Origin of the sequence: Streptomyces sp. NPDC002701, from assembly GCF_042889045.1 — a bacterium.
Taxonomy (GTDB): Bacteria; Actinomycetota; Actinomycetes; order Streptomycetales; family Streptomycetaceae; genus Streptomyces.
This window is the reverse complement of record NZ_JBIAQL010000021.1, coordinates 1-108,733: the sequence shown is the minus strand read 5'-3', so window position 1 is coordinate 108,733 and position 108,733 is coordinate 1. Positions and strand designations below refer to the sequence as shown.

Sequence of the window (108,733 nt, the reverse complement as noted above, 5' to 3'; positions counted from 1 at the left end):
GGGGGGGGGGGGGGGGGGGGGGGGGGGGGGGGGGGGGGGGGGGGGGGGGGGCCGGGGGGGGGGGGGGGGGGGGGGCCGGGGGGGGGGGGGGGGCGGGGGGGGGGGGGGGGGGGGGGCCCCCCACCGCCGTGGGGTGAGCCCGCCGTGGGGTGAGCCCGCGGGCCGGCCGGTGGCGAGCGGCCCGTACGTCCCTCTGCGCAGAAGTCCCCGGCTCACGGCCAGAGCAGTTGCTTGTCCCAGCCCTCACCGGACCCGGTCGGCGCCGTCCGGACCGCCGGGAACGCCGCGGCGGGCGGGGCCGCCGGGCTCCCCGCGGACGACGCCGCACTGGCCGCGGTACGTGCGGTACGCGCCGACGTGCGCGCCTGTTCGCCCACGCCGTGCGCCCGGCCCTGCCCGGGTCCGCCGGCGCGGCCCCACCGATGCCGCCACGCGACGCCGTCGAACGGCTGAACGCCCGGGCGGCCCTGGCCCCCACCGTCCCCGTCCTCACGTGGACCGGGGGCGCCGACCCCGTCGTACGCCAGGTACCGCTGCACGACGGCGTGGACCTCGCGCCGCCCTGGCCCGCGCCGCCGTCGCCTTCCTCGCGGGCCCCGACCGACGGCGGCTGCGCGCCTGCCACGCACCACGCTGTGTGCGCTACTTCCTCCAGGACCATCCGCGCCAGGAATGGTGCACACCTTCGTGCGGCAACCGCGCTCGTGTCGCCCGCCACCACGAACGGCACAAGAAGACGGCATAACCTCCCGGCATGAGCAGCATGAGTGGCGGAACGGACGCGGAACACGATCTCGGCCGGCTGTTGCGCGGTATGGAACCCGCCCTGCACCCCGGCCGCTACGTCTTCACCACCGTCCCCGGTGTCACGGCGCCCCCCGGTCTCACACCCGTCGTCACCGTCGTCGAGGACGAGGGCCTCACCCTCGTCGTCGAACAGGAGGACGCCGACGCCGCACGCCTGACCTACGACTACGTGGCCGGCTGGATCACTCTGCGCATCCACTCGGCGCTGGACGCCGTCGGCCTCACGGCCGCCGTCGCCCAGACACTCGCCGAAGCGGGACTGAGCTGCAACGTCGTCGCCGGCTTCCACCACGACCACCTCTTCGTCCCGCACGCGCGGGCGGCCGAGGCCGTGGCCCTGCTGGAACAGCTGGCCGAACGCTCCCGCCGGTGACGCCGGGAGGGACCCGCGTCCCTCGCCCCGGCGGACGTCGGCGAACACGGGGTGGCGTCCCGCACGCGGACGCGTTGCGCGGTGGCGAACGGACGATGACTTCCCGTGTCCCGGCGCACCGCGGCGGCCGACACCCGGCGACCCGTACGCCCCGCTCCGGTCGTGCGGAGGCCGACGACCGGCGGGATGGCGGCCCCGCCGTCGACGCGTGAGGGCGGACAGCCGGGCGCGGCGGCCCTCGCCCCCACGGCGGACGACCCCCCGGTGCACGTACCATTGCGGCATGTCCTTCCTCCGCCGCCGCAGCGCCACTCCCACCGGGCCGGATTTCGATGTTCTGGCCATGGATCCGGGCGACTGGCCGGGCAACCTCGGCGCGGGCCTGCTGCCCGCACCCGACGGCAGCTGTCAGGGTGTGTTCCTGCGCTACGACCTGTTCGGCGGCCGTGGTCCGGCGATGATCATCGGTAATCTTCCGGAGGGCTCCCCGGCCCGGGACGTCGCCGACGGAGAGGTCCCGTTCGAGGTGGCCCAGCTGCTGCTCGCGCTGGAGAACGACGAGGAGGTCACCGTCGTCGGCGCCGAGGACATGCCGGTGATGCAGGGCGACAACCTCCTGATCGTGCGCCGCCTCAAGCTCTCCGAGACGCGCATCTCCTGTGTGCAGTTCGACCGCAGCGACAAGGTCCTGGTGACCATCGCGGCGTGGGACCGCCCCATCACCGACGATCTGTACGCGCTGCTCAAGCCGCTGCCCGCGGAGCTGTTCCAGCAGGGCTGACCGACCCCGGCGGCCCCGGCGACCTCCCAGGTGGGGCGCCCCCGCCCGCCTGCCGTCTGTCTTTGTCATGACCCTTGTCGCTCGGGTGATCGGACCTCTAGCGTCAGGGGTCATGTCGTCTCTGGTACGTGAACCACGCGATCCGCAGGTGACCCACGCGTCCTCCCGAAGGGCCACCCTTAAAACCGCAGATGGCGGAGCGACAGGTCTCGTCGGCGAGGCAGGGGATCCCGCATCCGGGGAGGACCGGGCTGCGGATACATCGGATGTGTCGCGGGCCGTGTCGTTTGATGCCTCGGCGTCGTCCGACGTCTCGGCGGATGTCTCGTCGGTCCCGTCGCCGGGGCCCACGTCCCTCTGGTACGCCGCCCCGGCCGCCGACTGGGAGCGTGAAGCGCTGCCGATCGGCAACGGCGCCCTCGGTGCCATGGTGTTCGGCACCCTCGCCTCCGAGCGGCTGCAGTTCAACGAGAAGACCCTCTGGACCGGCGGCCCCGGTTCGGTCCAGGGCTACGACCACGGCAACTGGCGTACGGCCCGTCCCGGTGCCCTCACCGCCGTGCGGGAGAGGATCGACGCCGGGACCCGGCTCGACCCCGACACGGTGGCCGCCGAACTCGGCCAGTCCCGTGTCGGCTACGGCGCCCACCAGATCTTCGGCGACCTCCACATCGACGTCCCGGACGCACCGACGGCGCCACCGGACACGTACCGCCGCGCACTGGACCTCGCCGACGCCGTCGCGACCGTCGTCTACACCCACCGACAGGTGCGACACCAGCGGGAGTTCTTCGCCTCGTACCCCGACGGGGTGCTCGTGGGACGGCTGAGCGCGGACCGGCCCGGCAGCGTCACCTGCACGTTCCGCCACAGCTCGCCCCGCGACGACTACACCGCCACCGCGGCCGGCGGCAGGCTGACCGTGTGGGGCACCCTCGCGGACAACGGACTGCGCTTCGAGGCCCAGCTCCGCGTACACGCCGAGGGCGGCACGGTCACCTCCCACCCCGACGGCACCATCGGTGTGACCGGCGCCGACAGCGCCTGGTTCGTGCTGGCCGCCGGCACGGACTACGCCGACACGTACCCCGAGTACCGGGGCGAGGACCCGCACGCCGCCGTCACCAGGGCCGTCGACCAGGCCGGCGACAGCTACGGGACACTGATGGCCCGTCATGTACGGGATCACCGTGCCCTGTTCGGCCGCGCGGCCCTGGACCTCCGCGCCGAGGCCCCCGACATCCCGACGGACCGCCTGCTGGCGGACTACACCGGCGGCACCACGGCCGCCGACCGCGCTCTGGAGGCCCTCTTCTTCCAGTACGGCCGCTACCTCCTCATCGCGTCCTCGCGCCCCGGCTCGCTGCCCGCCAACCTCCAGGGCGTATGGAACAACAGCACCTCACCCCCCTGGTCCGCCGACTACCACGTCAACATCAACCTGCAGATGAACTACTGGCCCGCCGAGGCCGCGAACCTCGCCGGGACGACGGCGCCCTACGACCGCTTCGTCGAGGCGCTGCGCGCACCCGGACGCCGGACGGCGAAGGAGATGTTCGGCTCGCGGGGCTGGGTCGTGCACAACGAGACCAACCCGTACGGCTTCACCGGCGTGCACGACTGGTCCACGGCCTTCTGGTTCCCCGAGGCGGCCGCGTGGCTGACCCGGCAACTCTACGAGCACTACCGGTTCGGCGGTTCGGTGGAGTACCTGCGCTCCACCGCGTATCCCGTGATGAAAGAGGCCGCGGAGTTCTGGCTCGACACCCTGCGCACCGATCCACGCGACGGAACACTCGTCGTCACACCGAGCCATTCGCCCGAGCACGGCGACTTCACCGCGGGCGCCGCCATGTCCCAGCAGATCGTGCACGGCCTGCTGACCGACACCCTGGAGGCGGCGCGCACCCTCGGCGACGACGCCGCGTTCCGTCACCGGCTGGAGAGGACGCTGGCCGACCTGGACCCCGGCCTGCGCGTCGGCTCCTGGGGCCAGCTCCAGGAGTGGAAGGCGGACCTGGACGACCCGCAGGACGACCATCGCCACCTCTCCCACCTGTTCGCGCTGCACCCCGGCCGTCAGATCGAGCCCGACAGTCAGTGGGCGGACGCGGCAAGGGTCTCGCTCACGGCCAGAGGGGACGGCGGCACCGGCTGGTCCAAGGCATGGAAGATCAACTTCTGGGCGCGGCTGCGGGACGGCGACCACGCCCACTGGATGCTCGGCGAACAGCTCACGTCCTCCACCCTGCCCAACCTCTGGGACACGCACCCGCCGTTCCAGATCGACGGCAACCTCGGAGCCACGGCCGGGATCGTCGAGATGCTGCTGCAGAGCCAGCACGGCGTCATCGAGATCCTCCCCGCGCTGCCCGCCGCCTGGCGGCACGGCTCGGTGCGCGGCCTGCGCGCCCGCGGCGGCGCCACCGTCGGCATCGACTGGGCCGACGGCCGCGCGACCCGGGTCACGGTGACCGCCTCCCGGGCGCGGCGCCTCACCGTCCGCAGCGGTCTGCTGCCGGACGGCGGGACGACGTTCAGGGCGGTCGCGGGGCGCCGGTACGTATGGTCGGCAAGGAGGGTCAGTGACGGTCCAGGAAGTGGAAGCCGGGCCGTGGGTGCATGAGGAAGTCGTGGTGGGAGATGTTCCACGCGTAGGCGCCCGCGAGCGCGAACGCCACGCGGTCGCCCGCCCGCAGCCCCAATGCGGGGACGTGCCGGGCCAGGACGTCCTTCGGCGTGCACAACTGGCCGGTGAGGGTGACGCGTTCGCCCCGCGCCGCCGGCCGGGGCCACGGATGGGGCCAGTCCTCGACCGGGAGCGGGGTGCAGGGCTGGTCGTGTCCCTTGGTCGCCGGCGTGCGCAGGTGGTGCGTGCCGCCGCGTACGACGGCGAACTCCTCGCCGTGGCTGTGCTTCACGTCCAGCACCTCGGTCGCGTACCAGCCGCAGTACGCCGTCAGCGCGCGGCCGGGCTCGACCCGCAGCGTCAGCTCCGGGTGCCGGGCCCCGAGCCGGGCGAGCCCTTCTCCGTACCCGGACCAGTCGAACCGCTCCTCGGGGGTGGCGTAGTCGACCGTCATACCGCCACCGACGTTCACCTCGGCGATCCGTACCCCGTGCCGCGCGGCCAGCCGGACGGCCCACTCCACGATCGACCCGGCCACCGCGAGCTGTTCCGGAGCGCGCAGGCCACTCGCCAGATGCGCGTGCACACCCCGGAGTTCGAGCTGCGGACAGGAGCCGTCGGTGAGCAGACCCACCACCGCGTCCGCCCGGGACGGATCCACACCGAAGGGGGTGGGGCGCCCGCCCATCGCGAGGGCGCTCTCCGCCAGCGAGCCCGCGGCCACGGGCAGGTTGAAGCGCGGCAGCACCGCCACCCGGGTCCCCGGCGCGACCTGCCGGGTGAGGCCGGCCAGCATGCGCAGTTCGTGCTCGCTCTCCACATGGAAGCGCCGCACCCCCAGCTCCAGCGCGGCCACGATCTCGGCGGGGGTCTTGCCGGGTCCGCCGAAGGCCAGCGGGCGGCCCGGCACCGCCCCGGCGACATGGGCGAGTTCGCCGCCCGAGGCGACCTCGTAGCCGTCCACGTACGGGCCGAGCGCGGCCAGGATCTCCGGCTCCGGGTTGGCCTTCGCCGCGTAGTAGAGCTCGACGCACCCGGGCAGGGCGGTCCGCACCGCCTCGGCGTGTACGCGCAGCGCCTGCATGTCGTACACGTAGGCGGGGAGTTCGCCCGCCGGCAGGGACAGCACGCGCTCCCGTACGGCGTCGGTGAGGGACGGGGCGGCGGTCGCGGTGGTCATCGGGTGCTCCCGGTCGGGTGGCGCAGGATGCCCTCGCCGAGCGGAGAGGGCAGAGGGACGTATCCGGCCTCGCGGTCGGCCTTGCGCTCCCAGCGGGTGAGGAGGTTCGCCTTGGCGGGCAGCGGCACGCCCGCGAGCAGCGCGGCCAGCGGCGGCGGGCAGCCGTACCGGTCGGCGTACGTCCGCAGGGTGGCGCGGACCTCCGCCCACAGCGCGGCCTCGGTGCGCGGATGCAGATCGGCGAGGGCGGCGAGCAGTTCGGCGACGTGGTTCACGAGCAGGCAGTAGACGACCCGGTCCCAGCCGCGCCGCGCGTCGTACGTCATCGGGCCCGCGACCTCGGGCGGCAGCGAGGCGAGGGTCCCGGCGTGGTGCTCGGGCACGAGCTTGGTGCCCTCCAGGTCCCGGAAGAGGACCTGGGCGGGCATGCCGTCGCCGTCGACGCAGATCAGCACGTTCTGCAGATGGGGTTCCAGTACCAGACCGTGGTCGAAGTAGGCGGCGAGGACGGGCGGCACCAGCAGTCTGAGGTAGGCCGCCCACCAGTCGAGCGCCGCCTGCGGGCCGGCCCCGTCGAGGAGACGGGAGACGTGTGCGGGGCTGGTGGGGTACTCGTCCGCCACGGCCGCCGCGAGCAGCGGGGTGGTCCCGGGCAGCAGCCGGCGTCCGAGACCCTCGCGGACGATGACACCGAACCCTTCGAGCATCTCGCGGTCCGGTGTTCCGTCCGGACCGGGCAGGGCGAGGCTGCGGTACGCGGGCTCCCGGAGTACCGCGCTGCCGGGGAACCGGTCGGCCAGGTCGGCGAGCACCGGGGCGAGCACCCGGGTGAGCGCGACGGCGCCGGACAGCTCGTAACCGGCGTTCTTGCGCCAGCAGTTGGTGATGCGGATGTTGAGGCTGAACTTCAGGAACGACTCGCCGTCGTACAGGGTCCGCACGGACGCGGTGGCCGCGAAGGGTCTGCCGCCCGGGCCGAGGTCCAGGACCTCCCCCCGTCCGAGAGCCGCACGGAGCGTCGGGTGCTCGCGCAGCATGGCGTACTGCCAGGGGTGCGCGGGCAACAGCCGGTAGCCCGCGGGGACGGCCACCCGGTCGAGCGCGTCCAGGGCGCCGGGCTCCGCCGACTCCTGCGCGATCAGGTGTTCGCGGACGGCGAGGTGCCGCAGCGGGAAGGCCGCGGCGGCCTCCGGCGCGTAGGCGGGCCAGGAGTCCGCGTCCCCGGTGCGCGCCTTGGGCGTGGGGTGGAAACGGTGCCCGAACAGCAGAGACTGCTCGGAGGCGAGGTAGGCGGCGACGGGGGTGTCCGCCGGTGCGGTCCCGTCGGCGGCCCGTACGTCGAGGGCCGCCGCGACGATCCGGTGGCTGGAGTCGACCTGGTCCAGGAACTCCTCGTTGCGCACCCCGGTACGCAGGAACAGCTCCTCCCGCGTGAGCTCCGCCAGCCGTCGCCGGCCGATCCCGCTCCAGCCGCCGTCGGCCGTCCGCTCACTCACCGGGCCGGTGAAGCGGTGGGCGCCGAGCATCGACGTCCGCCGCAGCGCGACACGCAGCAGCACACCACGGCGGGGGAGGCGTACCAGCAGATGGCGGTCGGTGACAGCGATCTGCTGCTCGGGAGCCGACACCTCGCGCACCAGACAGTTGAGCAGGGTGTGCGCCACGACCTCGTCCGCGCCGGGAAGGTGCGCCTCGGTGGCGGGACCGGCGGCGGGGCCGGGGGTGGCGAGGGGGGTGCTACCGAGCGTCTCGGTCAGCGAGGGCATGTGCGGCTCCGTGCGGCTTCAGCGGGTACGGGGAGAGCGAAGTAGGGGCGCGCCTACGCGGTCGCGGCAGGAGGGGGTCGGCCGCGCCGCGCCGCGGCACCCATGACGGGTGCCGGGGCACCCGCGAGGGGCCAGGTCGCACCCCTCATGCCGGACTCCGGGCGCGCAGCAGGTAGTTGGGCCCAGTGGTGTAGTGCTTGTTGATGTCCGCCGCGCCCGAACGTTCCTTGCTGAGGAGCGTTCCCGCGGTGACCATCGCCTTGACCGGCAGGCGCGGCGCGTCCAGCACCTGGGCACGCAGCACGGCACCGGGCTCACCCGCTCCCGTCCCGAGCCGTTCGATCGCCTCGGCCAGCCGGTCGCGCACGAGCCGCAGCAGTACCGCGAGCGGCGCGCGACCGTGCCGGGCGAACCCGAACGCGTAGGCGCCGGCGCACAGATGGACCGTGACGGTGGTGAACAGGTCGACGACCGGCTGGTCACCCGCGGCGAAGGTCCGGGCGTCGTCGAAGTCCCCGGCCCCCGGGGCCGCGTCCCCCAGGCGCTCCCTCAGCCGCACGCCGTTGATGCGCGGCCCGTCGTTGTCCTTCAACAGCAGACGCAGCCGGGTGCGGCCGTCGTGCTGCCGGTCGAGGACCATGGAGATGTTCTGCTGGTGCGATTCGAGCGCGATCCCGTACCCGAACAGCGTGGTCTGCCAGTCGAGCAGCAGGGTCAGGAAGGCGTCCAGCAGCGCGAGGAGGTCACCGCCGTAGAAGCGGTCGGCCAGGTGGTCGACGACCAGCCGTCCGCCGGGTGCCCCGGCCGGCAGGGCGGCCAGGGGCACGACGACGGAATCCTGGAGACCCTCGGGGTGGCGCCGGAACAGCGCGGCGAGCAGTTCGTGCCCGGCGTGCGCGTACCGACTCTCCTCGGCGTGCAGGATCGTGCCCCCGAAGCGCGGCTCGCGGACGATGACCTGCTCGATCAGACGCTGTCCCGCGGCCCCGTCGACGAGCGTGCCGGGTTTGATGGTCCGCCGGTTGCGCAGCCCCAGGGACGCCGTGGCCAGGGGCAGCTTGACGTGCAGGGACGGCTCGTCGGTCAGGGCCACGGTACGCATCGACAGGGTCGGCACGGCTTCGAGGTGGGCGCGGTCGGCGAGCACGGCCCGCCCTTCCAGACCGGTGGCGCGCAGGGCGCCCCGCAAGGGGGCGCCGACGGTCAGTGGGTGGACGGGCAGCGCCACATGCGTACCGTCGAGCCCCGGCAGACCGAGCGCCGCGGGTGTGGGCCAGCGGTCCGGGAACGTCCCGGACACTGCCTCCTGAGGCACCGCGAGCCAGCGCAGCGCGAAGCGCGGGTGCGACTCGGGCGCGTAGGCCCGCAGGTGCGTCTCGTCCAGTCCGGCGCGTCCGCGTGCGGTCGGGTAGACGGGGTGGTCGAGGTGCGCGGCGAGGGTGTCGTACGCCGGCCCGCCGCTCAGCCCCGTCCAGTCGTTCACCCGGGGGCCGTGACGGGCCGTCAGCCGGTCGAACACCTCGTCGCGGACCGCGGTGTGCAGGCGCATGGTGGTCAGCGTCTGACGGCACTCCTCGGCGAAGGCGTCGAATCCCGCCCGGTCGAGGGGGTGGGCCAGAGCCCGCAGGACGCCGAGGACCGCTTCGCACGTCTCGTAGCGGACGGACGCGGATCCGCTGAACTGGCCGGACTGGCCGGACTCTCCGGGCTCTTCGGGCGCGCCGGGCTCCCTGGGATCGCCGGGCTCCAGCGGGTCCCCGAACTCGGCGACGAGCAACGGCAGCCGGGCGGCGTACTCGCACTGGAACCCGTCCTCGACGACGGGCAGCAGCAGGAACCGCCCGTCCTCGCACGGCCGTTGCCACCAGGCGCCGTCCGGCCGGTGCACCAGCCGGCCGGCCGAGCGCAGTCCGACCACGTCCTCCCGCAGCAGCGCGCTGAGCACACGCGTCACCAGCTCGCCCTGAGCGGCATCGGCTGTCTCGTCCGGCAGGCCGGCTCCGCGAGCCGTCACGGCTGGATCTCCCACCGCTGCCCGGCCAGGAACGCGGTCACGGCGCTGTCCACGGCCTCCTGGTCGGTACCGGTCGCCCGCACCACGCCGAGGAAGTCGCGGTTGGTGCGGTACACCTCATGCCGCTCACCGACCGCCCTGAGCGGACGGTAGGTCAACGACACGCCGCCGACGCTCAGTTCCGCCGCGGCGGGGGCCGCGGTCAGCGTCCCGGCGCGCTCGGCGCACGGGTAGTCCAGCCGGGCCACACCGTCGCGCCGCGCGCCGAGGTCCGCGGGCAGGGGCTCACCCAGGTGCGTACGCAGGATGTGCTCGAAGAGCGGGATCTCCAGCAGCCGCGCCAGCAGCAGATCGCACTGGTCCCCTATGGCGCGGTAGTTGACCTCTATGATCCTCGCCCGGCCCTCGTGCACCACGAACTCGGTGTGACAGGCGCCGAACCCGACGCCGAGTGCGTCGAGCTGCGCCAGCACCTGGGCGACGACCGGTTCGGGATGGGCCGCGACGAAGGTGAGCCGCTCCTCGATGAAGTACGGCGGCGGGGACACCACGGTGTGGAAACCGCCCAGGACATGGCGTACCCGGCCGTCGCCGAGCGTCTCCAGGGTGTAGAGCTCCCCGGGCAGGTACTCCTCGACGACCAGGGCGGCCCCGGGGCGGCGGTCGCGGATCAGCGCGCACCGCGCCACCAGTTCCCCGGGTCCCGTCACGAGTACGACGTCCTCGCTGGCGACACCCTCGCGCGGCTTGACGACACACGGGTACGGCACGTCGAGGGCGGCCACGTCCGTGTGGTCGGTGACCTCGGCCGACCACACCGTGTCGGCGCCCGCGGAGGCGAGATGGCGCCGCATCTCCGCCTTGTCCTTGGTGCGCAGGGCGACACGCCAGTCCTTGCCCGGCAGGCCGAAGTAGGCGGCGGCCAGCGCGGCCTGGATCTGCAGGTGGTCGCTGTTGGTGAAGACCGCGTCGGGACGGCCGAGCGCGGAGACCCGGGCGACGACGGAGCGGAAGTCGAGGACGTCGCACTCCAGGACCTCGATCCCGCCGGCCCTCGCATACGCGCGCCGGTGGGCGTCCGGCTGGTCCGTGAGGACGGTCACCCGCAGGCCGAGCCGTGCCGCGGCCGGCAGGAACCCTTCCGTGACGGAGTCGGTCGGGTTGCGGGCGAGCAAGTACATGCGCATGCGACGGAACAACTTCTGCTCGGGGACGGGCGGTGGCGGTGGTGGCGGACCACGGGTGCGGCCCGTCGGGTCGCGGTCCCCTGGCTGAGGCCGCGTCAGGCGTGGGGTCACGCACTGCTGTTGGTGATCTCTATACTAAGGTAAGCCTTACCTCGTTTTCTCGCTCCGCCCCCTGCCCAGGAGTACCGATGACCGTGGCCGTGGAGACTCCGTCGACCGGCGGGACCGCGACCGTGTCCGGCCTGCTCACCGACGCCTACCGGCAACTCACGGACCGGTGCCCGGCACTGACGGTACGCGTGGCGGACCCGGCCTCACGATTCACCCGCACGGGGGTCGGCGGAGCCGAGTTGACGAAGGACCGCGAGGCTCTGGAAACTTTCCTCCTGGCCGAGGACTCCCGGATCCGGGAACGCTACGACCACGTCCCGCGCCGTGACGTCGCCGCCTCCCGCGCCCTGCACGACTACGCCTGGTCGGTGGGCCTGCTGATGAGCGGCGTCTGGTACCTCACGGGCCGGGTGCCGCGCGTCCGCCCCGAGGACGTACGGATCGACCTGGGGTCCGGCGTCTTCGAGATCAGCCCCGGCCCGGACCTGGCCTGCCTCCCGGACGACCCCGCGGCCACGCTGCCCGGGGTGCTGACGGTTCCTCATGAGGGCGCTTTGCGCGCGGAGTTGCGGGTCGCCGTCGCCGACCACATGGAACCGCTGCTCACCGCGATCGGCCCGTACGTCCGGCGCGGTCCGCGCGCCCTGTGGGGCCTGGTCACCGACGATCTCGTCTCCGGCATCTGGTACCTCGGCCGCATGCTCGGCCGGGAACCGGACGCCGTACGGGCCGCCTCGGCGCTGCTGCCCTCCGCCGTCCCGCCCTTCCCCGGCGGGGCGGACTTCCGCCACCTCACCGGCAGCGACGGCCGGCGGCACCCGACCCGCACCCGTATGGGCTGCTGCCTCTACTACACGATCCGGCCCGCCGAGGCGTGCGCCACCTGCCCGCGCACCTGCGACGCCGAACGGCTGCGCCGCCTCGAATCCTGACAGGGGCGGCCGACGGGCCACCCGGGCCGCCGGCCGCCCCCGTCACCGGCCGGCCTACGCGGACGGCGTCACCCGTACGTCCGCGGCCCGTACGAACGCCACCCGGTGCCCGAACTGGATCTCGTAGTACATGTCCGAACCGCGCACCACCCGGTGCGGCGTCGTGTCGAAGGTGGGCGCGTAGTAGTACTCGCCCGGCACCTTGTCACCGACCGCGTACTTCTGCCCCGCGAGCAGCTTGTACGGCAGCGGCGAGACCGACTGGACCGGCACACCTTCCGGGTACGCCTCCTTCTCCGGGTACGCGCGCCCGTAGACGGGGATCTCGGCCAGCCCGGCCTTCGGGGTGACGACGGCACCGGCCGCGTGCACCGCCGTCGGCTGCTTCCGCGGGTTCTTGAACCACGCCTTCTGGCCCAGGTACCAGATCGCCGTCCAGTCGCCGTCGCGTCCGGCGACCGCGTACTGCTGGCCGGTGGAGACCCGCGAACCGACGTCGTTCACACCGGTCGTGGAGTCCGCCCCGGTGGGCCGCAGACCGATGTCCTTGACGAGCGGGGCGTCCTCGCTCGGTCCGGTGTGGAGGCGTACGGCGCTGGAGCCGTGCGCCGGGCATGGCTCACCGGCGGTGGCGCAGCCGGTGAACACCGGCCTGTTCCTCTCGTACCGCGGCGCCACCGTGATCAGCCCGCCCTTCGGTCCGGACGTGGCGCGCAGCGGTTTGCCGAGCAGCGCGAAGTAGTGCCGCCAGTCCCAGTACGGGCCCGGGTCCGTGTGCATCGACGGGATGGTCGCGGTCGTGGTGCCGGGCACGGTGTCGTGGCCGAGGATGTGCTGCCGGTCCAGCGGAATGCCGTACTTCCTGGACAGGTACTTCACCAGCCGGGCCGACGACCGGTACATGGCTTCCGTGTACCAGGTGTCGGGCGCGGTCAGGAAGCCCTCGTGCTCCAGGCCGATCGACTTGGCGTTGATGTACCAGTTGCCGGCGTGCCAGGCCACGTCCTTGGCCTTGACGTGCTGGGCGATGTGCCCGTCGGTGGAGCGCAGGGAGTACTGCCACGACACATAGGTCGGATCCTGGACCATGTCGAGGACGCCGTCCCAGGCGCCCTCCGTGTCGTGGACGACGATGTACTCGATGCTCTGGGACGCCGGCCGGTCGCCGAGGTCGTGGTTGCCGTAGTCGCCGTCCCCGAACTCCTCGTACGGCGCCGGGATCCACTCGCAGGACACGGTCGCCGGGCACTCGGTCTCGCCCGCGGCGGGTGCCCGCAGTCCCGCCCCGCGCACCTGCGCGGTCACCGGCCGCAGTTGCGGCTGCGCGCCGAGCGCGACCCGCTGCCCCGCGTCCGTCGTGCGCCGCGCGCCCCGGCGGATCACGTCGAAGACGTCGTCGGCGTACGTCGCCGCCGTCGCCGTGTCGTCGGCGCCCGAGTAGCGGGCCACCGCCCCGTACCAGTCGGCCGCGTCGTCACCGAGCGGCTCGCCGAGCTGCTTCTGGGCGGCGGCCAGCAGCGCGGCCCCGCCCGCCACGTTGGCGGCCGCGTCCGTGCGCAGCCGTTCCGCGGGGATGCCGGTCAGTTCGGCGGCCTTCGTCAACGTGGTGAGACGCGCCGGAAGCCGCGTGCCCTCCGGGATCCTCGCCTCTGGGAGGAGGGTGCCGCGTGACTCGTCGCCCCGGGCGTCCTCACCGTCGCTGTGGTGCGGTGCCGTGCTCCGCGCGATCGCCGTGCGGGCGTCGGTCAGATGCATGGGACCGTAGCCGCCCGTGACACTGGGCGCCCCGGCGTGGTCGTCCCAGCGGGACTGCAGGTAGGAGACGCCGAGGAGCACGCTCTGCGGCACGTCGTACCGGGCGGACGCCTCGGCGAAAGCATTCTGCAGACGGGCGGAGGGCGCGGACCCCCGCCCGGCGCCGTCGTACGGTGCGGCTCCCAGCAGAGGCAGCAGCAGAGCGGCCGAGGCGACGGCCCCCGCGGCCCGGCGGGCACGCCGGTGCCGGGCGGAGGGACTGGGGTCGGTGGGGGATCCTCGCAAGGCAGACCTCCTGGGACGAGCGGGCGTGACGGGACGTACGGGGGCGGGTGTGCGTCAGTGGTACCGGCTCTCCGACCATCCGTCAATCGCCCCCAGCGGCACGCGATGTCGCACGTCAGCGGCGGCCGTCACCGGCGCCGGGCGGCGGTGACCCGGGCTGCGAGGCGTCAGTGGAGTAGACCACTCTGCCGCCGCTCGACGCTCGGCGCGGGTCCGGGTGGACGCCGGGCCCGAGGCGGAGGTCCGGACACGACGAAGGTCCGCGAAGCGCCGCTGTCCCTGGGCGCACCGCGGACCTTCGTCCCCGTCAGCGAGTACCGACCGCCGCGCGCACGGCCCTGCGGGCCATCTGGCAGTCGTCGTGCAGCCGCCTCAGCAGCAGCCGCTGTTCCTCACCGGACGGCGCAGCACCCGGGTGGGCCGGACCCGGTGCCGCCGGGGTCGTCTCGTGCATCGAACGCTGCACGGCCGTCTCGTAGGTACGGATCTCCCTGGTGAGGACGAGCATCAGGTTCACCAGGAACGCGTCCCGCGCCGCGGGTCCCGCCGACTGGGCGATCTGGCTGATCTGCCGACGGGCGGCGGGCGCCTCCCCGAGGACCGCCCACAGCGTCGCCAGGTCGTAACCCGGCAGATACCAGCCCGCGTGCTCCCAGTCCACCAGCACCGGACCGGCCGGGGAGAGGAGCATGTTCGACAGGAGGGCGTCGCCGTGACAGAACTGGCCCATGCCCTGGCGGCCGGCCGAGTGCGCGATGCCGTGCACCAGCTTCTGCAGGTCACCCATGTCCCGGTCGGTGAGCAGCCCCAGCTCGTGGTACCGGGAGATACGTACCGCGTAGTCCAGCGGGGCGTCGAACGTCCCGGCCGGCGGCCGCCACGCGTTGAGCCGGCAGATCGCGCCGAGCGCCGCCCTGATGTCCGCGCGGGGCGGTGCCTCCGCGGGATGCCGGTGCAGCGCCGCCACGCGTCCCGGCATCCGCTCGATCACCAGGGTGCAGTTGTCCGGGTCCGCCGCGATCAGACGGGGCACCCGCACCGGCGGGCGCTGCCGCACGAAAGCGCGGTACGCCGCTATCTCGTGCCGGATCCGGTCGGCCCACATGGGGGAGTGGTCCAGTAAGCACTTCGCCACGGCGGTGCTGCGTCCTGTCGTACCGACCAGGAGCACGGAGCGTCCGCTGCGGCGCAGCACCTGTACCGGAGAGAACTCCGGACAGATCCGGTGCACCGACGCGATCGCCGTACGCAGCTGGGCGCCCTGGGGGCCGGACAAGTCGAGTCTCCCGCTGAGCGGTTGCGTGCCGAGCCCCGGCACACGCCGTGACCGGCCGGCGCCGAGCACGGGAGCCGCCGTCGGGCGGGCGGGGTCGAGATAGGGGCCGCCGCCTGCCGGGCGGGCGTGCAGCGACCGGGGTGGGACGGACACGGAGGACGATGCTGTGTACATGGGCGAAACAGATCCCTTCGTGTGCCGGCGAGGTACCGCGCCACCCGACCCGGCCGCCCTGGAGCACCCTGGGGAATGTCCCTCGGCGACCGGGTCGGGGTGGCGCGTTCCTACCTGACACCTTTCGCCCGGTGGCACACCATCTGGCGTGCCCTGGCGAACCCTGGCGAATAGTCGCTCAGCAACTGACAGGCGGTTACTGTCAACTCAGCCGAGAACCTGGGGGCTTGACGTGAGCGGACAACCCAACACCCGACTGTCGGACCTGTTCGGCCTGGCCGGCTGGTCCAAGGGCGAACTCGCGAGAATGGTCAACCGGCAGGCGGCGGCCATGGGCCACCCCCAGCTGGCGACGGACACCTCGAGGGTACGGCGGTGGATCGACATGGGAGAGGTCCCACGCGATCCGGTGCCGCGGGTGCTGGCAGCGCTGTTCACCGAGCGTCTCGGCCGTGTCGTGACCATCGAGGATCTCGGTCTGGTCCGGCGCGGGCGCGCGGGGAGACGGCAGGGCGGCGGGAGTGCGGAGCATCCCGACGGTGTGCCGTGGGCGCCCGAGCGGACGGCTGCGGTCCTCACCGAATTCACGGGAATGGACCTCATGCTCAACCGACGCGGCTTGGTGGGCGCGGGCGCCGCGCTCGCCGCAGGATCCACACTCAGCAGTTCCCTGCACGAGTGGCTGCACACCGATCCGGCCCTCGCGGCCGACGCCCCTGACACCGACGATCCCCTGCACGCCGACCCCGCTGGGTTCGACCGCTGCGAGGCCGCCCCCATCGGGTCGCAGGAGATCGAGGAACTGGAGCGCTCGGTCGAGGTGTTCCGGGCCTGGGACGCGGCCCGCGGTGGCGGTCTGCAACGCAAGGCTGTCGTGGGACAGCTCAACGAAGTGGGAGGCATGCTCTCCTACCGGCACCCCGACCATCTGCAGCGACGCCTGTGGGGCGTCGCTGCCAACCTCGCCGTCCTCGCGGGCTGGATGTCGCACGACGTCGGTCTGGAGCCCACGGCGCAGAAGTACTTCATCATCGCCGCGCACGCGGCACGGGAGGGCGGTGACCGGCCCCGCGCCGGCGAGGCGCTCTCCAGAGCGGCCCGCCAGATGGTGCACCTCGGCCGGCCCGACGACGCGCTCGACCTCATGAAGCTCGCCAAGTCGGGCTCCGGCGACGAGGTACTGCCGCGTACGAGGGCCATGCTCTACACCATCGAGGCGTGGGCGCAGGCGTCGATGGGCAAGGCCCAGGCCATGCGGCGCACGCTGGGCGAGGCGGAGGACCTCTTCTCCTCGGACCACGGTGACGTGCCCCCGCCGAGCTGGATGCAGCTGTTCGACGAGGCGGACATGCACGGGATGCAGGCCCTCGCCTACCGGACGCTCGCGGAGCACGACCCGGCCGCGGCCGCCGTCGCGCAGCGCCACGCCAAGGAGGCGCTGGCCCTGCGGGAGAAGGGACGGGACCGGTCGAAGATCTTCGACCACCTGTCGCTCGCCTCCGCCTGCTTCATCGCCGACGACCCCGAGCAGGCCGACCGGTACGCACGGCTGGCCCTGACGTCGATGGGCTCGAACTCGTCCCACCGCACCTGGGACCGGCTCCGTGAGATGTACCGGCTGACGGGGCAGTACTCCAGCTATCCGAAGATCAGCGACCTGCGGGAGGAGATCAAACTGTCGCTGCCGAAGGGCACGTTGAAGCCGAGGGGCACCAACAACGCACGGGCATAGGGGGTCCGTGCGCTGTACCAGCGGTGCCTCAGGTGACACATAGGTCGTTCGAGCTGTCCGGGGCGGCGAAGGTTGCCCGGTTCCCGGTCAGGTGGCGACGCGCGCGACGAGCACACAGGCGTCGTCGTCGCGTTCCGTGGTCTCACCGAACTCCTCCACCACCGTCCGTACGCAGTCCTGTGCGGTACGGGCCTCGCGGAAGCGGGGAGCCAGTGCGAGGAGGCGGCTGACGGCCGCGGTGTCCTGCGCGCCGCCGGCCGCGTCCGGCCGGGGGAACCCTCCTCGCGGAGGGACCAGTCCTTCGGTGTGCAGGAGCAGGAGGTCGCCCGGTTCGAGCGCCTCTTCGGCCTGTCCGTACACGGCACCCGAGGTGGCGCCGAGCAGGACGCCGTCCGGCGGAGTCAGCGCGCGCCCCGTCCCGTTGCGGAACAGCAGCGGGGCGGGGTGTCCCGCCTGCGCCCAGACGAGGGTCCGGGACGTGGGCCGGTAGCGGCAGCACACCGCGCTGCCCAGGGCCGGCTGCGCGGAGGCGTCGAGCAGTTGGTTGAGGCATCCCAGGAGCCGGCCGGGTTCGGTGCCGGCGACGGCCATGCCGCGCAGCGCGCCGAGCAGCATCGCCATGCCGGAGGTGACGGCGACTCCACGACCGGTGAGGTCGCCCGCGCTCAACAGCGTGTCGCCGTCCGGGAGATCGAGGGCGTCGTACCAGTCGCCGCCGATGAGGGTGCCGGACGAGGAGGGCAGATGGCGGGCGGCGAGCTCCAGTGTTCCCGGGCCCTGCCGCGGGAGCATCGGGGAGCCGCGCCACGGCGGCAGGACGGCTTCCTGCAGTTCGACCGCGAGACGGCGTTCGGTCTGCGCGGCGTGCCGTTGCCGCTGGAGCGAGTCACGGGTCTCGCTGACGGTCCGCTGGCTGCGCCGCAGCTCGCTGACGTCGCGCAGGACGGCCCACATCGAGGCGGTGCTGCCGTCCACGTCGAGCACGGGCTCACCCATCACGTGCACGGTCCGTACGTCGCCGTCGGGGCGCACCACGCGGAACTCCCCGTCGATCGGTTTGGCGTCGACCAGACAGTCCGTGACCATCGCGGTCAGTCCCGGGCGGTCCTCGTCGAGGACGACCGAGGGCAGTTCGTCGAGGGTGAGCGGGGGAGCGGCGGGGTCCCGGCCGAGGATCTGGTAGAGCTCTCCCGACCAGCTCACCTCGTCCGTCAGCAGGTTCCACTCGGCGCTGCCGACCCGGCTGAGCAGTGAGCCGGGCCGGGGGGAGGAAGCCGGTTCGGACCCTGCCGCGGAGGACGCCGCCTCGTCCTCGACGGGCGCGGGCGGGGGGCCGTCCCTCAGCTGTGCCAGGTGGGCGTCGAGGTCGTCGAGCTGGTGCACGGCCAGGTCGCACAGGGCGCGCTGCCAGCGTCCCTGCGGGTCCGTGCCGTCGGCCGGCGCGTCACGTCGTACGGCGTCCATGTCGCCCCGCAGCCGACGCGTCTGCGAGATGAGCGCGTCGACCGTGCCGTGCGGAGGCGGCTGGGCGGCAGGATGGTCCGCCGAGAGATGGGACGGCATGACGTACTCCGATACAGGCACGGTACGACCAAGGCAGCGGGAAGGACCGTTACGACTGTTGCACAGCCCGCGACGCCCTGTAAGGGATTTGGCAACACACGACACGGTGGTGCCTCTGGCATATGCCACTGTCCTTGCGGGCCTGTCCGTCAACTGGCCCACCGACGCTACGACGTGCGGCCGGGGCCGTTCGAGCACGTCCCCGGTCAGTACCGCTGGGCCTGGGACAGCTTCGGGGTGAGGACCGGGTCCGCGGGTCTGCGGCTGACGGCGAGGGACTGGGTGCGGTCACCGGGGGCGAGATCCTCGGCTCCGGCGTATCTCGTCTCCACCGTCCTGCCGGAGGAGTCGAGGAAGTCGATCCGCACGGCGTACGACGCCTCGCTGTCGGTCTTGTTGGTGATGCTCACGACGACGGCGAGCAGTCCGCCGGTCTCGGATCTGGGTCTGCCGGTCATGGAGACCTCGGACATCGCGTTGCCCGGGCCCTCGACGTCCTTGAGCTCGTTCTCGGCGGCCTTGTCGGCGCGGGCCGCCTCCGCCGACACGGATGCCTCGAAGGCGGAGGCGGCGGCCGAGGCCGAGGACGCCGCCGCGGAGGCCGAGGCGCGTGCGGACTCCACGGCCGACTCCTTCATGGAGGGGGCGGTCCCCGAGAAGGACGCGGTGTCGGGAGGCGTAGGGCGTTCGCTGAAGGACGGGGTGGAGTCGCCGGAGTCGTCGCCGGTGCCGCACGACGTGACGGCACCGGCGAGGGCGGCCGCGGTCACCACCGCGAGGACGGCCGCACGCGTGCGGCCGGGACGGCGGGGCGCACGGGGCAGGGGTGTGTTCATCGCGTGCCGTCCTCGTCGGAGTCAAGGTGAAAGTGAAGGTGAAGGGGGTGGGGGATGCCGGGTCGGGCCCGCGGTGCCGGATTCAGTAGCGGAGCACTCCCGCGATGCCCTCGGCCTCGGCCAGGGTTCCGTCCGGTACGAAGCGGACCTCGGCGCCCGTCTCCAGGCACTGTTCGACGATCTCGTCCACGATGTCGTCCCGGGCGTCGAGGTCGTCGCTGCCGGCCGGGACCAGATGGTCGCCGCCGTCGTCGCGTACCGTCACGCGGTAGTTCTCCTCGACGACCAGCAGCCGGACCCGGCCGGCGGTCGCGTTCTGCCACACCTCGTCGACGCCCGCGGCGAACTCCCGGCGCCCCTTGGCGCTTTCGAGTTCGAGCGTCACGGTGTCGATGAGCCGGAGGTGCTCGGCGGTGACCAGGGGGCGGACCGCCTGCCACACCGCCTCGGCCCCGGCGTGTCCGAGCCCGCCGTGCGGGACGTGCACGGCGTCCCTGGTCACGGTGCCGACCTCGCCGAGCAGCGAGAGCGCGGACTGCTCACCGGCGACGTACACGGTCCGCGGCGCGGAGCGCAGGACACCGGCGAGGGCGGTGTCGGCGTCCCGCAGGAAGTGGCGCATCTGCTCGTCGCGGAAGGTGCTCGGCACGTCGCCGACGCGTTCCTGGCGCTCGGCGTCCGGATCCTCCAGGCTCCGCGTCAGCGGGAAGCCTGCCGTGGCGGCCTCGACGACATGCCCGCCGCCGCTCCACAGCGCGATCCGGTCGGCGGAGACGGTCAGCACCCAGAACGGGCTCTCGGCGGCCTGCGCGGCGACGAGATTGCGGGTCAGGAAGGTGTCCGAGAGGACGACCCGCTCCGGAACGGTCCGGGCCAGCGACCACACCTGGTGCTCCCCGGGAGCCGCGAAGATCGCGAGGCCGTCCTCCGCGTGGGCCAGGTCGACCTCGGTCAGCGCCTGTTCGAGCTGTTCGACGACGTCGATGCGCCGCTCACGGGTGACCGCGGGATCGGACTCCAGTTGCTTCCTCGCCTCGGCCAGCACATTGCGCAGCCGGACGGGATCCTGCGCGTTGTCGGGCTCCCTGCGGTGGGTCGGCGTCAGCACCGACACCGCGGGATAGGGCCGCGGACGACGCAGCTCGGCGAGGGTGGCAGGACTCAGAAGGTGCTCCATAGACGCACCATATGACCGAATCGTCACACGGGCATTCGGGGAGGCATGAGCGAGCGCACCTCCCGCCAAGCGATCACCCAGGTCGCGGCCGCCCTGTTCGCGAACGGCGCGGCCGAGCACGTCATCGTCGTCGGCATGCTCAGACTGCGGGCGGCCACGCACCTCGACACCGTGTTCACCTTCGCCGACCGGGACCTCGTCACCCTCTACCCGGCCATCATGGACCGGGTCCACACCTTTCACCCAGACCAACGCGTTGCTGCGCAGGGCCGGGGTCGAGGTCATCACGATCGTCGGCGCGGAGCTGGGGCGGGGACGGGGCGGCGGACACTGCATGACGTGCCCGATTGTGCGCGACCCGGTCGACTTCTGACCGCTTCTGACCGCGCCCGCCCCCGCATCCCCCCGGCCCGCGGGGTTCGTGTGCGGCTCACTCCTCCGCGCCGCACGAACTCCCGTCGGCCGGCAGCCGCCCGTACAGCAGGAAGTCGTCGACCTTCCGGTTCACGCACTTCGAGGAGGAGTAACCGGTGTGGCCCTCGCCCTTGTTGTCGAGGACGACGGCCGCCGACCCGAGCCGGTCCGCCGTCTCCGTGGTCCAGCGGTACGGGGTCGCCGGATCGCCGCGGGTGCCGACGAGCAGCATCTTCGGTGTGTCGACGTCCCGGACCTCCTCACGGATGTACGTGGTGCCCTTGGGGCGGCCGTAGCACATCAGGGCCTGGGTGAGCCGGTACCGGCCGAAGACCGGGGACGCCCGCTCGTACGCGGCACGCATCCTGTCCAGGTCCTCGGTGACCTGGCCGGCGGAGGGGCGGTCCGGGTCGTCCGCGCAGTTGATCGCCATCAGCGCGGCCGGGAGGTTGTCGAAGGGGATGTCGCCCTCGTCGACGAGACCCCCGTTCCCGTCCTTGTCCGCGGTGACGCCGGCGATGCCGGGGACCGCGCCGCCGCCCGCGGAGAAGCCCATGATGCCCCGGGTGTCCCCGTCCTGGACCAGGGAGGTGAGCGCCTGGGAGAGGGCCGGCCACAGTTCCCTGCTGTAGAGCGCCTGGCCTATCGCGCCGACCAGGTCCTGACCGGAGAACGGCATGCCGAAGTCCGACGGCACCGGCTCCTCGTCCAGCGAGCGGATCAGCCGGACCACGTCCTCGCGGGCCGAGCGCGGGTCCTGGCCGAACGCGCAGTTGAGGTCCTCCGTGCACCAGTCGAGGAAGTCCTCCAGCGCGGTCTGCTGACCCCGCGCGCCCGTGACGCCCTGCTCGCTCAGCGGTTCGGTGAGGGTGTCCACGCCGTCGAGGACCATGCGGCCCGTCCTCCCGGGGAACTGGGCGGCGTACACCGCGCCCAGCCGCGTCCCGTACGAGAAGCCGAGGTAGTTGAGCTTCTTGTCGCCCAACGCCGCGCGCATCACGTCGAGGTCGCGTGCGGCGTCGACGGTGCCGATGTGCCGCATCACCGGCCCGGAGTGCTTCACGCAGTCCGCGGCGAGCTTGCGCAGCGCCTCGAGAGCGGCCCGCGGATCGTCGCCCTCGTCGGCCTCCGTCTCCGTGCCGGCGTCCGCGTCGGCCTCCGCGTCGGGGTCCGTGGCGCCCATGCCCTCGCCGCAACTGACCGGGGAGCTCCGGCCGACACCGCGCGGGTCGAAGGTCACCACGTCATAGCCGTCCGTGAGACCCAGGAAGTCCTCGCCGCCGGCCGCGAGTTCGCTGACGCCCGGGCCGCCGGGGCCACCGAAGTTCAGCAGCACCGAACCCCTGGACTCGCCCGTCGCCCTGAACCGGGCCATGGCCAGGTCGAGCGTCCCCGCGTTCGGGTGCGCGTAGTCGAGGGGGACGGTCACCTTCCCGCACTGCAGGTCATCGGAGAGCGTGTCGTCGGGACAGGCCGACCACGTGATCTTCTGGTCGTGGAAGCGGGACAGATCGGGTCGCTCCGCGACAGCCGCCGCCACCGACGGCAGCCCCGCTCCCAGCAGGGCCAGCGTCATGGCGCAGACGAAGGCACGGCGTTGGTGCGTCGACAGCATCACAAGCCTCCCGGGACGTCCCGGCGCGCGGCCGGGAATTCCCCCTCGATCACGATACGGGCGCGCCCACGGCCGCGCCTCCGGGCGAGCGGGACCGCGGAACCGGCCCTATCCTGCGCGGCGCAGCGACGGACGGTTCGAACGGCGCTTCGCTCGGCGTCCGCTCGAAGGGGGTCGAATGGCGGGCGAGCCATAACCTGCTCGGTCCGCCCGCGTTCCAAGGGTGCGGGCGAGTGCCCCGCGACCAAGTCTGGAAGGCAGGGAACCTATGAAACGGGTTGCCCGAAATGGTTTGATCCTCGCGGCCGCCGCCTCCGGCGCCGTGGGCCTGGCGACGCCGGCGCACGCGGACTCCGCGGCGGACGGCGCCACGGCCCACTCGCCCGGGGCGATCTCCGGCAACACCATTCAGCTCCCGGTGCACGTCCCGGTGAACGCGTGCGGGAACACCGTGAACGTGGTCGGACTCCTCAACCCCGCCATGGGCAACAGCTGCGCCAACGAGGGCGGCAAGGGCGGTGGCGAGGACGGCGGCTACGGGGGAGGCGGCCACCAGGGCTCCGCGGGGGCCGTCGCGGACGGCAGCGAAAAGGATTCTCCGGGTCTGATCAGCGGCAACGGAGTGCACCTCCCGGTCCAGCTGCCCGTGAACGTCACCGGTAACGCGGTGAGTGTCGTCGGCATCGGCAACCCGTCTGTCGGCAACGAGTCCTCGAACACGTCCGGAGACCGGCCGCACCGGCCGTCCGAGCCGGCCGAGCCGTCCGTCCCGAAGCCGGCCCCGCCGTCGAAGCAGCCCGTGAAGCCGGCGGACCCGGTGGAGCACGAGACGCCGCGGACCCTGCCGCAGGACGTGCCCGGCGCCTCCCTCGCCCACACGGGTGCGGGCCCGACGGGCCCGACGGTCGCCGCGAGCGCAGCGCTCCTGCTGGGCGGAGCGCTGCTGTACCGCCGCTTCCGGCCCGCCGCCGTACAGCGCTCCGAGCGCGGCAGCGGCACCGGCCGCTGACCCGCACCCCGGCCCGCGAGCGTGGCCGGAGGGCCGCACCGGTCCCGGGACCGGTGCGGCCCTCCGTACGTCACGCGCGACCATGCCCTCTTCGTACGGGGCAGGCCCGTCCGGGACCCCTGCCGGTCAAGGTCTGTCAGAGCGTGCGCCGGCCGGCGCCGACGCGTCGGGACGGTGGAACATCCACTCCATGCGCGGTTCGACGACGAACCGGAAGACCCTGCGGACCGGAGCGGAGCACAGCGCGGTCACGAGCGCCAGGGCGGCCGCGGTGACGGCCAGTGAACCGACCGTGGTGTGCAGCCAGGGGTGGTCGTACCAGTCCCAGAAGCGGGACGCCTTGATGACGAAACCGTGCAGCAGATAGCCGTACATCGTCCCCGCGCCCAGCGCCGTGCACCACAGGTGCCGCCCCGGCACCCAGGACAGGAAACAGGCCGTCAGGACCAGGGCGAGGCCGAACAGCGCCGGAGTGGTGAACAGCCCCGCCCAGGCCGGGACGCCCTGGCCCGTGACGCTGCCCCGGTGGTAGAGCCACCCGGCGCCGAACCAGGGCGCCACCGCGTACGCCGTGACCAGGGCCGCCGCCACGACCGGCAGCGCCAGCAGCCGTACGCGCCACGTCCGCAGCCGTTCGAAGTGCCCGGCGCGCAGGGTCAGGCCGAGGACGAAGAACGGCAGGAATCCCAGGACCCGTTGGATCGAGACGTCCCCGCCCAGATCCGGTGAGACGGCGGCGAGCACGGCGAACCCCAGCGCGACCGGCACCGGATGGCGCAGCGCCAGCCAGATCGGGGTGGTCAGCCGCCAGATGAAGAGCGCGACCAGGAACCACATGACGTACCAGGGGTCCAGCAGACTCAGCGGATAGCCGGGATCGTCCCGCGCCCACCGGTAGAACAGCGTGTAGGCGGTCTCGAAGACCAGGTACGGCACGACGACGCTCGTCAGGAGCCGGCGCACCCGACCCGGCGCCATGTCGAAACTCCGGGAGAAGTAGCCGGAGACGAGGGCGAAGGCGGGCATGTGGAAGGCGTAGACGGTCAGATACGCGGCGGTGGCGACCCGGCTCCCGTGGGTCAAGGGCTCCCAGGCGTGCCCGCAGGCCACCAGTACGAGGGTGAGGTACTTCGCGTTGTCGAAGTACGGGTCCCTGCTGCGGGCGGACACCGGCTTCGCCGAAGCCCCGGTCCGCTGTTCCCGTGACGTGGGTGACGTGGGTGACGTGGGTGACGACGGTGACGCGGCGGGCGCAAGGCGTGCGGAGTCAGGTGGTGCGGAGCCGGGTGGTGCGGAGGCTGACAGGTCGTGCGACACCACATCTCCTGGCCTCGGTGGCGGTGAGCCGATCCCTCCCGCCTGCCCCCTCAGGTACGGCTCAGTCGTGCCCCGTGTTCGCCGGCCGTCCGGGGCGGGGGAGCAGACGTCCGATCACCGCCGGTGCGGTCGGAAACTCCGTTGCCCGGGGCGGTCCGCGGATGCTGGAGTGGCCGGATGGATCACGAAGCGGTACTGGCACTGTTCGACCGGGAGATGCGTGAGGGCGCGCAACCCTACGGACCCGACTCCGTCGTGGAGCGTGTAGGGGGCGTGGTCCGGCACGTCGGACCCGGGCAGGGGTGGAACGGAGTGCTCTGGTCGGACCTGGGGGAGTCCGACGCGGACGCGGCGATCGCCGAGCAGACGCGCTACTTCGCCGAGCTGGGCCGCGAGTTCGAGTGGAAGCTGTACGGGCACGACCGGCCGGACGACCTGGGGGAGCGTCTGCGGTCCGCCGGGTTCGTCCCCGAGCCGGCGGAGACCCTGATGATCGCGGAGGCCGGCGAGCTGGACCTCGACGCCGGGCCCCCGCCGGGCGTCGAGGTGCGGCCCGTCACCGACGCGGCCGGTGTCGACCTGGTGGTCGACGTGCACGAGCAGGCGTTCGGCACGTCGGGCGCCCGGCTCCGCCACCAGCTGCTGGGCCAACTCGCGGAGAGCCCGGACACCGTGGTCGCGGTGGTGGCCCTCGCCGGTGACGTCCCGGTCAGTTCGGCCCGGATGGAGTTCGTCCCCGGCACGCGGTTCGCGGGCCTGTGGGGCGGCGGCACCGTCGAGGCATGGCGCGGCAGGGGCATCTACCGCGCCCTGGTCGCCCACCGCGCCCGCATCGCCGCGGACCGCGGCTACCCGTATCTCCAGGTCGACGCCTCCGACCAGAGCCGGCCCATCCTCCAGCGACTCGGTTTCGTACCGCTGACCACGACCACGCCGTACGTTCGCGCGGCGCCGTAGCCGTGTGGCGGCACGCGGTGCCGGGAGCCCGGTTCGGGGAGCCTGGCTACGGGAGCCCCGCTCAGGCGTGCCGGTCGGGCCGGCTCCGGTCACAGATCGAGCTGGTACTCCACCGCCTTGTGCGTGGGCAGATAGCCGAGCGCGTCGTTGACGGCCCGCATGTGTGTGTTGCTGTCGGCCGTGTCGGTCAGCAGCCCGCTCAGCTCCGGGTGGCGTTCGCGGGCGCGGCGGACGGCCCTGGCCTTCATCCACAGGCCGAGCCCGTGGCCCCGGTGCTCGGGCAGCACACCGGTCCCGTAGTGCTGTCCGTCGCCCCGGCCGTCGCCGGGCACGACCAGTTCGGAGAAGCCGACGACCGACCCGTCCGCCGTGTCCAGCGCGGCGACGGTGTGCAGCAGTTCACCGCGCCCGGCGACGGCGTCCGCGGCCGAGAGGACGCGGTCCACGTCCCAGACGACCGTGCCGTAGTCGGTGCCGTCCATCGGCATGTCGTCCATGGCCCGCCGCGACGCGGCGAAGCTCCGGGCCAGTTCGGGCGGCACCCTGCCCTCCCACTCGGTCAACCGGTAGCCCTCGTGCGGCTGTCGGACGAGGGCGTCGATCCGGTCCGGGTCGGCGTCGGCGAGCGGCAGTCTGGCGTAGGTCAGCGCGAGGACTCGGCGGAATCCGCGGGCCGCCAGGAAGTGGTCGCCGGGCGCGCCGTCCACCGCCTGCGCGAGGAGCGAGCGGCGCCCCTCCCCGCGGGCCGCCGCGACGGCCGCCTCCAGCAGACGGGTGCCGACACCCCGCCGCCGTTCGCAACGGTGTACGGCGATGTCGAGCTCGGCGAGATGCTCCTGCCCGTCCTTGCTGAACAGCCGCAGAAAGGCCGACCCGGCAGGTGCCCCCTCGTCGTCGGACGCGAGCCAGGCCAGCCGGGTGCTGGACACGGCGGGCTCGGGGTCGGTGAGCGCGGTGATGCGGTACGACAAGACGTCTCCGTCACGATCGGGCGGGAACTGCGGGAACTGCGGGAAGCGCGGGAAGCGCGGGAAGCGCGCAGACGCTAGCCGTGACGGAGAACGCCCTGCAACACCTTTTGTCCGGCGCCCGAACCGCCGACGCCGCCATCCGCTCAGGGGGTGCCGGTCAGACTCCACGTCAGCAGCGCGATCTCCCGTCCCCGCGACGTCCGCAGCACGGGCTCGTCGTCGGTGAGCGTGAACCCCGCGGCCCGGGCGACGGCGGCACTGGCCGCGTTGGCCTCCTCGATGCACAGCACCACACGGCGGGCCCCCGTGTGCCGTACGGCGTGGGCGGCGAGGAGACGGACCGCCCGGGAGGCCAGGCCACGGCCGCGGTGGGCGGCGCCGACGCCGTACGCGATCTCGACGTCCCGCTCGTCGGCCTTGCTGCGGAACAGCAGCACCTCGCCCCGGGGCAGGACTCCGTCCGTGGTGATCGCGAGCTGCACCCTGCGCCCCTCCGCCCGCGCCTCCCTGGCCTCGGCCAGGTAGACGAGGGCCGCCGACGTGTCGAACGGCGAGGCCACCGGCGTCCAGCGGGCGCTCTCCGGGTCCTCGTACACGGCGATCAGCGCGTCCACATCGTCCTCGGACCATTCGCGCAGGTGAACTCCCTCTCCTACGAGCCGGAGGTACGCGGGTGCGGCGAGTGTCAGCGGACTGTCCATGGGGCGATCCTGCCCCGCGCACGGGCGCGCGGCCAAGGGCGCGTGACGCCCACTCGGACACCGTGGAGCGCCCCCGGCCGGCGCGTATCGGTGATTGACATGCAGGCATTTGCCTGCATAACGTTGAGTGTGCGATCGGATGAGGGAACAGAGGCGGAGGACGGTCCGGGGGCCACCGGGGACCCGGCGACGGACCTGGTCTTCAGGGCGCTGGCCGACGGGACGCGCAGGCGACTGCTCGACCGGCTGCACGAGCAGAGCGGGCAGACGCTGGGTGAGCTCTGCGGGCACATCGCCATGACCCGGCAGTCGGTGACCCAGCACCTGACCGTCCTGGAGGCCGCCAACCTGGTCAGCACGGTGCGGCGGGGGCGGGTGAAGCTCCACTACCTCAACCCCGTACCGCTCCACGAGATCCAGGAGCGGTGGATCGACAAGTTCGAGCGCCCGCGCCTGCGGGCGCTGAGCGCACTCAAGCGACGAGCCGAGGAAGACATGACCGACCAGCCGACCTACGTGTACGTCACCTATATCGCCGCCACGCCCGAGAAGGTCTGGGACGCGCTCACCGACGCCGACCTGACCGCCGCGTACTGGGGCCACAGCAACGTCTCCGAGGACTGGCGCCCCGGCTCCCGGTGGGAGCACCGGCGCACGGACGGCTCCGGCACCGCCGACGTGGTGGGGACCGTCGTGGAGAGCGAGCGGCCCACCCGTCTGGTGGCCACCTGGGCCGCACCGGAGGACGAGGGGAAGGCGGACAAGCACTCCAGGGTCACCTACGACATCCGGCCGCACGGCAACATCGTCCGGCTGACCGTCACCCATGAGGACCTCGCCGACGAGGTCGCGGTCAAGGAGGTCTCGCAGGGCTGGCCCGCGGTCCTGGCCAACCTGAAGTCGCTCCTGGAGACCGGCAGCCCCCTGCCGCAGGAGCCGTGGCTGGTGCCGTAGCGGTCAGGGGTGGAACGTGGCGGCGGTTCCGGGGCGTGCGCCGGCCGGCCCGCGGTGTGCGGGCCGGCCGGCGGCCCTCATCCGTGCGGACGCCCTGCTACGCCCTTGACGTGCTCTTCGCCGAAGCGGTCGCGCACAGGAAACCCAGTATCAGGGTCAGTGCGCCGATGATGATGTTGTTGAGCACGACACCCGCGTCGGGGCTGTCGCCCACGATCCACGGCGAGATGATCATCCAGGCGCCCATCGCGCACATGGCCCAGCTGAGGCCGTACATCCGCGCCGGGGTGGTGGTGAAGCCGAGAGCCAGCACGGCGATGGCGATGCCCATGATGAGGTTGTGCATCACGAGGGCGGGCTGGCTCGTCGTGTAGTGGAGGATCCACGGGGAAGCGGCGCAGTACAGACCGAGCAGGAACACCGGTCCGTCCACGAGCGCCACATCGCGACCGCCGAGCATGCGGGCGTACCGATCCCGCATCTCGGGTACGTCCGGGTGGCTTGCGATGTCACCTCTGGTGTTCGAGACGTTGGCCATGACGCGACTCCTTTTTCTCTGCGGCCCCGACCGCGTCTGTGCGGTGAGCGACAGGCGCCGCTTATGTCCATTCTGCTCTTATTTCCCCTTTATGTGTAGCGGGAGCCGCCGTCGGTCGTCAGGGAGGGGGTGCCGCGGCCGTCAGCCGCCGGCCGAGGGGCGGAGCGCGGCGGGCCGGCGCCGGGCCCTCCCGGAGCAGCCGACTGCTCCGGGAGGGGGTTCGAAGGGGCGCCACGGCGGTCCACCGCCGTCGGGCCGGCCGCTCGCCCCGTCACCGCCGGCCGGTCCCGGGCCAACTCCCGTGAGAGCGCCCCGTCGTGGCCATCCTGGGAGGGGAACGACAGAGGCGGCAAACCGCATCGATTGTGCGTCGTACAGTCGGCCCATGGACGAGACGACGGGCGGCACGGGGATGACGACCGGGGAACTGGCCCGGCGGCTGGGCGTGTCACCGACCACGCTGCGCTCGTGGGACCGCCGGTACGGCGTCGGCCCGGCGGTCCGCGCCGACGGACGGCACCGCCGCTGGACGTCCCGGGACGTGGCGGTGCTGGAGGCGATGTGCCGGCTCACCTCGGCCGGAGTGCCACCGGCCGAGGCGGCACGCGCCGCCAAGGAGGGGGCCGCCGGAGCAGGTACGGCCGTGCCCGCGGCCGTCCTCACGGCGGACGAGCGGACGCCCGCGGCCGAGTGGATGCCTGCGGACGAGCGGACCTCCGCGAGCGGCGAGCGCTCGCGGGCCGCGGGTGCCCTGCCCCTCGGCGACGCACGTCAGGAATGCCGTGGACTGGCCAGGGCGGCCGTCCGGCTCGACGCCCCCGCCCTGGACGGCCGGCTGACCTCCGCCGTCGAGCGGTACGGCCTCACGGTGGCCTGGGAGGAGGTGATGATGCCGACCCTGCACGCCGTCGGGCGCAGATGGGCATCGTCCGGCGACCGCTATGTCGAGGTCGAGCACCTGCTGTCCTGGCACGTGTCCACCGCGCTGCGCCGGGTCACGCCGCTGTGCCGGGCGGGCCTGTCGGACACCGCGCCGGGGCCCGTGGTCCTGGCGTGCGTCCCCGGCGAGCAGCACACCCTGCCGCTGGAGGCACTGAACGCCGGACTCGCCCAACAGGGCCTGCCCACCCGGATGTTCGGCGCGGCGGTGCCGGCCGAGGCGCTCACCGCCGCGGTGCGCCGCCTGGGACCCGCGGCCGTTTTCCTGTGGGCGCAGGTCCGCTCCACGGCGAGCTTCTCCCTGGCCCGGCACGTCGCCGCCACGCAGTGGGGAGTGAAGGGCGCCCGCAGGCAGCCGATGGTCGTCCTGGGCGGCCCCGGGTGGGCAGGACGGTCGGCGCAGGGCATGCCGAGGCCACCGAGCCTGCGTGAGGCACTGTCCGTCCTCACACTCACTCACGGCTGCGGGCGTGCCTGAAGCGTGCCAGGCCGTCGGCCAGGTCGACGATGGGCCGCGGATAGTCGTAGGTGGCGCGTTCGGCCTCCCGCAGTTTCCACGGCTCGTGCACGGAAGGACCTTCCAGCCCCCGGAGTTCGGGAACCCAGCGCCGTACGTACGCGCCCTGCGGGTCGTACCGCTTGGCCTGCAGGACCGGGTTGAGGACCCGGTTGGGCCGGGAGTCGGTGCCCGTTCCCGCCACCCACTGCCAGTTGAGCTGGTTGTTGGCGATGTCGCCGTCGACCAGCAGGTCCAGGAAGTGGCGGGCTCCCACCCGCCAGTCGACGTACAGCGTCTTGGCCAGGAAGCTCGCGGTCAGCAGGCGGCCCCGGTTGTGCATCCACCCCTCGTGCCGCAGCTGCCGCATGGCCGCGTCGACGAGGGGATAGCCGGTCCGGCCCGCCTTCCATGCCTCGATGTCCCGCGCGGCGGCGTCCGGCGACCGCCACCGGTCGTCGCGGGTGCGGTAGTCCCGGGTGGAGACGGCGGGCCGCGCGGCCAGAAGCTGGTAGTTGAAGTCCCGCCACGCGACCTGCCGTACGAAGGCGTCCGCGCTCGGTCCGCCCGCCTTCCGCGCCCGGTGCACCAACTCGACGGGGGACACCGTGCCGAAGTGCAGGTGCGGGGAGAGGCGCGAGGTCCTGTCCCCCGCCAGATCGTCGTGGCCGTTCTCGTACGCGCCGATCCCGGAGCGGAGCCAGGCCGCGAGCCGCTTCCTGCCCTCCCGCTCCCCGCCCGCGGCGAGCCCTTCGGACAGGCCGGACAGCTCCGCGCGCGAGAGGAGCCGGTCCGAACCGATGTTCTCCGGCACGCGCACGGTGCGGGGCGGGCCCAGCACCCGACGCTGCGGACGGCGCTCCCACTGCCGGAAGTACGGGCTGAAGACGGCGAAGTGGTCGGAGGAGGCCGGCGTGATCGCGCCCGGTGACAGCGCGGTGACCACCTCGTCGTGGACGTGCAGCCGGCGTCCGTCGGACTCCAGTGCGGTCCGCAGCCGCTCCTCGCGCCGGTGGGCGTGCGCGCTGACGTCGCCCGCCATGTGCACCTCGTCGGCATCCGCCTCGCCGACCACCTTGCACACCTCGTCGACGAGGTCGCCCGAGCGGTACACGAGCCGGCCCCCGCGCTCGCGCAGGCCCCCGTCCAGGTCCCGCAGACAGTCGGCGAGGAACGCCAGCCGGTTGGGAGCGGCGAAGCCGGCCTCGTCGACGGCCCGGTCACGCACGAACAGGGGCACCACCGTGCGCGAGCCGTCGAGCGCCGCGCGCAACGGCGGGTGGTCGTGCAGGCGCAGGTCGGAGGTGAACAGGACGACCGAGACGTTCATGACGGAACTCCGCAACTCCGGGACGGGACGGGGGGAGGGAAGGGAGAGAGGGAGAGAGGGAGAGAGGGAGAGAGGGAGAGAAAGGGGGAAAGGGGGAGGGGGGATCTCAGCCGGCGGGCGTGCGGAGGGGCGCGTCCGCAGCGTGGTCCGCCCGGGCGGCGGCGCGCGCGATGTTGCGGGCCATGCCGCCGAACACGATCGCGTGGAACGGTGACACGCCCCACCAGTAGGCGTGGCCGAGCAGTCCGTGCGGATGGAAGAGGGCCCGCTGGCGGTACCGGACGCGGCCGTCGTCGTCCGTGTCGGCCCACATCTCCAGCCAGGCCAGTCCCGGCAGCCGCATCTCGGCGCGCAGCCGCAGCAGCCGGCCCGGTTGCAGTTCCTCGACGCGCCAGAAGTCGAGCGAGTCGCCCACCCGCAGGCGTGTGGCGTCACGGCGGCCCCGGCGCAGTCCGACGCCGCCCACCAGCCGGTCCAGGAGACCGCGCGCGGCCCAGGCGGAGGGGAAGGAGTACCAGCCGTTGTCGCCGCCGATGCCCTCGATCACCCGCCACAGGGCCGCGGGCGAGGCGTCGACCGTGCGTTCGCGCCGGTCCGTGTAGAGGCTGCCGCCCGCCCAGTCGGGGTCCGTGGGCAGGGGGTCGCTGGGGGCGCCCGGCAGCGAGGCGGACGACCAGCGGGTGGTGACCCGGGCGTCCCGGACGCGTTGCAGGGCGAGGCGCACCGACTCGTCGAAGGGGATCGGCCTGCCCGGCGGGTCGGGCACGTACCGGGCGATGTCGTGCTCGTGGCAGACGACCTCGTGGCGCAGCGACTCGGTCAGCGGGCGCGCGATGGACCGCGGCACGGGAGTGACCAGGCCGACCCAGTGACTGGAGACCCTCGGGGTCAGCACGGGTACGGGCAGGATCAGCCGCTTGGGGAGACCCGCCACGGCCGCGTACCTCTCCATCATCTGACGGTACGTCAGAATCTCCGGGCCGCCGATGTCGAAGGCCCTGTTGACGCCGTCCGGCATCCGCGCGCTGCCCACGAGCGTACGCAGCACGTCCCGTACCGCGATCGGCTGGATCCGCGTGTGGACCCAGCTGGGGGTGACCATCACCGGCAGCCGCTCGGTGAGGTACCGCAGCATCTCGAAGGAGGCCGAACCCGAACCGATGATGACCGCCGCCCGCAGCACGGTGGCCGGGACGCCGCAGTCCAGCAGGATGCGGCCGACCTCTGCGCGGGAGCGCAGATGCGGCGACAGCTCACGGCCGGGCACCCCGGCGGGCGTCAGCCCGCCCAGATAGACGATCCGGCGTACGCCCGCCGCGCGGGCCCGCTCCCCGAAGATCCGCGCCGCTCGGCGGTCGGTCTCCTCGAAGCCCTTGCCCGTGCCCAGGGCGTGCACCAGGTAGTAGGCGACGTCGATGTCCCGCATCGCCGCGGCGACCGAGTCGGCGTCGGTGACGTCACCGCGGACCACCTCGACGTCGGCCGCCCACGGATGGTCCCGGAGCGCGCCGGGGGAGCGGGCCATGCAACGCACGCGGTGGCCCTCGGCGAGGAGTTCCGGGACCAGACGGCCCCCGATGTACCCCGTCGCACCCGTCACCAGGCAGCGCAGCCCGGCTCCGGCGTCGTCACCGCTCATGTGTCCCGGCCCTCCTGTTCGGTCCTGTCCGGCCGCCCGGCCCGTACGCGTCCTGCGTGTGAGCCCTTCCCCGACGGCGCCCCGGGCGGATGCGGGGCGTGGGCCATACGGGTCGGCCGGGGCAGGACCGCGTCGGCGTCAGGTGCGGGACACCCGTACATGCACCGGCCGATCGCGGGCAGACGGTTCCACGGAGAGTCGTTGGTGGACACGGGAGGTCAGCCGTCATGAGTGCCAAGGTGCTGGAGCAGTTTCCCGCCGGAGCCCCGCGAGGGTCGTGGCCCGCGGAGGAGTACGCGGCGCGACGCCGCGCCGAGGGCGAGCCGGCGGCGGTCGTGATGGATCTGGAGTCGGACGCGTTCCTCGTGGTCGTTCCCGCGCGCGAGGACGACTGACGCCCCAGGCGCCGGGTGGGGCGGCCGTGCGGTGCCGCCGGGACGGGCGGACCGGGGTCGCCTCGGGCGCCCCGGTCGTCCGTCGTTCCGCTGAGTGCCGAGTGCCGGGGCCCGGCGTGGGCCGGGCCGTGCGGGTCCCCCTGTCCCGCCCCCGAAAATCGCTGTACGCGGCCGTCCCCCGGGTGATGACCTTGGGTGAGCCGCCCGGCTCGCACGAGGCGGCGGGGCGGTGAGGGAGAGGGGGAAAGCCGTGACCACCAGGAACATCCTGCTGTCCGGCATCGTCGGCTCGACCGCGTACGGCCTGGCCCGGCCGGGCTCGGACGTGGACCGGCTCGGCATGTTCGCCGCCCCCACCGAGGACCTCCACGGCCTGCACGGGCCGAAGGAGTCCCACGTGACCACGGGACCCGACAGGACGCTGCACGAGGCGGCCAAGTGGTGCAGGCTGGCCCTGCGCGGCAACCCGACCGTGGTCGAACTGGTGTGGCTGCCCGACGAGTTGTACGAGGTCCGCACCCCGCTCGGCGACGAGCTGATCGGTATCCGGACGACCCTGCTCTGCGCGAAGCGGGTGCGCGACGCCTACCTCGGCTACGCCACCCAGCAGTTCAAGCGGCTCTACGACCGTCGAGCCGCCTCCACGGACTCCGCGGATCCCGCGGACACCCGCAGGCGCACCGCCAAGCACGCCCGGCACCTGAAACGTCTGTGCCACCAGGGCTTCGAGCTGTACGCCACCGGCAGCCTGAGTGTCCGCGTCGAGGACCCGGACGAGTACCACCGCTTCGGCGAGCAGGTGGCGGCCGACGCGATGGCCGCGCTGCCCCTGCTGCAGCACTACGAGGCGGCCTTCGACGGGACCCGCAGCGCCCTGCCGGACCGGCCCGACGAGGCCCCGGTCGAGGCGTGGCTGCGCAAGGTCCGCGCCCACCACTACACGCCCGTTCCCGTCGGGCCCGCCGTGCGAAGCCGCTGAGCCGAAGTGGCCTGTCCGCGAGCCGGGTTGACTGGTCTACACCCTTGACTGGTCCAGACCAAGGTGGTGGAGTGTGCCTCCACACCCCCCACCACGGCCGCCCGTGCGCCGCGGCCGGTGCCCCCGGCAGCGCGTACAAGGTCAGCTCCGCGCTGCCCCCGTACGGGCGCGACCGTGCTCCGTGAAGGAGTTGGTCCCTGTGTCGAGACGCCGTCTCTCCGCGTTCGTGGCCGCGATCGTCCTCGGAACCGCCGCGCCGGTGCTCCTGCCGGCGTCGGGCGCGTCCGCCGCGGCCTGTTCGAGCTACCCGAGCTGGGTGGCGGGCAAGTCCTACGTGACCGGGAACATCGTCCGGTACACCGACGGCAAGGCGTACATAGCCGAGCACGACAACCCGGGCTACGACCCCACGATCAGCACCTGGTACTGGGAGCCGTACGCCTGTGACAACGGACCCACCAACCCCTCCGGGTTCGTCGTCAGCGAGGCCCAGTTCAACCAGATGTTCCCGAACCGCAACGGCTTCTACACCTACAGCGGTCTGAAGGCGGCGATGAGTGCCTACCCGGCCTTCGCCAACACGGGCAGCGACACGGTGAAGAGGCAGGAGGCCGCGGCCTTCCTCGCCAACGTCAGCCACGAGACCGGCGGGCTGGTCCACATCGTGGAACAGAACACCGCCAACTACCCGCACTACTGCGACTGGGGCCAGCCCTACGGCTGCCCGGCCGGCCAGGCCGCGTACTACGGCCGCGGGCCGATCCAGCTCAGCTGGAACTTCAACTACAAGGCCGCGGGCGACGCCCTCGGCATCGATCTCCTGAACAACCCCTGGCTGGTGCAGAACGACGCCGCGGTGGCCTGGAAGACGGGCCTGTGGTACTGGAACACGCAGTCCGGTCCCGGCTCCATGACCGGTCACAACGCCATGGTCAACGGCGCGGGTTTCGGCCACACGATCCGCTCCATCAACGGTTCGCTGGAGTGCGACGGCAAGAACCCGGCCCAGGTGCAGAGCCGGGTGAACAACTACCAGCGGTTCACGCAGATCCTCGGCACGACCCCGGGCAACAACCTGTACTGCTGACGTCCTGACGCACATGGTTCCGCGGCCGGTGGTGAACCGGCCGCGGAACCGTCGCGTCGCCCGTGCGTCACGCGGCGGCGCGCCGCCCGTCTCCGGACGTTCAGCGCGTGACCGTGTGCCGGGCGTTGGGCACGCAGTGGGTCATGGTCAGCCCGGCGACGTCCCGGGACGGGTTCTCGCCCAGGTTCTCGAGCCGCTTGCGGTCCTCCTCGGTCAGGTCCTGACTGGCCAGCGGCTTGAGGTGGGCCACGTCCTTGGGCGCGATGCCCAGTCCGTCCCCCACCTTCAGGCCCAGCTCGTTCTCGACCAGCAGGAAGTGCCAGACCATCCGCTCCTGCACCGGCCGGTCGCACTGGGACAGCAGGTCGACGAAGTTCTTGACCAGGTCCTCCTGCTCCCACTGCTCCATCAGCTGGTAGCGCTGGCCGGCCTGCAGGTAGTCGTTGGTGCGGGGGATGCGCTTGCGGGTGAGCCGGCCGTGGATCTCCGGGCCCTGCTCGTCGTGCGTGGGGTACTCGCCCTCGCGCAGACCACCGGTGATCGACGGCTCGTAGTTGACGATGGGGTTCTCGCCCGCCGTGTCCTGGTGGTACGCCATCTGGCCGTCGCGCTGGTTCGTGCGGACCTTCGCGTTCTTGGCCTGGTTCACCGGGAGCTGGAGGTAGTTCGGGCCGACCCGGTAGCGCTGCGTGTCGCTGTAGGAGAAGGTCCGGCCGACGAGCATCTTGTCGTCGGAGAAGTCCAGGCCGTCCACCAGGACACCGGTGCCGAACGAGATCTGCTCGTTCTCCGCGAAGTAGTTGTCCGGCATCCGGTCGAGCACCATCCTGCCGACCGGCTTCGGCGGGAAGTCCTGCTCGGGCCAGGTCTTCGTGTCGTCCAGCGGGTCGAAGTCCAGCTCGGGGTGGTCGTGGTCCTCCATGATCTGGACCAGCAGCTCCCACTCCGGGTACTCGCCGCGCTCCACCGCCTCGTAGAGGTCCTTGGTGGCGTGGCCGAGGCCCTGCGCCTGGACGTTCGCCGCGTCCTCCTCCGTCATGCTGCGCACGCCCTGCTTGGGCATCCAGTGGTACTTGACCAGGACGGTGCCGCCCTCCTGGTTGACCCATTTGTACGTGTTGACGCCGAAGCCCTGCATATGGCGGTAGTCGGACGGGATGCCGCGCGGGCTGAAGAGGTTCACCAGCATGTGCATGGACTCGGGCGTCTGCGACATGAAGTCGAAGATGCGGCGCGGCTGCTGCTCGAAGGTGACCGGGTCGGGCTTGAGCGCGTGGATCACGTCCGGGAACTTGATCGCGTCCCGGATGAAGAACACGCCCAGGTTGTTGCCGACCATGTCCCAGTTGCCGTCCTCGGTGTAGAACTTCACCGCGAAACCGCGCGGGTCGCGCGCCGCCTCGGAGGAGTCCCGGCCGCCGATCACCGTGGAGAAGCGGACGGCGAGGTCGGTGCGCTTGCCGCGCTCCGCGAAGAGCTTGGCGCGGGTGTAGCGGCTGATCGGCTCGTCGCCCCAGCTTCCGTACGCCTCGAAGTGGCCGTACGCGGTCACCCCGCGGGCGTGCACGACACGCTCCGGGATGCGCTCACGGTCGAAGTGGCTGATCTTCTCGAGGAACTGGTAGTTCTCCAGCGTCGCGGGGCCGCGGGCGCCGACGGTGCGCTGGTTCTGGTTGTCGTAGACCGGGTGCCCCTGCCGGTTGGTGAGTACCTCCCGGTCGTCGTCCGGGGCGGGGCCGGTGCTCGATACGTCCGTCACGATCGTTCACTCCTCTGGGTCGTACGAGAATTTCTAGCAAGCTATGCCCTTATTTCACCGCATATGTCCCACACTCGCGGAATGACGGCCTGGACGGCCCATGTGCCGTACCGACGTGCCCCCGCGGTCGGCCGAGGGGGTCCCACGAGGTGGTGCCGTCGATGCCCCGAGCAGGGCTTTGGAACGCCACTGCGTGACCATGCGGCCACGGGTGTCCCCGGGGGCCGACATCACACCTGCGAACACGGTGATCGCCGTCAGCGGGATTCGCGCCGCCGCACAGGGGTACCCCCCGACCTTCCGCGGTGATCCAGACGATCCGAGGGATCCGAGCGATCCGAGTGATCGGGTGACCGAAGAGAACAGGAAGGTGACCGATGCCGGAGAAGAACACGACCGAGGTACAGAACGTCTTCGTGATAGGTCTCGACGACGCCAACCTGCCGACGCTGAACGCGGCGGCGCAGGCCAGGTCGCTGCGCTACCACCGCCTGTTGACCATCGAGGAGCTGCAGGGCGGCGAGGTGTCCGTCCCGGTACTCCTCGACAGGGCCAGGGCCGAACTGGACGCCTTCGACGGAAGCATCGACGCGATCGTCGGCTACTGGGACTTCCCGGTGAGCACCCTCGTGCCGATCCTCGCCGAGCGCTACGGAACCCGCAGCACCGGCCTGGAGTCGGTGGTCAAGTGCGAGCACAAGTACTGGAGCCGGCTGGAACAGCAGAAGGTCACCGACAGGCATCCGCGGTTCGGCCGGGTCGACCTGGACTCCGACGACCCGCAGCCGCCGGAGAACGTGTCGTTCCCGATGTGGCTCAAGCCGGCGCTCTCGTACTCCTCCGAACTGGCCTTCGGCGTCAAGGACATGGACGAGTTCCGTGACGCGGTCCGTCAGATACGCGAGGGGATCTCCCGGGTCGGCCGGCCCTTCGAGTACATCCTCGACCAGCTCGAACTGCCGCCGGAGATGGAAGGGGTCGGCGCCCAGGTCTGCCTCGCCGAAGAGGCGATGACGGGCCTGCAGGTCGCCGTCGAGGGATACGTCCACCGGGGCGAGGTGACCGTCTACGGCGTGCTGGACTCCATCAACTACCCCGGCACGTCCAGCTTCCAGCGTCACCAGTACCCCTCGGCGCTCCCGCCGTCCGTGATCGCCCAGCTGCACGACGTCACCCGGCGCGTCATGCGCCAGATCGGCTTCGAGTCGGCCACCTTCAGCGTGGAGTACTTCTACGACCCGAAGACACAGCAGATCAACCTGCTGGAGATCAACCCCCGGCACTCCCAGTCCCACGCCGAGCTGTTCGAGTACGTCGACGGTGTGCCCAACCACCACGCGATGCTCGGACTCGCGCTCGGCGACGACCCGGGCATGCCGCAGCGCAAGGGCCCGTACGCGATGGCCGCGAAGTGGTACTACCGCTGGTTCACCGACGGGGTCGTGCGCGACGTGCCCTCGCCCGACGACCTGGCCCGCATCGAGCGCGAGGCCGACGGGGTGCGGGTGGACGTCACCACCGAGGAGGGGCAGGTCCTCTCCGACCTGTCCCAGCAGGACAGCTACAGCTACGAACTGGCACACATCTTCACCGGCGGAAACAGTGAGGAGGACCTGCGCGCGAAGTACGACCACTGCGTGGCCGCACTGGGACTCACCTTCGACGAGAGCCCCCGCTGACGACCACGCACGACGAAGGAGCAAGTCCACCACATGCGTCACGTGAGCAACCTGCCGTACGCGACCAAGGAAGAGGAGGACGTCCGTATCCCGATGCCCGACGGCATCCGGCTGTCGGCGCGCGTCTGGCGCCCCACCTCCTCGGACGACGAACCCGTGCCCGCGGTGCTGGAGTACATCCCCTACCGCAAACGCGACCTCACCTCGGTACGCGACTCCATGCACCACCCCTACATCGCCGGGCACGGCTACGCCTGTGTGCGCGTCGACCTGCGCGGCACCGGCGACTCGGAAGGGGTGCTGGCCGACGAGTACCTGGAACAGGAGCAGGCCGACGCGGAGGCGGTCCTCGCCTGGCTGGCGGACCAGCCCTGGTGCGACGGCGCCACCGGGATGATGGGCCTGTCCTGGGGAGCCTTCGCCGCCCTCCAGGTGGCGGCGAGGCGGCCGCCGAGCCTGCGCGCCATCGTCATCGCGTCCTTCACCGACGACCGGCACGCCGACGACATGCACTACATGGGCGGCGCCATGCTGTCGGACAACCTCGCCGAGGCGGGCACCATGTTCGCCTACGCCACCCTTCCGCCCGACCCGGCCGTGGTCGGCGACCGCTGGCGCGACATGTGGCACGAACGCCTGGAGAACACCGGCCCCTGGGTCCTGCCCTGGCTGCGCCACCAGCGCCGTGACGACTACTGGCGGCACGCCTCCGTCTCCGAGGACTACTCGGCCGTGCAGTGCCCCGTCCTCGCGTCCAGCGGCTGGGCGGACGGCTACTCCAACGCCGTGACCCGGCTGCTCGGCCACCTGGACGTGCCCCGCAAGGGACTGATCGGCCCCTGGTCGCACAAGTTCCCGCACCTGGGAGAGCCCGGGCCCGCCATCGGCTACCTCCAGGAAGTCGTGCGGTGGTGGGACCACTGGCTCAAGGGCGCCGACAACGGCGTCATGGACGGCCCCATGCTGCGCACCTGGATGCAGGACAGCGTGCCCCCGTCCACCTCGTACGAGGAGCGGCCGGGCCGCTGGGTCGCGGAACCCACCTGGCCGTCCCCGCACATCCGTCCCGTCACGCACCCGCTGACCCGGCACCGCATCGGCACCCCGGCCGAGGACCCCGCCGCGGCCGGCGAGGGGACCGGCGCCGAGGTCGGGCCGGCCGGCGCGGACACCGCGATGACCGTGCGATCGCCCCTGTCCGTCGGCCAGTTCGCGGGCAAGTGGGCCTCCTACAACGCGCCCCCGGACCTGCCCTACGACCAGCGCGAGGAGGACGGCGGCTCCCTCGTCTTCGAGACCGAGCCGCTGACGGAACGCCTGGAGATCCTCGGCTCGCCGACCGTGGAACTCGATCTGTCGGCCGACCGGCCGGTCGCGATGGTGGCCGCGCGCCTGTCCGACGTGAGTCCCGACGGCTCCGCCACCCGCGTCACCTACGGCCTGCTCAACATCACCCGGCGGGAGAGCGCCGAACACCCCGAGCCCCTGGAGCCGGGCACGCGCTACCGCGCGACCGTCCAGCTCAACGGAGTGGCGCAGGCGTTCCCGCCCGGGCACCGGGTCCGCCTCTCCCTGTCCACGTCGTACTGGCCGCTGGCCTGGCCGCCCCCGGAGCCGGCGCTGCTGAGCGTGTACGAGGGGTCCAGCACCCTCACGCTCCCCGTACGCCCGACGGACGCACCGGACGAGATCGCCGCGGACCCCTTCGAGGAGCCCGAGGGCACGCCCCCGGTGGGCACGACCCGGCTCACCGCGCCCGACGCACGGTGGGAGGTCAAGCGCGACATGGTCGACTACCGCGCCGAGCTGGAGATCGTGAAGGACCAGGGGCTCGTCCACTTCGACGAGATCGGCCTCGACGTCGGCCGCCGCGCCTACGAGCGCTACACCTCCGTCGCCGACGACTTCACCTCGGTCACCGGGGAGTCGGCCTGGACCATGCGGTTCCGGCGCGACGACTGGGACGTCCGCGTGGAGACGAGCACCCGGCTGAGCTGCGACGAGCGGGACTTCTTCGTGGACGCCACCCTGGACGGCTACGAGGGCGGGCGCCGGGTCTTCTCCCGCACCTGGAACGAGAAGGTGCCCCGGGACCTTCTGTAGACCGTCCCCGGGCCCTGCCGCGGAAGGGGACGGCAGGGCCCGGGGGCATCCCGGTACGGGACGCGTTGAACGCGGCTGCCCGGGAACCCGCCGAGAAGAGCGGAACACCACGACACACCACGCCCGAGCGAGGAGCCGCACACCATGACCGTTTCCGAGGACAGCCGTCGCAGGACCGGGGCCGCCGACGAGGTGCCGGGTGACTTCGAGGAGCGGGGGGTGCGGCAGCCGTGAGCACCCTCACCGGTCTGGAACGAGCGCTGGAACGGTTCGGCGGATCGCTGCTCGCGCAGTTCCGCCAGAAGGAGCCCGTCGAACTGGTCGAGGCCCTGCGCAAGGAGTGCGACGACCACATCGTCGTGTGCAGCGAGAGCCGGACCGTCGTGCCCAACGCCTACGACGTCGAACTGGCCGAGTTCGCCCACGAGGAACTCGAGCGCAACGGGCAGCGGATCGACCAGGTGCTCACCGACAGCCTCCTGCGCCACGGCGAGACCATGGGCTACGAATGGGCCGGCCCGCTCACCGTGCACGTCACCAAGTCCCGCGACGTGCCCAACGGCCGTTACCGGGTGTCGAGCCATGTCATGAAGCACGTACGGGCCGCCGCGTTCCAGCACTGACCGAGCGGCGCGGCCGACCTCGGCCACGGTCCGGCACGGCCGGGCTGTGGCCGCTCATGCGGAGGGCGGACGTTTGAGGACGGCCGCGGTGATCTCCGCGAGGGTCCGCCCGGAGCTGAACGCCTCCGCCCGCATCGTCGCGAGAGCGCCGGCGATGCTCATACCGGAGCGGGCGGCGACGACCCCGACGGCCAGATGGGTCGAGGACCAGTGGGCCCGTACGACGTCCACCGGCTGCCACTGGGGGAACGCGCAGTCGTCGAAGAGCGCGGTGCGCGCGGGGAGAAGAGCCCGCACCACGGCGTCGGCGACCTGGGCGCACGCCCGCAGCGTGGGGCCGTCGAGGGCGTCCTCGCCGCGCGTGTACAGCTCCATACAGCCCAGTGTCTGATCGGCGACCCGCAGGGGGAACGCGTGGACCGCCCCCACCTCGGGAAGCTCCGCGACGACGGTCGCCCCGAAGAACGGCCAACGGGTGACGTGCTGCCGCAGCCCGCCGCCCACCACCGCGACACCTTCCGAAGCGGCGCTGATACAGGGGCCTTCGGCCACGGTGAACTGGATCTCCTCCAGCCGCAGGGCCGTGGCGTCGGACGCGCACAGGAGCTGCCGGGACGGCGTGTCGGTGAACAGGGACAGCGCCGCCCCGTCGACGGCCAGGACGTCACGGACCGAGAGACAGAGCATGCGGGGCAGTTCGCCGGGTGCGGCGCGCGCGGCGGCGTCCGCGACCGTCTGTGCGGCCGAGAGTCGCCGTGCGGCCATCGCGGTCTCCGTCCTGTCCCGTCCCTGCCGTCGTCACCCCGCGGACACCGAGTACCCGGGTTCCTCCGCGCAGACCTCCGAACGGCCGTGGTGCCCGACGCGATTTCCGTCGGGCACCACGGCCGTCGCCGCCGAAGGGGCGGGTGTACGTCAGTCCTGCCGCAGAGGTGTCGGCGGCAGCTCCTCCTCCTCGGGCACGAGGTGCACCGCGGCCTCCTCGGCGCCCGCCGCTCCGCCATCGATGCCGATGTCCGAGGCGACGGCTTCCTTCGTCGTGTCCGTGTGCGCGCCCTCGTCCGGCGCCACCAGGCGGCCCGCGCGCTCGTCACCGGCCTCGGGGTCCAGTGGTTCGCCCTCGCCGCCGGGCAGGTCGCCGATGCCGTCGCCGACCGGGACCTCCTCGTCCGGGACCTCCTGGCGCAGCCGTTCGTCGAGACTCTCGCCCTCGTGCTGCTCGGCGGCCGTGACGCCGGTCTTGGTGACACCCAGCGGCTTCTCGGGCGGCGAGTAGCCCTCGTCGAGGATGTCGTCGTACGTACGTTCGTCGATGGCATCCTGGAGATCCAGCGGGGAGGCGTCCTCCTGCTCCTCGTTGGTTCCCGTGGGCTGGTAGGCGTCGTCCGCCATGCTGCTCTCGTCGTTCATGTTCAGCCTCCTGGCCCGGTGATCGTTTCGTGCTTCCCCGTAGGAGTACCGCGGTGCCCGGCATGCGGCCCGTGAAACACCACGCTCCCGGTGAGCCGCGCAACGCGCGGCCGGCGGCGGCAGACCACCAGGCGTAACCGCCCCGTCGGCGCCCGGACGGCTCGCGCTATTGACCGGTACATACCAAGCCGATTGAGTGGCCCGCGCAGACCCCCCACTTCTCCGGCCGCCGACCAGGCGCCGCCGCGCTGCCGAAGGGATCCGACAGCCATGCCGAGATACCGCCCCCTGCTCGCCCTCACCGCCGCCGCGGCGGCACTGACCACCGCCCTGGCCGCTCCCGCCCGGGCGGCGGAGGTGCCGACGGCCGGAACCTTCTACGTACAGAGCGCGGTCACCGGACTGAACGCCGCCGACAGCGGGGGAGCGGTCGTCCAGCGCAACCCCAAGGGCAACGAGGACCGCCAGCAGTGGACGCTCCGCTCCAGTGGCGCGTCGTACGTCCTGGAGAACACCGACGCGGCGGGCAGCTGCCTCGGCCGGGCGGGCGGCCAGGCGCGCACCGTGCCCTGCGCGGGCGCCGACGCCGCGTGGGAGATCAGCCCGACGGGCACCGACCGGTACCGGCTCAAGGTGCCCGGCGCCGACCAGTACCTGACCGTCGGGGCGAAGCCGTCCGGCGCCAACTACCCCGCGCAGCTGGTCGTGGGCGCGGCGGGCGACCCCGCGGCCTGGTACCTGACGCCGGTGGCCTCCCCGACCTCCCCGATGCCGTCGGCGGACCGCCGCACCCTCGACCAGGTCACGTTCCTCACCTCCCACAACGCCTACGCGAACGGCGTCGACGGCGGGTTCGCGCCGCCCTTCGTGAACCTCGTCCCGAACCAGAGCCGCGGCATCAACCAGCAACTCTCCGACGGCGTACGCGGGTTCATGCTGGACATCCACCAGACCCCGGACGGCGCGATCCTCTGCCACAACAGCTGCACCCTCGTCAGCAGGCCGGTGGCGCTGAACGTGGACATCCAGCGCATGGTCGACTTCCTGCGGCAGAACCCCAACGAGATCATCACCGTGTTCCTGGAGGACTACGTCGACCCGGGCGTCCTGCGCGATGAACTGGCCCGGGTGAACGGCCTGTCCGACGTCCTCTACCGCCCGGACCGCAGCGGCGTGCGCGCGAACGGCTGGCCGAGGATCGCGGACCTGGTCGCCGCCAACGACCGGCTGCTCCTCTTCACCGACCACAGCCGTTCCGCCGACCAGTCCGCCGGGCTCACGCGGGACAGCTTCGGCGTCATGTACCAGCGCGAGTGGACCGTGGAGAACTACTGGTCCATGGGTTCGGGCCTCGGCAGCTCCGACTGGTCCTGCTACAGCCGCTGGTACGACGCCGGCACCAACATCCCGCTCACCTCGACGGCACCGCCCTTCCGCCCGCTCTTCGTGATGAACCACTTCCGTGACGCGGCGATCGCCTCGACGGCCGGCACCGACAACACCAAACTCACCGACCGGGCCCAGCGGTTCTGCCAGCCGGCGGCCCGCAAGAAGCCCAACTTCCTCGCGGTGGACCGGTACGACCTCGGGAACCCGTTCTCGGCGGTGGCGACACTCAACACGTACACGTACTGATCGCGTGCGCGTGGTGACGTGCGTGGCTTCCCCTGGTTCTGCCGGAGGAAGCCACGCACGTGGCGCAGCCCGTGCTCAACCCAGCCTGGCGTGCAGGAAGTCGACCGTCCGCTGCCAGGCGAGGGCCGACGACTCGGGGTCGTGGGCCTCGGGGCGGCCGTCGTTGAAGAAGGCGTGGCCGGCCGGATAGACGCGGAAGTCCGGGGTGATGCCCGACTGCTCGCGGATCGTCTCGCCGAGAGTGGTGACGTAGTCGAGGGGGATGGAGGCGTCGCGCTCGCCGTAGTGGCCGAGGATCTGCGCCCTGAGGCCGGAGAAGTCGGGACCCTCGCCCGCGATGCCGCCGTAGAACGGCACGGCGGCGCTGACGCGCGGATCGGTGGCCGCCTGGTGGAGGACGAAGCCCCCTCCCATACAGAAGCCGACCGAGCCGACGGTGTCGGAGGTGACCTCCGGCATCGACAGCAGATGGTCGACGGCGCCGGACAGCAGCTCGACCCCGCGCGGCACGGGCAGCTCCTGCATCATGCGCAGCGCCTCGGAGTCCTCGTGGGCGACGTTGCCGCCGTACAGGTCGGGGGCCAGCGCCACGAAGCCCTCCTTCGCCAGGCGCTCGGTGACGTCCGCGATGTGGTCGGTCAGCCCCCACCACTCCTGGATCACGATGACGCCGGGCCCTCGTCCGGCGGGTGGCAGGGCCAGGTAACCGTGCGCGGTGCTCCCGCCGCTCGGGAAGGTGACGTTCTGCCGGGCGGGCGCCCCGGTCGACCTGGGCATCTCGGACATGGTGAGTCACTCCTGTCGCTCGATCTCGTCTCCAGCATGCAGCAGCCGGGGAACGGCCGGACGGGCGGGGCACGGCCCTGGCCGGTTGCCGCGCATCGATGCCGTATCCTCGCGTGTTACGTATAACTGCACGTTGCCTGTCCGAACCGCATACCTACCGAGAGGCTCCGATGAGACGCGTCGCCCTGGTCGCCCTCGTCGTCGACGACTACGACGACGCCATCCGCTTCTACACCCGAGCGCTCGGATTCCGGCTCGCCGAGGACACTCCGCGCCCCGACGGCTCCCGCTGGGTCGTCGTGGAGCCGGACACCGGCGGACACGGCACCGGGCTCCTGCTGGCCCGCGCCAAGGACGAGGCGCAGCGCGGCCGGGTCGGCGACCAGACCGGCGGCCGGGTCGGTTTCTTCCTGCACACCGACGACTTCGCCCGCGACCACGCCCGGATGCTCGCCGCGGGCGTGACCTTCCTGGAGGAGCCGCGGCACGAGACGTACGGCTCGGTCGCCGTCTTCCAGGACCTGTACGGCAACAGGTGGGACCTGCTGCAGCCCGCCGCTCCGGACGGGATCTAGGGCATCTCCTCCGGACCAGGTCAAACCGGCAGGGCGCCGTCCAGGGAGGGGGCCGGATCCCCTGCTCCGAGCAGGGCCATGAAGGCCCTCGCCGCCGGGCTGGTCGCCTCCGGCGGCGGAAGCATCGCGACGGTCTCGTACGGCGTCTCGACGTCGGCCTTCAGCGGGAAGGCCGGCAGGGCCGGCCGCTTCTCGGCGAAGTGACGCGGTACGACGGCGATGCCGAGGCCCTCCTCGACGAGGTCGAGGAGGCTGTGTACGTCGTTGACCTCCAGGGCGACCGTGCGGTGCACGTCCGCCGCCGCGAAGGCCGCGTCCGTGGTGCGGCGCGGCCCCCAGTCGGGGTGGAAGTCGACGAAGGACTCACCGCCCAGCTCGTACGGGGTGACCGGCCCGCCGCCCGCCAGCCGGTGCGAGGGATGGCACAGGACCGTCATCGGCTCGCGGGTCAGGGGCAGACAGCGCAGCTGTTCGGTGTCGGCGCGGGTCGTCACCGCGAACGCCAGGTCCAGCCGGCCCGCGGCGACGTCCTCCGCGAGGGCGCCCGAGCCGGCCTGCCGCAGCCGGATCTCCACGTCCGGGTGCTGCCGCCGGAATCCGGCCAGCAGCGGGGCCACGTGCACACCGGCGATGCACTGCTCGGTGCCCAGCGAGAGCGTGCCGCGCAGCACGCCCTGCACGGCGGCCACCGCGTCGTGCGCGGCACGGACCTGCGCCAGGATCCGCTCCGCCTCGGTCAGCAGGGCCCGCCCCGCCTCGGTCAGCGTGACGCGGCGGGTGGTGCGCACGAACAGCGGGGCCCGCAGCTCGCGCTCCAGCGCGCGGATGGAGGCGGACAGACCGGACTGCGACACCATCAGACGTTCCGCTGCCCGGGTGAAGTGCTGGTCCTCGGCGACCGCGACGAAGTGCTGAAGGTGGCGCAATTCCATGATTGAGAAGCGTATCCGCTGAATCCCATCCGATTCTCCTGTTGGACCGCTGTCGGCCGGGCAGGCGAGAGTGGACAGCGGTCCACTCCGTACCGACCCCTCTGGAGAACGTGTTGTACACCGCACACACCGACCGCTACGCGGACATGCCCTACCGGCGCACCGGACGCAGCGGCCTGAAGCTGCCCGCCTTCTCCCTGGGTCTGTGGCACAACTTCGGCCCCGACCGGCCGGTGGACACCCAGCGGGCGATCCTGCGGCGCGCGTTCGACCTGGGTGTCACCCACTTCGACCTGGCCAACAACTACGGGCCCCCGCCCGGCGCCGCCGAGTCGGCCCTCGGCGAGGCGCTGAAGGCGGACTTCGGCCCGTACCGCGACGAGCTGGTCATCTCCACCAAGGCGGGCTACCTCATGTGGCCGGGCCCGTACGGGGAATGGGGCTCCCGCAAGTACGTGCTGTCCTCGCTCGACCAGAGCCTGAAGCGGATGGGCCTCGATCACGTCGACATCTTCTACTCGCACCGCCCCGACCCGGAGACTCCCCTGGAGGAGACGATGGGCGCCCTGCACTCGGCCGTGCAGCAGGGCAAGGCGCTGTACGTCGGTGTCTCGAACTACTCGCCGGAGCAGACCCGTGAGGCCGCCCGCATCCTGGCCGAGCTGGGCACCCCGCTCCTCATCCACCAGCCGCGCTACTCGATGCTCGACCGGCGCCCCGAGGAGGAAGGGCTCCTGGACACGCTCGACGAGCTGAAGGTCGGCTCCATCGCGTACTCGCCGCTGGAGCAGGGCCTGCTCACCGGCCGCTACCTGGACGGGATCCCGGAGGACTCGCGGGCCGCGAGCGACAGCCCCTTCCTGAGCGCGGACAAGGTGACCGAGGAGCTCGTCGGGGACCTGCGCGCCCTGAACGACATCGCGAAGTCCCGCGGCCAGTCCCTGGCCCAGCTGGCGCTGGCCTGGGTGCTGCGCGGCGGCCGGGTCACCTCCGCGCTGATCGGAGCGAGCAGCCCGCAGCAGCTGGAGGACAGCGTGGCCGCCAAGGACAACCTGGAGTTCTCGCAGGACGAGCTCACCCGCATCGACGAGATCGTCCAGCGGCCGACGGCCTGACCCGCACGCCCCTCCGGCCGCCACCCACGGCACCCGGGCCTTCGCCCCTGAGTGCCCCGGGTCCGCGCCCCCGGATTCTCGTACGAGCCGCACGTCGGCCCGCCGGTGTCACACCGGCGGGCCGACGTGCGTGACCGACGCGCCCCGCCGCCCCGGCTGCGGGGCGCGGCGCGGCGGCGTCACCGCGTGGCGCGCTCCTCCAGCCGCACCGTCACGGTGTCCCCGGCCCCCTTGCCGATCGCCTTGCGTACGTCGGCCTTCACAGGGAGCTTGTGGGTGCCGTCGCCGAGCGCCATGAAGGCGCTCGGAAAGGGATGACCCTCGATCGTCCCGCGGACCCTGGCCAGGCCCCGGGTGCCGGAGAACGCCACCGACTCCGGCCAGACGAGATAGGTCCAGCCCCCTCTGCCGGGGCTCTGGCCGGAACGGGCCCGTCGCCCCCGGCCGAACCGGCGCCACGAATATGCCAGGAGACTGGCTGGAAAGGCATGGTGACACTGTGTCAGGAGTGGCGATACTCGAAAGTTAGGTCCATCCACCAGGAACAGCGCCAGTGCACGGCAGCACGAGCCGCGGGAGAAAGGCCGGCAGGCAGCGAGCACACGTACTGGGGGAGTGATCGTGCACGACGAATTCCTGTGCCACGTCACCGCGTACGGAGTCTGTGGCGGAATGTGGGTCGGTGTACCGCTCGGCACGTACCGGGCGCCCACCCTGGCCCTGGCCATGTGGTGGCTGCGGGACCGGGCGTCCTGGATCGCCGAGCGCCTCGATCCGAACCCCGACGCCCCGTACTTCCCGCCGAACTCGATGGCGCCCGTCGCGGGCACGTCGCCCGATGTGCCCGTCGTGCTGCGCAACTGGTGCGGCGACATCGCACAACAGGAGCGCGCGGCCGAGGAGTTGGCCGCCGGCCACCTGCTGCGCGTCGCCACCAGCGACGAGACCACCGAGTACGAACTGCTCGCGGAGTCGGTCGACGCCCTGCGGATGCGGCGCACCCTGCCCTACCTGTCCGTCCCGGCCGCCTGATCCGGCACAACAGGCGTGCATCGGGACGAATGGCTAGAATTCAGGCATGGGAGAGCGGTCCGCGGCGCCCGAACTCGTCCTGGAGACGGAGACGGGCTCCACGCTGATCACCCCGGCCCACGCCTACCACGTCGGCCGGGACCCGCTCTGCGACATCGTCATCGAGGACGCCCGGGTCTCCTGGCACCACGCCGTCCTGCGGCCCGGCACCGACCACTGGACGCTGTGGGACGAGAACAGCACGAACGGCACGTACGCCGACGGCCGCCGCGTCCACGAGTGGGACGTCGGAGCCGGCAGCGTCATCCGCTTCGGCGCCCCCACGGACGGCCCGTGCGCCGTCCTCACCGACCGGCCCCCGCCCGCCCCCGAGCGGCCCTCGGCCGTCTCCGTGCCCGCCGCGACCGGCACCTTCCGGCAGCCCACCAGCGTGCGCCCGCTGCCCGCCCGCACGATCCGTATCGGCCGCGGCGGCGACAACGACCTCGTCGTCGACGACCTGAGCGTCTCCCGGCGGCACGCGCTGCTGCGCGCACTGCCGGACGGGACGTACGAGATCGTCGACCTGGGCAGCCACAACGGCACGTTCCTCAACGGACAGCCCGTCGAGCGGGCGCGCGTCGACGGGGGCGACATCGTCGGCATCGGCCACTCCGCGTTCTGCCTGGTCGGCGACCAGCTCCAGGAGTACGTCGACTCCGGAGAGGTCTCGCTCGACGTGCAGGACCTGTCGGTCGCCGTCGACCGGGGCCGCAAGACACTCCTGGACCGCGTCTCCTTCCCCGTCGGGGAGAAGTGCCTGCTGGCCGTCGTCGGGCCCAGCGGCGCGGGCAAGTCCACCCTGCTCAACGCCCTGACCGGACAGCGCCCCGCCGACCGCGGCACGGTCCTGTACGACGGCCGCGACCTGTACCGGGACTACGCCGAACTGCGCCACCGCATCGGCCTCGTACCGCAGGACGACATCCTGCACGCCCAGCTCACCGTGCGCCGCGCCCTCACGTACGCCGCGGAACTGCGCTTCCCGCAGGACACCGCGAAGACCGAACGCAGGGCCCGCGTCGACGAGGTCATCCGCGAACTGGGCCTCGCACAGCGCGCCGGGCAGCCCATCCACAGCCTCTCGGGCGGCCAGCGCAAACGCGTCAGCGTCGCCCTCGAACTGCTCACCAAGCCCTCGCTGCTCTTCCTCGACGAGCCGACCTCCGGCCTCGATCCCGGCATGGACCGCTCCGTGATGCACATGCTGCGCGGACTGGCGGACGACGGGCGGACCGTCGTCGTCGTCACGCACAGCGTGCTCAGCCTCGACGTCTGCGACCGGCTGCTGGTGCTGGCCCCCGGCGGCAAGGTCGCCTACTACGGGCCACCGGACGAGACACTCGCCTTCTTCGGCCACGAGGAGTGGCCGGAGGCGTTCGAGGCGTTCGAACGGGACCAGGACCGGGACTGGGCCGGCGACTACCGCGCGTCGCTCCAGCACCGCCGCTACATCGTCGACTCCAGCGCCCAGCCGCGCCTGCCCCGGACGGACGCCGACCCCGCGCCCGGCACGGTCGCCCGGCCGCCCAAGGCGCAGAGCTGGGGCTCGCAACTGGGCACGCTCGTGCGCCGGTACGCGGCGGCGCTCAGCGCCGACCGGACCTTCCTCGCCATCATGATCGCCCTGCCCTTCGTGATGGGAGCGATGGCCCGGGCCCTGGCGGGCAGCAGGCTCACGCAGGAGACGGCGATGAACGCGCTCCTCATCCTCTGCGTCGGCGGCGTCCTGACGGGCGCGGCCAACGCCGTACGCGAACTGGTCAAGGAACGGGTCATCTACCAGCGCGAACGAGCCGTCGGCCTGTCCAGATCGGCGTACCTGATGTCCAAGGTCGTCGTCCTCGGCACGGTCACCGTGCTCCAGGCCGTCGTCCTGACCCTGGTGGCGCTGCTCGGCGTCGACCTGAACGCGCCAGGCGGCGAGGGAGTCGTCATGCCGCCCCTCGCGGAGATCACGGTCGCCGTCGCCCTGCTCGCCTTCACCGCGATGATGCTCGGCCTCCTCGTCTCCGCGCTGGTGCGCAAGGAGGAGGTCACCATGCCCCTGCTCGTGCTCCTCGCCATCGTCCAGGTGGTGTTCTGCGGGGCGCTGCTGAAACTCGACGGCGTCCCCGGCATCGAACAGCTGTCGTGGCTGGTGCCGTCGCGGTGGGCGCTCGGCGCGATGGCGGGCACCGTCGGACTGGCCCGGCTCGTCCCGGGCGACCTGACGGCCGACCCGCTGTTCCGGCACTCGGCGGGCGTCTGGCTGCTCAACATGGGCATGCTCGTCGTCCTGTCGGCCGTCTTCGGGTACGCGGTGGCCCGGCTGCTGCGCCGGCACGAACCCGAAGTCATGCGCAAGTAGGAAGCAGGCGCGATGACGACTCCCGGCTTCCGCCCCACGCACGTGGTCCCGCAGGACGGCATGCCCGCCTGGGACGCCCCGGACCCGGTCCGGCCCACCGTTCCCCTCGACGCCCTCCTGCCGGTCCGGCTCGTCGAGCGGCGCGGCGACTGGGGGCATGTCCTGTGCGCCAACGGCTGGTCCGCGTGGGTCGACGGCCGGCTGCTGGTCGCCGTACCGCAGGAGCCGCTCGCCGCCGCACAGCCGCCCGCCCGGACCGCCGACCCGGGTCCGCTGCTCGCCCGCGCCGAGGAGACGCTCGGCCGCTACCGGCAGGCCGTCGCGGAACTCGCGGCCGGACACCTCGACCGGGAGGCGTTCCATACCCGGACCCGGGGCATGCGGGTCGGGATCGTCGTCGAGGGGGAGGCCGTCTGGCTGTACGAGGCCGAGCACGAGCGGTGGGTGTACTGCGACGGCACGCGACTGAGCACGTATGCGGTGGCGCGGCCGCTCGATGCCGCCGGGGCCGGGGGCGGGGGCGGGGGCGAGGGCGCCACCGGGGCGGGGGCCGTCGTCCCGGATGCGGCTCCCGCCCCGGGCGGCACGGGCCCGGGCGGCACGGGCCCAAGTGGCGCGGGGCCGAACGCCGGGGGTGCCCGCGGCGTGCCCGTCGCGGCGCCCTCCGGACGGTCCGCGGCGGGTCCTGAGCCGTCCCGGCCGGCCGAGCCGCCCGAGTCACACGGGTCGCCCGAGCGGCGAGGCGCGCCCGCCGCCGTGGGGCATGCGCACACGCAGGTCGTGCCGGGTGCCGGGCCGGAGCCCACGCAGGTCGTGGGCGGCGCGGAGGCGGAGGAGGACATCGGGCACGCGCCCACCCGGCTCGTCCCGAAGGACGGTGACGGGTGATGTCACCCGGCACGAGCCCGCACGCGGGACGGCCCGCCGACCTGACCGGCGAGCGGATCGCGGGCTACCGCATCGAGTGCGAGGTCGGCCGGGGCGGGATGGCCGTCGTCTACCGCGCCAAGGACCTGCGCCTGGACCGGACGGTCGCCCTGAAGCTGCTGGCCCCGGAACTCGCCCGCAACGACACGTTCCGCAGACGGTTCACCCATGAGTCACGGGTGGCCGCCGCCATCGACCACCCGCACATCGTGCCGGTCTTCGAGGCGGGGGAGACGGACGGGGTCCTCTACATCGCCATGCGGTACGTCGCCGGCCGCGACCTGCGTCATCTGCTCGACAGGGAGGGGCCCTTGCCGCTCGCCGTGGCCGCCCGCATCGCCGTCCAGGTGGCGTCCGCGCTGGACGCCGCCCACGACCACGGCCTGGTCCACCGGGACGTCAAACCCGGCAACATCCTGGTCGCGGCGGGCACGGACAGCGACCATCCCGAGCACGTGTACCTGACCGACTTCGGGCTCACCAAGAAGTCGCTGTCCCTGACCGGGTTCACGACCGCCGGGCAGTTCGTCGGCACGCTCGATTACGTGGCCCCCGAGCAGATCTCCGGGCGTCCGGTCGACGGCCGCTGCGACGTCTACAGCCTCGCGTGCGTCGTGTACGAGACCCTGGCGGGGCGGCCGCCCTTCCAGCGGGACGACGACATGGCGTTGTTGTGGGCGCACCAGTACGACGTGCCTCCGGCGGTGAGCGGGGTGCGGGGCGGGCTCGGCGGTGCCGTCGACGAGGTTCTGGCGAAGGCGCTGGCCAAGAGCCGTGACGACCGGTATGGGTCGTGTCTTGCGTTTGTGGCGGCGTTGCGGGCGGCTGCGGTGGGTGGGGCTGGGCCCGGCGGGTCCGGGGGGACCGGGGCTTCGCCCGCGCCCCCCGGACCGCCGGGGTGGGCGCGGGCCGTGTTTCCCGGCGTGGGGTGGTGAGGGTTGGGCGGGCCGATTGTCGGGTGCGGGTGGATGGGGGCTTGTCGCGCCGTTCCCCGCGCCCCTTCAGGGCGCCTTTGGGGGCGCTGGGTCAGTAGGTGTTGCCTGTTGTGCGGGTGGGTGGGGGCCGTGGTGGGGGGTGCGGGAGGCCAGGAGGGCGCTCAGGAAGCCTGTGGCCAGGCCCCAGAGGAGGGCGAGGGCCAGGGCGCTCCACAGGACGGGACGCAGGAAGAGTTCGCCGGAGAGGCCCCCGCCCACGTCCCCGATGCCGAGCAGCGACAGGCCGTAGTGCGCGTCGATCCGGCCCAGGAGGCAGACCGTGAGCACCGTGAGCGCCAGCGCGACCGCCATGTGCACGGCGTGCTGCCAGGCCCGCGTCCGGGCCGGGGAGCGCGAGGCCATCAGGAACGCGACGGCCAGCAGGACCACCGTGTCGACGGCCACGAGCCACCACACCCTGCCGTCCTGCTCGGCGAGCGTGCCCAGATCGAGGGTGGCGAGGTCGGGCGTACGCAGCACGCTGTCCAGCACCTGCGGCATCGGCAGCCCGAACGGCCCCTCGACGCGGCCCTCCCACGTGGCGCCCAGACCGATCGTGAACACGGGCCAGACGAGGTTCGGCAGCCCGAGGAGGACCACGGCAAGCGTCTGGGCCGCATGACCCCGGGTCACCGCCACCACCAGGGCGACGACCACCCCCAGGACGACGTACGTCAGCAGCAGCGCCACCATCGCGTACGCGGCCGGCCGCACCGCCTCCTGGAAACGCAGCAGGCGGGCCGGGAGCGGGGCACCCGGTGAGACGAGCAGCGCGAGGACGAGTACACCGAGCAGCCACAGCAGACCGAAGAGCAGGGTCACCAGCACCTCGGCCTCGAAGCCGACCCGCGGCGACGCGCCGAACAGGTCACCGACGCCCGAGAGCGTGCCGTCGCCCGGAGAGATCGCGAAGGTCCGGCGCGCCGACAGCGCGAGCCCGGTGAGGGCGAGCAGCCACACGACGGCGATCCTGCCCGCCCAGCCCGCCAGTTCGGGCGCTCCCGCGACGGCCCGGTGGCGCAGCGGCCGCAGGAAACCGGTGGCGACGACCAGGGCCCCGGTCAACGCCACCGAAAGGGGGATCACCGTCAGGGCCGCCCGGGTCTCGGCGAGCGCCCCGGCGTTCCCCGCGAACTTCACGGACCCCCCGACCGCCGTCACCGTCGTCGCGGCCACGACGCGCGGGAACGCGCCGTCGGGCAGGTCGGCGGCGCCCGCCGCCCACAGCCCGAGCGCCGACACCGCGATCATGGCGATCAGCCCGGCGAGGACCGTCGCCAGGGCGTGGACCCAGCCGTGTCGGGACACCGCCTGGTCAGGGGCTGTCTGGAGGCTCACTCCGCCACGCTAAGCAGGCCCGCGCCCGCGCGCCCGTCGAGAGGGCCGACCGCGTCGGCTTGCGGGCGGTACCGAACCGGAGCACACAATGGGCTCCAACGTGTTGAAAACGGGCAAAACGGTGGCACGTGTGTGAAGTGCCGTGGTGTCCACCCTTCGGGAAGAGGAGCTCGTGAGCGTCGAACCGCCGTCTTCCGGCCGCCCCACCGGACCGCCGTCCGGCCCCCTGTCGGGTCCGAGCGGACCTTCGGGTTCCTCCGTCGGCGGCTCCGGTGGCCCCGGTCTGCCCGGCGGGCCGGGGGAGTCCGGCCCGGGGGCGGACGGCAAGGGGCCCGGCCGGCCCTGGTGGAAGTCCGTGCCACGGATGGCCGTCATCGCCGCCGTGGTCGTCGTCGCGGTCGTCCTGGCCGTCGTCCTCACCCGGCCCGACGACGACACCAGCACCGCCACCGGCTCGGACGGCGAGGTCTTCCTCCAGGCGGCGGGCAGTTCGGGCCCCGACCCGTTCACCGCGTCGACGGCGCGCGACAGCTCCACCGCCCCCATGACGCCGTCGCCCACGGACACCTCCGAGTCGCCCGAGGTGACGCGGGGCGTGGACGGTTCGGCGCCCGGCCTCTACGGCGGTTCACGGGAAACAGCCAGTTGCGACGTGGAGAAGCAGATCTCGGAGCTCGGGCGCAATCCGGCCAAGAACGAGGCGTTCGCCGCGGTGCTCGGCCTGCGGCCCTCCTCGGTGCCCGCGCAGCTGCGCGCCCTGACCCCCGTACAGCTGCGGATGGACACCCGTGTCACCAACCACGGCTTCCGCGACGGGAAGGCCACCGCCTACCAGGCCGTCCTGCAGTCCGGCACCGCGGTCCTCGTCGACGACCGGGGGGTGCCGCGGGTGCGCTGCGCCTGCGGCAACCCGCTGCTGCCGCCGGTGGCCCTGAAGACCAGGCCGAGGACGACCGGTGAACCCTGGCCGTCGTACCGGCCGTCGAACGTCGTGGTCGTCTCGCCCGCGCCCCGGCCCGTCGAGCGGTTCGTGCTCCACGACGAGAGCGGCGACTGGTTCACACGGCACAAGGGTGACACCGGCGGCAAGGACCGCAGGACGGAGCCTCCAGCGAGCCGGCCGTCCCCCTCCACGAGTTCCCTGCCGCCGTCGTCGGCCTCTCCGCCCTGCGCGTCCGCGCCCGGTGCCGTGGCGGACCCCTGCCCCTCGACCTCGTCGGACACGCCGTCGCCGCCGTCCCCGGAGAGCGGGTCACCCTCGTCCGAACCGCCGCCGCCGGAGTCCTCCGCGCCCGACGACGCACCCGCGCCCGGCGACGCCTCCGACACGACGACGCAGTCGGCCGCCGGCCACAGCCTCCAGGGGCGGTACGGAGGTTCCGGCGCCGTTCACGCGGGAGACCGCAGCTGACGGAAGAACGCCCGTACGTCCTCGACGAGCAGCTCCGGTTCCTCCATCGCCGCGAAGTGCCCGCCCCGGTCGAACTCCGTCCACCGCACGATGCTGTTCGTGCGGTCCGCGACATGCCGCAGTGGAATGAAGTTGTCCCGGGGGAAGACGGCGAGGGCGGTCGGCGCGGCCGACGGCTGCGCGGGCGCGCCGCCGCCCGCCGCGTGCGCGCGCTCGTAGTAGACGCGCGCGGACGAACCGGCCGTGCCCGTGAGCCAGTACAGCATCACGTTGGTCAGCAGCTGGTCCCGGTCGACCGCGTCCTCCGGGCGCTCGTCCGAGTCCGTCCACTCCTTGAACTTCTCGGCGATCCAGGCGAGCTGCCCGACGGGCGAGTCCGTGAGGCCGTAGGCGAGCGTCTGCGGCCGGGTCGACTGGAGATCGGCGTACCCCTGGCGCTCGCGGGTCCACTCCTGGTGGCGGCGCCACGAGGCGCGGGTGCGCTCGCGTTCGCGGGGGCCCAGCGCGGCCAGCTCCTCCGGAGTCGGCTCGGTGGTGGCGTGGGCGCCCGGCAGCAGGTTCAGATGGACGCCGATCACCCGCTCGGGGTGCGTACGGCCGAGCTCGCGGGAGATCGCCGCGCCCCAGTCGCCGCCCTGTGCGCCGAACCGCCGGTAGCCGAGCCTGCTCATCAGCTCGGCGAACGCGGCGGCGATGCGCCGGTACTCCCAGCCGGTGTCCCGGGTGGGTCCCGACAGGCCGAACCCGGGAATGCTCGGCACCACCACGTGGAAGGCGTCGGCGGGATCTCCGCCGTGCGCGCGCGGATCGGTCAACGGGCCCACCACGTCGAGGAACTCGACGATCGAGCCGGGCCAGCCGTGCGTGACCACCAGCGGGGTGGCGCCCGGTTCGGGCGAGCGGATGTGCGCGAAGTGGAGATCGGCGCCGTCGACGACCGTCGTGAACTGGGGCCACTCGTTGAGCCGCGCCTCCGCCGCGCGCCAGTCGTAGGAGTGGCGCCAGTACCGCACGAGGTCCTCCAGGTAGGCGCGCGGGATCCCGTAGGCCCAGCCCACCCCCGGCAGTTCGTCCGGCCACCGCGTGCGGTCCAGGCGCGCGTGCAGATCGTCCAGGTCGGCCTGGGGGATGTCGATGCGGAAGGGCTGGACACGGTCGCTGTGCGGGGACGTCATGACGGGTCATGCTAGTTCCGGCCGCCGGCCCGGGCAGGTGAATAAAGGGCCAGGTCAGCGCCTTGGCGACTGCGCCGGATGACGGCGTCGGAGCCCCCGGCCGGCGGCCTCCGCAGGCACCCGTCCGCAACGGCCGCCCGCGCCACCGATGAGTTTCCCGCCGAGTTCCGGTCGGTACAGATGACAGCGTTCCCGCCCCAGGAGGTACCCATGAGCACCGACGGATTCACCACGTGTCTGTGGTTCGACGGCCAGGCCGAGGAAGCCGCGAACTTCTACGTCTCGCTCTTCGAGAACTCCGAGCTCGGCAGGGTCGGCCGGTACACGGAGGTCGGGCCCGGGACCCCCGGTTCCGTCGTGACCGTCGACTTCGTGGCCAACGGCCAGCGGTTCGTCGCGCTGAACGGCGGACCGGAGTTCACGTTCAGCGAGGCGATCTCCTTCCAGATCGACTGTGCTGACCAGGCGGAGGTGGACCACTACTCGAAGGCGCTGACCGAGGGCGGCGGCGAGCAGGGGCCCTGCGGCTGGGTGAAGGACAGGTTCGGCGTGTCCTGGCAGGTCGTCCCGACCCGGCTGACCGAGATGATCACCGACCCGGACCAGGAGAAGGCGAACCGCGCGATGGGAGCCATGCTCAAGATGCACAAGCTCGACATCGCCGCCCTGGAGGAGGCGTACGCCGGGGAGTGAGGCAGCCGCCCTCGTCACGACGATCCGGTCCGCGCCCGGCCCGCGCCCGGTCCTCGTCCACTCCGCAGCAGACCCGTGTCAGTTCGCCGCCGCGGCCCGGTCCGCGGTGATCGTCCCGGCGATCGCCCGGGTGATGCGAAGAATGCCGGGGGAGCGGACAGGACAGGGTTTGGGCGTCGAGGTGGTGCGCGCCAGGCAGAAGTGCAGGTAGTCGTCGTCGCGGTGCAGGGCCGTCCGGCCACTGCCCGGCTGCGTGCAGTACGGCCCGTGCGCACGCTCGTACGCGGTGCACGGCAGATACTGGGCCCACGTGTAGCGGGCGCCGGCCGGGCTCACCGCTTTCCCGGCGTCCGCGAGCAGGTCGCCGGAAGCACGGGCCCGCCGCTCGTAGACCGCGTTCACCCGCCGGACCCGGTCGGGGGTGATGGGGTCCGGTCCCTGGAGCACCCAGACGATCTTCGTCCCGCTCGCGGCGCCCGCGATCTGGTCGGTCAGACGCTCGGCGTCGGCGCTGTGGCGTGCGAAGTATTTCTTCCGCGCCCTGTCGTACGTGATGCCGTCCATGCAGGGTGTGTAGCCCCAGGCGTTGCCCCAGAACTGGAGCACCACGTAGTCCGGCCGCAGACGGCGCACCAGGGCGGCCGCCTTGTCCTTCGGCGGGACGAGCGAGTCCGCGCTCGTCCCCTCCAGGTAGTCGCACAGCGTGGTGCCGGAGTAGGGGGCGCTGGTGTAGCGCGCCTTCATCCCGTCCCGCAGGAGTCCGCCCAGGACCCGCTGGTTCTCCATGGCGAGGGAGTCGCCGAGGTAGAGCACGGTGGGGCGGCCGGCGGGTTCGGCCCGGTCCCCGGCCCCTGACCCGGAACCGGCTCCGGTCGTGGTCCCGGCTCCGGGTTCCGTCTGTCGCCCCGGTGTGGCGGCCGGGCGCTGGTGCGTGGTCGGACCCACCGCGGGGGACGAGGGCGTGGCCGCGGCCCCGGGGTCCGACGAGGGGTCTCCGCACGCGGTGAGCAGCAGTAATGCCGCCGACAGTCCGACGATCCACGGCTTGCCCATACGGGAACTCCCGCCCCAGCCACCGAAAACGGCCCCCAGACAAACACAGCGGGACGGAGGGGGGAAGGGCCCGCGCGCCTATATGCCTTCGGCGGGACCCGGAACGCACGCATGCTCATGTCACCGTTTCGTCTCGGCCGCCTCCGCGCCCACAACCCAAGTCCCCCCGCGTGCGTCTAGCTGGCACGGATCGACCGGACCGAAGAGGAACCGGCGGGGAACCGAAGAGGAAGGGCCCGATCATGGGGGACATACGCAGACGGATGGCCGTCGCACTGGGGGTCACCGGGCTGGTGGCGCCGCTGACCGTCGCACTGGGCGCGGCGCCCGCGCACGCGGCGAGCTGCACCACCAGCAGCGGCCCGTACCAGAAGCAGGTCGAGAAGTTCCTCGGCCGGCCCGTCGACGGCAGGCAGTCCGCCGCCGACTGCAAGGCGATCAAGACGTTCCAGACCAAGCACGGCATCACCCCGAACATCGGGTACGCGGGCCCCGTCACCTGGGGCGTGATGGACCTCATGACCAAGCAGAAGGCCGTCGGCAAGAAGCCCAACGCGGCCGGCAAGTGCCCGGTCAACAAGGGCCGCATCGCCTGCGTGAACCTGACGCTCCAGCTCAGCTGGATCCAGGACGGCAAGACCCTCGTGTACGGTCCCGTGCCGGTGCGCACGGGCCGCAACGGCTACGAGACCCGCACCGGCCTGAAGAAGGTCTACTGGCGGAACATCGACCACGTCTCGACCATCTACGACGTGCCGATGCCGTACAGCCAGTTCTTCGACGGCGGGCAGGCGTTCCACTCGGTCGGCGTCAGCATGTGGAACCCGCCCGGCTCGCACGGCTGCGTCAACATGACGAAGACGGACGCCAAGAAGTACTGGTCGCTGCTGAAGAAGAACGACGACGTCTACGTGTACGGCCGCAAGCCGGGCACCTGAGCCGAGCAGGCCGGGCACCCGACCGGGCCGGCCGCTCCCGTGGCGACCCCGGGAACGGCCGGACCCTACAGGGACGTCACGCCGCCGGGGCGTCCCCGAAGTCCGGGATCTCCAGCCGTACCCCGCCCTGCCGCGCCGACTCGTGCGCGACGATGCCCGGCAGGGTGTAGCGGGCGGCCACCCACGCGTTCACCGACGGCAGGGTCCGGGTGGCGACGGCGGTCACGAAGTCGTCCACCAGGAAGTGGTGGCTGCCCTCGTGGCCGTTGGGCAGATGGTCGAACTCCCGGGGCAGCCGGGCCCGGTCGTGCACCGGGGCCGACCCGGAGGTGAAGGCGGACCGCAGCTCCGGCGCGATGTGCCGCAGGGAGGGGTCGTCGGGGGAGAGGGTGGTCTTGGGCTCCAGGAGTTCACTGATGTCCTTCACGCCCTTCTTGTCCTGCCAGAAGGCCACCGTGGCGAGCTGCTCCATGCTGGCCTCCGTCCCGAAGAACCGGAAACGCGACTCCCGGATGTGCGACGGGTAGCCGACCCGCCGGAACTCGTTCGTACGGAACGAGCCGCCGCCCGCGACCTCGAACAGCGCGGTGGCGTTCGAGAAGTCGTTGCCGAACTGGCTGATCTCCTCGTCGAAGACCCCGTCCCCGCGGTCGTCCCTGACCCCGATCGCGGACACGTTCACCGCGTGCGTCCGCCAGGCCCCGAGGACCCCGCCCACCGAGTGCGTCGGATAGAGCAGCGGGGGGTAGCTGGCGGTCGCCTTCCAGTTCTCGCCGCCGCTGTACTGGTACGCCTCGTAGAACCCGAGGTCCATGTCGTGCACGTAGTCGCCCTCGGCGTAGAAGAGCCGCCCGAAGGCGCCGTCCGCGATCCGGTCGCGGGCATGGACGGTCGCCGGGTTGTACTGACTCGTCTCACCCATCATGTAGGTCAGCCCGGTGGCCCGTACCGTGTCGATGATCGTGGCGATCTCGTCGTGCGTGATCGCCATGGGTACCGCCGAGTAGACGTGTTTGCCGGCGTTCAGCCCCTGGACGACCAGGGGGCCGTGTGTCCAGCGCTGGGTGAAGATCGCGACGGCGTCGACCGTCTCCGACTCCAGCATCGCCTGGTACGAGGGGAAGGTTCCCGACAGTCCTTCGGCGGCCGCCAGCCGTTCGGCCCGCTCCGGCAGCAGATCGGTGACGTACACGTCGCCGACACCGGGGTGGGCGAGGAACAGCTTGGCGAACTGGCCGGAGAACTGTCCGGCGCCGACGATGCCGAGGGAGAACGTCATAAGGGGGGTGCCTCTCACTGAGGGGATTGTCCACGGGGCGGTGCGCACGGGACGCGTGCTCACTGGTCGAGGATCAGGTTGATCTGGCTGTTGGTCTCGTCGAGGCCGCCGACGGGCGCGTCGTTGGCGAAGACGTCCTGCATGGCGGGCTTCATCAGCGCGAGGACGTCCGCCGCGTAGTTGGTGATCGGGTAGGAGAAGGTCGTGAACTCCCGGGTGTCGGTGACCGGCCGCGTGAAGGCGCTCACGTCGATGCCCTTCTTCTCGTACGCGGCGACGGCGGCCTCGGTGCCCTCGGGCGTCGCGGGGAAGACGATCCCGTAGCCGCCGACGGTCCGCTGGCACGCGTTCGAGGCCAGGTGGGCCACCCACTTCTTCGCGCCCGCCTTGTTGCGGGCGCCCTTGGTGACGGAGTCGGCGAGGCCGTTCATCATGGTCGCCCGCTTGCCCGTCGGACCGGCCGGGGTGACGGCGCTGCCGATGTCCAGGCCCTTGAACCCCGCGTACGTGGAGATCATCCAGGCACCGTCGAACGCGGTCGCCGCCCTGCCCGACGCGACCTGCGTGTTGGCCTGGTTGGACTGGGAGTTCCAGTCGGTGAAGGGCGTCATGTACCCCTTCTCCGCCAGGCCGAAGTACCACTCGACGACGGACTGGAAGGTCTCGCTGTCGTAGTTGTACCTCTTGCCCCAGCGTTCCTCGTCCGTGTAGGTCCAGCCCGCCGAGGCGGTGAAGGTGCTCCACTGGGTCTGCCCGTCGCCGTCGCCGCCGCCGTTGGTGGCCAGGCCGTACACCTTGACGTCGTCCTTGTCGAAGCCCGGCTCGTCACCGCGCCTGCCGTTCCTGTCGACGGTGAGGCGGGCGATCGTCTTCTCGAACGTCCCGCCGTCCCGCGGGTTCCAGTCGAGCCCGTTCAGCTCCTCCGCGGAGATCCCGGCCGCCTTCGCCATCTTCCTGTTGTAGAACAGTCCGACGGTGTCCCAGTCCTTCGGGGCGCCGTAGCGGCGGCCGTCCTGTCCGACCCAGTTGGCCGCGAGTCCCGGCTGGTAGGAGGAGTCCTCGATGGGCAGGTCGTCCAGCGGTTCGAGCACCTTCAGGTCGGCGAACTGCCCGAACTTCTGGATGTGGTCGGTGAAGACGTCGGGCTCGGTGCCAGCGATGAAGCTCGCCGTGAGCTTGGTCCAGTAGTCGTCCCAGCCCAGCTGGGTGATCCGCACGTCCAGGCCGGGGTTCCGTTTCTCGAAGTCCCTGGCGCATGCCTCGTACGCGGGCAGCTGGTTGGCGTCCCACAGCCAGTACGTCACCGTGTGGGACGAGGAGCCGGCGGAGTCGTCCTGCGCGGATCCCGCCAGGGACAGGGACAGTGCCAGCGCTCCGGTGAACGCGACGGGCCTACGGAATCGCATCGGGTGCCTCCTACTTGATTCCGGTGAAGCTGATGGAGCTGACGATCCGGCGTGCGAAGAACGCGAAGAGCGTGAGCATCGGGAGCGCGGCGATGAGCGTCGCCGCCATCAGCCCCGACCAGTCGACCCCGGTCTGCGGGGTCTGTGCCCGGAAGATGGCCAGTGCGACGGTGAGCACGCGGGAGCCGTCGCTGTACGACACCATCAGCGGCCAGAAGTAGTCGTTCCAGGAGGTGATGTACGTCAGCACCGCCAGGGTGATCACCGGGGTGGAGGCCATCGGCAGCAGCACCCTGAAGAAGATGCCGGTCTTTCCGGCGCCGTCGAGCAGAGCGGCCTCCTCGACCTCGCGCGGGACGTTCATGAAGAACTGGCGCAGGAAGAACACCGCGAACGGCGTCATGAACATCGTCGGGAGCGCGATCCCCAGCAGCGAGTCGATCAGCCCGAGTCGCTTGATGAGCACGAAGTTCGGCAGCAGGGTGAAGATCGCCGGGACCATCAGCCCGGCCAGGAACAGCGCGAAGAAGGTGTCGCGGCCCCGCCACCGCAGCCGGGCGAAGGCGTAGGCGGCCATCGCGGAGAAGAGGATCTGGCAGGTGGTGATCATCGTCGAGACGATCACCGAGTTGAGCAGGTAGCGCCAGAAGTCGAGCCCGCCGCCCGCGCCGCCCTGCGCGATGGCCTCCTTGGTCGACTGCAGTCCGAGCGCCCGGGCGAAGCCGCCGCCCGTCGGGTCGGCCGGCAGGGGCGAGGTCGGGTCGGCCGCGATGCCGGTGTTGGAGGAGAGCGCGGTCCGCAGGATCCAGTAGAACGGCAACAGGGTGACCAGCAGGATCGCCCCCATCACCGCCCAGGCCACGACCCGCCCGAAGGAGGGCCGGGGCCTGGCACGTCGCCGTACAGTCGTCGCCCGGGGTGTCGGCGGCGTCGGGGCCGGTGGTGTGGCGGTCGCGGCAGCCATGACGGTGTCTCCTTCCGATCAGCCGAGGTCGGTCTGTCCGGCGCGGGTGATCCGGTACTGCAGGACGGTGATCGCGCTCAGGACCACCAGGAGCGCCACGGACATCGCCGAGGCGTAGCCGAACTGGAAGCGGCCGAATGCCGAGCCGTAGATGTAGAACTGCAGCACGTTGGTGGCGTTCGCCGGGCCGCCGCCCGTCGTCACGGCGACGGTGTCGAAGACCTGGAACGAGCCGATCACGGTCATGATCAGCACCACGGCCAGCACCGGCCGCAGCAGCGGCATGGTGATGCGCCGGAACATCCGCCACTCGCTCGCGCCGTCCACCTTCGCGGCCTCGTACATGTCGTTCGGGATGGCCTGCAGTCCGGCGAAGAGCAGCAGCGCGGTGTAGCCGACGTGCCGCCACACGTTGATCAGCGCGATCGTCGGGACGGCCCACGTCTTGTCCGCGAGGAACGGGACGCGGTCGAGACCGAGGCCCGCGATGATCTCGTTGCCGATGCCGAGCTGGGTGTCGAGCATCCACAGCCAGACGATGCCCGCGACGACGTTCGACATCAGGTAGGGCGTCAGCACGATGCCCCGGAGCACCGCCGACTGCGTGAGTCGCTGCAGGAGGACGGCGATGGCCAGCGCCGAGACGGTCTGCACGCCGATGTTGATGAACACGTACTCGACGGTGACCTTCAGCGAGTCCCAGAAGATGGGGTCGTCGATCATGCGCCGGTAGTTGTCGAGGCCGATCCATTCCGGCGGGGTCAGCAGGTTGAAGCGGGTGAAGCTCAGCTGGATGCCGCGCAGGGTCGGCCACAGCAGGAAGACCAGGAACCCCAGCATGGCGGGTGCGACGAACAGCGCCGCGAGGGGCCCGTCGCCGTGGCCGCCGCCGTCGCGCTGCCGCTTCCCGCCGGTCCCCGGCTTCGGCGCTGTGCTCTCGACGTCGCTCGGAGGCAGACGCGAGGGTGGGCTGCTGGAGGCGACGGTCATCGGGAGACTCCCTCGTCTGCGGCTCGTCCTCGGCCCCACTTACTTTCGAGTCGAAAGAATCCAGCCGTCAAGGGGCGTGCACCTGTCTTTTCCCGATGGTCGGAACGTCCTAGGGTGAGGGCATTACTTCAGTGCCAAAAGAAATGACGCAAGGGATCGGTATGACCGCACGCGCCGCCAGCTGGCTGCCGCTCAGCCCCGGTGAACGCTCCGTCGCCATCGAGGTGCTCACCCACGGCCCCCTGTCGCGCAGCGACCTCGCCCGGCGGCTCGACCTGTCCGCGGGCAGCCTGACCCGGCTCACCAAACCGCTCACCGAGTCGGGGCTGCTGGTCGAGGTCGCCGAGGGCGGCGCACTCCCCGGGGCGCGGCAGGGCCGCCCCTCCCAGCCCCTCGACATCGTCGCCGAATCCCGCACCTTCGTCGGCTTCAAGATCACCGAGGACATGGTCTACGGCGTCGTCACGACGCTCAGGAGCGACATCGTGGCCCGCCACGACCTGCCGCTCTCCAGCCATGATCCGCAGCACGTCGTGGACGTGCTGCACGCGGCCACGCGGGAGTTCGCCCGCACCTTCCCCGACCTCGCCGGGATCGGCATCGGACTGGGCGGCCGCGCCTCGGACCGCTCCGTCGTCGACGAGTCTGCGTTCCTCGGCTGGCACGACGTCCCCCTGGCACGGCTCCTGGAGGAGCGCACCCACCTGCCCGTCGTCGTGGAGAACGACGTCAACGCGCTCGTCGAGGCGGAGAGCTGGTTCGGCGCGGGCCGCGGCCTCGACCGGTTCGCGGTCCTCACCATCGGCGCGGGCCTCGGCTACGGCCTGGTCAGCGGTGGCAGGCGGGTCGTGACGGCCGAGGACGGGCGGGGGGTCGGCCGCTTCTGGATCGTGAACCCGAACGGCCCGCTCACCCCCGAGGGCGGGCGTGGCAGCGCCATCTCGCTGCTCACCATCCCGAGCATCCGCTATCAGGTCCGGGCCGCCACCGGCCGGGACGTCTCGTACGAGGAGATCCTCGCGCTGGCCGCCGAGGGCGAACCGATGGCCGCCCGCGTCATCGACGAGGCGGCCCGCGCCCTGGGCACCCTCGTCGCGCAGATCGCCAACTTCGCCGTGCCCGAGAAGATCCTCCTCGCCGGAGAGGGCGTCGGCCTGGTCGACGTCGCCGGCCCGGTGGTCGAGCAGACCGTCCTCGCCCACCGCCACCCTCAGGCCGATCCGGTGAACCTGGAGACCAAGGTGTCCGACTTCCACGACTGGGCGCGGGGCGGCGCCGTCCTGGCCATCCAGGTGCTGGTGCTGGGTTCCGGAACCGCTTGAGGCCGTCTCCGGATCCGCTTGGGGGCGTCCCCCGATCCGGCGCCGGGGGCGGTCGAAGGCGGTACGGATCACAGCGTCAACTCACATGGTCTTCACGCGGGGCCCCGTATGATTCACGGTATGTCCACCACTCACCGCCGTGCGCCAGGAGCCACGCAACGATCAGCCGCCGAGGTCAACGAAGAGATCCGGGCCCTGTGGCTCCGGGCCGGCGGAACACTGAGCGGTGAGCAGCGGCGCCAGTACCAACGCCTGGTCCTCGAATGGGCCTCGGCCGCGCCCCGGCCCCGCACGCACCCGGACTCCTCGCAGGCGGCCTGACCCGCACGGCCCGTCCCTCCCCTCCGCCCGATCAGCCCTTCATCGCCCCCTGGAGCAGGCCCGCGACGAAGCTGCGCTGGAAGACGACGAAGAGGATCAGGATCGGCAGCATCACGATGATCGTCCCCGCCGCCAGTGTGGGGATGTCCGTGCTGTTCTGGCCGACGAAGAAGCCGAGACCCGCGGGCGCCGTGTGCTTGGTGGTGTCCTGGATGAGGACCAGCACCAGCAGGAACTGGTTCCACGACCACATGAACACGAGCAGGCCGAGCGTCATCAGAGACGGGCGGGCCAGCGGCAGCAGGATCCGTACCAGGATCGTGGCAGGCGAGGCTCCGTCGATCCGCGCCGCCTCCACCAGCGACGTGGGCGTCGACCGGAAGTGGGTGCGCATCCAGAACACGCTGAACGGCATGAACAGCGCGATCTCCACGAGGATCACGCCCAGGTACGAGTTGGTCAGACCGAGGCCCCGCAGGTCGAAGTAGAGGGGCACCACGATCAGCTCCACCGGGATCGTGAGCCCGGCGACGAAGAACGCCGCCACCGCGTTGCCGCCGGGGAGCCGCATGGTGCCCAGCGCGTAGCCCGCCAGCGCGGCGAGGACCAGGCAGGCGGGGACCACCCCCACCGCGATGACGAGGCTGTGCCGGATGAGGTCGGAGAACCCGGCCACCGACCAGGCCGTCTCGTAGTTGTCCCAGCTCCACCGCTCCGGCCAGGTCAGACCCACCACCGGGGTGCCCGCGGGCTGCAGCGAGGCGAGGAAGACACTGAGGAACGGGATCACGACGGCGATGGCCATGACGGTCAGCAGCGCGTAGCCGGACCAGCGTTCCGAGCGCGCGACGGTGTTCATGTCTCGGACCTCGACAGACGGTTGATGAGGTAGACGATCGCGAGTATCAGGACGCCCAGCACGACGGCCAGGGCCGCGGCGAGCCCCACCTTGCCCTCGGAGAACGCCAGCCGGTACACGAGCAGGCCGGGGACCGTCGTCTGCTCACCGGGGCCGCCGTTCGTCGTCACGTACACGATGTCGAAGCTGGCCAGCGCGGCCACCGTCGTGACGGTCATGGCGACGGCCAGCTCACCGCGCAGGTGCGGCAGCGTCACGGAGACGAACTCGCGGACCGGCCCGGCGCCGTCGATCCGGGCAGCCTCGTACAGGCTGGGGTCCACCTTCTGCACGCCGCTGAGGAAGAGCATCATGCACAGGCCGCTCAGCACCCAGGTGCCGACCAGCCCCACGGCGATCAGCGCGACACCGAAGTCACCCAGCCACGCACGGGTCGCGCCGTCGAGCCCCACCGCGCGGAACGCCTGGTTGACCACCCCGTCGTCCCCGTACAGCCAGCGCCAGGTCACGCCGACCGCGACGAGCGGCACCACCTGCGGCAGCATGAACAGGAAGCGGTACGCCCCCATGCCGGGCCGCCGGTGACGGGCCAGGAGGCCGGTGGACAGCAGGCCGAGGACGATGGGCACGAAGGAGAAGAACACCACGAGGACCAGGGCGTTGAACACCGAGCGGCGCAGGATCGGATCCTGGAAGATCTCCGCGTAGTTGCCGAGGCCGACCCAGTCGCCGAGCGTGACGCCGTCCCACTCGAACAGCGACAGGTACGCCGTGTGCAGGGCGGGCAGCACCGCGAACGCGACGTAGACGGCGAGGGCGGGCAGGACGTACACGTACCCGCGCCACCGGCTCGGTCCCCGGACCTGCCGCCGCAGGGCCGGCCGCCCGCGGATCCGCCGCGCGTGGACCTCCCCCGTGTGGACCTCCCGGCCGGGGACCGGCGGGCTACTCGCCATGATGGTCCTCCCACTCGTCCTGAAGTGAGTCGAGGTAGTCCGCGGGCCCCGTGCGGTCGGCGATGAGCTTCTGGACGCCGGAGCGAAGCCGGTCGAGCATCGCGGGCGCGGCGAAGTCGGGGAACGTGGTGATCCCGTCGTCGGCGACGGCCCGCCGGTGGCCCTCCGCGATGTCCGCGAGCACGCCCGCCGGCTTCTTCACGGCCTCGGGGTTGGGCGGCAGGAAACCGTTGTCGCCGATGATCTGGCCCGCCTCGGGAGAGGTCAGGAAATCGAGGAACGCGCCCGCCGCCTCGGGGTGTTCGGTCGCGGACGACACGGCGTACGAGACACTGAACCCGGACGCCACCGTGGGGGAGCCGGCCCGCACCCCGGGCATCGGGAAGAAGCCCACGTCGTCCCCCATGACGGTCGCCAACTGACCGGCGGCCCAGTTGCCGTTGATGAGGAAGACGCTGTCGCCCTTGGCGAACCGGGCGGTCGAGTCGACCTGCGCGGTGCCGTTCGCCGACTCGTCGTAGTAGCCCTTGCGGCCCCACTCGACCATGAGTTCACTGGCCTCGGTCGCCGCGGGGTTCTCCATCGTGGCGCCCTTCCTGCCGTTCACCCAGTCCCAGTACTCGTCCGTGGGCATCAGCTGGTTGAGCAGGGCGGCCCACAGGTGCAGGCCGCCGGAGTCGAGCGCGCCGACGGCCAGCGGGGTCAGGTCCGCGTCCTTCGCCGCGGCGAGCTGCTCCTCGAACTGGGCCAGCGTCCTCGGCGGGCCGTCGATCCCGGCCCGCTCGGCGAGCTTCTTGTTGTAGTAGATGCCCGTCATGGACAGGCCGGCGGGGACGCCGAACAGGGCCCGCCCGCCGGTGGCCTCGCTGGTCCGCCCCGCGGTGAGCTGGTCGAGGCTGACCGGGGGGACGGCCTCGTCCCAGCCGTACGCCTCCCGGTAGGCCGCCAGGTCGAGGACGTGGCCGTCCGCCGCCAGGTCGGTCATACCGACCGCGTACTGCGCGATGTCGGGCGCGGTGTCGGAGGTCATGGTCAGCTTGAGGTTCTGGACGTAGTCCGAGAACGTCTTGTACTGCGGCTCCACCCCGATGTCGGGGTGTCTCTCCTCGAACGCCGCGATCAGCGCGTCGACCATCAGGGGCGCGTCGGCGAACTGCAGGCGCAGGGTGATGTCCCCGTCCGGCACGGCGGTCGAGGACGGCACGCCGGTGGGGCCGGGCGCCGCCGTCGAACTGCCCGGGGTGAGCGCCTCGCACGCGGCGAGCGGGAGCACCAGGGCGAGGGCGCAGACCGTCGCGGCGACGCGGCGGCGCACCCGGTGTGAGCTGTCCATCATCGGCCTCCTTTGCGTGGTCCCGTCGGGCGGACGACTCCGTCAGCCCCTGGGACAACGGTCCGCGAACCGCTTCAGCAACGCGCTGTTGTGGCGCTCGGCGTCGCCGTCCGTGTTCTGGCTGACGATCAACGGCGGGACCTGCCCGTGGTGTTCGGCGAGCAGTTCGGCCGCCCGGCAGGTCAGCGCGTTGACGAGGGCCGCCCCCAGCACGGTCGACAGCGCCCCCACGGCCAGGTCGCCCAGGGGCACCACCGTGTCGCCCGGACTGCCGTGGGTGTCGATGACGATGTCGGCGACGTCGAGCAGGCGCAGCCCGCCGCAGTGCCGCGACTCGGCGGCCAGGGAGTGGGCCCGGCTGGTGACGGCGACCACGGTCGCGCCCGACTCCCGCGCACCGAGCGCGAATTCGACGGGCACCGGGTTGATCCCCGAGTTGGAGATCACGACCACCACCTCGCCCGCCCTGATGTCCGCGGTACGCAGGACCACCGCTGCATAGCCGGTGACCCGTTCGGCCGCGCCCGCGTGGCGCGGGGCGACGGGTGAGAGCGCCGGGTCCGCGATGACGTTCACCGGAGCGAGACCACCGGCACGCTGCAGCGGCTCGACGGCGACGAGCTGGGAGTGGCCGCTGCCGAAGTAGTGGACGACGCCCCCGGCGGCGACGCTGTCCGCGACGGCCCGGGCGGCACGCTCGATCGCCGGCCGCTCGGCGTCGGCCAGCGCGGTGAGGTTCTCCTGGAGGGCTGCGAAGTAGACGAGATCGGCGTTCATCGTGTCGAGACCACCCCAGGTGTCGAACGGAGCCGCTGACGTGGCTGTGGACCGTACCAGAGCGGTTCGGGGATGCCCAGCCCCGCCGTCAACCCACCGTCAAGTCGGTCGACTTCCCTTGACCGCCTCGCGCCGCGCGCCTACCTTCCCTGGTTACGTGGTACGTACCACAGTCGTGGTCGGCGTCGATCCCGTCAGGAGCGGTCCGGACGATGACACCTGCTGAGGAACGGGACGCGGGCAACCCGGCGGCCCGGCAGCTGCTCCGGCGCCTCCTGGGGGAGCGGGCCGCGGAGTTCACCGCCGACGTGGTCCACGGGGACCCGGGACCCGACTGGTACGAGGTCGACGCCGGGCCGGGCGGCGTGACCCTGCGCGGTTCCAGCGGCGTCGCCGTCGCCTCCGCGCTGCGCTGGTACCTGCGGACCGCCTGCGGGACGCAGGTCACCTGGGACGCCCCCGTCCCCCGCCTCCCGGACCGGCTGCCGCACACCGGCACCACCGCCCGCACGACCTCCCCGTACCGCCACCGCTACCACTTCAACGTCTGCACCTTCGGCTACACCACCGCGTTCTGGGACTGGTCCCGCTGGGAGCGGCACATCGACTGGATGGCCCTGCACGGAGTGACCACCCCCCTGGCGATGACCGGCCTGGAGGCGGCCTGGCAGCGGGCCCTGCTGCGCGTCGGCCTCGACGACGAGGGCGCCCGGCGCTTCCTCGGCGGACCGGCCTACCTGCCGTGGAACTGGCTCGCCTCGCTCGACGGCTGGTGCGGCCCCCTGCCGCAGAGCTGGATCGACGGACACGTGGACCTCGCCCTGCGCATCCTGGACCGCGAACGCGCCCTGGGCATGCGGCCGGTCCTCCAGGGCTTCTCCGGACACCTCCCGCGCGAGCTGATCGCGGACCGGGGCGCCCGCTCGACCACCCTCTCCTGGTGGGACTTCGAGGTCGGTGTCCTGGACCCGCGCGACCCGCTCTTCGAGGAGTTCGGCACCGCCCTGCTCACCGAACAGACCAAACTGTTCGGCACCGACCACCTCTACGCCGCCGACCCGTTCATCGAGACGACACCCCCGGTGAGCGACCCCGCCGGCCTCGCCCGGGTCGCACGGGCGGTGCACGGCGTGCTGACCGCCGTGGACGACCGGGCCACCTGGGTGCTCCAGGCATGGCCCTTCTCCTACCGCTCCCGCTACTGGACCCCGGAACGGACCCGCGCCTTCCTCGACGCCATCCCGGACGACGGCCTGCTCGTCCTGGACCTGTGGGCCGAGCACCGGCCGGTCTGGCGGCGCACCGACGGCTACCGGGGCAGACCGTGGGTGTGGTGCATGCTGCACAGCCTCGGCGGACGGCCCGGCCTCTACGGAAAACTCGACGAGATCGCCACCGGCCCCGCCCGGGCGGCCGCCGACGCCCGCGGCCGGTCGCTGTCCGGGATCGGCGCGAGCATGGAGGCGTTCGGCGGCGACCCGGTCCTGTACGAGCTGCTCGCGGACGTCGCCTGGCAGGGCGCCGTCGACGACGTACGGGCATGGCTCAGGACATGGACCCGGGCCAGGTACGGCCGGGCGACCCCCGGGCTGCTGCGCGCCTGGGAACTGCTGCACGACAGCGTGTACACGGCACGGGGACCCGGACCGCCGGGCTCGGTGGTCATCGGCCGGCCCACCCTGCGGGGCGACCTGCGCCACGAACTCCCCGTCCACCTGTCCGACCCGCCGTCCCCCGACGTGCCACCCGGCCTGGCCGAGGCATGGACACTGCTGGCCGGCGAGGCGACGGACCAGGACAGCGCCGGCCCGCTCGGCCGGGACCTGTGCGACGTCACCGCGCAGGTGCTCACCCATGTGGCGTGCGAACGGCAGTGGCGGGCGGCGGACGCGGCCCTGGCCCGGGACGCCGACCGCTTCCACCGGGCCGCCGGCGAACTGCTCGCCACCGTCGAGGACCTCGACACGCTGCTGGCCACCCGGCCCGAGTACCGGCTCGACGCCTGGCTGGCCGACGCGCGCGGCTGGGCCACCACCCCCGCCGAGGCCGACCTGTACGAGGCCGGCGCGCGGCGCCTCCTCACCCTCTGGGGCCACACCCGCAGCACACTGCACGACTACTCGGGCCGCCACTGGGCCGGCCTGGTCCGCACCTTCCACCTGCCCCGCTGGCGCAGCTGGTGCGAGCACATCACCCGGGCCATGGAGACCGGCTCCCCCTACCGGGCCGAGGAGTTCGAGGCGTCCCTGCTCGCCCAGGAGGAGCGGTGGGCCGCCGGCCGGAGCAGGACGACGGCACCGGGACCGGACACCGCCGGAGAGACCCTGGACGTGGTGCGTACGCTGATGCCCCGCTACCGCGCCGCCCGGCGGTAGCGGACAGGCGCGAACCGCGGAGTGAATGTGACGGTCGAGGACAGGCTCTCGGACGACGGCCCGGCGACGGACTCCTACAAGCACGAGGCGCTGCGGCGACGGCTCCAGGCCGACATCGCGGGGATGCGCCCCGACGAGGCGCTGCCCACCGAACGGCAGCTCGCCGAGCGGTACGACGTCAGCAGGGCCACCGCCCGGCGCGCGCTCCAGGCGCTGCGCGAGGACGGCCTCGTCCGCAGTGTGCGGGGGGTGGGAACGTTCGTCTCCCACCCCCAGATCACCAAGACGTCGACGCTCACCTCGTTCTCCGAGGACCTGCGCTCGCGCGGCTACCGGCCGAGCGCGGAACTCCTCTCCGCGGAACGCGTCGAGGCCGGCCTGCACCACGCCACCGCCCTCGGCGTCGACCCCGGCACGGCCCTGCACCGCATCGAACGGCTGCGCCTCGGCGACGGCTTCCCCATCTGCATCGAGACGGTCTACCTCTCCGCCGAGCGGTTCCCCGACCTGGACGAGTCACTGCTCGCGGGCTCGCTCTCGGAGGCCCTCCAGATCACCCAGGGCGTCCGGGTCGTGCGCGCCACACAGCAGATCCGCGCGGTGAACGTGACCGGCCGCCAGGCCCAGCTCCTCGGAGTCAAGGAGGGCTCCGCCGCCCTGCTGGTCCGGCGTACGGCGTTCGACGAGACGGGACACGTCGTGGAGTACGGCGAGTCGCTGTGCCGGGGCGACCTGTACGAGTTCTCGCTGGTCGTCACGAAGTAACGCCCGCGCCCGAGTCCGCGCCCTGCCGGAATCCGTCCCGCGCCGAGTCCGTCCTGCCCGCACCCGTCCCGCGCGCCCGCTCTGCCGTCGGCGAATCTGCTGCGGGCCGAGATTCCTTCCGCGCCGCCGCCCGCGGACCGAGGGTGGAGACACCGCGGCGCACCGTGCCGCGCCACCACCAGGAGGAGCGATGGCACTCACCAGCACCGGACCCGGCCCCGGGCCGAGGACCTGGCCCGGCTCCGGCCGGGCGACCCTCGCACCGGCCCCACGGGGCGAGGACGGCGACACCCCGCCGTCCCGGTTCGACGACCACCTCGCCGCCCAACTCCTCAACCAGCGCATCGTGTTCCTCGGCACCCAGGTCGACGAGGTCTCCGCGAACCGCGTCTGCGCGCAACTGCTCCTGCTCTCCGCGGAGGACCCGCGCACCGACATCGCCCTCTACATCAACAGCCCGGGCGGATCCGTCCACGCGGGCCTCGCCATCTACGACACGATGCGGCTCGTCCCGAACGACGTGTCCACCCTCGCCATGGGCTTCGCCGCGAGCATGGGGCAGTTCCTGCTCACCGTCGGCACCCCCGGCAAGCGCTACGCGCTCCCGAACGCGCGGATCATGATGCACCAGCCCTCGGCCGGCATCGGCGGCACCACCGCCGACATCGCCATCCAGGCCGAGAACCTCCAGTTCACCAAGGAGACCATCGAGCGCATCACCGCCGAACACACCGCCAGAGCGCGGAGACGATCTCCCGCGACGGCGACCGCGACCGCTGGTTCACCGCCGAACAGGCACGGGAGTACGGCATGGTCGACCGGGTCGTCGCAGCCCTGGACGACGTTCGCCCGGCCTCCTCGAAGCGACGGATGGGACTCTGACATGAGCCAGTACACGATCCCGAGCGTCGTCGAGCGCACCCCGCAGGGCGAGCGCGCGTACGACATCTACAGCCGGCTGCTGTCCGAGCGGATCATCTTCCTCGGCACCGAGATCGACGACGGCGTGGCCAACGTCGTCATCGCCCAGCTGCTCCACCTGGAGTCGGCGGGACCCGAGCGGGAGATCGCGATCTACCTGAACTCGCCCGGCGGCTCCTTCACCTCACTCATGGCGATCTACGACACCATGAGCTTCGTCAGCGCGCCCATCTCGACGTTCTGCGTCGGCCAGGCCGCCTCGACCGCGGCGGTGCTCCTGGCGGGCGGGAACCCCGGCCGGCGCTTCATCCTGGAACACGCGCGGGTGCTGCTCGGCCAGCCCGCGAGCGGCGGCGCGCGGGGCACCGTCTCCGATCTGAGCCTCCAGGCCAAGGAGATGCTGCGGATCCGCTCCCAGGTCGAGGAGGTCCTGTCACTGCACACCCACCACTCGGTGGAGACCCTGCGCGCCGACATGGACCGCGACAAGGTCTTCACCGCGCAGGAGCCGGTGGCGTACGGCCTCGCCGACGAGGTGCTGAGCCGTCGGCTGACGGCCGCCGCCTAGGGGGTACGCCCCGGGCGGCGCCGCGGACCGAGGGCGTGGGCCAAGGGATGCGGACCGAGGGGGCGTCAGGCGGCGAGGCGGATGTCGCCGGGCCGGGCGCTCGCCTCGGTGCGCCGCGTCGCGGTGTGGGACCCGAGGGGCCGCGACCGGCCCTGACGCACCAGCCGGCGGTGGGTCAGGGCCAGCAGATCGGCGAGGCCGAGCCCGAGCGCGTGCGCGGCGGCCGCGAGGACCTCGGACGACGCCTCCTTGCGGCCGCGCTCCAGTTCGGAGAGGTACGGCATCGAGATACGGGCCGCCTCGGCGACATCCTTCAGCGTCCGCTCCTGCGCGAGCCGCTCACGCCGCAGGACGTCCCCCACGACGTCCCGCCACAAGGGCTCCCTGGGGGCCCGTTCCGCCGGATCCGCCGGTTCGGCGGCTCGGGGAGGCGCGTCCGGTTCGGCGGCCGGAACGGGGCGCAGGGGAATGACGCGGGCTCGGTTCGACGCGTGGCTGCTCACGACTCCACCCTAGGAAGCGCGGCCCGGTTCGGGGAGGTCACCGCGTTCTGCCCTCGGCGAATCACGGCCCCGGCCGTCCGCGGCGAACCCGGTTCAGTGCAGGTGCGGTTCGTCCCGGTGCACCGGACCGTGCGCGGCCTCGCAGTGCGCGTCGTCGGCGCCGCCACCGGTGCGGACCTCCAGAACGGTCGAGGGGGCGTGGTCGACCTGCAGCGTGGTGTGGCCGATCTCGTAGTCGCACTGCAGGATCTTCTCCAGGTCCCGGCGCACCGTGTGGCAATCCGCGACGGGTTCGACCAGGACGTGCGCGGACAGCGCGGGCTGCCCCGACGTGATCGTCCACACATGGAGGTCGTGCACCTCGGCGACCGACGAGTGCGCGGCCAGCCGGTCCCCGATGGCGTCCGGGTCCAGATGCGCCGGCGCCGCTTCGAGGAAGATCCGCCCCGACTCGCGTACGAGCCCGTAGCCGGCCTTGAACATAAGTGCCACGACGACCAGCGTGGCGATCGCGTCGGCCCGGGCGAACCCGGTCAGCACCACCACGAGGCCGGCGACCGCGGTGCCGACGAACGCGAACAGGTCGTTGAGGATGTGCTGGTAGGCGCCCTCGACGTTGAGCGAGGTCCGGTTGGCCCTGGAGATGCACCAGGCGGCCGCCACGTTCACGGCGATGCCCGCGAGGGCCGTCCAGAGCACGAGGCCGCCCTCCACCTCGGGCGGGTCGATCAGCCGCCGCACGGCCTCGTACGCCAGCCAGACGCCGAGCAGCAGCAGGGTCAGCCCGTTCGCCTGGGCGGAGAGGATCTCGGCCCGCTTCAGGCCGTACGTGAAACCGCCGCGGGCCGGACGCTCGGCCAGCCGCATCGCGATGAGCGCCAGCACGATGGACACGGCGTCGGTGAGCATGTGCGCGGCGTCGGAGATCAGGGCGAGCGAGCGCGCGAGCACGCCGATGACGACCTCGATCGCCATGAACGAGGCGATCAGCGCCAGCGCGATGGCGAGCCAGCGGCGGTCCGCGTCGGCGGTGACGCCGTGCGTGTGCCCCGCGTGCCCGTCCGGCCCGTGCCCGCCCGGCCCGTGCTCGTGGCCGTGGTGCGCGCTGGTCATGTGTGTCCCCCTCGCTCCGGTGTCCGACCCGTGTCCGACTCCCGCAGTGAAGCGCACCTCGCGGAGATCGGCAAAGGCTGCACCGGTGACCGTTGTCATCATCGTTAACCCACGCCTGACCTGCGGCGATGATGTGGGTGCGAGGCGGCCCCGCTCAACCGCCGAACAACTGCGTCCAGTACGTGCCCGCCGGGCCGCCGCCCGCGAAGCCGACACCCAGGTGGGTGAAGGCGGGCTTGAGGATGTTGGCCCGGTGGCCGGGACTGTCCATCCAGCCCCGCACGACCTCCGCGGGGGAACGCTGGCCGCAGGCGATGTTCTCGCCGATGGTGCGGCGGGTGCTGCCCGCGGCGGCGGCCCGGTGCCAGGGCTCGCTGCCGTCGGGGGAGGTGTGGGAGTAGAAGGCGCGGGTCACCATGTCCGCGCTGTGTGCCTGCGCCGCCCTGGTGAGCAGGGGGTCCTCGGCCAGCGGCGGCAGACCGGCCGCGGCCCGCTCGGCGTTGGTGAGCGCGAGGACCTCGGCGGCGGTCCGCACCAGCCCCGCGGGGGTCAGGGGTCTGGCCCACAACGCCGTCCAGTAGAGCGTGCCGGACCGGCTGTCGGGTACGCAGGCCACACCGGCCTCGGTGAACGCCGGGTCCTGCACCGTCCGCCGGGACCGCTCGTCCGCGAGGCAGTACTCCACGAACCCGGCCGCGTCCCGCGGCCCCGACACGAGGTGCTCGCCGATCGTGAGATAGGCGTAGCCCCCGGCGGTGACCCGCTGGTGGACGGAGATCCCGTCCGCCCCCTCGGAGCCCAGGCTCCCGCGCGCCGCCATCCCCGTGGCGTGCGCCCGCGCCGCCTCGGCCAGCCGCCCGTCGAACGAGACGGGCGGTGAACCGACGGCGGCCCGCGCGGAGTTCACCCGCCGCAGGAAGCCGTCGGCGACGGACCCGGCACCCGCGGAACGCCCGCCGGAACCGGCGGGTACCGCTCGGGCCCCTCCGCCCGGCGCCGCCGCACCGGAACCCCCCGCCGGCGCGCCGCCGGCGTCCCTGAGGTGCCCGAGCGCGGTGCGCGCGGCGCCGCGGGCCAGGCCGAGGCCGGTGGACACGGGAGCCGGGACGGCCGGCTTCCGAGGAGCCGTGCCGGCACCCCCGGGGCCGGTACCTCCGGGGACTGGCCCCGCACCCGGCCCCGTGCCGGTGTCTTCGCTCACCTCGACGCCGAAGTCCCGTGCGATCCCCGCCAGACCGTCGGCGTAGCCCTGGCCCAGTGCGCGCAGCTTCCAGGTGGGGCCGCGGCGGTAGATCTCCGCGAGCAGCAGCACGGTCTCCCGCTGCGGACGCGGCGGGGTGAAGCGGGCCAGGAGACGACCGCCCGGGCCGGTGACCAGCAAGGACGGCGCGGGCAGCCGTCCCAGCGGGGTGTCCGGCTCGGTGGGGCTGACGACGACGGTGACGCGGCTCGCCCCGTCCCGCAGCGCGACCGGATCGACCGTGAGGGTCTCCCCGCCGAGGCGTGCGCCGGGGGCGGCCGGCTGGTTGTAGAACACGAAGTCACCGTCGCCGCGCACCGTACCGCTGTCGTCCGTGACGAGCGCCGACACATCGAACGGGCCGGGCACCCGCAGGGTCAGGACGCCCCGGGGCAGGGCCAGGTTTCCACCGGGAACCAACTCGCTCATCGTGCCGCCCGTCGGGGTGCCGGATCATCGGGTACGCCCCGTGGGGCGTTGCCGGGACAACGCCCCACGGGTGTGCGCGGGTTCCGGGCACCCGACGCCGGTCAGTCGCGGGCGATGCCCGGGGCGATGTCCTCGTACCGCTCCACGGGCGCCTCGGCCCGGGCGGAACCGACGGCACGCTTCGAGGCCGCCGCCGGCTTGCCGCAGAACGCCGACTCCAGCGTGCGGGCCATCGTGTTCAGGACGGTGCCGTTGTTCGACGTGTTGGCGAGCGCCGTCACACTGCGCCCGCCGTCCTTCGACGTGAACGCGTACGTGTAGTAGCCCTGCACGGTGCCCGTGTGGCCGTACACCGAGACCCCGCACGACAGGTCACGCCGGCGCAGACCGAGCCCGTACCCCTGGGTGCTGTTCACCGGCACCCACTGCTGCATCTGCGCGAGCTGCGCCGCCGACGTCAGTTCGCCGCGGAGCAGCGCCGAGAAGAACGTGTTCAGGTCCCGGGTGCTGGAGATGACCGCGCCCGCGCTCTGTGCCCAGGACACGGTCTGCTCGGTCGAGTCGACGAGCGGCGCACCGGCCTCGTCGGGCGTGAGGTAGCCGTTGGCGTGCCGTCCGTCGATCGCCGTCGCCGGGTGCACGTAGGAGGTGTCCGCGAGCCCGAGCGGCTCGATGATGCGGCTGCGGTAGGCGGCCTGCACGGACGTCCCGGTGAGCTTCTCGATGAGCATGCCCGCGACGACGAAGTTGGTGTTGGAGTACGCGTAGGCGGCGCCCGGCGCGCTGCCGAGGGGCTGCTTCAGGGACAGGGTCATCAGTTCCTGATAGCTGAAGACCTTGTTGCGTACGGCCTCGAAGCCCGGAACCGTACTGGCGAACATGTTGTTCGTGTAGTCGTACAGGCCGCTGCGGTGGCTCAGCACATGACGCACCGTGATGCGGTCGTCGGGCAGCAGCCCCGGAAGGTACGTGTTGACGGGGGTGTCCAGTCCGAGCACGCCCTCGTCGACCAGCTGGAGCAGGACCACGGCGGAGAAGCTCTTGGTGACACTGCCCACGCGGAAGCGGTCGGCGTTGTCGATGGCCCGCCCGGTGGCCTTGTCCGCGACGCCCTCGGCCACGTCGTGGACGGTGCCCTGGTCGTCGACACGGGCGACGGCACCGGGCGCCCCCTGCGTCAGCGCCGTCCGCAGCACCGCGCGCAGCCCCGCGACGTCGGGCGCCGCGAGATCCTCGGCCACCCTCGAAGTCCCCTGTACGGCGCCGCTGTCGACGTCGGCGGGTGCCGCGGCCGCGGCGTGCGCGGGAACAGCCAGGACGGTCAGCAGGACCGCCCCCAGCGCCGCCGTACCCCGGACCGTCATTCCTGAGACCATCTGTGTCGTTCTCCCCATCGTCGTCCGCCGAGCGGATCCTGGTGCGCGCCGCGCCGCGGGTCGCGGCATCGGCACCCTATCTACGCGCCGGACCGCCGACAGGTTGCACCGGTGGGACGAATCCCGGGTGGCAGCGTGACGTCGTGGCCCGGGGGGACCCGCCGCGCGGGGGGCGACGTACGGCACCGGGCCGTCCGGGTGCCAGACTGACCCCCATGGACGAGCGCGAATTCAGCAGGTCAGGACAGCACGCATCGGTCGTCGGACTCGGCACTTGGCAACTCGGTGCCGACTGGGGCGACGTGGACGACAAGGACGCGCTGGCGGTTCTGGAGGCCGCCGCCGAGTCGGGGGTGACGTTCTTCGACACGGCCGACGTGTACGGCGACGGGCGCAGCGAGGCGACCATCGCCTCCTTCCTGCGCGGGCGGCCCGACCTGCATGTGCTGGTCGCCACGAAGATGGGCCGCCGGGTCGACCAGGTCCCGGAGAACTATGTCCTGGACAACTTCCGGGCGTGGAACGACCGCTCGCGCCGCAACCTCGGCGTCGACCGTGTCGACCTGGTGCAGCTGCACTGCCCGCCGACGCCGGTGTACGCGTCGGACGAGGTGTTCGACGCGCTCGACACGCTGGTCGAGGAGGAGCGCATCGCCGCGTACGGCGTGAGCGTCGAGACGTGTGACGAGGCGCTGACCGCGATCGCCCGTCCGGGTGTGGCGAGTGTGCAGATCATCCTCAACCCGTTCCGGATGAAGCCGCTGGAGCGGGTGCTGCCCGCGGCGCGGGAGGCCGGGGTGGGCATCATCGCCCGGGTGCCGCTGGCTTCCGGGCTGCTGTCCGGCAAGTACACGAAGGACACGGTGTTCGCGGAGAACGACCACCGGACGTTCAACCGTCACGGGGAGGCGTTCGACCAGGGCGAGACCTTCTCCGGCGTGGACTACGCCACCGGGGTGGAGGCGGCGGCCGAGTTCTCCGCGCTCGCTCCGGAGGGGGTCACCCCGGCGCAGCTGGCGCTGGCCTGGATCGTCCAGCAGCCGGGCGTGACCACGGTCATCCCGGGCGCCCGTTCCCCGGAGCAGGCCCGCGCCAACGCGGCGGCGGGGCGGCTGGCGCCGCTCGCACCGGAGACCGTGTCGGCGATCGCGTCCCTGTACGACAGCCGCATCAAGCCCCAGGTACACGCCCGCTGGTGACGGCCCCCGGGGCGATGCCCCATGCCCCATGACTCCTCCCTGCGGCCCGCCGGTGGCTGAGCGCGCAGTTCCCCGCGCCCCTAGAGGCGCCCACCCGACGCCCCGTCAGGGGCGCGGGGAACTGCGCGCCAAGCCACCACCGGCCCGCAGGGGAGGGCACCCGCGCGGTCCCCGGCCCCGGCCCGGAGCCGGGCCAGGCTCAGACACCCCGCTCCCGCGCAACCCGCGCAGCCTCCCGCACGGAACCCCGATGCACCGGGCCATGCCCAGGCACCAGCACATCCCCCGACAGCGCCTCGAACACGTCCAGCGAGGCCAGCGCCCGCCCCCGGTCCCGGTCGAACATGACGGGCAGCAGCTGCGGTCCCCTCACCCGTGCGGTGGGATGGCCGCTGACCAGCCCGTCGCCCGAGATCACCACCCCCGCCTGCGGCAGATGGAAGGCGCAGTGGCCGTCCGTGTGCCCCGGGGTGTGCACGGGGACCGGACGGCCGGGCAGGTCCAGCGGCCCCTCGCCGGGGAACTCCCGCGGCCCGGCCACCGGGACGTGCGCGGTGCCACCGGACCGCAGCGCGTGCAGGGACCACGGCACCACCCCGGGCCGCCAGGCGTTCCTCAGGACCCGCCCGACGGACACCTGGTGGAGGAAGTCCCGCCGCGCGTGCGGGACTTCGGCCCGATGGGCGTAGACCGGCGTGCCGTAGGTGCTGCTGAGGTACCCGGCCGAACCGAGGTGGTCGTTGTGGGCGTGCGTCACGAGAACGGCCGCGACCGCCTCGGGCGCGCTGCCCACGGCGGAGAGCGACGCCAGCAGGGCCTCGCGGTCGCCGGGGTAGCCGGTGTCCACGAGGGTGACGGCGTCCCCGTCGGTGAGTATCACCCAGTTGGTGTTGCTGCCGTGCACGAGATGGATGCCGTCGGCGATCCGACGGATGTCTGCCTGCATGATCGTTCCGAACCTGGAGGTCCTTGCCTGACGGACACAGCCAAGCAGATCCGCGGGGGCCTCAGCGCAGTGGGTCCGACGAGGCGCGCATCGACCTCAGCGCCAGGAGCAGTACGGCGATGTCGTCGAAGTAGGCCGGGTCGGGCATCAGGTCGGTCGGCAGCACGACATAGGCGATCGCGCCCCAGAAGACCCATTTGGGGCCGGTCGGCAGCCCCGCCTTACGCAGGTTCCGCCGGGTGCGGACCAGCCGGACGGTGAGGACGACCGCCGCCCCGAGTGCCACCGCCAGTACGGCCGCGACGACGAGAACCAGAATCCACGTGTTGGTGTCCATGAGCCCTTCCCTGGCGCGACCGGTGCTGCTGTACGGATGCCCAGGTTCGCCCCGTCCTCACCGCCGGACCGGTCCGACACGCGGCGCGGTGCGCCGGAACACGGCTCGCCGCCCACCTACGCTGTGCTCTCGGTCGACCACCCGGAGTGAGTGGTCCGGAGGAACAGTGGGATGCGCGTTGAAGATCGCCTGTGTCGGCGGTGGGCCCGCCGGCTTGTACTGCTCGATCCTGATGAAGCGTCAGGACCCTGGCCACGACATCACCGTCCATGAACGCGACCCGGCCGGTTCGACCTACGGGTGGGGCGTGACGTACTGGGGGAGCCTGCTCGACAAGCTGGCGGCGGGCGACCCCGAATCGGCGCGTGCGGTGCGGGAGAGCTCGGTCCGCTGGAGCGAGGGCGTCGCCCACGTCGGCGACCGCACGACCAGGCACCACGGCGACGAGGGCTTCGGCATCGGCCGCGGTCGGCTGCTCGGCATCCTGGCGGAACGGGCCCGCTCACTGGGCGTGCGCGTCGAGTTCGAGGACGAGATCACCGACGGGGCCGCGCTGCCCGACGCCGACCTGGTCGTCGCCTGCGACGGCGTCCGCAGCACGGTGCGCGAGCGCCACGCCGCCCATTTCGGCACCGAGGTCGCGCTCGGGCACAACACCTACATCTGGCTGGGCACCACGAAGGTCTTCGACGCGTTCACCTTCGCCTTCGTGGAGACCCCGCACGGTTGGATCTGGTGCTACGCCTACGGGTACGGGGAGGACCGCAGCACCTGTGTCGTCGAGTGCTCGCCCCGGACCTGGACGGGCCTCGGCCTCGACCGGGCCGACGAGGCGGCGGGCCTCGCCCTCCTCGAACGGCTCTTCGCCGAGGTGCTGGACGGCCACCGGCTGATCGGCCGGGCGACCGCGGGCGGCAGCGCCCAGTGGCGGAACTTCCGCACCCTCACCAACCGCACCTGGTCCCACGGCAACGTCGTCCTGCTCGGCGACGCCGCCCACACCACGCACTACTCCATCGGGGCGGGCACCACCCTCGCGCTGGAGGACGCCATCGCCCTGGCCGACGCCCTCGGCAGGCGGTCCGGGGACGGGCCGGCCGAACTCGCCCCGGCGTTCGCCGCGTACGAGAGGACACGCAAGTCCGAGCTGCTGCCCGTGCAGAGCGCGGCCCGCCACAGCGCCCTGTGGTACGAGAACCTGCCGCGGTACATCACCCTGCCCCCGGCGCAGATGTTCGCGCTCCTCGGCCAGCGGCACTCCCCGCTGCTGCCGTACGTGCCGCCGCAGCTCTACTACCGGATCGACCGGGCGGCCGGCCGGGTCGAGTCGCTGCGCAGGCTCAAGCGCTGGCTGGGCCCGAAGGTGGCACGGACCCTGCACGGCACGAGGGGCTGACGCCACGCCGGCCCGGCACCCGTCCGGCCGGAACGGCGCTGTTGCCCGCGGGCCGGGAGATGCGCGAGCGTGCCGGGTCATGGTTGCTGGAGATCTGCACCGCGCGGGGCGCCGGCTTCGGTCTCGTCGCCACCCCCTTCTCCTCCGCACCCCTCCTGGGCGCGGACCCCGCGCCCGCCGACGATCCCCGGGTGACCGCCGTGATGCCGCCCTGGGACGCCGTCCTCGTCCGTCACGCGGCGGGCGGCCGGTGAGGACGGCTGGCTGGAGGTGGGGCGCCTGATGCGGCGCGAGGGGTGCTGCGACGCGGGGCTCTGAGACGCGGGGCTCTGAGACGCGTGCGGCGCTCGAACAAGGGGTGGCGCCGGTGCGCGTGCGGACGAGCAATCAGTCACCGGGGGACGGCAGTTGGCACCGGATCATCCAGGAAACGCCATAAGCGTCACCCCACTCGACACAGCCGATCGTGCGCCGGCGCAACCAATGTGACAAAAGAGGGTCACGGTGCGTCTCCGCCGGGATACGCTGCCCCGCGCACCCCACGTTCGAGTCCGCGCACGTGGGGGCCGGTCAACCCGGCCTGCTCGTGTGCGGGTCCAGCAAGGCCCCGACGCGAGAGACATACCCTCCGGTTTGACGCTCCACCTTCACCGCGACCCGGTGAACCCCAGCCCACCCCGGAAGGCTCCATGCGGCCGGGCACCGATCAACCAGGCGTCCGCGTCCGGTCCGTACGCGCAGTGCGGTCCTTCGCGTGCGACGCCCCGAACCCCCGTCAGGGCAGCCTCGGTTCGAACTCGGCACGCGATCTGCCGGTCCGGCCGGACCGGAACCCCCCGGTGCGCCGCCGGCCGCCGAATTCCACCGACTGCCTTTCATCCAGTGAGGAACGATGAGCATGCGCGCCCGCACCACCGTAGCTGCGGCCATTTCGACGGCCCTGTCCATTTCTCTCACCGCGTGTGGTGGGGACTCCGACACCGGCAGCGACGGCAAGGCCGCGTCCGTGGGCATCGCCATGCCCACCAAGACGTCCCAGCGGTGGATCAACGACGGCCAGAACATGGTCGACGAGCTCAAGGGGTTCGGCTACACCACCACCCTCAAGTACGCCGACAACGACCCGAAGAACCAGGTCGCGCAGGTGGAGGCCATGATCGACAGTGGTGTCGACGCCCTGGTCATCGCCTCGGTCGACGGAAAGGTGTTCACCGACGTCCTGGAGAAGGCCGAATCCGCCAACGTGCCGGTGATCTCCTACGACCGGCTGATCCTCGGCTCGCCCAACGTCGACTACTACGCGACCTTCGACAACGTGAAGGTCGGCACGCTGCAGGCCGACTTCATCGCGGAGGGTCTCGGACTCGTCAACGGCAGCGGCAAGGGCCCGTTCACCGTCGAGCTGTTCGCGGGTTCCCCCGACGACAACAACACGCGCTACTTCTACGAAGCCTCCATGGAGGTCCTGGAGCCGTACATCCAGAGCGGTGACCTGATCGTCAGATCCGGGGAGACCGACATGAAGGAGATCACCACCCCGCGCTGGGACGGCCCCACCGCGGAGAAGCGCATGAACGAGCTGCTCGACTCGGAGTACGCCGACCAGGAGATCGACGCGGTCCTCTCCCCGTACGACGGTATGTCGCTCGGCATCATCAACGCGCTCAAGAAGCACGGCTACGGCACCGCGGAGAAGCCGTTGCCCATCGTCACGGGTCAGGACGCCGAGGTGCCCTCGGTAAAGTCGATCATGAACGACGAGCAGTCGCAGACCGTCTACAAGGACACCCGTGAGCTGGCCCTGGTCACCGCGTACATGGTCAACTCCGTGGTCCACAAGAAGAAGCCGGCCCTCAACGACAACAGGACGTACGACAACGGCAAGAAGGTCGTGCCCGCGTACCTCCTGGAGCCGGTCAGTGTCGACAAGGCCAACTACGAGCAGGTGCTCGTCGGCTCGGGTTACATAAAGAAGAGCGACCTGAAGTAGGCGGTGCACGGATGCGGGGCGGGGAGCGCCGTCTCCCCGCCCCGCACCCGTGGGCGCGGGTGGCCGTCGGAGGAGATCAGTTCACGAAGACCGCCGGGCCGCCCGCCTGGGAGGTGTCGGTGACCGGGGCGTACTTCGCGCTGAAGTAGCCGTTGCTGAAGCACAGCGACGAGCCGGAGAACTTCGTGAACTGCTGGTTCGAGAACGAGATGCTGTTGTCGGTGTTGTCCGCCGTGCCCGTCATGCCGGGCGCGCGGTAGACACAGGTGATGCTGCCGAGCAGCGTGCGCAGGACGACCGTCGTCTGGATGGTCGATCCGGCCGCCGGGGTGATGGTGAGGGCACCCCCGGAGGTGACCGTCGCGGTGTAGGGCAGGTTGTCGACCGTGATGCGGGTGACCCCCAGCACGCCGGCGACGTTGCTGGTGCAGCCGGCGCTGTCGAAGGTGTGGCTGGTGACCGACTCGGTGGCCGTGCCGGGTGCCGCCGGGTTGTCGACGACCTCGGCCACGAAGGCCGACGACGAGCAGGAGACGCCGCTCGTGCCGGTGCTGCTGGAGTAGAGCGTGGCGTTCGTGCCCGCGGCCAGCGAGGCGCTGAGGACGTCACCGGCGGCGACCGCCGTCCCGCCGGGGCCGCCGGTGGTGAGGACCGTGCCGTCGGCCGCCGAGGCGGGGCCGGCCGCCGAGAGGGTGAGCGCCGTGACGGCGGCGGCCAGGGCGAGGGAAGTCCGAGTACGCATACGGGTGCCTCATTCTCGAGAGTGGGGGTGGGGGAGCGGGCCGCCGCCGGCCCGCCGCGCCTTCTCCGTACGCGACGCGCCGGCGGCGGTGTGCCGGCCGGCCGGGGGCGTCGAAGGACGGCCCCCGGCACGGGACCGGCGGGTGGGGCGACCGGGCACGGTCCCGGGAGGAAGCGACCGTGCCGGTGCCGTGCGGGAGCTGCCGCGGAGGAGCGCACACGGATCGCCCGTGCGGTCGGTCCGCGGATGGCGGCCGTCGGCCGCGTGGCTGCCTGCCGACGGTGTGACGGGTCCGTCGGCCAGATGCTGGGCCGACGGCCGTGTGACGGGACGGAACCCGGGAATCGACGTGCGTCGCCGGCCGGACCCGGCGCCACGGGTCCGTGCGTAGCCAGGGAGAGTTGTAGACCTGAGTGTGGGGCAACGTCAAGAGCCCACAAGCAACTTGACGTTCCATCAGGCGTCCGGGCCGGTGATCCGCCCGGTGCGGGCCGCGCCGTCCCGGGTCGGTGGGAAGACCTTTCGGTGCTGCGGCCGAGCCCTTCATGCCGTCGTCACATCTCCGACTCCCTTTTCGCACAGAGTGCTTGACCCTCGCGGCTTACCGCGGGTAACTTCCGTCGCGGCTACTACCGCGTAACGAGAAAGCCCTTGCGCCCACCGGGAGTGCGAGGAGGCGTGCGCCGTACGCGCTGTCCGCGCCAGGACAACGCCAACCGAAGCCCTGTCCCGCGTCGACCATGCCCTGGGAGCAGACATATGCCCTCGTCCTCGGATGCCGACCCGTCCGCCGGTTCCCTCCCCGGACCCTCCGGAGCGCCGGAAAGCGGTTCCACGACCACGACCCCCGCAAGCCCCGTGAGACGGGGGCGGGTCCGGCTGCGCCGCGCCGCGGTGATGGCCGTCCCGGCCGCCGCGGTCGCCGCGGGGCTCATGATCCTCACCGCCCAGGGGGCCCTGGGTGTGCAGTTCGCGATATCCGGCATGCCGTTCACCGTCACCGCGACCAACCTCGACGGCGAGGGTTTCGCGCAGTTCGGCGCCCTCGACCGGATGGCCGAGGGAAGCCCCAACGAGGGTGACACCGGGGGCCAGGTCCTGGTGGTGGTCTCCGCGATCAAGAAGGCGACCCTGGAGAAGCTGTGCCAGAGCGTCGACCTCGGCGGCACCAACCTGCTCATCACCGCGGGCGCCGGCTCGCAGAAGGTCTCCGCGACCAACCTCACCACCGACTCCACCGAACTGTCGGGCAACGCGGCCTTCGACAACATCGAGATCGGCAACGACGCCTCCACGCTCGACAAGTCGCACACGCGGGGCCCCAAGGGCGTCTTCAGCCAGCAGGCCGACACCGTCCACATCGGCAACCTGCGGCAGACCAACTACGCCACCACGGCAGCCGTCTTCAAGCTGCCCGGCCTGAAGCTCCGCTTCAGCGACCAGGGGTGCTGATGGCCGCCTTCCGGCGCTGGCGCGCGGTCCGTCCCTTCTGGGGCGGACTGCTGCTCACCCTCGGCGGTGCGGAGATCCTGCTCACGCAGAAGGCGTCGCTCAAGGTCGTCATGCACATCGGCATGCAGGGCCTGGCCGGCTATCTCCTGCCGGTCCTGATGCTGATCTGCGGGCTGCTGATCCTCTTCAACCCCGCGCAGCGCCTCTTCTACTCGGTCCTCGGGGTCCTGGCGTCTCTGGGCACCTGGCTGACCTCGAACCTGGGCGGATTCCTCATCGGCCTCCTCCTCGGTGTCGTCGGCAGCTGCCTCACCTTCGGCTGGCTGCCGGACCAGGAACCGCGCCCCGCCCGGAACCGGCGGCGCCGCGGCCGTACGCCGGTGGGGGCGTCCGTGACGCGCCGGCCGTGACGCGCGGCGCGTCGTCACGGCGGTGACCGTGCGGTCGCCGCGCGGTCACCGCACGCCGTGCGGCCGGAACTGGATGCTGACGCGCGGGCCCGCCGCCCGGGCGCTCTTGGGGATCGCGTGCTCCCAGGTGCGCTGGCAGGAACCGCCCATCACGATCAGGTCGCCGTGCCCGAGCGGACGCCGCACCGCGGCGCCACCGCGCCGGGGCCGCAGGAGCAGGTCGCGCGGCGCTCCCACGGAGACGATCGCGACCATGGTGTCCCGGTGCGCGCCGCGGCCGATCCGGTCGCCGTGCCAGGCCACGCTGTCCCGGCCGTCCCGGTAGTAGCAGAGGCCGGCCGTGGTGAACGGTTCCCCCAGCTCGTCCGCGTAGTGCGCGGACAGGGCGTCCCGTGCCTCGTCGAGGACGGCGTGGGGGAGCGGGTCGTCCGCGCCGTAGAATGCCAGCAGCCGCGGTACGTCCACCACCTGCTCGTACATCTGGCGCCGCTCGGCCCGCCACGGGACCTCGTCGGCGAGCCGGGCGAAGAGGTCGTCCGCGCCGCGCAGCCAGCCCGGCAGCAGATCGATCCACGCCCCGTCGCCGAGCACCGTCCGGCGCAGCCCGGTGAGCGGGCCGAGGCGGACGGCGTCGCTCTGGTCGAACAGTGAACCCTGGAGGTGCGTGGACATGCCTCCAGGCTACCCGCTGAATCGAATGTGTGTGCTATCGAGAAGGTGTGAGCGCGCGTGACCGGCCCGCGGGTGCGGCTCAAGTCCGCCGGGGCGTACCGGGGCGGTCAGTGGTCGGACGCGGGGCGCGCGGCAGGGGTGTGCTTGCGGTGGCTGGTGTCGCACCAGGGATAGATACGGCTGCGCCTGCAGGTGCACAGGGCCACGCAGAAGCGGTCGGAGGACACGGTGGTGCCGTCCTCCAGCTCGATCTCGACCGGGCCTTCGACGAGCATCGGGCCCTCGCGCCGGGCGACGATCCGGCGCGGACGTTCGGCGGGGGTGTCCGGCACGGCCGTTCACCGCCTTTCTCTCGACGACGTGTTCCGGGGCCGGGTCCCGGGGTCCGTCCCGGCGCCCCGTCGGACGGCTGGGTCCGACGGGTTCATACGGCAGTGCGCAGCGAGGTCCGGCCCGACCGCCATGACTTGAGCAGCCGGTCCGCGAGACGGTCCTCGAGCCACTCGGTGGCATCGACGCCGAACGCGACGTCACCGTCGAGGTGGGGCTCCTCCTCCAGCAGGCCGGCCACGACCTCGCGGCGGACGACCTGCTCGTGCACCGCGTCGGCCTCGACGTGCTCGGCGTAGAAGTGCTCGGCCGCCGGACCCGCCTCGTTGCGCCGCATCGCCTTCGCCAGCCGCCTGGAGCCGGGGGAGGAAGTGATCTCCACCGTGGCGAAGTGACCGACCAGGGCGCCGCGCAGCTCCCTGTGCAGACCGAACAGGGACATCATGTTGACGACGGCCAGCGCCTCAGCGCCACTCGCGTCGACATAGCGCCCGTACGCCGGATCCAGACCGAGGTCGGTCATGAGGTCGGCGAACAGCTGGGCGTGCACGCGCTCGGCGCGCCCCCCTCCCCACTCGTCGAACTCCACGGCCGCCATGCCCGCCTTCGCGCGCCCCCACAGGCGCGGCAGGACCCAGGCGTGCGGGTCGGCTTCCTTCAGGTGGTAGATCGAGCGCTGGGCGGCGTACTCCCGCAACTGCCACAACTCGCCCTTGTCCTGCAGGAAATGGGACACGCCCTGGCCGTCGAGGGGCTCCACGAGCAACGCGTCCAGCGCCTCGTCCGCGTGGTCGTGCCGGCTCGCCCCGGCGCGCAGCGCCGCGAGGAACGGGCGTTCGAGCGCCGCACGGACCCTCAGCAGGTCCGGGTCCCACTCGCGGTCGCCGGAGACTCCGGCGAACCCGCGGTAGTGCAGCTCGTAACAGAGGTACAGCGCGAGCTGGACATCGTCGCCGAGCGGGTCGGCGCCGGCGAGTACGGCATCGTCCGGGAGGGGGCCCGCACCGCGCAGGTACGCGATGAGCGCCGCGGAGATCTCGCCACGGCTCGGCGGGAGTTCCGGTTCCGCGACCGGGCGCTTGACTGCAGGTTCCATGCGGACCGGGTACCCATGATCGAGGGCCCCTCACCTGCGCGGTCTCCCCGCGGGGGAACGCCGAAGCGCGCCGGAACACCTGTCGGCGTTCCGGCGCGCTTCGAAGGGCGGGCGTTCGTGCGGGTCAGGTCCGGCCGGGACCGCCGCTGCCGAAACCGCCGCCGCTGTTCCCGTCCCACGTCGGCGTCTCCTGGTCGGCCGCGCGGTGCGACGGCCCGCCACCGAGATCGTGCGGGTCCGACCGTTCGCCCCGCGGCACCTCGGTGGGCTCACGCCGTTCACGCACTTCGCCCACGGGGCCCGACTCGGGGAGCCGGGGCTGCTCCTCCGGGCGGGGCGGCGGGGGCTGCTCGGCGCGCTGGCGGCGTCCCCACCAGACGGCGAAGATCAGGCCACCGACGACGATGACGCCGATCAGGAACGGCACGATTCCGCCCACTGCGGATCCTGAGGCAGCCAGTGGTGTCGCGTTGTAGTCCATGGTCACCGGGTACCCTGCGACGCCGTCCGAAACCGTGCGGCGGCTCACGTCCGTCCCTGGTCCGCGGGAGGAGCCGCTTCCCCCGCACCGGGCGGAGTTTCCGCTCACCCGCCGCACCGGCGGAACCCGCCCGGCGGGAGCAACGGGGTCGCGACCGTGGCCTCAACCTCCTGGGTGGCTGGGGGCCCGGAAAATCCCGGTCCGTACAGCGATGCGCTCGACGTCCGTACGCCACGCGCTCGACGCGGGCCACTGCCCGGCGCGACCCCCGCGGGACCCGTCTCCGTCACCCTCCACGACCGGCCGAACGCGTTAAGTCATGCTATGAAAGGAATAGTTTGATGATGTCCCCTTTGGGGGAATTCATGCATAGTGCTTCGGACCGGAGGCACGTCCGTGGGAGCCGGCGAGCCGGGCCTGCCCCGGTTGTGTCCCGGCCGGGCCCTTTGCGCGCCCTCCCAAGGTGACTGTTCCGAAAGCACCCTCTGAGGGAGATGCGACGCACCATGCCAATCACCGTCAGGACCAAGCAGCATCCCCACGACGACGCCCCTGACACGGCGGCGGCCTTCGAGCGGCTCGCCACCCTGCCCGAGGGGGCCGAGCGTCAAGCCCTGCGTGACGGACTGGTGAACGACTGGCTGCCCATGGCGAACCGTATCGCCATGCGGTACCGGGGCAGGGGGGAGTCGGTCGAAGACCTCGTCCAGGTGGCGGCGCTCGGCCTCGTCAAGGCGGTCGACCGCTACGACCCCGGGCGCGGCAACGCCTTCGAGAGCTACGCCATCCCGACCATCACCGGCGAGATCAAACGCCACTTCCGCGACCACATGTGGGTCCTCCATGTGCCGCGGCGCGTCCAGGACCTGCGCAACCGGGTCCGCGTCGCCGCGAAGGAACTGTCCCAGACCATCCCGGGCCGCCGGCCCACCGTCGCCGAGATCGCCGCCCACGCCGGGATGACCGAGGACGACGTCCGGGCCGGGTTCGAGGCCCTGGACAGCTTCACCGCCCTCTCGCTCGACGCCGAACTGCCCGGCAGCGACGACGGTTACGCGCTCGGCGACGCCCTCGGCGCGTCCGACACCGGATTCGATCTGGTCGTCGACCGCGAAGCCGTGAAGCCCTGCATCGCCGCGCTCCCCGAGCGCGAGCGCACCATCCTCTACCTGCGCTTCTTCAGGGGGATGACGCAGGGCCGCATCGCGGAGCACCTCGGAATCTCGCAGATGCACGTCTCGCGGCTGCTCAGCGGGTGCTGCGCCAAGGTGCGCGACGAGGCCCTGGCCGATCTCGACCCCGACCCCGAGGCCGCACCCGGTGTCGCACCGGCCCCGAGGCCCGTTGCCGGTCGAACCATCGATGCCGGCCAGGCTCCCGACGACGCCGGCCAGGTGCCGGACACCGACCAGGCCCCCGTCACCGGTCGAGCCCCCGTCACCGGTCAGGCACCCGACGTCATCTGATGCCGGTCAGGCCCCCGCCGGTCGGGCTCCCGCTTCCGTGTGAACGGACGCGGCCGCCCGGCGCGGGGTGCTCCCGGGCCGGGCGGCCGCACGGCGAGCTCACTGCCGAACCCTCCCGGGAGCGGTTCGCCGGCGGCCTGCCACTCTCCGAAGTAACCAGCGGAGTCCGGACAAAACGCTCCTCACGGGGGTGGGCCGTACTCCGGACGGCGGGTGGGGCCGTACCGGTCGAGGGCGTCCTCCAGGGCGGCCAGCACGGCGGGCGGCAGATCGCCCTTCTGGCCCCACACGATGATCAGCTCCGCGATGTTCCGCAGCTTGATGTTCGTGTGCTGCGACACCTCCCGCAGTACGCACCATCCCTGCTCCGGTGTCACCCGGCCGAACGCGACCATCATGCCGATCGCCTGGTCCACGACCGCATGGGACGTCACGGCCACCTTGAGCCGGCCGATCTCCTCCTGCAGTTCGACGATCCGGGGTGACTCCTCCCCGGACGGGGCGTGCCCGTGCGGGCCGCCGCCGGGCTCGTCGGTACCCGAACCCACGTCTGACGTCATTCGTCCCCTCCGGGGTAGCGGCACACGGTCCGTGGCGTCGTCCCCCGACCGGACTCCACGCTCGCAACCCATCGTCCGCACTCCGCCGCACGCGTGCCAGCGCACGGCCAGCCGGACCGGCCGCTGTCACGCAGGGTGCCGAAACGTCACGGATTGCGAAGGATGGGCGTCGGGCGCAGGGTGGAGACGCCAGTCCACCCTCGTTCGAAGGACGGAACACGATGAGCAAGGCGAAGAGCAAGGCCAAGCAAATGAAGGGCAAGATGAAGGAGACCGCCGGCCGGGTCATGGACGACAAGTCCATGGAGGGCGAGGGCGTCGGCGAGCAGATGGCCGGCCGGGCCAAGGAGGTCACCGCCAAGACCTCCCAGCGGGGGAAGAAGACGGCCGGCCGCTGAGCACGGCGCCCCTCCACGGCACGCCCCCGGAACGGTCATCGTGGCCTCCCACGACCGCCGGGGGCGTTCCCGTGTCCGCGTGCGGGGCGCCTGTGACGGGCGAGGTGTGGAGGAGTGATCCAGGGGCACTCGGTGGCTGGAAAGACGTGCCCGACCAGGCGTTCGGCGGCCGAGTGCACCTGACCCCGCACCCGCGAGGGCGCACGGACAGAGGACTACCTTCATGGCTTTTCTCGTCGACCCGTCACGCCCTCCGGGACCGGTGGTGGCGCCGCCGGGCGTCTACGCACCGCAGGCCGACACCTTCCTTCTCGCCCGGGCCCTCTACCGTGAGGGGCCCGCCCCCGGCATGGACGTCCTCGACCTCGGGACCGGCACCGGAACCCTGGCGATCTGCGCGGCGCGCAAAGGCGCCCGTGTCACGGCGGTCGACATCGCCTGGCGGGCCGTGCTCACCGCCCGCCTGAACGCCTGGCGGGCGAGGCAGCGCCTCACCGTCCACCGCGGTGACCTGCTCGAACCGGTCCGGGGCCGCTCCTTCGACATGGTCATCAGCAATCCGCCGTACGTGCCCACGCCGCCCTCGGAGCCGGCGACCGGCCGGGGCCGCGAGCGGGCCTGGAACGCCGGACTCGACGGGCGCGCGGTCCTGGACCGCATCTGTTCCGAGGCACCGCACGTCCTGCGCCCCGGTGGCGTCCTGCTCATCGCCCAGTCGGCCCTGAGCGGCACCGAGGAGACCCTCGGGCGGCTGGCCGACGCGGGCCTGACGGCCACGGTCAGCGACCGGGCGTACATCCCGTTCGGGCCCGTGCTCCGCTCCCGGCTGCCCTGGCTCAGGGAATCCGGCCGGCTCGCGGCGCGCGAGGCGAACGAGGAACTGGTGATCGTCCGGGCCCAGCGGGACTGACCGCGGCCCCGGACCGCCGGGTACGCGCCCGACGGTCCGGGGCGGCCGTCCGGGCGGGTCGTCTCACACCGGACGTTCGCGGACGACGTCGCGGGCCTGACGGTCGTGACGCAACCCGAGGAATCGCGGATGGCGGAGCATGCCGTCCCGTGTCCACTCGGTGAACGCGATCTGCGCGACCAGCACCGGCTCGGCCCAGCGTGCGCCCGTCTCGCGCACCCGGTCGGCGAACGGGGAGGCGGGGAGGGCGAGTTGGTCCAGGGCCCCGCGCAGCGCGAGGAGCGTACGGCGGTCGAAGCCCGTACCCACCCTGCCCGCGTACCGCAGCCTGTCACCGTCGTAGTGGCCGACGAGGAGGGCACCGAACCCGGCGCGGCTGCCGCCCGGTTCCGTGCAGCCGCCGATCACGAACTCCTGCTCCAGGGAGCACTTCAGCTTGAGCCAGTCGGCCGAACGGCGTGGCTGGTAAGGGCTGGTGGCCCGCTTCGCGATGAGCCCCTCCCAGCCCCGGGCGCAGGCGTCGGCCAGCAGCTCGGGACCGCCCTCGTTGCGGTGGGTCGTCATCCGCAGGGGCGTCCGGTACGTCAGGGCGCGTCGCAGCAGTGACTTGCGGGTGCGCAACGGCAGCCGTGCCGGGTCCGCGCCCTCCAGCCTCAGCAGGTCGAAGAGGTGGTACGTCACGACGACCTTGCTCGCCTCGACGTCCCGGCGGCGGGTGAGCCCCATCCGCTGCTGGAGCAGGCCGAAGTCGGTACGGCCGTCCGCGAAGGCGACGATCTCCCCGTCCACGGTGAAGTCCGCGCACGACTGCGCGGCGAGCGCGTCGACGATCTCCGGGTACGTGTCGTTGAGCCGGTTGCCCGTGCGGGAGAGCAGCAGAACCTGCCCGCCCTCGCGCACCGCCAGCGCGCGGATGCCGTCGAGCTTCCGCTCGAAGAGCCACTCACCGGGGAAGTCGCGCCGGTCGCTGAGGGTGGCGAGCATCGGCCGGGAGGCCAGCTCGACGCCGGGCGCCGCGGCACGGAGCAGCCGCCGGTGGTCCTCGGGCAGGGAGCCCAGGAGGTCGGTCATGGCCGCCCACTCCTCACCGCTCGTCGTCGCGTGCGTCCTCTCCCCGCCGTAGGAATCGTCCCGCAGGCCACAGGAGCCCGCGACCGCACACCCCGGCGACCGCCGAGACCGTCGGCGTGCCCGTCACGCCGACCGCATCGACGTCCCGAAATCGTCCTGACGTCGTTCTCCTCCCCGGGAGCGCACATGGACAGCACCCCGAACGGCCCCGCCCCGACCGGACCCGGCAGACGGCAGCTCCTCTCCCTCGCCACCGCGGACGGCACCGCCCTGCGGACGGGCGGAGCCGCTGGGTAGCGTGGGCACCTCGACCGACGCTACGGAGGCCACCACATGACCCGCCCGATCACCGTGGGAGCAGACGGCTCCGCCGAATCCCTGGCCGCCGTGCACTGGGCGGCCAGGGAAGCGGTACGCCGCTCGCTGCCGCTGCGCATCGTGCACGCCCGGGAGAAGTCCGACGCCGAGGACCGCGCGGCGGACGCCCAGGAGGCCCTGGTGCGCACCGCGGACGAGGCCGGCGGACGCCACCCCGGCCTGACGGTGACCACGGACCTCCTTGACGGCGGTCCGGTCGAGGCGCTGACCGCCGCGGCCGCGGAGTCCGACACGCTGGTGCTCGGCTCGCGCGGCCACGGAGCGATCGTCGGCTTCCTGCTCGGTTCCGTCGGCCAGCAGGTCATCGCCGCGGCGACCCGGCCCGTCGTTCTCGTGCGCGCCCAGGACCGCGCCGAGACGGAGGCGGCCGGCCGCGAGATCGTCGTCGGACAGCAGGGCGGCCCGGAGGACAGCGCGGCCGCCCTGGAGTTCGCCTTCGAGGCGGCGGCGGCACGCGGCGCCGCCCTGCGCGTGGTACGCGCCTGGGCCCTGCCCACCGTCTTCACCTACAGCCCGGGTTCACTGGCGCTCGCCGACGAGGCGGGTGGCCTGGAGCCGTACGAGAAGAAGGCGCTCGAGCTGGCGCTGCAGCCCTGGCTGGAGCGGTACCCCGACGTGAAGGTGACCCAGCAGGTCGAGATGGGCAGCGCGGGGGAGGTGCTGCTCTCGGTGGCGGCACGGGCCCAGCTGATGGTGGTCGGCCGGCGTGCCCATCGCTCGGCCGTGGGCTCACGGATCGGTTCGGTGGCCCACGCCGTCGTCCATCACGCGCCCTCGCCGGTCGCGGTCGTCCCGCCGGCCTGACCGGCCTCCTCGGCGGCGCCCGTCGGGGGCGACAGCGTGTCCCGCACCGTGGGCAGGATGTTCGTGACGTAGTCCTCGACGACGGTGTCCAGATCGATGTCGTGCTGGGCCCGCTCGGACAGGTACCAGCGGTGTTCGAGGAGCTCGTGGTAGAGCTCGGCCGGATCCATGGAACCGCGCAGATCCAGCGGTATGGCCCGCACGGTGGGACGGAAGACGTCCCGGACCCACCGGTGGGCCAGCACCTCGGGCCGGGCTCCCAGCGGATCGCCGGGCGCGTGGTCCTCCTGGGTGGCCATCCAGCTCTCCAGGTCGTTCAGCAGCCGCCGCGCCTGGTTCTCCTCGGTGTCGAGGCCGGTCAGGCGCAGCAGCTGACGCTGGTGGTGCCCGGCGTCGACGACCTTCGGCACGAACGTGACCGTGTCGCCGTTGGAGGAGTGGGCGATCTGCATCTCGGCGACGTCGAAGCCGAGATCGTTGAGGCGCCGGATGCGGCGGTCGATGTAGTGGTGCTTGCCCGCCGGGTACACCGACGTCCGGGTGAGCTCCCGCCACAGCCCTTCGTAACGCCGGCAGATCTCCCTGCCGAACTCGATCGGGTCCACCGACGGGTGCAGCGCGCCCGATGCCTCCAGGTCCAGCAGCTCCCCGCTGATGTTGACGCGCGCCAGATCGAGGTCGTACTCCCGCTGACCCGGGCTCAGCCGGGGATGCACCTCGCCGGTCTCGGCGTCGACGAGATACGCGGCGTACGCCCCGGCGTCCCTGCGGAACAGCGTGTTGGACAGCGAGCAGTCCCCCCAGGCGAACCCCGCGAGGTGCAGCCGGACCAGCAGCACGGCCAGCGCGTCCATCAGGCGGTGCATGGTCGCGGGCCGCATGGTCGTCTCGAACATCGACCGGTAGGGCATCGAGCCGCCCAGATGACGGGTGATGAGGACGGACTCCAGCGGCTCACCGGCCTCGTCGGTGCGGCCGGTGACCACGGCGAGCGGATCCACGGCCGGGATGCCGAGCCGGTCGAGACGGCGCAGCAGCTCGTACTCGCGCAGGGCGGGCCGTTCGGCCAGTTCCTTGACCGCCACGACCTCGGCGCCGGCGCGCGCGTACCGCACCACGTGCCGGGAGATGCCCCGCGGCAGCGGCACCAGGTGGTGCTCCGGCCACTGCTCCAGGGGCAGCTGCCAGGGCAGGTCGAGCAGGAGCGCGGGATGCTCCGGATTCGTGGCGCTGATCTGCAATGCCATCGCTCGCTTCGCCCTGCCTCGATGTCGTCCGTCATGTCGCAGGAGCATCTCCGCACCTGGACGGCCCCTTAGTCAACACGGTGGTCCGAAATGTCCGCGAGCGGCAGGCGTCCCGGGAAAGCGGGACCGGCCCCGAATACCGGAAGAAGGAATGCGCAAACAGCCGATGTCGAACCCGGAAATGAAGGAGCGGTGAATTGCAAAGGGGTTTCACCGGACTCGCGGAGCTCACCGGCCCGGCTCGAACACGCCGCCCCGCGCCCGCCGCCCGGACCACCCGGAGCCGCCCCGGCCGCCCCGGCCGTGGGACGTGATGTGCAGCACCCCCGGGCGACGGCGGTGACCCCTGGGAGGCGGGTTCTGGCTGCGCACGGCTTGATCGGCGATCACGCGCGGCAAAATCCCTGGCCAAAGCCCATTCCGCTCATTTGACACCCCGTCGCCCGCACAGATAGGAAGCAGCCCTCTGAGGTCGAGAGGTGGACCGTGTACGAACCGAATGTGGTCGGGGACTGGCAGGAGTACGAGGACGAGCATGCCGGCCTGCGCGTTCGCGTACACGCTCTGGAGAAGACCGAGCCGTCGCGCGGGCGGGACGACGCGGCCGAGGGCCTGGTCTACTTCCGATTCCGGGTGACCGTCGAAAACCGGTCGATGGAACACTTCGGCATTCATCTCGAGGACGGCCAGCTCGACATCCGTACCGGAACCGACGGTGAGAGCGCGTTTCTGGACTGGCGCAACTCGCAGTTCATCGAGGGCTTCGACGTCTATCCGCTGCGCCGCGTCACCTCCGTCCTGTACGCGGCGGCCCCGGAGAGCTGCCTGTCCCTGGTGGACATCCAGGTGCAGTTGAAGGTCGACGACGAGTGGACCGAGCGCTACCTCTGGTCGGGCGGCATCGGCCCGCACGACTCGTCCGTCGGGGTCGGCGCCCGCCCCGACTCCGCCATGGACAGTCTCGCCGCCCAGGTGAGCAGCTTCCTGGAACGGGAGACGGGGTCCGGCCCGGCGTCCTGAGGCTCCCGACCCCGTGCAGTCGCCGGCTGCCGAAGCCCTGCGGGCGGCCCGCTCAGCCGCCCCGGTGGCCGCCCGGGGACGCCAGGGGTTCCAGGGCCTCCGCGGCCTCCGCCGCGACGGCTCCGGCGACGGCCGCCAGGGCCGGGAAGTCGAGCTTCCACTGTTGCCAGAACAGCGGAACGTCGATCCGCCGGTCCGGCGCCAGACGCACGAGCCGCCCCGCCCGGAGCAGGGGAGCCGCCTGCACCTCGGGGACCATGCCCCAGCCCATGCCGGCGGCGACGGCCTCGACGAAGCCCTCGGAGGTCGGCACGAGATGCCGGGCCGCGCTCGCGCCGCGACGGCCACGCGTGGTGCCGGAGCCGCCGAGGAGGGTGCGGCAGTACGCGTCCTGGAGATCGTCCCGCCGGTCGAAGGTCACCACGGGCGCGTCGGCGACGGCCTCCTCCGCCGCAGTGCCGGGCCGCCCGCGCAGCCACCGCCCGGCGAAGGCGGGGCTCGCCACCGGGACGTACCGCATACGGCCCAGACCGCGGACGGAACAGCCGGCCACCGCGTCCGGTGACGAGGTGACGGCCGCCATCACGAGCCCCTCGCGCAGCAGCGTGGCGGTGTGGTCCTGGTCCTCGCGGCGCAGCTCGTAGCAGAGCGGCGGCTCGGCGGGCACGCGCGAGAGGGCGGGCAGGAACCAGGTCGCCAGTGAGTCGGCGTTGACCGCGATCGACAGCCGTGTCGGCTCCTCGGCGCCGGACATGCCCAGCTCGGCCCGGGTGTCGCGGTCGAGCCGGGCCACCTGGCGCGCGAAGCGCACGACGGCCTCGCCGGACTCGGTCGGCCTGACCGGCTTCGTCCGCATCAACAGCACGCGCCCCGTGCGCTGTTCGAGGGCCTTGACCCGCTGGCTCACCGCGGACGGTGTCACGTGCAGCACGGCGGCCGCCGCGTCGAAGGTGCCCTCGTCCACGACGGTCAGCAGGGTCCGTACCTGGTCGAGGGGAAGTTCTGACATCACGGTGGCTAAGGATACGTAAGAATCTTTAGCTGTACTTCTTCCCGGTCCGCTTCCTAGCGTGGACGCCGTGAACAATGCTCTGGCCGCCACGGCCGCCGGTTTCGGCACCGGCCTCTCCCTGATCGTCGCCATCGGCGCGCAGAACGCGTTCGTCCTGCGCCAGGGAGTGCGCCGGGACGCCGTCCTCGCGGTGGTGGGCATCTGCGCCCTGTCCGACGCGGCGCTCATCACGCTGGGGGTCGCGGGCGTCGGCGCCGTGGTGGTGGCCTGGCCCTCGGTACTCACCGCGGTCGCGCTGATCGGCGGCCTCTTCCTGATCGGGTACGGCTGCCTCGCCGCCCGCCGGGTCCTGCGGCCCTCGGCCCTGACGCCGGAGGGCATGACGACCGGGGCCGTGGGGACGACGACAGGAACAGCTTCGGCGGCGGGGGCGGGGGGATCGCGACGGCGGGCCGTGCTCACCTGCCTGGCGATGACCTGGCTGAACCCACACGTCTACCTGGACACCGTGTTCCTGCTCGGTTCCCTCGCGGCCGACCGGGGGCCCCTGCGCTGGACCTTCGGTCTCGGCGCGGTGACCGCCAGCCTCGTCTGGTTCGCCGCGCTCGGCTTCGGCGCCCGGCTGCTCAGCCCTCTGCTGGCCCGGCCCTCGGCATGGCGGGTGCTGGACGCGCTGATCGCCGCGACGATGATCGTGCTCGGTGTCACGCTGATCGCCGGGGCGTGAGCGTCTTCGCCGCCGCGGGCCGGCGGAGGTCCGGGCCGTCGCCGCGATCCCCGTGCTCCCCGAGGTCCCCGTGATCTCCCAGGTCGCTGTGATCCCCGTGCTCCCGGTGCTGCCTGTAATCCCCGCGGCCCCCGCGGCCCCCGCGGCCCCCGCGGTGCACGACCGCGACGGCCAGCAGGCCGAGCGCGAGTCCTGCCACCGTCTGCGTCCCGAAGTGTTCGCCGAACATCAGCGCACCCCACACCGCCGTGACGGGGGCCATCAGGAACATCAGGGTGTTGACCTTGGTGACTCCGGACCGCCGCAGGATCAGCCAGTACAGCCCGTAGCCGCCGAACGTGGACAGCACCACGAGCCACACCACGGCGGTCCAGAAGGAGCGGTCCGCCGGGGGCGCCAGACCTCCGGTGGCGGCGGCCAGTGCCGTGAACACGGCGGCACTGGTGACGGTGTGGACCGTCATGGACACCATCGGACGGACGTCCGCGCGGGAGCGGCGGTCCAGGAAGGTCGCCGCGACCAGGCACAGCATGCCGAGGAACGGCACGAGGTACGCCCACCATGCGACGCCCGTCGCGGCGCCCGCGTCGGCCGCGGTGACGACGGCGACACCCGCCACGCCCAGCCCCAGGCCGAGCCACTGCGTCCGCGACACCGCCACGCCCAGCAGCGGCCCCGCCAGTGCTCCGGCGACCAGTGGCTGCGTGCCGTCGATCAGTGCCGTCGTCCCGCTGGAGACGCCCAGTTCTATCGCGTAGTAGACGGTGAGGAGGTAGCCGCTCTGCGACAGCGCCCCGACGGCGGTCTGGCGGAGCAGATCACGCGGTCCCAGTCCGCGCCAGGAGGCCCGGGTGACGGTCAGGGCGACGACGCCGAGGACCAGGGCCAGTGGCAGGAAGCGCCACATGAGGAGCGTGACGGTGGACGCGCTGCCCGCCCCGAGTTTGGCTCCGATGAAACCGGAGCTCCAGGTCCCCACGAACGCGACCGACAGAAGGATGTTCACGACACCGCTCACCTCCAGAGGTGGATGATCGACCCGAAAAGTAGACCGATCTGTATACCCGTGATGTCGAGTATACAGATCGGTCTACTATGGAGGGATGAGCACTGCGGACACGCCCCACCGAGTAGCGATGACCCCCGCGGCCCGACGTGCCCTGGCGGCGGCCGGGCGCCTGTTCTACGAGCGGGGGATCCACGCGGTCGGTGTCGATCTGATCGCCGCGGAGGCGGGCGTCACCAAGAAGACGCTCTACGACCGCTTCGGCTCCAAGGAGCAGCTCGTCGTCGAGTACCTCGCCGACCGCGACGAGCGCTGGCGCGCCTGCCTGGCCGCTCGTCTCGACGTCTGCGCGTCGCCGCGGGAGCGCGTGCTGACCGTCTTCGACGTCTCGCACGAGTGGATGGACGCGAACAGCCCGAGGGGCTGCAGCATGGTCAACGCCCACGCGGAGATCGTCGATCCGGCCCACCCGGCGTACGCGATCATCATCGGCCAGAAGCGGTGGATGCTCACGCTGTTCACCGATCTCGTGCGCCCGCTCGCACCCGCCACCGCCGACTTCCTGGGCCGGACCCTGATGCTGCTGCACGAGGGTGCCCTCGTCGCGTTCGGCCTGCGCGTCTTCCCCGGGGCGCTGGAGCAGGCCCGCGAGCAGGCGGAGCTGCTGCTCGCCCAGGCCGTCGGTCCGGGTTCCGGGAACTGACCGGCGGGCTGCCTGCCGTCCACGGACCGACCCACCGCGCCGCGATCCGTCCGCATCGGCGATAGTGAACCCGAATCGAAAGATGTATCGAGCAACCAGGACGGGCGTGGACACCAGCAAGGGCAGTGCGGACGACAGCGCGGAGCGGCACGCGAAGGACGCGGGGCCGGCGGTCGCGGCCGACACGGCGGGCCCCGCGGACCCGGCGGTCCCGGCCAAAGACGCGGACCTGGCCGGAGCCGCGGAGCCGGCCGGCCCGGCAGACCCGGTCGGCCCGGCCGGTCCGAGGAGGAGCGGGTGGCGCCGGTGGGCCATGGACACCCGGCCGCTGCGCCGGCCCGCCTACCGCCGCCTCTGGTCCTCGACCATCGTCACCGCCGTGGGCAGCCAGCTCACCGCCGTCGCCGTACCCAAGCAGATCTACGACATCACCGGGTCCTCGGCCTGGGTCGGCTACGCGAGCTTCGCGGGTCTGCTCCCCCTCGTCGTCTTCGCCCTCTGGGGCGGCGCGATCGCGGACAGCGTGGACCGGCGCAAACTCCTCCTCGTCACCAACACCGGCATAGCCGTCACCTCCCTGCTCTTCTGGATTCAGGCGATCACCGGACTCGGTTCGGTCGCCGTCCTCATGGTGCTGCTCGCGCTCCAGCAGGCGTTCTTCGGCCTCAACTCCCCGGCCCGCCAGGCATCCATCGCCCGGCTCGTGCCCAAGGAGGAGCTGGCCGCGGCGAACGCCCTCGGCTCGACCGTCATGCAGACCGGCCTGGTCGCGGGACCGCTGCTCGCCGGCGCCCTCATCCCCGTGGTGGGCCTCGCCGAGCTCTACCTGATCGACGCCCTGGCCCTGTGCGCCACGGTGTGGGCCGTCCACCGGCTCCCCGCGCTGCCACCGCTCGCCACCGCCACGGCGGCAGCCGGCCGGGCGGGGCTACGGGGGATCGTGGAGGGCTTCCGCTACATCTCGCTGCACCAGGTGCTGCTGCTGTCCTTCCTCGCCGACATCATCGCCATGGTCCTCGGCATGCCCCGGGCGCTCTTCCCGGAACTCGCCGCACAGACGTACGCGCCCTACGGCGAGGGCCTGGCGCTCGGACTGCTGTTCGCGGCGATCCCCATCGGCGCGGTGCTCGGCGGACTCCTGTCGGGCACCTTTTCCCGGGCGCGCCGGCACGGCCTCATGGTGATCGTCTCGGTGATCGCCTGGGGGGTGGCCGTCACCGGCTTCGGGCTGAGCGCCAACCTCTGGGTGGCCGTGGCGTTCCTCGCCGCCGCCGGAGTCGCCGACATGGTCTCCATGGTCTTCCGCGGGGCCATCCTCCTCTCGGCCGTCACCGACGAACTCAGGGGCCGGATGCAGGGCGTCTTCACCGTCGTCGTCGCCGGCGGCCCGCGCCTGGCCGACGTGCTGCACGGCACCGCCGGATCGGCGCTCGGTGCCCGTACTGCCGTCGTGGGCGGCGGCCTGCTCGTCGTCCTGTCCATGCTGGTGCTGGCCACGACGATGCCGGCGCTGCGCCGCTACAGCGTGAGCGCCTGACTGCGGCCGAGCGCGCTCAGTTCTCCAGGGCCCCCGCGGCCTGCGCGATCAGCTCCTGCAGGTGGAGGCCGCGGCGGGCGCTCAGCTCGCCGGACTCTCCCGTGCGGACCGCGGTGGCGAAGGCACGGCGCAGTACCGGCCAGCACAGGTCGTGGTCGAGGTCCGCGGCGTCGTACACGAGCCCGGGCCCGGGCCCGAAGAGCTCGACCCGCATGATCCCCGGGTTCACGCCGACCGACCCGGACAGCGACGCCTGGCTGACCGCACCGCTCTCGTGCTCGCAGGTCAGCTCGACCCACCGGCGGGGGTCCCCGGTGCCGCGGACCCGCACGACGGGCCCCACGGCTGCGTCCAGCAGGTCCAGGACATGGGGCCCGATGTCCAGCAGCGCGCCGTGTTCCAGCCGCCAGGGAGTCGCGAAGTCACCGCCGAGGAAGGCGCCGCTCAGACCGCACGAACGGGCCCCCGACACCTCGATGGTCCGTGCGGCCCGCAGGAACTCCTGGGCGACGGGGTGGTAGCGGTTGGTGAGGACGACCTGGGAGACGACGCCCGCCTCGTCGATCGCGTCGACGAGCCGCCGCGCGGACGGCACGTCCAGCCCGATCGGCTTCTCCAGCAGCAGCGCCTTGCCCGCCTTGGCCGCGCGGGCCGCGAGGTCCGCCTGGATGTCCGGCGGCACCGCGAAGGCCACCGCCTCGCACCGGTCGAGCAGCTCCTCGAAACGCGGCACGGCGACGGCCCCGTAAGGCGCCGCCGTCTCCTGCGCCGCTTCCGGGCGGCGCGCCCACACCGCCGTCAGTTCCGTCTCGGGTCCGGCGGCGAGCACGGGCGCGTGCACCCCACGCGCCCAGGGGCCGGCGCCGACCAGGCCGACCTTGACGGGGGAGTGGGGCCAGGGGGACACGATGTCGGGCACGGAAGTCCAATCTGCGCTGCGGGATCGATGCCGGAAGCGGCGACCGTACAACGAACAGCCTGGAAGGGACGTGCCCGACGACCCCCTGCGCCCGGTCTCGCGGAAATCCGGCCTACGCCGGCCGCAGCCACACCGTCGCCAGCGGTGGCAGGGTGATCCGCACACTGGCCGCCCACCCCTGCCACCCCTCCTCGTCGGCCCTGACGGCGCCGTCGGTACCGACCCCGCTGCCGCCGAAACACAGCGCGTCGGTGTTGAGGACCTCACGCCAGGCGGGCACGTTGTCCGGCACCCCGAGCCGGTACTCGTGCCGCACCACGGGAGAGAAGTTGGAGACGGACAGCAGCGGCTTCCCGTCCGCCGCGAAGCGCAGGAACGCGAAGACGTTGTCCTCCGCCGCGTCCCCGGCCACCCACGCGAACCCGGCGGGAGAGGCGTCCCGCTCCCAGAGCGCGCGTGTGGCCCGGTACTGGCTGTTCAGCTCGCGGACGAGATCGCGTACACCCCGGTGGTCCGCCTCGGCGCCGTACGCCGGATCCAGCAGCCCCCAGTCGGGACCGTGCGCCTCCGACCACTCGGCGCCCTGCGCGAACTCCTGCCCCATGAAGAGGAGCTGCTTGCCGGGGTGGGCCCACATGAAGCCCAGATAGGCGCGATGGTTCGCGCGCCGCTGCCACCAGTCGCCGGGCATCTTCGACACCAGCGCCTGCTTGCCGTGCACGACCTCGTCGTGCGAGATCGGCAGGACGTAGTTCTCGCTGTACGCGTACACCATCGCGAAGGTCATCTCGTTGTGGTGGTACTTGCGGTGCACGGGTTCGTGACGGATGTACTCCAGCGTGTCGTGCATCCAGCCCATGTTCCACTTCAGCCCGAAACCGAGACCGCCGGAGTCGGTGGAACGGGTCACGCCGTCCCAGGCGGTCGACTCCTCCGCGATGGTCACGATCCCCGGCACCCGCCGGTACAGCGTCGCGTTCATCTCCTGGAGGAACGCCATCGCGTCGAGGTCCTCCCGGCCACCGAAGGCGTTGGGCGCCCACTGGCCCTCCTCGCGCGAGTAGTCGAGGTACAGCATCGAGGCGACCGCGTCGACCCGCAGCCCGTCGATGTGGAACTCCTCGCACCAGTACACGGCGTTGGCGACGAGGAAGTTGCGCACCTCCACCCGCCCGAAGTCGAACTCGTAGGTGCCCCAGTCGGGATGCTCGGCACGCCGGTCGTCCCCGGGCTCGTACAGCGGATCCCCGTCGAAGCGGGCCAGCGCCCAGTCGTCCTTGGGGAAGTGCGCGGGCACCCAGTCCATGATCACGCCGATGCCGGCCCGGTGCAGCGCGTCGACGAGGTACCTGAAGTCGTCGGGGCTGCCCAGACGGGAGGTGGGCGCGTAGAAACCGGTGATCTGATAGCCCCAGGAACCGCCGAAGGGATGCTCGGCGACCGGCATCAGCTCGACGTGCGTGAAGCCCAGGTCGCTGACGTACGCGGGCAGCACCTCGGCCAGTTGACGGTACGTCAGGCCCGGCCGCCAGGACGCGAGGTGGACCTCGTACACCGAGAACGGGGCGATGTGCACCGGTGTGTCGCCGCGATGGGCCAGCCAGTGCGCGTCACCCCACTCGTAGTGCGAGGCCGTGACGACGGACGCCGTGTCCGGCGGCACCTCGGTGCGGCGCGCCATCGGGTCCGCCTTGAGGAACCGGCCGCCGTGACGGGAGGTGATCTCGAACTTGTACCGCGCGCCCTCACCCACCCCGGGCAGGAACAGCTCCCACACCCCGGCCGCGCCCAGCGAGCGCATCGGGAACTGCGTGCCGTCCCAGAAGGTGAAGTCCCCGGCGACCCGCACCCCCCGCGCGTTCGGCGCCCACACCGTGAAACGGGTGCCCGCCACCCCCTGGTGCGTCATCGGCTCGGCCCCCAGCGCCCGCCACAGCTCCTCGTGGCGGCCCTCGCGGACGAGATGCAGATCGAGCTCGCCCAGCGCCGGCAGGAAGCGGTACGGGTCCTCCACCTCCAGCTCGACCGCACCCGCGTACCTGACCAGCAGCCGGTACTCGGGCACAGAGTCCAGCGGCAGCACTCCGGAGAACAGACCGTCGCCCTCACTGTCCAGCACCATCCGCAGCCCGTCGGGCAGCGACACCGCCACGGACTCGGCGAACGGCCGCAGCGCGCGGACGACGACGCCCTCCGGCACCGGATGCGCCCCGAGCAGGCTGTGCGGATCGTGATGGGTCCCCGACAGCAGCCGCTCCCGGTCCGTCACCTCCAGCGAGGACACCGGCTGTCGTCCGCCGGGCTCGCCCGGCCCGGCCGCGGACGGACCGGCCCGGGCCACTCGGACGTCCTTGGACGGCGGCGGGGTCAGGGGGACGGAGATATTGCGGGCTGCCACGGTTTCAGCCTCCTTGAGCGCTGTGGAAAGAGGGGACCGGCGTGTGCGGACCGCCGGATGACGCGGGGTCGTGCTCGGCCAGGCGGGCGATCGCCGCCATCGGCACGGGCAGCCAGTCGGGCCGGTGCCGTGCCTCGTACAGGGCCTCGTACACGGCCCGGTCCGTCTCGTACGCGCGCAGCAACTCGGGCTGCGCGCGCGGGTCCCACCGCGCCTGGGCGGCGTACCCGGCGCAGTAGGCGTCCCGGCTGCGGCGTGCCCACTCCGGACGCCACGGGTGACGGCTGCGGGCGGCGTAGTCGAAGGACCGCAGCATGCCCGCGACATCGCGTACGGGGGACTGCGGCTGCCGGCGTTCGGCGATGGGGCGGGCCGGTTCGCCCTCGAAGTCGATGACGAACCACCGCTCCCGGGCCCGCAGCACCTGACCGAGGTGCAGGTCGCCGTGGATCCGCTGCACCGGACGGCCGGAGTCGAGCACGGCGAGTTCGTCGAAGGCGCCGCGCAGGCCGTCCACGTAGGGCAGCAGCTCCGGCACCGACCGGCTCGTCGCGTCCAGCCGTTCGGTCATCGCGGCCGCCAGCCGTCTGCTCCCGTGTCCGGCCGGCGCGCCCGGGGCGAACGCCGCGGCCAGTGCGAGATGCACCTCGGCGGTCGCCCGCCCCAGTTCGTACGCCTCGTCCCGGAAGTCCCGTCCGGCGCTGAGCGCTTCGAGACCCAGGGTCCACCCGTCGACGGCGTCCGGCAGGAACGGCTGGAGCACGCCCAGCGTCGCCACCTGCGGCTGTGACGTCCGGAACCACGCCACGGGGGCGGGGACCCGGGTGCACCCCTGGCGGGCCAGCGCCCAGGGCACCTCCAGGTCCGGGTTGATGCCGGGCTGGACCCGCCGGAAGACCTTGAGGATGTACGCGTCCCCGTACACCACCGAGGTGTTGGACTGCTCGGCGTCGAGGAGGCGCGGTGTCAGTCCGGCGGGGAGGGACACCTTCGCGTCCCGCTCGAACCGCAGGGGGCCCGCCGTGCCCGGGGTGCGCAGCCGCTCCAGGAGCAGGTCGGCCGACCGCGGCTCCTGGAGGGCGTCGTACACCGTCAGACCGGCCAGCGGCCCCTCGCAGGCCCGTCCGATACGGGCGTGGGCCAGCCGAGGGGGCAGGACGTCCCCGACACCGAGGAGCAGCTGGTAGCAGTCCCCGGGCTGCGAGAGGGAGGCGCCCGGCCCGGTGCTGACCAGCAGATGCAGGCATGCCGGGTGCAGCTCGGTCACCGAGAGGAGGGAGAGTTCCGTGACCCGCCGGCCCTTGCCCGCGAACCAGCGCTGCTCGGGCAGCCACGTCCTGAGGAGGTCGGCGAGCGATGTCAGCAGATGAGCCGGACTGTGGCCGCTGGGGCGGGGTGAGATGACCTTGCGCATGACGACCCGTCCTTTCAGGAGCACACCGTCAATCGGCGTCTGGTGAGCGGTGCGGCGTCCTTTCGGAGTCGGAACCAGTAGAAGCCGTGGCCGGCGAGGGTGAGGAGGTAGGGCAGTTCGCCGATGGCGGGGAAGCGGACGCCGCCGAT

At 72.3% G+C, this 108,733-nt stretch carries 97 protein-coding genes and 3 pseudogenes; 47 read left to right on the top strand and 53 right to left on the bottom strand.

The window, feature by feature from the left end; translation table 11 throughout:
- Positions 1-212 precede the first annotated feature (212 nt).
- Positions 213-539 (bottom strand): hypothetical protein, encoded by a 327-nt coding sequence (locus ACFYXC_RS34695; protein ID WP_389556287.1) that lies wholly within the window; start codon positions 537-539, stop codon positions 213-215.
- Between ACFYXC_RS34695 and ACFYXC_RS34690 the strand changes: the two genes are divergently transcribed.
- The 4 genes from ACFYXC_RS34690 to ACFYXC_RS34675 all read left to right on the top strand — a co-directional run bounded on the left by ACFYXC_RS34690 (position 494) and on the right by ACFYXC_RS34675 (position 4,587).
- Positions 494-745: a CGNR zinc finger domain-containing protein gene (locus ACFYXC_RS34690; RefSeq protein WP_389556281.1), complete on the top strand. Its 252-nt coding sequence runs from the start codon at positions 494-496 to the stop codon at positions 743-745. The genes ACFYXC_RS34695 and ACFYXC_RS34690 overlap by 46 nt on opposite strands.
- Before the next feature lie 9 nt (positions 746-754).
- Positions 755-1,180, top strand: coding sequence for an ACT domain-containing protein (locus ACFYXC_RS34685; RefSeq protein ID WP_389556279.1), 426 nt, complete (start codon positions 755-757; stop codon positions 1,178-1,180).
- Between the two features lie 283 nt (positions 1,181-1,463).
- Positions 1,464-1,961, top strand: coding sequence for a hypothetical protein (locus ACFYXC_RS34680; RefSeq protein WP_388910814.1), 498 nt, complete (start codon positions 1,464-1,466; stop codon positions 1,959-1,961).
- Positions 1,962-2,073: 112 nt separating this feature from the next.
- Positions 2,074-4,587 (top strand): glycoside hydrolase N-terminal domain-containing protein, encoded by a 2,514-nt coding sequence (locus ACFYXC_RS34675; RefSeq protein ID WP_389556277.1) that lies wholly within the window; start codon positions 2,074-2,076, stop codon positions 4,585-4,587.
- Here ACFYXC_RS34675 and ACFYXC_RS34670 read toward each other — a convergent pair.
- The 4 genes from ACFYXC_RS34670 to ACFYXC_RS34655 form a co-directional block, all read right to left on the bottom strand.
- Positions 4,544-5,770, bottom strand: a complete 1,227-nt coding sequence (locus ACFYXC_RS34670) for a type III PLP-dependent enzyme (protein ID WP_389556275.1) — start codon at positions 5,768-5,770, stop codon at positions 4,544-4,546. The two genes, ACFYXC_RS34675 and ACFYXC_RS34670, sit on opposite strands and share 44 nt — an antisense overlap.
- Positions 5,767-7,536 (bottom strand): IucA/IucC family protein, encoded by a 1,770-nt coding sequence (locus tag ACFYXC_RS34665; RefSeq protein WP_389556274.1) that lies wholly within the window; start codon positions 7,534-7,536, stop codon positions 5,767-5,769. The genes ACFYXC_RS34670 and ACFYXC_RS34665 overlap by 4 nt, the downstream gene beginning before the upstream one ends.
- Before the next feature lie 145 nt (positions 7,537-7,681).
- Positions 7,682-9,550, bottom strand: coding sequence for an IucA/IucC family protein (locus ACFYXC_RS34660; protein ID WP_389556272.1), 1,869 nt, complete (start codon positions 9,548-9,550; stop codon positions 7,682-7,684).
- Complete coding sequence (locus ACFYXC_RS34655) at positions 9,547-10,737, bottom strand: acetyl-CoA carboxylase biotin carboxylase subunit family protein (protein ID WP_389556270.1); 1,191 nt, start codon at positions 10,735-10,737, stop codon at positions 9,547-9,549. The genes ACFYXC_RS34660 and ACFYXC_RS34655 overlap by 4 nt, the downstream gene beginning before the upstream one ends.
- A 188-nt stretch (positions 10,738-10,925) precedes the next feature.
- Between ACFYXC_RS34655 and ACFYXC_RS34650 the strand changes: the two genes are divergently transcribed.
- On the top strand, positions 10,926-11,780 hold the full coding sequence (locus ACFYXC_RS34650; RefSeq protein WP_389556268.1) for a (2Fe-2S)-binding protein: 855 nt from the start codon (positions 10,926-10,928) through the stop codon (positions 11,778-11,780).
- Positions 11,781-11,834: 54 nt separating this feature from the next.
- On the opposite strand, the gene ACFYXC_RS34645 is transcribed toward ACFYXC_RS34650, so the two are convergent.
- Both ACFYXC_RS34645 and ACFYXC_RS34640 read right to left on the bottom strand, forming a co-directional pair.
- Complete coding sequence (locus ACFYXC_RS34645) at positions 11,835-13,820, bottom strand: N-acetylmuramoyl-L-alanine amidase (protein WP_389556266.1); 1,986 nt, start codon at positions 13,818-13,820, stop codon at positions 11,835-11,837.
- A 307-nt stretch (positions 13,821-14,127) separates the two neighbouring features.
- The gene (locus ACFYXC_RS34640) at positions 14,128-15,270 is read right to left on the bottom strand and encodes an aminoglycoside phosphotransferase family protein (protein WP_389556264.1); all 1,143 of its coding nucleotides are present in this window, start codon (positions 15,268-15,270) and stop codon (positions 14,128-14,130) included.
- A 232-nt stretch (positions 15,271-15,502) separates the two neighbouring features.
- Here ACFYXC_RS34640 and ACFYXC_RS34635 point away from each other — a divergent pair, with 232 nt between their 5' ends.
- Positions 15,503-17,002 (top strand): hypothetical protein, encoded by a 1,500-nt coding sequence (locus ACFYXC_RS34635; protein WP_389556262.1) that lies wholly within the window; start codon positions 15,503-15,505, stop codon positions 17,000-17,002.
- A gap of 87 nt (positions 17,003-17,089) precedes the next feature.
- On the opposite strand, the gene ACFYXC_RS34630 is transcribed toward ACFYXC_RS34635, so the two are convergent.
- The 3 genes from ACFYXC_RS34630 to ACFYXC_RS34620 all read right to left on the bottom strand — a co-directional run bounded on the left by ACFYXC_RS34630 (position 17,090) and on the right by ACFYXC_RS34620 (position 20,578).
- On the bottom strand, positions 17,090-18,565 hold the full coding sequence (locus ACFYXC_RS34630) for a PP2C family protein-serine/threonine phosphatase (protein ID WP_389556260.1): 1,476 nt from the start codon (positions 18,563-18,565) through the stop codon (positions 17,090-17,092).
- A gap of 206 nt (positions 18,566-18,771) precedes the next feature.
- Positions 18,772-19,401 carry an FxLYD domain-containing protein gene (locus tag ACFYXC_RS34625; protein ID WP_389556258.1) on the bottom strand — a complete coding sequence of 210 codons (630 nt, stop codon included), beginning with the start codon at positions 19,399-19,401 and terminating at the stop codon, positions 18,772-18,774.
- Between the two features lie 82 nt (positions 19,402-19,483).
- Positions 19,484-20,578 carry a chemotaxis protein gene (locus ACFYXC_RS34620; RefSeq protein WP_389556256.1) on the bottom strand — a complete coding sequence of 365 codons (1,095 nt, stop codon included), beginning with the start codon at positions 20,576-20,578 and terminating at the stop codon, positions 19,484-19,486.
- 42 nt (positions 20,579-20,620) lie between these two features.
- On the opposite strand from ACFYXC_RS34620, the pseudogene ACFYXC_RS34615 reads away from it, so the two are divergent.
- Positions 20,621-20,951: pseudogene (locus tag ACFYXC_RS34615) on the top strand (arginine deiminase family protein); the annotation flags it as partial.
- Positions 20,952-21,008: 57 nt separating this feature from the next.
- Here ACFYXC_RS34615 and ACFYXC_RS34610 read toward each other — a convergent pair.
- Positions 21,009-22,607, bottom strand: coding sequence for an alpha/beta hydrolase (locus ACFYXC_RS34610; protein ID WP_389556254.1), 1,599 nt, complete (start codon positions 22,605-22,607; stop codon positions 21,009-21,011).
- A gap of 268 nt (positions 22,608-22,875) precedes the next feature.
- Here ACFYXC_RS34610 and ACFYXC_RS34605 point away from each other — a divergent pair, with 268 nt between their 5' ends.
- Positions 22,876-23,616, top strand: coding sequence for a chaplin (locus tag ACFYXC_RS34605; protein WP_389556252.1), 741 nt, complete (start codon positions 22,876-22,878; stop codon positions 23,614-23,616).
- A 126-nt stretch (positions 23,617-23,742) separates the two neighbouring features.
- Here ACFYXC_RS34605 and ACFYXC_RS34600 read toward each other — a convergent pair whose 3' ends face one another.
- Positions 23,743-24,786, bottom strand: a complete 1,044-nt coding sequence (locus tag ACFYXC_RS34600) for an acyltransferase family protein (RefSeq protein WP_389556250.1) — start codon at positions 24,784-24,786, stop codon at positions 23,743-23,745.
- Between the two features lie 324 nt (positions 24,787-25,110).
- Here ACFYXC_RS34600 and ACFYXC_RS34595 point away from each other — a divergent pair, with 324 nt between their 5' ends.
- A complete protein-coding gene (locus ACFYXC_RS34595) occupies positions 25,111-25,890 on the top strand; it encodes a GNAT family N-acetyltransferase (protein WP_389556248.1) in 780 nt (259 codons plus the stop codon).
- Positions 25,891-25,979: 89 nt separating this feature from the next.
- On the opposite strand, the gene ACFYXC_RS34590 is transcribed toward ACFYXC_RS34595, so the two are convergent.
- Entirely contained in the window at positions 25,980-26,861 is an 882-nt protein-coding gene (locus tag ACFYXC_RS34590) for a GNAT family N-acetyltransferase (protein WP_389556246.1), read from the bottom strand.
- A 143-nt stretch (positions 26,862-27,004) separates the two neighbouring features.
- Positions 27,005-27,562 (bottom strand): GNAT family N-acetyltransferase, encoded by a 558-nt coding sequence (locus ACFYXC_RS34585; protein ID WP_388910547.1) that lies wholly within the window; start codon positions 27,560-27,562, stop codon positions 27,005-27,007.
- 195 nt (positions 27,563-27,757) lie between these two features.
- On the opposite strand from ACFYXC_RS34585, the gene ACFYXC_RS34580 reads away from it, so the two are divergent.
- Positions 27,758-28,516 (top strand): ArsR/SmtB family transcription factor, encoded by a 759-nt coding sequence (locus ACFYXC_RS34580; RefSeq protein WP_389556285.1) that lies wholly within the window; start codon positions 27,758-27,760, stop codon positions 28,514-28,516.
- A gap of 97 nt (positions 28,517-28,613) precedes the next feature.
- Here the strand turns inward: ACFYXC_RS34580 and ACFYXC_RS34575 are convergent, their stop codons facing one another.
- Positions 28,614-29,054 carry an SPW repeat protein gene (locus ACFYXC_RS34575; RefSeq protein WP_388910550.1) on the bottom strand — a complete coding sequence of 147 codons (441 nt, stop codon included), beginning with the start codon at positions 29,052-29,054 and terminating at the stop codon, positions 28,614-28,616.
- Between the two features lie 385 nt (positions 29,055-29,439).
- Between ACFYXC_RS34575 and ACFYXC_RS34570 the strand changes: the two genes are divergently transcribed.
- Complete coding sequence (locus ACFYXC_RS34570) at positions 29,440-30,471, top strand: MerR family transcriptional regulator (RefSeq protein ID WP_389556244.1); 1,032 nt, start codon at positions 29,440-29,442, stop codon at positions 30,469-30,471.
- Here ACFYXC_RS34570 and ACFYXC_RS34565 read toward each other — a convergent pair.
- Both ACFYXC_RS34565 and ACFYXC_RS34560 read right to left on the bottom strand, forming a co-directional pair.
- On the bottom strand, positions 30,446-31,819 hold the full coding sequence (locus ACFYXC_RS34565) for a cryptochrome/photolyase family protein (RefSeq protein ID WP_389556242.1): 1,374 nt from the start codon (positions 31,817-31,819) through the stop codon (positions 30,446-30,448). The two genes, ACFYXC_RS34570 and ACFYXC_RS34565, sit on opposite strands and share 26 nt — an antisense overlap.
- 106 nt (positions 31,820-31,925) lie before the next feature.
- Entirely contained in the window at positions 31,926-33,458 is a 1,533-nt protein-coding gene (locus ACFYXC_RS34560) for an SDR family oxidoreductase (RefSeq protein ID WP_389556240.1), read from the bottom strand.
- A gap of 227 nt (positions 33,459-33,685) precedes the next feature.
- Between ACFYXC_RS34560 and ACFYXC_RS34555 the strand changes: the two genes are divergently transcribed.
- From ACFYXC_RS34555 to ACFYXC_RS34545, 3 genes are all read left to right on the top strand, one after another.
- Positions 33,686-33,853, top strand: coding sequence for a hypothetical protein (locus tag ACFYXC_RS34555; protein WP_388910563.1), 168 nt, complete (start codon positions 33,686-33,688; stop codon positions 33,851-33,853).
- 250 nt (positions 33,854-34,103) lie between these two features.
- A complete protein-coding gene (locus ACFYXC_RS34550; protein WP_389556239.1) occupies positions 34,104-34,832 on the top strand; it encodes a DNA polymerase beta superfamily protein in 729 nt (242 codons plus the stop codon).
- 199 nt (positions 34,833-35,031) lie between these two features.
- On the top strand, positions 35,032-35,919 hold the full coding sequence (locus ACFYXC_RS34545) for a glycoside hydrolase family 19 protein (protein ID WP_388910569.1): 888 nt from the start codon (positions 35,032-35,034) through the stop codon (positions 35,917-35,919).
- Positions 35,920-36,019: 100 nt separating this feature from the next.
- Here ACFYXC_RS34545 and ACFYXC_RS34540 read toward each other — a convergent pair whose 3' ends face one another.
- A complete protein-coding gene (locus ACFYXC_RS34540) occupies positions 36,020-37,678 on the bottom strand; it encodes a catalase (RefSeq protein WP_389556237.1) in 1,659 nt (552 codons plus the stop codon).
- Positions 37,679-38,055: 377 nt separating this feature from the next.
- On the opposite strand from ACFYXC_RS34540, the gene ACFYXC_RS34535 reads away from it, so the two are divergent.
- From ACFYXC_RS34535 to ACFYXC_RS34525, 3 genes are all read left to right on the top strand, one after another.
- Positions 38,056-39,357 carry an acetyl-CoA carboxylase biotin carboxylase subunit family protein gene (locus ACFYXC_RS34535; protein ID WP_389556236.1) on the top strand — a complete coding sequence of 434 codons (1,302 nt, stop codon included), beginning with the start codon at positions 38,056-38,058 and terminating at the stop codon, positions 39,355-39,357.
- Positions 39,358-39,390: 33 nt separating this feature from the next.
- Entirely contained in the window at positions 39,391-41,460 is a 2,070-nt protein-coding gene (locus tag ACFYXC_RS34530) for a CocE/NonD family hydrolase (protein ID WP_389556234.1), read from the top strand.
- Positions 41,461-41,690: 230 nt separating this feature from the next.
- Positions 41,691-42,083, top strand: coding sequence for a DUF3662 domain-containing protein (locus tag ACFYXC_RS34525; protein WP_389556232.1), 393 nt, complete (start codon positions 41,691-41,693; stop codon positions 42,081-42,083).
- Between the two features lie 54 nt (positions 42,084-42,137).
- Here the strand turns inward: ACFYXC_RS34525 and ACFYXC_RS34520 are convergent, their stop codons facing one another.
- Both ACFYXC_RS34520 and ACFYXC_RS34515 read right to left on the bottom strand, forming a co-directional pair.
- Positions 42,138-42,848: a GAF domain-containing protein gene (locus ACFYXC_RS34520; protein WP_389556230.1), complete on the bottom strand. Its 711-nt coding sequence runs from the start codon at positions 42,846-42,848 to the stop codon at positions 42,138-42,140.
- Between the two features lie 150 nt (positions 42,849-42,998).
- A complete protein-coding gene (locus ACFYXC_RS34515; RefSeq protein ID WP_389556228.1) occupies positions 42,999-43,493 on the bottom strand; it encodes a DUF5709 domain-containing protein in 495 nt (164 codons plus the stop codon).
- 270 nt (positions 43,494-43,763) lie between these two features.
- On the opposite strand from ACFYXC_RS34515, the gene ACFYXC_RS34510 reads away from it, so the two are divergent.
- The gene (locus ACFYXC_RS34510) at positions 43,764-45,128 is read left to right on the top strand and encodes an RICIN domain-containing protein (RefSeq protein ID WP_389556226.1); all 1,365 of its coding nucleotides are present in this window, start codon (positions 43,764-43,766) and stop codon (positions 45,126-45,128) included.
- 75 nt (positions 45,129-45,203) lie between these two features.
- On the opposite strand, the gene ACFYXC_RS34505 is transcribed toward ACFYXC_RS34510, so the two are convergent.
- On the bottom strand, positions 45,204-45,914 hold the full coding sequence (locus ACFYXC_RS34505; protein WP_388910593.1) for a dienelactone hydrolase family protein: 711 nt from the start codon (positions 45,912-45,914) through the stop codon (positions 45,204-45,206).
- Positions 45,915-46,084: 170 nt separating this feature from the next.
- Here ACFYXC_RS34505 and ACFYXC_RS34500 point away from each other — a divergent pair, with 170 nt between their 5' ends.
- A complete protein-coding gene (locus ACFYXC_RS34500; protein ID WP_389556224.1) occupies positions 46,085-46,489 on the top strand; it encodes a VOC family protein in 405 nt (134 codons plus the stop codon).
- A gap of 20 nt (positions 46,490-46,509) precedes the next feature.
- On the opposite strand, the gene ACFYXC_RS34495 is transcribed toward ACFYXC_RS34500, so the two are convergent.
- Positions 46,510-47,421 (bottom strand): LysR family transcriptional regulator, encoded by a 912-nt coding sequence (locus tag ACFYXC_RS34495; protein ID WP_389556222.1) that lies wholly within the window; start codon positions 47,419-47,421, stop codon positions 46,510-46,512.
- A gap of 113 nt (positions 47,422-47,534) precedes the next feature.
- Between ACFYXC_RS34495 and mgrA the strand changes: the two genes are divergently transcribed.
- The gene (gene mgrA, locus ACFYXC_RS34490; protein WP_389556221.1) at positions 47,535-48,536 is read left to right on the top strand and encodes an L-glyceraldehyde 3-phosphate reductase; all 1,002 of its coding nucleotides are present in this window, start codon (positions 47,535-47,537) and stop codon (positions 48,534-48,536) included.
- 179 nt (positions 48,537-48,715) lie between these two features.
- Here mgrA and ACFYXC_RS34485 read toward each other — a convergent pair whose 3' ends face one another.
- On the bottom strand, positions 48,716-49,006 hold the full coding sequence (locus ACFYXC_RS34485) for a DUF1905 domain-containing protein (protein ID WP_389556284.1): 291 nt from the start codon (positions 49,004-49,006) through the stop codon (positions 48,716-48,718).
- Between the two features lie 151 nt (positions 49,007-49,157).
- Between ACFYXC_RS34485 and ACFYXC_RS34480 the strand changes: the two genes are divergently transcribed.
- From ACFYXC_RS34480 to ACFYXC_RS34465, 4 genes are read left to right on the top strand one after another with little or no spacing between them, the layout of a single operon-like run.
- Positions 49,158-49,568, top strand: a complete 411-nt coding sequence (locus tag ACFYXC_RS34480; protein ID WP_389556219.1) for a hypothetical protein — start codon at positions 49,158-49,160, stop codon at positions 49,566-49,568.
- A gap of 46 nt (positions 49,569-49,614) precedes the next feature.
- Entirely contained in the window at positions 49,615-51,957 is a 2,343-nt protein-coding gene (locus tag ACFYXC_RS34475; RefSeq protein ID WP_389556217.1) for an FHA domain-containing protein, read from the top strand.
- A 12-nt stretch (positions 51,958-51,969) separates the two neighbouring features.
- Positions 51,970-52,845, top strand: coding sequence for a hypothetical protein (locus tag ACFYXC_RS34470; protein ID WP_389556216.1), 876 nt, complete (start codon positions 51,970-51,972; stop codon positions 52,843-52,845).
- A complete protein-coding gene (locus tag ACFYXC_RS34465; protein ID WP_389556214.1) occupies positions 52,845-53,819 on the top strand; it encodes a serine/threonine-protein kinase in 975 nt (324 codons plus the stop codon). The genes ACFYXC_RS34470 and ACFYXC_RS34465 overlap by 1 nt, the downstream gene beginning before the upstream one ends.
- Before the next feature lie 66 nt (positions 53,820-53,885).
- On the opposite strand, the gene ACFYXC_RS34460 is transcribed toward ACFYXC_RS34465, so the two are convergent.
- Positions 53,886-55,196: a streptophobe family protein gene (locus ACFYXC_RS34460; protein WP_389556212.1), complete on the bottom strand. Its 1,311-nt coding sequence runs from the start codon at positions 55,194-55,196 to the stop codon at positions 53,886-53,888.
- Between the two features lie 172 nt (positions 55,197-55,368).
- Between ACFYXC_RS34460 and ACFYXC_RS34455 the strand changes: the two genes are divergently transcribed.
- Positions 55,369-56,607, top strand: a complete 1,239-nt coding sequence (locus ACFYXC_RS34455; RefSeq protein WP_389556211.1) for a DUF6777 domain-containing protein — start codon at positions 55,369-55,371, stop codon at positions 56,605-56,607.
- Here ACFYXC_RS34455 and ACFYXC_RS34450 read toward each other — a convergent pair.
- A complete protein-coding gene (locus ACFYXC_RS34450) occupies positions 56,586-57,782 on the bottom strand; it encodes an epoxide hydrolase family protein (protein WP_389556209.1) in 1,197 nt (398 codons plus the stop codon). The genes ACFYXC_RS34455 and ACFYXC_RS34450 overlap by 22 nt on opposite strands.
- A gap of 210 nt (positions 57,783-57,992) precedes the next feature.
- On the opposite strand from ACFYXC_RS34450, the gene ACFYXC_RS34445 reads away from it, so the two are divergent.
- The gene (locus ACFYXC_RS34445) at positions 57,993-58,475 is read left to right on the top strand and encodes a VOC family protein (protein ID WP_389556208.1); all 483 of its coding nucleotides are present in this window, start codon (positions 57,993-57,995) and stop codon (positions 58,473-58,475) included.
- A gap of 78 nt (positions 58,476-58,553) precedes the next feature.
- Here the strand turns inward: ACFYXC_RS34445 and ACFYXC_RS34440 are convergent, their stop codons facing one another.
- The gene (locus ACFYXC_RS34440; protein ID WP_389556206.1) at positions 58,554-59,528 is read right to left on the bottom strand and encodes an SGNH/GDSL hydrolase family protein; all 975 of its coding nucleotides are present in this window, start codon (positions 59,526-59,528) and stop codon (positions 58,554-58,556) included.
- A 242-nt stretch (positions 59,529-59,770) separates the two neighbouring features.
- On the opposite strand from ACFYXC_RS34440, the gene ACFYXC_RS34435 reads away from it, so the two are divergent.
- Entirely contained in the window at positions 59,771-60,466 is a 696-nt protein-coding gene (locus ACFYXC_RS34435; RefSeq protein WP_388910633.1) for a L,D-transpeptidase family protein, read from the top strand.
- A 76-nt stretch (positions 60,467-60,542) separates the two neighbouring features.
- On the opposite strand, the gene ACFYXC_RS34430 is transcribed toward ACFYXC_RS34435, so the two are convergent.
- Genes ACFYXC_RS34430 through ACFYXC_RS34415 form a run of 4 tightly spaced genes read right to left on the bottom strand, consistent with a single transcriptional unit; the run spans position 60,543 to position 65,105 of the window.
- Entirely contained in the window at positions 60,543-61,745 is a 1,203-nt protein-coding gene (locus ACFYXC_RS34430) for a Gfo/Idh/MocA family protein (protein WP_389556282.1), read from the bottom strand.
- Between the two features lie 59 nt (positions 61,746-61,804).
- On the bottom strand, positions 61,805-63,151 hold the full coding sequence (locus tag ACFYXC_RS34425; protein ID WP_389556205.1) for an ABC transporter substrate-binding protein: 1,347 nt from the start codon (positions 63,149-63,151) through the stop codon (positions 61,805-61,807).
- 10 nt (positions 63,152-63,161) lie between these two features.
- The gene (locus tag ACFYXC_RS34420; protein WP_389556203.1) at positions 63,162-64,115 is read right to left on the bottom strand and encodes a carbohydrate ABC transporter permease; all 954 of its coding nucleotides are present in this window, start codon (positions 64,113-64,115) and stop codon (positions 63,162-63,164) included.
- Between the two features lie 18 nt (positions 64,116-64,133).
- Positions 64,134-65,105, bottom strand: coding sequence for a carbohydrate ABC transporter permease (locus ACFYXC_RS34415; protein WP_389556201.1), 972 nt, complete (start codon positions 65,103-65,105; stop codon positions 64,134-64,136).
- A gap of 161 nt (positions 65,106-65,266) precedes the next feature.
- Here ACFYXC_RS34415 and ACFYXC_RS34410 point away from each other — a divergent pair, with 161 nt between their 5' ends.
- Positions 65,267-66,427, top strand: a complete 1,161-nt coding sequence (locus ACFYXC_RS34410; RefSeq protein WP_389556200.1) for an ROK family protein — start codon at positions 65,267-65,269, stop codon at positions 66,425-66,427.
- Between the two features lie 108 nt (positions 66,428-66,535).
- Positions 66,536-66,748, top strand: a complete 213-nt coding sequence (locus ACFYXC_RS34405; RefSeq protein ID WP_388910653.1) for a hypothetical protein — start codon at positions 66,536-66,538, stop codon at positions 66,746-66,748.
- Between the two features lie 31 nt (positions 66,749-66,779).
- Here ACFYXC_RS34405 and ACFYXC_RS34400 read toward each other — a convergent pair whose 3' ends face one another.
- Genes ACFYXC_RS34400 through ACFYXC_RS34385 form a run of 4 tightly spaced genes read right to left on the bottom strand, consistent with a single transcriptional unit; the run spans position 66,780 to position 70,673 of the window.
- Positions 66,780-67,607 carry a carbohydrate ABC transporter permease gene (locus tag ACFYXC_RS34400; protein ID WP_388910657.1) on the bottom strand — a complete coding sequence of 276 codons (828 nt, stop codon included), beginning with the start codon at positions 67,605-67,607 and terminating at the stop codon, positions 66,780-66,782.
- Positions 67,604-68,563 (bottom strand): carbohydrate ABC transporter permease, encoded by a 960-nt coding sequence (locus tag ACFYXC_RS34395; RefSeq protein ID WP_389556197.1) that lies wholly within the window; start codon positions 68,561-68,563, stop codon positions 67,604-67,606. The genes ACFYXC_RS34400 and ACFYXC_RS34395 overlap by 4 nt, the downstream gene beginning before the upstream one ends.
- Complete coding sequence (locus ACFYXC_RS34390) at positions 68,553-69,899, bottom strand: extracellular solute-binding protein (protein WP_388910664.1); 1,347 nt, start codon at positions 69,897-69,899, stop codon at positions 68,553-68,555. The genes ACFYXC_RS34395 and ACFYXC_RS34390 overlap by 11 nt, the downstream gene beginning before the upstream one ends.
- A gap of 39 nt (positions 69,900-69,938) precedes the next feature.
- Positions 69,939-70,673 carry a sugar isomerase domain-containing protein gene (locus ACFYXC_RS34385; RefSeq protein ID WP_389556194.1) on the bottom strand — a complete coding sequence of 245 codons (735 nt, stop codon included), beginning with the start codon at positions 70,671-70,673 and terminating at the stop codon, positions 69,939-69,941.
- Between the two features lie 212 nt (positions 70,674-70,885).
- Between ACFYXC_RS34385 and ACFYXC_RS34380 the strand changes: the two genes are divergently transcribed.
- From ACFYXC_RS34380 to ACFYXC_RS34365, 4 genes and pseudogenes are all read left to right on the top strand, one after another.
- Positions 70,886-73,048 (top strand): alpha-N-acetylglucosaminidase, encoded by a 2,163-nt coding sequence (locus ACFYXC_RS34380; RefSeq protein ID WP_389556192.1) that lies wholly within the window; start codon positions 70,886-70,888, stop codon positions 73,046-73,048.
- A 27-nt stretch (positions 73,049-73,075) separates the two neighbouring features.
- Positions 73,076-73,813, top strand: a complete 738-nt coding sequence (locus tag ACFYXC_RS34375; protein ID WP_389556190.1) for a GntR family transcriptional regulator — start codon at positions 73,076-73,078, stop codon at positions 73,811-73,813.
- A 190-nt stretch (positions 73,814-74,003) separates the two neighbouring features.
- A pseudogene (locus ACFYXC_RS34370) lies at positions 74,004-74,695 on the top strand (ATP-dependent Clp protease proteolytic subunit).
- 1 nt (position 74,696) lies between these two features.
- On the top strand, positions 74,697-75,302 hold the full coding sequence (locus ACFYXC_RS34365) for a ClpP family protease (protein ID WP_389556188.1): 606 nt from the start codon (positions 74,697-74,699) through the stop codon (positions 75,300-75,302).
- A 65-nt stretch (positions 75,303-75,367) separates the two neighbouring features.
- Here ACFYXC_RS34365 and ACFYXC_RS34360 read toward each other — a convergent pair whose 3' ends face one another.
- The 4 genes from ACFYXC_RS34360 to ACFYXC_RS34345 form a co-directional block, all read right to left on the bottom strand.
- Positions 75,368-75,805 carry a helix-turn-helix domain-containing protein gene (locus tag ACFYXC_RS34360; RefSeq protein ID WP_389556186.1) on the bottom strand — a complete coding sequence of 146 codons (438 nt, stop codon included), beginning with the start codon at positions 75,803-75,805 and terminating at the stop codon, positions 75,368-75,370.
- A 93-nt stretch (positions 75,806-75,898) separates the two neighbouring features.
- Positions 75,899-76,918, bottom strand: coding sequence for a cation diffusion facilitator family transporter (locus ACFYXC_RS34355; RefSeq protein WP_389556185.1), 1,020 nt, complete (start codon positions 76,916-76,918; stop codon positions 75,899-75,901).
- A 154-nt stretch (positions 76,919-77,072) separates the two neighbouring features.
- On the bottom strand, positions 77,073-78,587 hold the full coding sequence (locus ACFYXC_RS34350) for a CAP domain-containing protein (protein ID WP_389556183.1): 1,515 nt from the start codon (positions 78,585-78,587) through the stop codon (positions 77,073-77,075).
- Between the two features lie 101 nt (positions 78,588-78,688).
- On the bottom strand, positions 78,689-79,951 hold the full coding sequence (locus tag ACFYXC_RS34345; RefSeq protein ID WP_389556181.1) for a serine hydrolase domain-containing protein: 1,263 nt from the start codon (positions 79,949-79,951) through the stop codon (positions 78,689-78,691).
- A 227-nt stretch (positions 79,952-80,178) separates the two neighbouring features.
- On the opposite strand from ACFYXC_RS34345, the gene ACFYXC_RS34340 reads away from it, so the two are divergent.
- A complete protein-coding gene (locus tag ACFYXC_RS34340) occupies positions 80,179-81,162 on the top strand; it encodes an aldo/keto reductase (protein ID WP_388910695.1) in 984 nt (327 codons plus the stop codon).
- A gap of 199 nt (positions 81,163-81,361) precedes the next feature.
- Here the strand turns inward: ACFYXC_RS34340 and ACFYXC_RS34335 are convergent, their stop codons facing one another.
- Together ACFYXC_RS34335 and ACFYXC_RS34330 are read right to left on the bottom strand one after the other, a co-directional pair.
- Positions 81,362-82,108, bottom strand: coding sequence for an MBL fold metallo-hydrolase (locus ACFYXC_RS34335; protein ID WP_389556179.1), 747 nt, complete (start codon positions 82,106-82,108; stop codon positions 81,362-81,364).
- Between the two features lie 61 nt (positions 82,109-82,169).
- Positions 82,170-82,445: a YkvA family protein gene (locus ACFYXC_RS34330; RefSeq protein WP_388910701.1), complete on the bottom strand. Its 276-nt coding sequence runs from the start codon at positions 82,443-82,445 to the stop codon at positions 82,170-82,172.
- Between the two features lie 178 nt (positions 82,446-82,623).
- Between ACFYXC_RS34330 and ACFYXC_RS34325 the strand changes: the two genes are divergently transcribed.
- From ACFYXC_RS34325 to chvE, 3 genes are all read left to right on the top strand, one after another.
- Positions 82,624-83,841, top strand: coding sequence for an FAD-dependent monooxygenase (locus ACFYXC_RS34325; RefSeq protein WP_389556177.1), 1,218 nt, complete (start codon positions 82,624-82,626; stop codon positions 83,839-83,841).
- Positions 83,842-83,900: 59 nt separating this feature from the next.
- Positions 83,901-84,095 (top strand): hypothetical protein, encoded by a 195-nt coding sequence (locus ACFYXC_RS34320; protein WP_389556176.1) that lies wholly within the window; start codon positions 83,901-83,903, stop codon positions 84,093-84,095.
- Between the two features lie 638 nt (positions 84,096-84,733).
- Positions 84,734-85,831, top strand: coding sequence for a multiple monosaccharide ABC transporter substrate-binding protein (chvE, locus tag ACFYXC_RS34315; protein ID WP_389556174.1), 1,098 nt, complete (start codon positions 84,734-84,736; stop codon positions 85,829-85,831).
- 76 nt (positions 85,832-85,907) lie between these two features.
- On the opposite strand, the gene ACFYXC_RS34310 is transcribed toward chvE, so the two are convergent.
- A complete protein-coding gene (locus tag ACFYXC_RS34310; protein WP_389556172.1) occupies positions 85,908-86,573 on the bottom strand; it encodes a Tat pathway signal sequence domain protein in 666 nt (221 codons plus the stop codon).
- A gap of 759 nt (positions 86,574-87,332) precedes the next feature.
- Between ACFYXC_RS34310 and ACFYXC_RS34305 the strand changes: the two genes are divergently transcribed.
- Together ACFYXC_RS34305 and ACFYXC_RS34300 are read left to right on the top strand one after the other, a co-directional pair.
- On the top strand, positions 87,333-88,025 hold the full coding sequence (locus tag ACFYXC_RS34305) for a DUF6230 family protein (protein WP_389556170.1): 693 nt from the start codon (positions 87,333-87,335) through the stop codon (positions 88,023-88,025).
- Entirely contained in the window at positions 88,025-88,435 is a 411-nt protein-coding gene (locus ACFYXC_RS34300; protein WP_388910719.1) for a DUF6114 domain-containing protein, read from the top strand. Before ACFYXC_RS34305 ends, ACFYXC_RS34300 begins: the two co-directional genes overlap by 1 nt.
- A gap of 45 nt (positions 88,436-88,480) precedes the next feature.
- Here ACFYXC_RS34300 and ACFYXC_RS34295 read toward each other — a convergent pair whose 3' ends face one another.
- The 4 genes from ACFYXC_RS34295 to ACFYXC_RS34280 all read right to left on the bottom strand — a co-directional run bounded on the left by ACFYXC_RS34295 (position 88,481) and on the right by ACFYXC_RS34280 (position 91,014).
- Positions 88,481-89,107 carry an alpha-ketoglutarate-dependent dioxygenase AlkB gene (locus ACFYXC_RS34295; RefSeq protein ID WP_389556168.1) on the bottom strand — a complete coding sequence of 209 codons (627 nt, stop codon included), beginning with the start codon at positions 89,105-89,107 and terminating at the stop codon, positions 88,481-88,483.
- A 107-nt stretch (positions 89,108-89,214) separates the two neighbouring features.
- Positions 89,215-89,439, bottom strand: coding sequence for a CDGSH iron-sulfur domain-containing protein (locus ACFYXC_RS34290; RefSeq protein WP_389556166.1), 225 nt, complete (start codon positions 89,437-89,439; stop codon positions 89,215-89,217).
- Positions 89,440-89,531: 92 nt separating this feature from the next.
- Complete coding sequence (locus tag ACFYXC_RS34285; RefSeq protein WP_388910729.1) at positions 89,532-90,533, bottom strand: iron-containing redox enzyme family protein; 1,002 nt, start codon at positions 90,531-90,533, stop codon at positions 89,532-89,534.
- Between the two features lie 124 nt (positions 90,534-90,657).
- Entirely contained in the window at positions 90,658-91,014 is a 357-nt protein-coding gene (locus ACFYXC_RS34280; RefSeq protein WP_388910732.1) for a DUF6479 family protein, read from the bottom strand.
- Between the two features lie 506 nt (positions 91,015-91,520).
- On the opposite strand from ACFYXC_RS34280, the pseudogene ACFYXC_RS34275 reads away from it, so the two are divergent.
- Positions 91,521-92,315 (top strand): annotated as a pseudogene (locus tag ACFYXC_RS34275) (RNA polymerase sigma factor SigF); the annotation flags it as partial.
- Positions 92,316-92,662: 347 nt separating this feature from the next.
- Here ACFYXC_RS34275 and ACFYXC_RS34270 read toward each other — a convergent pair.
- On the bottom strand, positions 92,663-93,040 hold the full coding sequence (locus ACFYXC_RS34270; RefSeq protein WP_388910736.1) for an ANTAR domain-containing protein: 378 nt from the start codon (positions 93,038-93,040) through the stop codon (positions 92,663-92,665).
- 221 nt (positions 93,041-93,261) lie between these two features.
- On the opposite strand from ACFYXC_RS34270, the gene ACFYXC_RS34265 reads away from it, so the two are divergent.
- The gene (locus ACFYXC_RS34265) at positions 93,262-93,438 is read left to right on the top strand and encodes a CsbD family protein (protein ID WP_388910739.1); all 177 of its coding nucleotides are present in this window, start codon (positions 93,262-93,264) and stop codon (positions 93,436-93,438) included.
- Positions 93,439-93,661: 223 nt separating this feature from the next.
- Positions 93,662-94,348, top strand: coding sequence for a HemK2/MTQ2 family protein methyltransferase (locus ACFYXC_RS34260; protein WP_389556163.1), 687 nt, complete (start codon positions 93,662-93,664; stop codon positions 94,346-94,348).
- A gap of 63 nt (positions 94,349-94,411) precedes the next feature.
- Here ACFYXC_RS34260 and ligD read toward each other — a convergent pair whose 3' ends face one another.
- The gene (ligD, locus tag ACFYXC_RS34255) at positions 94,412-95,419 is read right to left on the bottom strand and encodes a non-homologous end-joining DNA ligase (RefSeq protein WP_388910745.1); all 1,008 of its coding nucleotides are present in this window, start codon (positions 95,417-95,419) and stop codon (positions 94,412-94,414) included.
- 333 nt (positions 95,420-95,752) lie between these two features.
- Here ligD and ACFYXC_RS34250 point away from each other — a divergent pair, with 333 nt between their 5' ends.
- Positions 95,753-96,601, top strand: coding sequence for a universal stress protein (locus tag ACFYXC_RS34250; protein ID WP_389556161.1), 849 nt, complete (start codon positions 95,753-95,755; stop codon positions 96,599-96,601).
- On the opposite strand, the gene ACFYXC_RS34245 is transcribed toward ACFYXC_RS34250, so the two are convergent.
- Complete coding sequence (locus ACFYXC_RS34245) at positions 96,562-97,848, bottom strand: DUF4032 domain-containing protein (RefSeq protein ID WP_388910751.1); 1,287 nt, start codon at positions 97,846-97,848, stop codon at positions 96,562-96,564. The genes ACFYXC_RS34250 and ACFYXC_RS34245 overlap by 40 nt on opposite strands.
- 486 nt (positions 97,849-98,334) lie before the next feature.
- Between ACFYXC_RS34245 and ACFYXC_RS34240 the strand changes: the two genes are divergently transcribed.
- Positions 98,335-98,868: a hypothetical protein gene (locus tag ACFYXC_RS34240; protein ID WP_389556159.1), complete on the top strand. Its 534-nt coding sequence runs from the start codon at positions 98,335-98,337 to the stop codon at positions 98,866-98,868.
- A gap of 52 nt (positions 98,869-98,920) precedes the next feature.
- Here the strand turns inward: ACFYXC_RS34240 and ACFYXC_RS34235 are convergent, their stop codons facing one another.
- Positions 98,921-99,880 (bottom strand): LysR family transcriptional regulator ArgP, encoded by a 960-nt coding sequence (locus tag ACFYXC_RS34235; protein ID WP_389556157.1) that lies wholly within the window; start codon positions 99,878-99,880, stop codon positions 98,921-98,923.
- Between the two features lie 67 nt (positions 99,881-99,947).
- Here ACFYXC_RS34235 and ACFYXC_RS34230 point away from each other — a divergent pair, with 67 nt between their 5' ends.
- Positions 99,948-100,607 carry a LysE/ArgO family amino acid transporter gene (locus ACFYXC_RS34230; protein ID WP_389556154.1) on the top strand — a complete coding sequence of 220 codons (660 nt, stop codon included), beginning with the start codon at positions 99,948-99,950 and terminating at the stop codon, positions 100,605-100,607.
- Here the strand turns inward: ACFYXC_RS34230 and ACFYXC_RS34225 are convergent.
- A complete protein-coding gene (locus ACFYXC_RS34225) occupies positions 100,585-101,613 on the bottom strand; it encodes a DMT family transporter (protein ID WP_389556152.1) in 1,029 nt (342 codons plus the stop codon). The genes ACFYXC_RS34230 and ACFYXC_RS34225 overlap by 23 nt on opposite strands.
- Before the next feature lie 97 nt (positions 101,614-101,710).
- Between ACFYXC_RS34225 and ACFYXC_RS34220 the strand changes: the two genes are divergently transcribed.
- Both ACFYXC_RS34220 and ACFYXC_RS34215 read left to right on the top strand, forming a co-directional pair.
- Positions 101,711-102,316: a TetR/AcrR family transcriptional regulator gene (locus ACFYXC_RS34220; RefSeq protein ID WP_389556150.1), complete on the top strand. Its 606-nt coding sequence runs from the start codon at positions 101,711-101,713 to the stop codon at positions 102,314-102,316.
- Positions 102,317-102,398: 82 nt separating this feature from the next.
- Positions 102,399-103,853, top strand: a complete 1,455-nt coding sequence (locus ACFYXC_RS34215; protein ID WP_389556146.1) for an MFS transporter — start codon at positions 102,399-102,401, stop codon at positions 103,851-103,853.
- Positions 103,854-103,869: 16 nt separating this feature from the next.
- On the opposite strand, the gene ACFYXC_RS34210 is transcribed toward ACFYXC_RS34215, so the two are convergent.
- The 3 genes from ACFYXC_RS34210 to ACFYXC_RS34200 form a co-directional block, all read right to left on the bottom strand.
- The gene (locus ACFYXC_RS34210) at positions 103,870-104,772 is read right to left on the bottom strand and encodes a Gfo/Idh/MocA family protein (RefSeq protein WP_389556144.1); all 903 of its coding nucleotides are present in this window, start codon (positions 104,770-104,772) and stop codon (positions 103,870-103,872) included.
- A 112-nt stretch (positions 104,773-104,884) separates the two neighbouring features.
- A complete protein-coding gene (gene glgB / locus ACFYXC_RS34205; protein WP_389556142.1) occupies positions 104,885-107,170 on the bottom strand; it encodes a 1,4-alpha-glucan branching enzyme in 2,286 nt (761 codons plus the stop codon).
- A gap of 4 nt (positions 107,171-107,174) precedes the next feature.
- A complete protein-coding gene (locus ACFYXC_RS34200; protein ID WP_389556140.1) occupies positions 107,175-108,584 on the bottom strand; it encodes a maltokinase in 1,410 nt (469 codons plus the stop codon).
- Positions 108,585-108,733: the final 149 nt, after the last annotated feature.

What these genes read in the sequence shown, in the direction of transcription:
- ACFYXC_RS34570 (WP_389556244.1), top strand. Translation starts at nt 29,440, where the DNA reads ATGGACGAGACGACGGGCGGCACGGGGATGACGACCGGGGAACTGGCC.
- ACFYXC_RS34430 (WP_389556282.1), bottom strand. Translation starts at nt 61,745, where the DNA reads ATGACGTTCTCCCTCGGCATCGTCGGCGCCGGACAGTTCTCCGGCCAG.
- ACFYXC_RS34425 (WP_389556205.1), bottom strand. Translation starts at nt 63,151, where the DNA reads ATGCGATTCCGTAGGCCCGTCGCGTTCACCGGAGCGCTGGCACTGTCC.
- ACFYXC_RS34535 (WP_389556236.1), top strand. Translation starts at nt 38,056, where the DNA reads ATGCCGGAGAAGAACACGACCGAGGTACAGAACGTCTTCGTGATAGGT.
- ligD (WP_388910745.1), bottom strand. Translation starts at nt 95,419, where the DNA reads ATGACCGACCTCCTGGGCTCCCTGCCCGAGGACCACCGGCGGCTGCTC.
- ACFYXC_RS34380 (WP_389556192.1), top strand. Translation starts at nt 70,886, where the DNA reads ATGACACCTGCTGAGGAACGGGACGCGGGCAACCCGGCGGCCCGGCAG.
- ACFYXC_RS34405 (WP_388910653.1), top strand. Translation starts at nt 66,536, where the DNA reads ATGATTCACGGTATGTCCACCACTCACCGCCGTGCGCCAGGAGCCACG.
- ACFYXC_RS34650 (WP_389556268.1), top strand. Translation starts at nt 10,926, where the DNA reads ATGACCGTGGCCGTGGAGACTCCGTCGACCGGCGGGACCGCGACCGTG.
- ACFYXC_RS34410 (WP_389556200.1), top strand. Translation starts at nt 65,267, where the DNA reads ATGACCGCACGCGCCGCCAGCTGGCTGCCGCTCAGCCCCGGTGAACGC.
- ACFYXC_RS34355 (WP_389556185.1), bottom strand. Translation starts at nt 76,918, where the DNA reads ATGACCAGCGCGCACCACGGCCACGAGCACGGGCCGGGCGGGCACGGG.
- ACFYXC_RS34390 (WP_388910664.1), bottom strand. Translation starts at nt 69,899, where the DNA reads ATGATGGACAGCTCACACCGGGTGCGCCGCCGCGTCGCCGCGACGGTC.
- ACFYXC_RS34560 (WP_389556240.1), bottom strand. Translation starts at nt 33,458, where the DNA reads ATGAGCGGTGACGACGCCGGAGCCGGGCTGCGCTGCCTGGTGACGGGT.
- ACFYXC_RS34385 (WP_389556194.1), bottom strand. Translation starts at nt 70,673, where the DNA reads ATGAACGCCGATCTCGTCTACTTCGCAGCCCTCCAGGAGAACCTCACC.
- ACFYXC_RS34655 (WP_389556270.1), bottom strand. Translation starts at nt 10,737, where the DNA reads ATGCGCATGTACTTGCTCGCCCGCAACCCGACCGACTCCGTCACGGAA.
- ACFYXC_RS34665 (WP_389556274.1), bottom strand. Translation starts at nt 7,536, where the DNA reads ATGCCCTCGCTGACCGAGACGCTCGGTAGCACCCCCCTCGCCACCCCC.
- ACFYXC_RS34445 (WP_389556208.1), top strand. Translation starts at nt 57,993, where the DNA reads ATGAGCACCGACGGATTCACCACGTGTCTGTGGTTCGACGGCCAGGCC.
- ACFYXC_RS34415 (WP_389556201.1), bottom strand. Translation starts at nt 65,105, where the DNA reads ATGACCGTCGCCTCCAGCAGCCCACCCTCGCGTCTGCCTCCGAGCGAC.
- ACFYXC_RS34340 (WP_388910695.1), top strand. Translation starts at nt 80,179, where the DNA reads ATGGACGAGCGCGAATTCAGCAGGTCAGGACAGCACGCATCGGTCGTC.
- ACFYXC_RS34335 (WP_389556179.1), bottom strand. Translation starts at nt 82,108, where the DNA reads ATGCAGGCAGACATCCGTCGGATCGCCGACGGCATCCATCTCGTGCAC.
- ACFYXC_RS34220 (WP_389556150.1), top strand. Translation starts at nt 101,711, where the DNA reads ATGAGCACTGCGGACACGCCCCACCGAGTAGCGATGACCCCCGCGGCC.
- ACFYXC_RS34685 (WP_389556279.1), top strand. Translation starts at nt 755, where the DNA reads ATGAGCAGCATGAGTGGCGGAACGGACGCGGAACACGATCTCGGCCGG.
- ACFYXC_RS34680 (WP_388910814.1), top strand. Translation starts at nt 1,464, where the DNA reads ATGTCCTTCCTCCGCCGCCGCAGCGCCACTCCCACCGGGCCGGATTTC.
- ACFYXC_RS34675 (WP_389556277.1), top strand. Translation starts at nt 2,074, where the DNA reads ATGTCGTCTCTGGTACGTGAACCACGCGATCCGCAGGTGACCCACGCG.
- ACFYXC_RS34435 (WP_388910633.1), top strand. Translation starts at nt 59,771, where the DNA reads ATGGGGGACATACGCAGACGGATGGCCGTCGCACTGGGGGTCACCGGG.
- ACFYXC_RS34330 (WP_388910701.1), bottom strand. Translation starts at nt 82,445, where the DNA reads ATGGACACCAACACGTGGATTCTGGTTCTCGTCGTCGCGGCCGTACTG.
- ACFYXC_RS34420 (WP_389556203.1), bottom strand. Translation starts at nt 64,115, where the DNA reads ATGGCTGCCGCGACCGCCACACCACCGGCCCCGACGCCGCCGACACCC.
- ACFYXC_RS34585 (WP_388910547.1), bottom strand. Translation starts at nt 27,562, where the DNA reads ATGGACAGTCCGCTGACACTCGCCGCACCCGCGTACCTCCGGCTCGTA.
- ACFYXC_RS34520 (WP_389556230.1), bottom strand. Translation starts at nt 42,848, where the DNA reads ATGGCCGCACGGCGACTCTCGGCCGCACAGACGGTCGCGGACGCCGCC.
- ACFYXC_RS34620 (WP_389556256.1), bottom strand. Translation starts at nt 20,578, where the DNA reads ATGGAGCACCTTCTGAGTCCTGCCACCCTCGCCGAGCTGCGTCGTCCG.
- ACFYXC_RS34470 (WP_389556216.1), top strand. Translation starts at nt 51,970, where the DNA reads ATGACGACTCCCGGCTTCCGCCCCACGCACGTGGTCCCGCAGGACGGC.
- ACFYXC_RS34215 (WP_389556146.1), top strand. Translation starts at nt 102,399, where the DNA reads ATGTATCGAGCAACCAGGACGGGCGTGGACACCAGCAAGGGCAGTGCG.
- ACFYXC_RS34630 (WP_389556260.1), bottom strand. Translation starts at nt 18,565, where the DNA reads ATGCCGTCCCATCTCTCGGCGGACCATCCTGCCGCCCAGCCGCCTCCG.
- ACFYXC_RS34495 (WP_389556222.1), bottom strand. Translation starts at nt 47,421, where the DNA reads ATGGAATTGCGCCACCTTCAGCACTTCGTCGCGGTCGCCGAGGACCAG.
- ACFYXC_RS34505 (WP_388910593.1), bottom strand. Translation starts at nt 45,914, where the DNA reads ATGTCCGAGATGCCCAGGTCGACCGGGGCGCCCGCCCGGCAGAACGTC.
- ACFYXC_RS34250 (WP_389556161.1), top strand. Translation starts at nt 95,753, where the DNA reads ATGACCCGCCCGATCACCGTGGGAGCAGACGGCTCCGCCGAATCCCTG.
- chvE (WP_389556174.1), top strand. Translation starts at nt 84,734, where the DNA reads ATGAGCATGCGCGCCCGCACCACCGTAGCTGCGGCCATTTCGACGGCC.
- ACFYXC_RS34465 (WP_389556214.1), top strand. Translation starts at nt 52,845, where the DNA reads ATGTCACCCGGCACGAGCCCGCACGCGGGACGGCCCGCCGACCTGACC.
- ACFYXC_RS34350 (WP_389556183.1), bottom strand. Translation starts at nt 78,587, where the DNA reads ATGAGCGAGTTGGTTCCCGGTGGAAACCTGGCCCTGCCCCGGGGCGTC.
- ACFYXC_RS34605 (WP_389556252.1), top strand. Translation starts at nt 22,876, where the DNA reads ATGAAACGGGTTGCCCGAAATGGTTTGATCCTCGCGGCCGCCGCCTCC.
- ACFYXC_RS34575 (WP_388910550.1), bottom strand. Translation starts at nt 29,054, where the DNA reads ATGGCCAACGTCTCGAACACCAGAGGTGACATCGCAAGCCACCCGGAC.
- ACFYXC_RS34265 (WP_388910739.1), top strand. Translation starts at nt 93,262, where the DNA reads ATGAGCAAGGCGAAGAGCAAGGCCAAGCAAATGAAGGGCAAGATGAAG.
- ACFYXC_RS34515 (WP_389556228.1), bottom strand. Translation starts at nt 43,493, where the DNA reads ATGAACGACGAGAGCAGCATGGCGGACGACGCCTACCAGCCCACGGGA.
- ACFYXC_RS34610 (WP_389556254.1), bottom strand. Translation starts at nt 22,607, where the DNA reads ATGCTGTCGACGCACCAACGCCGTGCCTTCGTCTGCGCCATGACGCTG.
- ACFYXC_RS34200 (WP_389556140.1), bottom strand. Translation starts at nt 108,584, where the DNA reads ATGCGCAAGGTCATCTCACCCCGCCCCAGCGGCCACAGTCCGGCTCAT.
- ACFYXC_RS34365 (WP_389556188.1), top strand. Translation starts at nt 74,697, where the DNA reads ATGAGCCAGTACACGATCCCGAGCGTCGTCGAGCGCACCCCGCAGGGC.
- ACFYXC_RS34310 (WP_389556172.1), bottom strand. Translation starts at nt 86,573, where the DNA reads ATGCGTACTCGGACTTCCCTCGCCCTGGCCGCCGCCGTCACGGCGCTC.
- ACFYXC_RS34475 (WP_389556217.1), top strand. Translation starts at nt 49,615, where the DNA reads ATGGGAGAGCGGTCCGCGGCGCCCGAACTCGTCCTGGAGACGGAGACG.
- ACFYXC_RS34285 (WP_388910729.1), bottom strand. Translation starts at nt 90,533, where the DNA reads ATGGAACCTGCAGTCAAGCGCCCGGTCGCGGAACCGGAACTCCCGCCG.
- ACFYXC_RS34670 (WP_389556275.1), bottom strand. Translation starts at nt 5,770, where the DNA reads ATGACCACCGCGACCGCCGCCCCGTCCCTCACCGACGCCGTACGGGAG.
- ACFYXC_RS34270 (WP_388910736.1), bottom strand. Translation starts at nt 93,040, where the DNA reads ATGACGTCAGACGTGGGTTCGGGTACCGACGAGCCCGGCGGCGGCCCG.
- ACFYXC_RS34305 (WP_389556170.1), top strand. Translation starts at nt 87,333, where the DNA reads ATGCCCTCGTCCTCGGATGCCGACCCGTCCGCCGGTTCCCTCCCCGGA.
- ACFYXC_RS34295 (WP_389556168.1), bottom strand. Translation starts at nt 89,107, where the DNA reads ATGTCCACGCACCTCCAGGGTTCACTGTTCGACCAGAGCGACGCCGTC.
- ACFYXC_RS34260 (WP_389556163.1), top strand. Translation starts at nt 93,662, where the DNA reads ATGGCTTTTCTCGTCGACCCGTCACGCCCTCCGGGACCGGTGGTGGCG.
- ACFYXC_RS34565 (WP_389556242.1), bottom strand. Translation starts at nt 31,819, where the DNA reads ATGAACGTCTCGGTCGTCCTGTTCACCTCCGACCTGCGCCTGCACGAC.
- ACFYXC_RS34440 (WP_389556206.1), bottom strand. Translation starts at nt 59,528, where the DNA reads ATGGGCAAGCCGTGGATCGTCGGACTGTCGGCGGCATTACTGCTGCTC.
- ACFYXC_RS34320 (WP_389556176.1), top strand. Translation starts at nt 83,901, where the DNA reads ATGCGCGAGCGTGCCGGGTCATGGTTGCTGGAGATCTGCACCGCGCGG.
- ACFYXC_RS34280 (WP_388910732.1), bottom strand. Translation starts at nt 91,014, where the DNA reads ATGGACTACAACGCGACACCACTGGCTGCCTCAGGATCCGCAGTGGGC.
- ACFYXC_RS34400 (WP_388910657.1), bottom strand. Translation starts at nt 67,607, where the DNA reads ATGAACACCGTCGCGCGCTCGGAACGCTGGTCCGGCTACGCGCTGCTG.
- ACFYXC_RS34640 (WP_389556264.1), bottom strand. Translation starts at nt 15,270, where the DNA reads ATGTACACAGCATCGTCCTCCGTGTCCGTCCCACCCCGGTCGCTGCAC.
- ACFYXC_RS34625 (WP_389556258.1), bottom strand. Translation starts at nt 19,401, where the DNA reads ATGAACACACCCCTGCCCCGTGCGCCCCGCCGTCCCGGCCGCACGCGT.
- ACFYXC_RS34510 (WP_389556226.1), top strand. Translation starts at nt 43,764, where the DNA reads ATGCCGAGATACCGCCCCCTGCTCGCCCTCACCGCCGCCGCGGCGGCA.
- ACFYXC_RS34555 (WP_388910563.1), top strand. Translation starts at nt 33,686, where the DNA reads ATGAGTGCCAAGGTGCTGGAGCAGTTTCCCGCCGGAGCCCCGCGAGGG.
- ACFYXC_RS34530 (WP_389556234.1), top strand. Translation starts at nt 39,391, where the DNA reads ATGCGTCACGTGAGCAACCTGCCGTACGCGACCAAGGAAGAGGAGGAC.
- ACFYXC_RS34500 (WP_389556224.1), top strand. Translation starts at nt 46,085, where the DNA reads ATGAGACGCGTCGCCCTGGTCGCCCTCGTCGTCGACGACTACGACGAC.
- ACFYXC_RS34395 (WP_389556197.1), bottom strand. Translation starts at nt 68,563, where the DNA reads ATGGCGAGTAGCCCGCCGGTCCCCGGCCGGGAGGTCCACACGGGGGAG.
- ACFYXC_RS34300 (WP_388910719.1), top strand. Translation starts at nt 88,025, where the DNA reads ATGGCCGCCTTCCGGCGCTGGCGCGCGGTCCGTCCCTTCTGGGGCGGA.
- ACFYXC_RS34595 (WP_389556248.1), top strand. Translation starts at nt 25,111, where the DNA reads ATGGATCACGAAGCGGTACTGGCACTGTTCGACCGGGAGATGCGTGAG.
- ACFYXC_RS34245 (WP_388910751.1), bottom strand. Translation starts at nt 97,848, where the DNA reads ATGGCATTGCAGATCAGCGCCACGAATCCGGAGCATCCCGCGCTCCTG.
- ACFYXC_RS34345 (WP_389556181.1), bottom strand. Translation starts at nt 79,951, where the DNA reads ATGACGGTCCGGGGTACGGCGGCGCTGGGGGCGGTCCTGCTGACCGTC.
- ACFYXC_RS34450 (WP_389556209.1), bottom strand. Translation starts at nt 57,782, where the DNA reads ATGACGTCCCCGCACAGCGACCGTGTCCAGCCCTTCCGCATCGACATC.